Here is a 115,343-nt window from a genome sequence, read left to right as displayed (position 1 = left end):
ATTCCAGCATGCCCATTGTCAGGAAATAGCCTTTTGCAAAGGCTTTTCGCGACGGGAAGTCTTTGAGGCCATGCGTCGCGGGATAGAAGAGCACCTGAAACGCGAGGTCGATACCGGGTTTCTGATCCGCGCGCTTCCGGTCGCGAACGCGCTGGGCGAGTACGGCGGAGAGGGTGCCGCCGGCGCTGTCACCGGCGACGGCGATTTTGCCGCCCCAGCGCCAGGCTTCGGAGGCGAGCCAGCTGAGGGCTGCCCAGGAATCCTCGAATGCGTCGGGAAATTTGTTTTCCGGCGCGAGGCGGTAATCGAAAGAGAGAACGGCGGCGCCCGAGGCGCGGGCGAGACGGCAGCAGATCCCGTGATGGGAGTCGAGGCCGCAATGCACGAAGCCGCCGCCGTGCAGGAAGAGCACGGCTCCCCTCACCTTTCCATGCGGAATGTAGAGTCTTGCGGGGCGTAGTTCGGTCGCGCCGGGAACGCGCAGGGAGAGGACGCGGCGGAGTGGCAGGGCGGAGAGCGCCATCGGGAATGACGGGCGGTTGGCAAGTTTGCGGAGCTGGGCGAGGGTTTCCAGATGATCCCGTGTGGCGGGTTTGTGGTCCGGGTGTTTTGCTCTCTGTCTGGCGGCGCGTGTGGCGCGGCGATTCATGAGAGAAAGAAAGAGTCGGGTGACGAGATCCGGGCGGCCGTTTGTCGGGAGTCCGGCCGGGGATGCGTGCGGAGGTGTGGGATCGGCGGCGGTCTGTGCTGGCGGGGATGGTGTGGTCTGAGCTGTGATCCGGGACATTTCGGGGCGGGCTTCTGCTGTTTGGACGACGTGGTGAGGGTATCGTGACAGGCGGATGCTGTATCGCCTAATGCCGGGCTTGACGGTCGGGGTTGCGTGGAGCAGGTTCCGCGCCTGCCAGACGGTCGGGCGACCGCTGTTGCCTTCGGGTGATGGAGGAAAGTCCGGGCTCCACGGGAGAACGGTGCCGGTTAACGACCGGCGAGGGTGACCTCAGGGAAAGTGCCACAGAAAACAGACCGCCTTCCGGGCCTGCTTGCGGGCTGGAGGTAAGGGTGAAACGGTGCGGTAAGAGCGCACCGCGCTTCCGGTAACGGCGGCGGCAGGGCAAACCCCACCGGGAGCAAGACCGAATAGGGACGACAGGCAGCGCGGCGACGTGGCTGCCGGGGGCTCTCCCGCCTCGTCGTCCGGGTTGGTCGCGTGAGGCACGTTGCGAGACGTGTCCCAGAGGAATGGTCGTCACAGCCTGATTTTCGGGCTGTACAGAACCCGGCTTACAGACCGTCTGGCAGACTTAATTCTTTTATCAGAGTGAACGGCCGGTTTTTGCAGTGACTGTTGCGGGGCTGCGTCGTGCGCGGTCGTTGCGATGCGTCGGCCGGATACGGGAAACGTTACGGAAGCCGTTTGTCCGGAAAATAAGACCCGTTTTGGCGGTCTTCCGGGGGCAAATATTACCAAAAGAACATAACAAGAACACAAATGAGAACATCTGTTCTATTTACTTTTGATATACGAATAATGCTCCTGACCACATTAAGACCACAAATGTATTATTTTTCCCGGTTTTCTGCCATTTTTTATTAGAGTTTCATTTGACGTCCCATAAAATCCCATGGTATCCCACATTCAGGACATCACAGCCCAAATGGACACAGATCGTCTCCTGATGAAGGACCAGCAGCCCTGTGAGCGTGTTTCTCGGCACACACCAGAATCGGATCGACGCCAAAGGGCGTGTTTCGATTCCGGCCGGGTTTCGCACGGTGTTGCGGGCGAAGGCGGTCGAGGGTGAATCGCTGATGGTGCTTCGTCCTTCCCACACACAGGCCTGCATCGAGGCGTGGCCTTCGGCGGTGTTTTCCGCGCTGGGGCAGCCGCTTGATCGTCTCGATATGTTTTCGGACGACCATGATGATCTGGCCGCTGCGCTCTATGCGGATGCGTATCCGATCGATTCGGACCGTGAGGGGCGGATCATCATTCCGGAATTTCTGCGCGAGCATGCGGGAATCGGCGATGAGGTCGCCTTCATGGGGCTGGGCCGGATTTTCCAGATCTGGGAGCCTGGCGCGGCGGCGGAACGTCGGGCCGAGGCGCGACTCCGTTCCCGTCGGGTGACGCTGCCGGGCAATCGTCCCGGCGCGGATGCCGGGGATCGTTCCGGGGGTGATGCATGAACGCCATGACCCCTTCGGACTCTGTTGCGATACCGGATCATGATCCGGGACATATCCCGGTCATGCGGGACGAGGTAGTTCGGATTCTCGCGCCTGCCGACGGTGAAGTTTATGTCGATGGCACGTTTGGCGGCGGCGGTTATGCCAATGCCGTTCTGGCGGCGGCGGATTGCCGGGTGTGGGGCATCGACCGGGACCCGGATGCGATTGCGCGCGGTGAGCTGCTGGCGGCGCGATGGGGCCGGAATGCGGCGGGTTTGCCGCGTCTTGGTCTGCTGCATGGTGGTTTCGGAACCATGCGGGACATGCTTGAAGCGGTCGGCGTCTCGTCTGTTGATGGTGTGATGCTGGATCTCGGGGTTTCGTCTTTTCAGATAGACGAGGCGGATCGCGGATTTTCGTTTCGTGTGGACGGGCCGCTGGATATGCGGATGGAGAAGGCCGGTCGTTCTGCCGCTGACATTGTGAATACGGCATCCGAAGCGGAGCTGGCTGACATTTTTCATTACTATGGTGAAGAACGTCATGCCCGGCGGGTTGCGAAAACGCTGGTGGCGGCGCGGGCGCAGGAATCGTTTCGCACGACGGCGCAGCTTGCGGCGGCCATTCGTGCTGTCGTGCCGTCCGACCGTTCGGGAATTGATGCGGCGACGCGCAGTTTTCAGGGATTGCGCATTGCGGTGAACGATGAACTGGGCGAGATCGAACACGGTCTGGCTCAGGCGCTTGAGATTCTGGCGCCGGGCGGACGTCTTGTTGTGGTGTCGTTTCATTCGCTTGAAGATCGTATCGTGAAGCGTGCGATGGCGGCGGCGGCGGGTCAGGAGCCGGGGCCGTCGCGCTACGATCCGCGATCTGTTGCGCGCGGGCAGGTTCAGGCACCTTTCAGGCTGGCTTTTCGCAAGGCGATGCGGCCTTCGGAGGCGGAGTGCCTTCGGAATCCTCGTGCCCGCAGCGCGAAACTTCGCGCTCTTATTTGTAATGGACCGTCCGCGGACGGTTCCGGCAGTGATTTCAGTAACGCAGGGCGTGCAGCGAATGCCGGCGCTCCCCCTGTTTCGTCCTCCCGTGAAGGAACGCCCTGATGTTCAGATATGTCACTCTTGGCTGCGCAGTGCTGGCCGGTTCTTCCGGGATGTATCTCTATACGGCGAAGCATCAGACGACGATGCTCGATAAGCAGATTTCGGGAATTGTTACGGACACGCAGCATATTCGTCAGCAGACGGCCATGTTGCAGACGCAGTGGGCGCTGCTGAATCAGCCGGACCGGCTGTCGCATCTGGTAGCGCGGTTCGATCCGCAGATTCAGCCGATGGCGCCGAAGCAGTTCGTCAGGATGGCGGATCTGGGACAGCATCTGCCCGCGCCGGGGACGATTCACACACCGAACCCGCGTGAGGCGATCCGGGCGACACTGGCTGCCGCTGATGTGAAGGCGTTCCCGGCTGAGCCGGAGAAGGTTGCATCCGTGGCTCATGAGGCGCCGCGCGCCGAGACGGCGCCGGTGGTGGCCGAGAGGAAACCTTCTGTTCTGGTCGCGGGAAATACGGTGGACGCGCCGAAGCCCCGCCTGGCTGACCGGCATCCGGTTGCTGTGGCTCTGGCTTCCGCCCCGGCGCCGGTGCGGCATGAGCTGGTTAAGCCGGCGCGGCGTGCTGCGGACACGGATGATCTGGAAACGGCGCTGGGTGAAAAACCGGCGGTGGCTGAGCATCATGCGGCGGCGCGGACGATGGTGGCGGATGCCACGCCGGTTCATCATGGCGTGACGGTGTCCGACAGCGAGCGCCCTGCCCTGCATGCGGGCGTGACACGGGTTGCCGCGTATCAGCGGACGGCACCTCGCGCTTCGTCTCCGGTGACGGTGGCGGCATGGCATCCGACGACGGTGGCGTCGCCGCGCTATGTGGAGGCGCGGGCGTCTTATAACGGGTCGCTGCTCGGGCGGTCTTCGCTGGGTGGCGGGCTGCCGCCTCCGATGCCGGTCTCGAACTGACACTGCGTCTCTGCTACGGCGTGCGTGTTTTCTGTTTTTATGTGCCGGACCGGCCCGGCCGGCGCGGCTTTCTCTGATTTTCATGTCCTGCCCCCGGCTATTCCGGACGGGATCAATCCTCGGGTGACGATCCCGAACTTTCGAGGAGACGCCACCCTTTATGCCTCGTCAGACGCCGCCACCTGACCTGCAGGACCTGACCGGGGGGCATTTACCCCGTGATGTTCATGTGACCGGAAATGAGATGCGCGAGCGGGCGCATCTTGAGCGTATGCATGTCCGGCTTCTGGCGGTGGCGGCGGGCTTTGGCGCTCTGTTCGGGGCGGTTGCGCTGAAGCTGACCTTTGCGACGGTGATTTCTCCGATGGCGCCGGAGCAGCGGCAGATTGCGCCGCAGGTTCCCGACATTCCGAAGATCGATCCGAAGGGATCGCTGGCGGGCGCGCTGAATCTGCCGCAGGTTCACCGGGCGATGATTGTGGACCGGAACGGGCAGGCGCTGGCGGTGTCGCTGCCGGTGGCGCAGGTTTATGCCAATCCGCGTGAGCTGATTGATCCCGGGGATGTCACGAAGAAGTTGAAATCGGTGTTGCCGCAGCTTGACGAGGCGGAGACGGTGCGGCGTCTCTCGACGCAGAAGCAGTTCGTTTATCTGGCGCGCAACATCACGTTGCAGCAGGAACTGGCGATCAATAATTTCGGTATACCGGGGATTTATTTCGAGGCGGGTGAGCGGCGGCATTATCCGCTCGGGATCGTGGCGTCTCAGATCATGGGTGGCGTGGACATTGACGATCACGGCATTGCCGGCGTTGAGCGGTTTTTCGACAAGCGTCTGAACAGCGACAAGATGCCGCTGAAACTCTCGCTCGATGTGCGGGTGCAGTCGGTTGTGCGCGAGGAACTGGCGAAGGCGAAGGACGAGTTCAAAGCGATCGGCGCGTGCGCGATCGTGATGGATGTGCGGACGGGCGAACTGGTGGCGATGGTCAGTCTGCCTGACTATGACGCGAACGATTTTGCTCATGCCTCGCCGGACGCGCGGTTCAACCGGGCGGTGACGGGCATGTATGAGCCGGGTTCGACGTTCAAGCTGCAGACGGCGGCGATGGCTTTGCAGCTTGGCGTGGCGCATCCGTGGGACCGGTTTTCCTCCATTCCGATCCGGGTGGGGCGCTTTCACATCGCGGACATGAAGTCCGATCATTTCACGCCCTGGCTGACTCTGACGGAAGTGATGGCGTATTCGTCCAACCCGGCGGCGGCGCATATTGCGCTGGATGTGGGTGCGGTTCGCCAGCGTGACTGGCTGCGCAATATGGGCTTTTTCGCGCCTGTGCCGGTGGAGTTACCGGAAGCGGGACGGCCTATCGTGCCGGCGCAGCGCAACTGGGGCATTTCCACGGTCATGACGGTCGGGTTCGGGCATGGTGTGGCCGAGCCGCCGCTGGCGATCGTGCGCGGTACGGCGGCGACGGTGAATGGCGGCGTTCTGGTGAAGCCGACATTGCTGGACCGTGACGATCCTTCGGATGAGGCTTCGACGGCGGCGGATACGGCGCAGAACGAGGGGCCGGCTTCCGTGGTGCGGGTTTCCGATGGCAGGGACACGGGTGACGGCACGGGGGAAGCGCCCCGGGTTGTGACGCCGGAAGGGACGCAGGTTCTTTCGCCGGAGACTTCGGCGCTGCTGCGGCGCATTCTCCGGCTGGACGTGACGCTGGGCACGGGCAAGACGGCGGAATCGCCGGGGTATTTCGTGGGCGGCAAGACCGGCACGGCGGAGAAGATCGGCCCGCATGGCGGGTATCTGAAGCATGTGAACATTGCTGCGTTTACCGGCATCTTTCCGATGAACAACCCGCGTTACTCGGTGTATGTGATGCTTGACAGTCCGCAGGCGACGCCGGCGACGCATGGCTGGACGACGGCGGCGTGGAACGCGGCGCCGACGGTTTCGAAGATCATCACCCGTGTCGGGCCGATGCTCCAGATTTTCCCCGACACGGAACACGCGGCGCAGATCGACGCGCAGATGGCGATCCCGCTGCGTCCGGCGGTTCCGCGCGGGATGCGGGCGCTTGGGCCGGGGAACGATCCGGGTGATCCGCGCGCGGCGGCGGAAGAAGAGAAGGCGCAGAAGAAGCGGGCGGCGGAAGAAGCCCGGGAGAGCGCACGCGGGGCTGTGGTGCCGGCTTCGGCGGAGCAGACGGTGCGGCCGGCTAACACTGTGCGGCGGGGCTGAAGCGATGAAACTGTCCGTCCTTCTTTCCGCCTGTGGTCTGTCGCTCGCCGCGGAACTTCGCGATCCGGATATTTCCGGAGTGACGGCGGACAGTCGCGCTGTGAGCCCGGGGATGCTGTTCGTGGCGGTGCCAGGGGCGAAGCAGGACGGCCGCGCGTTTATCCCGGTGGCGGTGAAAGCGGGCGCGGAAGCTCTGCTGGTTCCGGAAGGGACGAAACCGTTTGATGATGTGCCGCAGATCGAAGTGGCGGAGCCGCGCCGGGTGCTGGCGCTGATGGCGGCGGCGCTCGCCGGTCCGCAGCCGGAACGGATCGTGGCGGTGACGGGCACGAACGGCAAGACGAGCACGGTGGATTTTCTGCGTCAGATCCAGGCAGGGACGGGCCGGGCGGCGGCGAGTTTCGGTACGCTGGGGCTGATCGCGCCTGTGGATCTGCCGTTTGAGATTCCGGCGCTGACGACACCCGATCCGGTGACGCTGGCGCGCGGGCTGGCGGCGCTGCGCGAGGCGGGTGTGACGGATGTGGCGCTGGAGGCATCCTCGCACGGACTGGATCAGCGGCGGCTGGACGGGGTGCGGATCACGGCGGCGGGTTTCACCAATCTGACGCGGGATCATCTCGATTATCATGGCGATATCGAGACGTATCGTCTGGCGAAAATGCGGCTGTTCGACACGCTGCTTCCGGAAGGCGGCGTTGCGGCGGCGAACGCGGACATGGATCGCGACACGCTGGAGATGCTGAGCGCGGTGGCGCGGGAGCGGAACCTGGAACTGCGGCTGGTTGGCGAGAAAGGCGATGCGATCCGGCTGGTGGCGCAGAAATTTCTGCCCGAGGGTCAGCAACTGATGCTGGAGGCCTGGGGGAAGCCGTTCGATGTGACGATCGCCCTGCCCGGCCGGTTTCAGGCGGACAATGTGATGCTGGCGGCGGCGCTGGCCACGGTGGATTGTGACGGGATTGACGAGGTGATGGCGCGGTTGCCGCACCTGCGTGGTGTGCGCGGACGGATGGAGCGGGCAGCGCTGCTGCCCTCCGGTGCCGCGGTTTATGTCGATTACGCTCATACGCCGGACGCGCTGGCACGGGTGCTGGACAGTCTGCGGCCGCATGCGAAGGGCCGGCTGATTGTCGTGTTCGGCGCGGGCGGGGACCGGGACCGGGGCAAGCGGCCGCTGATGGCGCACGAGGCGGCGCTGCGGGCGGATGTGGTGATTGTGACTGACGACAACCCGCGAAATGAGGATGCGGCGGCGATCCGGAAGGATGTTCTGGAAGGGGCGCCGGACGCGACTGAGATTGGCGACCGGCGCGCGGCGATTGCGGCGGGACTGGAGATGCTGGAAGCGGGCGATGTTCTGCTGGTGGCGGGCAAGGGCCACGAGCAGGGGCAGACCGTCGCGGGGGTTGTGCATCCGTTTGACGATGTCGGTGTGGTGCAGAGCCTGGTGGCGTCCCGATGACGGCGCCGGTGACCGCCTTCCCGACGGATGCGCTCTGGACCGGGCCTGAGCTGGCCGAGGCTGCGGGGGGGCATTTCGGGGCTTCCTCGCACGGAGTCGGGATTGTTGTGACGGGGGTGTCGATCGACACGCGGACGTTGCAGCCGGGCGATCTGTTCGTTGCGCTGGCCGGCGAACATTCGGACGGGCATGGCCATGTTGCGGCGGCGCTCGACAGTGGCGCGGCGGCGGTGCTGGTTCATCGCGAGCCTGAATCGGGCGACGATGCGCGGCTGCTGTATGTGGCGGACACATTGCACGGGCTGTGGGATCTCGGGCGGGCGGCGCGGGCGCGGTTTGGCGGACGTGTGGTGGCGGTGACGGGCAGTGTCGGCAAGACCACGACGAAAGAGATGCTGCGCGTGGCGCTGGGCGCACTGGGCGAGACGCATGCGTCGGTGGCGTCCTACAACAATCACTGGGGCGTGCCGCTGACTCTGGCGCGGCTGCCGCGCGGGGCGGCGTTCTGCATCAGCGAGATCGGGATGAATCATCCGGGCGAGATTGCGCCGCTGGCGGAACTGGTGCTGCCGGATGTGGGGGTGATTACGACGATCGGCTCGGCGCATCTGGGGCATATGGGATCGCGCGAGGCCATTGCGCGGGAGAAGGCCTCGCTGATCGGGGCGCTGGCGCCGGGATCGGTGGCGATTGTTCCGGACGATGCGACCGGGCAGCTGGTGTTCGCGGATGCGGCGCGGCGGGCGGATGTGACGTTGTGGCATTCCGGGTTTACGCCGGGCAGCGAGGTGCGGCTGACGGATCTGGAACTGTCGGGCGAGGGCAGCCGGTTTGTGGCGCATGTGGCGGGATTTGCGGTGCCGGTGACGATCCGGGCGCCGGGCGAGCACCTGGCACGGAACGCGGCCCTGGCGCTGGGGGTTGCGGGTGCTTTGGGGACAGGGTCTGCTGTGACCGAATCGGGTGTGGCATCTGATCTGGCGACCGGTCTTTCAAGGGCGGCAGAGGCGCTTTCGGGGTTTGTTCCGGGGGCCGGTCGCGGGGCGGCTGTGCCGGTCTGTCGGGGGCGGGCGCTGCTGCTGGATGAGAGTTACAACGCCTCGGTGCTCGCGATCCGGGCGGCGCTGGGGGTTCTGAAGCTGATGCCGGCGCGGCGGCGGATCGCGGTGCTGGGGGATATTCGCGAACTTGGTGAGTTTGCCAGCGATGAGCATCTGTCGCTTGTCGGGCCGGTCTCGGACACGGCGGATCTGGTGTTCTGCTGTGGTCCGCACATGAAAGAACTGTTCGATGCCCTGCCCTCTTCCCTTCGGGGCGCATGGACGGCGGATTCGGCGGCCCTTGCGCCGCTGGTGTGCCGGAGCATTGCGAGGGGGGATGTGGTGCTGGTCAAGGGGAGTCTGGGGAGCCGTATGAAACTGGTTGTCGATGCGCTGAAGGCGGAGAACGCCTGATGCTGTATTCGCTTGTCGCGCATCACGTTCACGGGCATGTCAATTTCTTCAATCTGTTCCGTTACATCACGTTCCGGGCGGGTGCGGCCTGTCTGACGGCGCTGGTGATTGCGCTGGTGCTGGGCAATCCGGTGATCCGGGAACTGAAGCGCATTCAGCGGGAGGGGCAGCCGATCCGGGCGCTCGGGCCGGAACGGCACATTCTGGAGAAGGCCGGGACGCCGACGATGGGCGGCATTCTGATCCTGATCGCGCTGTTTACCTCGACGCTGCTCTGGGCGGATCTGCAGAACGGCTTTGTCTGGGCGGTTCTGTTTGTGACGGGGGCGTTCGGCGCAGTCGGGTTTGCGGACGATTATCTTAAGCTGTCGCGGCGGAACACGGACGGGGTTTCGAAGACGGCGCGTTTAACGGCGGAATTCGGGACATCGCTGATTGCGGGCTGGTGGATGCAGCACATGATGCCGCCGGAGCTGGCGAATCATCTGGCCTTCCCTTTTGTGAAAGATCTTCTGATTCCGCTGGGGTTTGCGTTTCCGATTTTTGCGATGATTACGATCGCGGGGTTCGGGAACGCGGTGAATTTCACCGACGGGCTGGACGGTCTGGCGACGGTTCCTGTTGTGATCGCGGCTTTTGTGTTCGCGCTCATTTCCTATCTGGTCGGCAACCATGTGTTTGCGGATTATCTTCAGCTTCATGCCGTGCCGGGCACGGGCGAACTGGCGGTGTTCTGCGCGGCGCTGGTCGGGGCCGGGCTGGGCTTCCTGTGGTTCAACGCGCCTCCGGCGGCGGTGTTCATGGGCGATACGGGCTCGCTGTCGCTGGGCGGGGCTCTGGGCGCGGTGGCGGTGGCGGTCAAGCATGAGCTGGTGCTGTGTATTGTCGGCGGTCTGTTCGTGGTGGAAACCCTGTCCGTCGTCATCCAGGTGTTCTGGTACAAGCGGACGAAGAAGCGGGTTTTTCTGATGGCGCCGCTGCACCATCACTTTGAGAAAAAGGGCTGGCAGGAACCGAAGATTGTCATTCGGTTCTGGATTGTTTCGGTTGTGCTCGGGTTGTTTGGCCTGGCGACGCTGAAGCTGCGGTGAAGGGGATGCGCTCATGCTGACATTCGCGCCTGATCTGTTTTCCGCTCAACGCTTTGTGGTGCTTGGACTGGGACGGAACGGGACACCGGCGGCCAGGGCGCTGGCGGCAATGGGCGCGGATGTTCAGGCATGGGACGACGGTGAAGCGGCGCGGGCGGCTTTGCTGGCTGAGGCGGGCGAGGTTTCGGGATCACTGACGGTGGCGCCGGTTCTGACTCTGGCGGGTGTGGATGCGCTGGTGATGTCGCCGGGGATTCCGCATGTGCTGCCGGTGGCGCATCCGGTTGCGGTGATGGCGCGGGAGGCGGGCGTTCCGATCCTTTCGGACGCGGATCTGCTGTTCCGGGCGGTTCGGAAAGCGGGATCGAAGGCGCGGTTCGCGGGGATTACCGGGACGAACGGGAAATCCACCACGACGGCGCTGCTGGCGCATCTGCTGCGGTGCGGCGGGGTTGAAGTGGCGGAGGGTGGCAATCTGGGGCCGGCTTCGCTGTCGCTGCCACTGCTGCCGGACGATGGCGTGTATGTGCTGGAGATGTCGTCCTATATGCTGGAGCGGCTTTCCGCGCTGCATTTCGATGTGGCGTGTCTGCTGAATCTGACGCCGGATCATCTCGACCGGCATGGCGACATGGCGGGTTACGCGGCGGCGAAGACGCGGATTTTCGACCGGATGGGGCCGGGTGATCTGGCGGTGATCGGCAACGGGGATGTCTGGTGCCTGGAGATTGCGGCGTCCGTCAGGGCACGGGGCGTGCCGGTTGAGACGGTTTCCGGCGTGGATGAGACGGCGGATTTCCATCCGCTGGGCGGTGCGATTGTCGATCGGGTGGGTGTTGTGGCACGGCCGGGAGCGGCGCTGCCGGGCGCGCATAATGCCGAGAATGCCTGTGTGGCACTGGCGATGGCGCTGAAACTCGGCATAGTGCGGGATGTGCTTGCGGACGGGATCGGGTCGTTTGACGGGCTGGCGCACCGGCAGAAGCTGGTGGCGGAGCTGGACGGTATTGCGTTTGTTGACGACAGCAAGGCGACGAACGCGGACGCGGCCTCCCGCGCGCTCGGGTGTTACGAACGGATTGTGTGGATTGCCGGCGGGATCGCGAAGGCGGGCGGGATTGACGATCTCGTGCCATATTTCCCACGCATTACGGAGGCATTTCTGATCGGGCGGGACGCGCCCCTGCTGGCGGAGACGCTGGCGGCGCACGGGGTTCGTCACAGCATGGCCGGGGATCTGGAACATGCGGTGCCCGAAGCCTGGCGGGCGGCGCGGGCACGGGGCGCGGAGGTGGTTCTGCTGTCTCCCGCCTGCGCGAGTTTTGACCAGTTTTCGGGATTTGAAGCACGAGGCCGGCGTTTTGCGGCGCTGGCGGGTGAGTTGCTGCAGGACGCGGCACAGAAGGGATCGGAGCGGGCGGAATAATGGCCACACTTTCGCGCATCGACAATTCGCGGTTCGGACGCTGGTGGCGCAGCGTTGACCATGTGACGCTGGCGTGTGTCGGGGTTCTGATCGGGTTTGGCTACATTCTGATGCTGGCGGCCAGTCCTTCGGTGGCCGTGCGTATCGGCGCGTCCCGCAACATGTTCATTTTCAAGCAGGTGGCGTTTCTGGCGCTGGCCGGCGGGATTGTGATCGGGGTGTCGATGCTGTCGCGCAAAGGGGTTGTGCGGCTGGGGTTTATTGGCAGCGCGGTAGCAATCGCGGCGACAGCGCTGACGCTGGTGCATGGCATTGAGATCAAGGGGGCGCGGCGCTGGATCGCGCTGCCGATGATGTCGGTGCAGCCTTCGGAGTTTCTCAAGCCGTGTTTTGCGGTGCTGACGGCGTGGCTGCTTTCGCAACGGCGCGTGCGGAAGTATTTTCCGGGGATGCTGCTGGCGATCGGCTGTTTCGGCGTCATTCTGGTGCTGCTGAAATCGCAGCCGGATATCGGGATGCTGACGGTTGTGACGACGGTTTTCATGTCTCAGCTCTTTGTGGACGGGCTGAATCTGGTCCTGGTGGCGGGCTGCGCGGGACTGATGGTGGCAGCCGGGGTTGCGGCCTATTTCCTGTTTCCGCATGTGCATTCGCGGGTGGAGCGGTTTCTGCATCCGAATGTGGGTGATCATTATCAGATCGACACGGCGCTGCGGGCGTTCGGCAATGGCGGACTGATGGGGCGTGGTCCCGGCGAGGGGCGGGTGAAGGATCTGCTGCCTGACGCTCATGCGGATTTTGTATTTGCGGTGGCGGGCGAGGAATACGGTCTGCTGATCTGCCTGTTCATCATTGCCGTGTTTGCGACGATTGTCGTGCGGGCGCTGTTGCGGCTGCTGCGCGAGGACGATCCGTTTCTGGTTCTGGCGACGTCCGGTCTGGTAACGGGGTTCGGGTTGCAGGCGTTTGTGAACATGGCGTCCACGCTGCATCTCATTCCGACCAAGGGGATGACGCTGCCGTTCATTTCCTATGGCGGATCATCGGCGATGTCGGTAGCTCTGACCATCGGGATGGTGCTGGCGCTGACACGACAGCGGGTCGGGCAGAGCCGTCTGAGCCGGTCGCTTCCTGACGCTGCCGGCACATGGAAGGCTGCAGCATGAGCGGCGTGAAGACGAAGACGGCCGGTCCTGTCGTGATTGCGGCGGGTGGCACGGGCGGGCATTTTTTCCCGGCCGAGGCGCTGGCGGATGCGCTGGTGGCGCGCGGGCACCAGGTGGTTCTGATGACGGACGCGCGGGCCGGCAAACGGACGACTGGCGTGTTTGCCACGGCGGATCAGTATGTTCTTCCGGGCGCCGGTGTAGCCGGACGCGGGCCGGTTCGGGCGCTGAGGGGTGGTCTGGCGCTGCTGCGCGGGGCGCGGCAGGCACGGGCGATCATGGCGAAGATCCGGCCGGCGGCAGTTGTGGGGTTTGGCGGATATCCTTCGGTCCCGCCCCTGTTCGGGGCGCGGATGCTACCGCGCGGGATACGTCCGGCGATTGTGCTGCATGAAGGAAATGCGGTTTTCGGCAAGGCGAATGCTTTCCTGGTACGGTTTGCGAACGGGGTGGCGCTTTCCTTTTCGCAGGTGGCGGGGCTGCCGCCGGGGACGCTGGTGCGGGTGACGGGGATGCCGGTGCGTCCGGCCATCGCGGCGCTGGTCGGCGAGGGATATGAGCCGCCGGCGGACAGTATCCGTCTGCTGGTGTGGGGCGGATCGCTCGGGGCGCGGGTGTTTTCGGATGTGGTCCCTGAGGCGCTGTCCATGCTGCCACTGGAAATCCGTGAACGGGTGCAGGTGACGCAGCAGGTCCGGGCCGAGGATCTGGAGCGGGTGCGTACGGCTTATGAGTCGTATGGCATTGTGGCGCGGCTTGAGCCGTTTTTCTCCGACGTGGCCTCGCTGATGCGGGAGGCGCATCTGGTGATCGGCCGGGCTGGCGGATCATCGGTGGCGGAGCTTTGCGTGGCGGGGCGTCCGTCTGTTCTCGTGCCGTTGCCGGTCGCGGCGAGCGATGAGCAGACGGCGAACGCTCTGGCGATGCAGGGGGCCGGGGCGGCGTGGCTGATCCGGCAGCCGTCTTTTACATCCGACGCGCTGTCCGCGCTGCTGTCGATGCTGTTTACGGATACCGGCGTGCTGGTGGCGGCGGCCGAGGCTGCCGCGAAGATGGCGCGGCCGGACGCGGCGGAGCGTCTGGCTGATCTTGTCGGGGACTGTGTGCATGGTCGTGGCTTGCATGGCGCGGGTCCGGGCGCGTATGCCCGCGCCGGAGCCGGCGCGGACCAGACTGCATCGATTTTTTCTTTTCCGTCCACGGATACATCCCTTCCTCAGGAGGACCGTTCATGAGAGCCTTGCCGCTGACCATCGGCACCATTCATTTCGTCGGGATCGGCGGCATCGGCATGTCGGGGATTGCCGAGGTGCTGCATCTGCTTGGTTATGTGGTGCAGGGGTCTGACCTGGCCGAGAACGCGAATGTGCGGCGGCTGCGGGCTGCGGGCATTCATGTGACGATCGGGCATGACGCGGCCAATCTTGGCACGGCGCAGGTTGTGGTGATTTCTACGGCTGTGAGCCGGGACAATCCGGAAGTAGTGGCGGCGCGGAGCCGTCTGATTCCGGTTGTGCGGCGGGCGGAGATGCTGGCTGAGCTGATGCGTCTGCGCTGGTCGGTCGCGGTGGGCGGCACGCATGGCAAGACGACGACGACGAGTCTGATTGCGGCGGTGCTGGAGGCCGGCAAGCTGGACCCGACGGTGATCAATGGCGGGATCATCGAGGCGTATGGCACCAACACGCGCATGGGCAAGGGCGAGTGGATGGTGGTTGAGGCGGATGAGAGCGACGGATCGTTCCTGCGTCTTCCGTCGGTGATTTCGGTTGTGACTAATATGGACCCGGAGCATCTGGATCACTGGGGCTCTGGCGAGGCGATGGAGGCGGCTTACGATCAGTTCGTTTCCAATGTTCCGTTTTACGGATTTGCTGTTCTCTGCATCGACCATCCGGCGGTGCAGCAGATGATTCCGCGTCTTTCAGACCATCGGATCGTCACTTACGGCTTCTCGCCGCAGGCGGATGTGCGGGCGGAAAAGGTTATTACCGACAAGCTGGGCGCGACGTTTGAAGTTCAGATCACGGACCGGACGCAGCGACGGACGCGTCGGGCGGGGCCGTTCCGGCTGCCGATGCTGGGCAACCACAATGTTCAGAACGCGCTGGCGGCGATTGCTGTCGCGACCGAAATGAACATTGACGACGCGACGATCCGCTCCGGTCTGGCGGCGTTCAAGGGCGTGAAGCGACGTTTCACCCGCACGGGCGAAGCGGGCGGCATTACGGTGATTGACGATTACGGCCATCATCCGGTGGAGATCGCGGCGGTGCTGAAGGCGGCGCGGCAGGCCGGAGCGCGGAAGGTGATCGCGGTGGTGCAGCCGCATCGGTATTCGCGGTTGCAGACGCTGTTCAGTGATTTCTGCACCTGCATGAACGATGCGGACTCCGTCATCGTGGCCGATGTTTATGCGGCGGGCGAGGCGCCGATCGACGGCGTGGACCGGGACTGGCTGGTGGACGGTCTGCGCGAGAGCGGGCATCGGTCCGTGGTGCCGCTGACGGACCCGGCGCATCTGCCCGAGATGATTAATGCGATGGCGAAGCCGGGCGACTATGTGGTGTGTCTGGGCGCGGGCACGATCACAAACTGGGCGCAGTCGCTGCCGGGTGAGCTGACTGCAATGCAGTCGGGCCAGAAGGGTGGCTGCGCGGCATGAGTTCTGCGCGGGCCGGAGCGAAGAAAACTGATCCCGCGGGCTCTCCCGGGTCTGTGCTGGCTGCGATGCTTGCCGGCGTGCGCGGGCGGGTTTCGGTGGATCAGCCACTTGGGCAGCGTACCTGGTTTCGTGTTGGCGGGGCTGCGGAGTGTCTGTTTCAGCCGGCGCACGCGGATGATCTGGCGATGGCGATGCGGCGGTTTTCGCCTGAATTGCCGGTGCTTGTGCTGGGTGCGTGTTCGAATGTGATCATTCGCGATGGCGGAGTGCCAGGGCTGGTGATCCGGCCTGGCGGCGGGTTTGCGAAGATTGAGGTCGAGCCGGGTGCGGTGATTGCCGGCGGCGCGGCGCTGGATGCGACCGTGGCGGAGACGGCGGCGGCGGCGGGTCTGGGCGGGCTGGAGTTTCTGGCCGGCATTCCAGGTTCCATCGGCGGCGCGGTGCGGATGAATGCCGGGGCGTATGGCTCGGACATGGCTGCGGTTCTGGACTGGGCGGAGATTATCTCGCGGGATGGCACGCTGATGCGGCTTCCGGCGTCGGCGCTGCGGTTCGGTTACCGGCGGTCGGCATTGCCGGACGGGGCGGTTGTGGTGCGGGCGCGTTTGCGGGCCGAGCCTGCCGATCCGGCTGAGGTGAAAGAGCGGATTGCGGGTGTTCGCGCGGCACGGGAAGGTTCGCAACCGGTGCGGGCACGGACGGGGGGATCGACGTTTCGCAATCCCGAACCGGAAGTGTCCGGGATGAAGGCCTGGCAGCTGATCGATGCCGCCGGGTGTCGCGGGCTGACGGCGGGCGGGGCGCAGGTGAGTGAAAAGCACTGCAACTTTCTGATCAACACGGGCGATGCGACGGCGGCGGATCTGGAGACGCTGGGCGAGACGGTGCGGCGGCGGGTTCTGGAGACGTCCGGTGTAACGCTGCACTGGGAGATCAGGCGGATCGGGCTGCCTGCGGCGGGTGAGTCCGTCAACAGCATTGAGGAGCCGGTGGCATGAGCATTTCGCGGCGCGTAACGGTTCTGATGGGAGGCGCTTCGGCTGAGCGGGAGGTGAGTGTGTCCTCCGGCGCGGGCGTGGTGGCAGCGCTGCGGGCGGCGGGGCATGAGGCTCAGGGGCTGGATGTGACGCGGGATCTGGCGGCGCTTGTTGCCGGGCTGGAGGAGCAGAAGCCGGACGTCGTCTTCAACGCGCTGCATGGCCGGTTCGGCGAGGACGGGGCTGTTCAGGGTGTGCTGGAGTGGGTGGGGCTGCCTTACACGCATTCGGGCATCCGGGCCTCGGCCACGGCGATGGACAAGGCGGCGTCCCGCTCCGTTTTTATGGCGGCGGGATTGCCGGTGGCCGAAGGGCGGACGATTGCGATCGGTGAGCTGGCGGCGGGTGATCCGTTGCCCGTGCCTTACGTCGTCAAGCCGCTGGATGAGGGATCATCGGTGGGCGTGTCGATCGTGCGGGAGGGATCGAACCAGCGGGAGCGGATCGTTTCCGGCTGGACGTTCGGGCCGGTGGCGCTGGTGGAGGAGTTTATTCCGGGGCGTGAGATTACGGTGGGCGTTCTGGACGACGATGCCGCCGGGCCACGTGCGCTGACGGTGACGGATATTACGCCGAATGCGTCGGGCGGGCATGATTTCTACGATTACGACGCGAAATATGGTGATGGCGGCAGCCGGCATGTATTGCCGGCGGAGATCCATCCGGAAGCCTTTGAGCGGGCCTGCGGGATAGCGGTTGCGGCGCATCGGGCGCTGGGGTGTGCCGGGGCGTCGCGGTCGGATTTCCGGTATGATGACACGGATTGCGGGGATGGTCCGGGGCGTCTGATCCTGCTGGAGGTCAACACCCAGCCGGGGATGACGCCGACCTCGCTGCTTCCCGAGCAGGCGGCGTATTGCGGCGTGTCTTTTGAAGAGCTTTGCGACCGGCTGGTGCAGGATGCGCTGAACCGGGCGGAGACGGCGCGACGGTGAGCAGAGGCCCCTCCCCTCGCAACGAGCCGCCCGGAGGCAATCGCTTCCGGCAGACGAGTCGGGCGGACAGGCCGTCCCGGCTTATGCTGTTTGCGCGTCGTCACAGGCATATGCTGCGGCTTTTCGGGGGGGTGGCCGTTCTCGGGATCGGCGGGACGATTTTTCTGAAGATGCACGGGACGCAGACGATGCTTGCGCCTTTGCGGTCGAAGATTGAGTCGGAAATTCCGCTGAAAGTGACGGCGATCCGGATTGAGGGGCAGAATCTTACCAGTCTCGATTCCATTAAGGGCGCGCTGGGAATTTCCGTTGGCGCTCCGATGCTTGAGTTCGATGTCGCGGCGGCACGGAAGCGGCTGGACGATCTGCCGTTTGTCGATCATGCCAGTGTTGAGCGTCATCTGTCCGGTCTGATTGTCGTGCGTCTGATCGAGCGTCCGCCTTTTGCGGTGTGGCAGCATAACGGGCGTTTTGTTCTGATCGACCATGATGGCAATCCGGTGCCGGACAAGGGGATGACGGGCAAGGATGCGCGGGCGTTCATGCAGTTGCCGCTTGTGGTTGGAGAGGGCGCTGACCACGAGGCCGCGGAATTGCTTGATGCGGTCGGGAAAGTTCCGGAAGTCAGTTCACGGATGACGGCGGCGACGCTGGTCGGGGCGCGGCGGTGGACGCTGACGCTGAAGGACGGGACGATTGTTTATCTGCCGGAAGCTGAGGAGGTTCCGGCGCTGAACCGCCTTGCCTCATTGCAGAAGCGGTTCGGGCTGCTGGATCGTCCGGTGGAGATTATCGATCTGCGGCTTCCGGATCGTATGACCATTCGCGAGCGCCCCGCGGCGGCTGATGCGGATGCGACGAACGATCAGAAGCAGGATGCGGGGTCGGGGGCGGCTCTGAAGGACAATGGCGCCGCGAGCGATACCGGTTCTGTTAATCACGATGGTGTACGTCCGTCTGTGCCGGCGGCTCATTCCGACTTGCGGAATGGTGATCCGGCTCCGGCGGGCCCGGCTGACGGAGAATCGTCACGGGAGCGGACGCGATCCGGGGCGCCCCGGGAGCAGAACGGGGGAGCGGAAATGAAAGAAGGGGTTATGCCGGCATGAAAGATCTGGTGGTTACGGGAACTCCTTCGTCGCTTTCGACGGCGGCTGCTTCTTTAACGGGACGTGAGCGGCGTCTTCGCATTACGGGTCGCAATCACGGGGAGCCGCCGGAGACCCGTCCGGAGCCGCGTGTCTGGCGGAACAGGATTGTCGGTGTTCTCGACATCGGCTCCACGAAGATTACCTGTCTGATCGGCAAGGGCGAGCCGAACGGAACGCTGAAGGTTCTGGGGCACGGGTGGCTGCGGTCGAGCGGTGTGAAGAACGGCGCTGTTGTCGATCTGAAGGCGGCGGAAGCGATCATTCGTCATGTGGTTGGCAATGCCGAGCGGGAAGCCGGGGTGCCGCTGAACAAGGTGATTGTCAATCTGTCATGCGGCCAGCCCGAGAGCAGGCTTTTCAATGTTCACTGGCCGATTGGCGGTCGTGAGATTACGGACAGCGACATTCGGCGGATCGTGACGGAAGGCCGGATCAAGGCGCAGGCTGGCGGACGCGCGGTGATTCATACGCTGCCGCTTGATTTTGCCGTCGATGAAACGGACGGGGTGACTGACCCGCGCGGACATCTTTGCGATCAGTTGCGGGCGCGGCTTCATGTGATCGACGCATCGGCGACGGCGCTGCGGACGCTGGATTCCCTGCTCAGCCGGGCGGAGCTGCAACTGGACGGCGTGGTGTCGGCGCCGCTTGCCTCCGGGCTGGCGGTGACGGATGCGGATCAGCGCATGGTCGGCACGACGGTGGTGGACATGGGCGGCGGGACGACATCGCTGGCGGTCTTTGCCGAAGGCCAGCTGCTGCATACGGCGCAGATCAATATTGGCGGCGAGCATGTCACGCGGGATATTGCGCGTGGTCTGGGGACATCTACGGATAATGCCGAACGTCTGAAGACGATGCATGGTCATGCCGATCTGTCCGGTGACACGGATGACGGCGTGACCATTCGCATTGAGCGTGCCGGCAGCGACGCGCCGAGTTTTGAGGCGATCCCTCGCGCGGTGCTGGGTGACATAATCCGGCCACGAATTGAGGAAACATTCGAACTGGTCAGGGATCGTCTCGACGGTGCCGGGCTGGGCCGCCTTGCGGGCGGCCGTGTGATTCTGACGGGTGGCGCGTCGATGCTTGACGGTGTGGGATCTGTTGCGGCCCGGGTGCTCAATCGTCCGGTCCGGCTGGGTCGTCCGGGCGGTGTAACGGGGCTTCCGGAGCAGTGCGCGGCGGCAGGTTTTGCGACGACGGCGGGGCTTCTGGCCTGGGCTGCGTCAGCAGAACGTCCGTTTGGTGATATTGAGTTTGCTGAAGAGCCGCCCAGAGGTGTTTTAAATAAATTAGTCTCTTTCATTCGTGCCCGTGTCTAATATGATAAGGGAATATTGATTATTTTGATTCACGGAGTGAATCCCGAACCCCGCCATCCCCGGTTTCGTTCAAGGAAGTGTAAATGACCCTCAACCTGACTGTTCCGCCACAGACCCATGCTGATTTCACCCCGAAGATCACCGTGATCGGTGTCGGTGGTGGTGGCACGAATGCTGTGGACAACATGATTCAGGCTGATCTGAAGGGCGTGGAGTTTGTTGTCGCCAATACGGATGCGCAGCAGTTGACGCATAGCAAGGCTGACCGGCGCATTCAGCTTGGTCCGCATCTGACGCAGGGTCTTGGCGCGGGCGCGAAGCCTGAGATTGGCCGGGCCGCTGCCGAGGAGGCCGCTGATGAACTGGCGCGTCATCTGGACGGCGCGCACATGGTTTTCGTGACGGCTGGCATGGGGGGTGGCACCGGGACGGGGGCGGCGCCGATCGTGGCGCGGATGGCGCGTGAGCGGGGCATTCTGACGGTTGGTGTCGTGACGAAGCCGTTCAGCTTTGAAGGGCCGCGCCGGGCACGCGCTGCCGAGGAGGGCATTGCCGAGCTTCAGCAGTATGTCGATACGCTGATCGTCATTCCCAATCAGAACCTTTTCCGCATGGCCAATGAGCGCACGACCTACAAGGATGCGTTCCGGATGGCGGATAACGTCCTTTATATGGGCGTGCGCGGCGTGACCGATCTGATGATGGCGCCAGGTCTGGTCAATCTCGATTTCGCCGACATCCGCACTGTCATGGCCGAGATGGGCAAGGCGATGATGGGCACGGGCGAGGCCGAGGGCGAGGATCGCGCGCGGCTGGCGGCTGAGGCGGCGATTTCCAATCCGCTGCTGGAAGATACGTCCATGGGTGGCGCGCGCGGTCTGCTGATCAACATCACGGGCGGCGACGACATGACGCTGTTCGAGGTGGACCAGGCGGCCAACCGCATTCGCGAGGAAGTGGCCGAGGATGCGAACATCATTTTCGGTTCGGCGGTTGATCCGGACCTGAACGGCAAGATCCGCGTATCGGTTGTGGCGACGGGTATCGATATTCCGTCGGCGCGTCCGCATCTGGCGGTTGACAATGTCGAACAGATGCAGGCTACGGGCACCGATGGCGGTTATGCCGGCCAGCAGGGTGTCGATCAGAATGCCGGCGGACAGGGGATGCCGCATCAGGGGGCGCCGATGTTTGGCGGACAGCAGGGAGGTCAGGCGCCGGCAGCCGCCGGGCAGCATGCATCGGGATTTGGCGCGCCGCAGCAGCCGGTTCGTCAGGCGCCGAATTTCAGCATGGATCCCGGGCAGCAGGCCCCCGCGCCGGGTCAGGCCGGTCCGGCGCGCAATAATACGGCGTCACCGCGTGCGGGGCTGTTTACGGACCCCTCTCGTCCGGCGGCCCATCGCGCGCCTGAGCCTGCGCCTGCCCCGCAGCAGCCCCGCAGCCTGTTTGGCATGATGACCGGTGTTCTGCGCCGGCCTGCCGAGCCGCGTCAGGAGCAGCAGCCCGCGCGCCCGCATACGACATCGGCTCCGCAGGTTAATCCGGCGCCACCTCCGCAGGCTTCGCCGACCGTACGTCCGGCGCAGGCTGATGACGGTGGTCTGGATATTCCCGCGTTCATGCGTCGCCCCTCCTGAACTGACCGGGATTTCCTAAAGGGCGGGCTGAACGCTGCCGGAGGATGTTTTCAGAAAGCCGGAACGGGCATCGTTCCGGCTTTCTGCTGTGTACGGTTTGTATCGTTGTATTTCCGCCAGCCGGACATTCCGGGCGGCATTTCGCTGAACTTTCGGGGAGTCTCTACGTTAAATCGTTGCATTTGCGGGGAAAAAGGCAGTCTGTCTCCAGCGAAACAAGACGCAATAAACATTGACTGGAACCGTCGCTCCCCGCTGGTATTCTGAATAAAGTTTAAGAGTTTCGTGATCGAAGCACGACAGGGTTGAAGAGAAAGAAAAATGGAAAGCCTCAGTCTTGATCCGGCGACGATTGCAGACACAACCGAAACGGCGTTTTTTTCGGGCGCGCGTTCATTCCGCACTCTTCCGACGGGCTCGTTCGTGTCACGAATTCCAGATGTGAACCTGGCGGATCAGAAAACGCTGCGGTCCGCGATCTCCTGTGTAGGGATCGGTCTGCATACCGGGGCGCGGATCAGTCTTCGTATGGAGCCTGCTCCGGCAGATACGGGCATCGTTTTTCAGCGCACTGACATTGCGGCACAGCCTCTGATTGCCTGTTATGGTAATGTTGTGGACACCCGGCTGAGCACGGTTCTTGGTGAATCCGCCGTAAGCCATAACCGTGTTGCAACGATCGAGCACCTGATGGCGGCCCTGCATGGTCGTGGCATCGATAATGTGCGGATTTTCGTCAACGGTCCTGAACTTCCGGTCCTGGATGGCTCGGCGGCTGATTTTCTGTTTCTGCTCGATTGCGCGGGGATCGCCGAACTGGATGAGCCACGACGTGAGATCGAAATTCTGAAGCCGTTACGGGTTGAGAACGGTGATGCTTTCGCGATGCTTCGTCCAGGCGCCGGGTCCGGGCTTTCTCTTCAGATGACGATTGATTTCGCGGCGGGGGCTATCGGCTGCCAGAAGCTGACCGTTGATCTTGATGAGACCGTGTTCCGGCGTGATCTGTCATTTTCGCGTACGTTTACCGACCGGCGCGAGATTGATGCGCTGCACCGGGCCGGGCTTGCCCTTGGCGGATCTCTTGATAATGCGATTGTCGTGGACGGAATGGACATTCTGAATCCGACCGGTTTGCGGGCGCGGGATGAGTTTGTGCGGCATAAGCTGCTGGACGCTGTGGGTGATCTTTATCTGGCGGGCGCGCGGCTGAGAGGCGAGTTTGTGGGACACAAATCCGGGCATCAGCTGAACAATCAGCTTCTGCTTGCTCTGTTTGCTGATCGCACGGCCTGGCGGTGGGTTGAAAAGCGTGTGGCCGGCACGGCGGTACCGCGCCGCGTGGCCGCCTGAGCGGCCTTTGCCGGGTTTTTCACGCCTCGATTATAGTTTGTAATACTCGCCTTCCGGCGTCGGCTGTATTTGTTCCTGTGCGATCTGATTTTAAATGATCAAATCAGATTGCGGGAGCGCCTTTCCGGCACGGTAAATCGTGTTATAAGGCATGACCTTTATTGCCATGTCTGAACAGTGAGTTGATACGTGCCGCAGCCAATCTCGCGCATCCCGTCCAGTGTGTTGTCGAGAGTGGCATCGACGGCGGCGTGCGCCACACTTACGCTTCTGACGGGTTGCTCACTATTCGGCAATAAAGCCCCGCAGGTTCCTCAGCTTTCCTCCGCCGATGCCTATTACAACAACGGAATCGATGCGCTGCGCGGACGGCGTTATGCGCTTGCGGCGGCGGAATTTGAAATTCTTCAGCAGAATTATCCGTATTCCGGCTACACGGCCAACGCCCAGCTCATGGAGGGGTATGCTTATTACCTCCAGAGCAAATATCCCGAGGCGGCGCAGCAGCTTGACCGGTTTATCGAACTGCATCCGACCAGCACGGACGGGGCCTATGCCTTTTATCTTCTGGCGCTCTGTTATTATGAGCAGATCGGCGATGTGAATCGCGATCAGCAGATGACTGCCGAGGCGATGTCGCGTCTGCAGGACGTGATCGCACGATTCCCGCAGTCAAAATACGCGCGTGACGCCCAGCTGAAAATCGATCTGTGCCGTGATCATCTGGCCGGTAAGGAAATGCTGGTCGGGCGGTATTATCAGCAGCAGCGGGCGTATCAGGGCGCGATCGGGCGTTATCAGCGCGTGGTGCAGGATTTCCAGACCACGAACCATGTGGCCGAGGCGCTGGAACGGCTGGTCGAGGTGTATCTCGATCTGGGCCTGACCGGAGAGGCGCGCCGGACCGGGATCGTGCTGGCGTATAACTATCCGGGCAGCAAGTGGTATCGTTTCGCCTACAGCGATCTGAAGCGTTATCGCCTGCTGGAAGCGAGCACGCCGAAACCGGGTACGACCAAAGGACCTCCGGGCGCGGCATCGCAGGAAGAAACGATGTCACCGGCGCAGTCCGCCGCGCGCGGCATCGGTCGGGCCGATGCGCCGGCATCGCTGACGGCGGCGCCCGTGCAGCCGGTCAGTTCACAATCGCTCCAGTCCGATGGCTCAACCCTGACCAGTAATGTCGCGCATCAGGGCGTGGCGCAGGGGACGAACGGGCGTCCGCGCTGAATTCGGTTTCTGTCAGGGTGATGCGTCGGATGCCTGAAACATCTGCGTCTTTCCCTGCGACAGTTGACGCAACGGCCCGGCTGAACGAACCATCGGAGTGTCCGCCCCGGGCGATCCGCTGTCTTTATCCGTGCTCTGTTGCTGTCGGGCGGAACGGGTTTTCGTCATGCTGAGTTTTCTTTCCATCCGCGATGTTGTGCTGATCGAGACGCTGGATCTGGCGTTTCATGCCGGTCTGACGGCTCTGACCGGCGAGACCGGCGCGGGTAAATCGATTCTTCTGGACAGTCTGGGGCTGGCGCTGGGCGAGCGCGCCAATGCGGGGCTGATCCGGGCCGGGGCGGCTGAAGCTCGGGTGACTGCCAGTTTTGAAGTGGCGACGGATCATCCGGTTCATGAGATCCTGGCCGAACTCGATATTCCGTCCGACCCCGGTGAGCCGTTGATTCTGCGGCGTGTGGTGAATGGGGATGGCCGCTCCCGGGCCTGGGTCAGCGATCAGCCGGTTGGCGTCGGGCTGCTGCGCCGGATTGCGGCGACTCTTGTGGAAATTCAGGGACAGCATGAGCAGATGGGGCTGGCCGATCCGGCCACGCATCGGGATCTGCTGGATGCGTTCGGGGTGCGCCCTGCCCTGCGGGCCGGGGTGACACGCTGTTTTGCGGCCTGGCGGGTGGCGCGGACGGCGCTCGAATCCGCCCGGAAAGAGATGGCGGACGCGGCGCGTGAGGAAGAGTGGCTGCGTCATGCGGTCTCCGAGCTGTCTTCTCTGGCGCCTCAGCCGGATGAGGAGCTGTTTCTGGCTGAGCAGCGGCAGGCCCTGCAACGGAATGAGCGGCGCGGGGAAGCGGTGGCTGCGTCTCTGGCAGAACTGACGCCCCGGGACCGGCGGAATCAGGGGCCGTCTGCGGCTTTGCGGGCGGCGACGCGGGCGCTGCACAAGCTGTTGCCCATGCCGGGACGTGAACCGACGGAAGAAGGGAATGAGCGCGATCCGCAGCAGATTCTGGCGAATGAGGCGCTGAACGCGCTTGAGGTCGCGGAAACCGCGCTGGCGGATGCGGAGAGTTTATTGAGTCGGCTTGTGGCTGAGCAGGATGCCGATCCGCATCTGCTGGAGCAGACGGAGGAGCGGCTGTTCGCGTTGCGGGCGGCGGCGCGGAAATTCGATACGACGGTGACGGATCTGCCGGATCTGTTGCAGCGCCTGTCGGAGAAGCTGGAGGCGCTGGAAACCGGAACGGCGCGGATTGAGGAACTGGAAGCCGCACTGCGTGAGGCGGAGGATGCGTTCGGGACAGCAGGGGCGGCGCTGACGGAAGCGCGTGTGAAGGCATCGCGCAAACTGGAAGCGGCGGTGATGGCGGAGCTGAAGCCGCTGAAACTGGAGCGGGCGCGGTTTGTTTCCGAACTGACACCGCTGTCTGCGGCGCAATGGAGTGCGGCGGGCATGGAGCAGGTAACGTTTCTGCTGGCCGCCAATCCGGGGCAGCCGCCGGGGCCGCTGGGCAAGGTGGCGTCGGGCGGTGAGCTGTCACGGCTTATGCTGGCGATCCGGCTGGTTCTGGCGGGGCGGTCGGTGATCGGCACGCTGGTGTTCGACGAGATCGATTCCGGTGTGGGCGGCGCGACGGCGGCGGCGATCGGGGAGCGGCTGCACCGGCTGGCGCGGGACATGCAGGTTCTGGCAGTGACACATTCGCCTCAGGTGGCGGCGGCGGCGGATCATCATCTGCGGATCGGCAAGATCGTGCGGGGCGGGCAGACGCAGACGAGCGCGGCTCCCCTCCCCTCCGACGCGCGGCGCGAGGAGATTGCGCGGATGCTGGCAGGTGATGTTGTGACGGATGCGGCGCGGGCGGCGGCGGCGAGTCTGCTGGAGCATCGGTCATGAGCGGTGCGGACACGGCGGAGATAGCGGTTGAGGCGCTGAGCAAGGCGCAGGCGGCCACGGAGCTGGCGCGGCTGGCTGAGCTGATCGCGCGGCTGAACGAGGCTTATCACGGTCGGGACGCGCCGGAGGTCCCGGATGCAGAGTTCGATATGCTGCGGCGGCGGAATGAGGCGATCGAGGCGCGGTTTCCGACGCTGATCCGCGAGGACAGTCCTTCCGTTCAGGTGGGCGCAGCGCCGGACGGGGCATTCGGGAAGCACCGGCATCTGGTGCCGATGCTCTCTCTGGACAACGTGTTCGGTGCTGAGGAATTCGAGGCTTTTGTCGGCAAGGCCGTGCGGTTTCTCGGCCTGGACGAGGCTCAGGCGGCGGCGTTGCAGTTTGTCGGCGAGCCGAAGATCGACGGGCTTTCGATCAGTCTGACTTATGAGAAGGGTCGTTTCGTGCGTGGGACGACGCGGGGCGACGGGACGGTTGGCGAGGATGTGACGGCGAACCTGAAGACGCTGCGGGATCTGCCGTTGCGACTGAAGGGGGAGGCGCCGGAGCTGATCGAGATCCGGGGCGAGGTGTTTCTCGGCAAGGCGGTGTTTCTGGCGATCAATGAAGCGCAGGAAGCAGCCGGTGAGAAAGGATTTGCCAATCCGCGCAATGCGGCGGCGGGGTCTTTGCGGCAGCTTGATCCGAAGGTGACGGCGAAGCGGCCTTTGTCGCTGTTTGCTTATGCGATGGGGGCGGCGTCCGCGCCGGTGGCGACGTCGCACTGGGCGTATCTGGAGAGGCTGAAGGCCTGGGGGTTTACAGTCAACCCGTTGTCCACGCTGCTGGCGGGCAAGGCCGAAGCGGAGCCGTTTTTCGAGCGGATGGCGCGTGACCGGGCGGCGCTCGATTACGACATTGATGGTGTTGTCTACAAGATTGACGATCTGGTGCTACAGGAGCGGCTTGGATTTGCCGGACGGGCGCCGCGCTGGGCGATTGCGTGGAAATTTCCGGCCGAGCAGGCGGTGACGCGGCTGTTGTCGATCGAGGTGCAGGTCGGGCGCACCGGGGCGCTGACGCCGGTGGCGCATCTTGAACCGGTGAATGTCGGTGGTGTTCTGGTGGCGCGGGCGACGCTGCATAATGAGGACGAGATTGCCCGCAAGGATGTGCGGGTCGGTGATCTGGTGAAGGTGCAGCGCGCAGGGGATGTGATTCCGCAGATCCTGGGCGTTGTGCCGGAGCCCGGTCGGGAACGGAGCGCGCCGTTTGTGATGCCGGGTCACTGTCCGGTCTGCGGGGCGATGGCGGAGCGGCCCGAGGGCGAGGCGATCCGGCGTTGCGAGGGGGGGCTCACCTGTCCGGCTCAGGTGGTGGAGCGGCTGATTCATTTTGTCTCGCGTCTGGCGTTCGACATTGACGGTCTTGGGGATCGCAGCATTCGCGAGTTTCATGAGGCGGGTCTGGTTCGGGCGCCGGGGGATATTTTCCGGTTGCGGACGCATGAGGCGGAGATTGCCGGGCGTGAAGGCTGGGGGGCGCTTTCGGCGCGCAATCTGGTGCGGGCGATTGAGGCGCGGCGTGTGATTCCGCTGTCGCGATTTATCTATGCGCTGGGTATTCGCCGCGTGGGCGAGAGTAATGCGAAGCTGCTGGCGCGGCATTACGGATCGTATGCGATCTGGACGGCGCAGATGCGGGCAGCGGCGGTGATCGGATCCGAGGCGCGTCAGGAACTCGGGGAGATTACCGGGATCGGCGGGGCGATCGCGGACGAGATTGTCGCGTTTTTTGCCGAGCCGCATAACCGGGCAACGCTGGAGGATCTGCTGGGGCAGATCACGGTGGAGAGTGAGCGGGCGGGTGGTGACGGGAAGCTTTCGGGAAAGGTGATTGTCTTTACAGGCAGTTTATCGACCATGACGCGACCGGAGGCGAAAGCGACGGCGGAGCGTCTGGGCGCGAAAGTGACTGACAGTGTCTCGAAGAAAACGGATCTTGTTGTACTTGGCGCGGAGGCGGGATCGAAAGCGAGGAAGGCGGCTGAGCTGGGGATCGACACGCTGGATGAGGCCGGGTGGCGGGAGCTGGCGGGGATGCCGCCGGTCTGACGGATTTCCGAAGCTGTCGCGGGTTGCGGAATAATTTTAACGGGAAAAGACTTTTCGGAACTCTCTCCGTGAGGGATGGGGCGTCGGCGCGTGAGTTGTCCGGTTAGCTGAACGGATCGGTGCGCCGTACGGCAGGCGGGACGGCGGGCGGAAAATCCAGCGGAATTTCCGGAAAGTGGCATGAATTTCACGGCAAATCTGAATTGCCGGGCGCGAATTTCCCTGTCATGATATTGTCCCCCGGGAACAGGACGACTGAATAATAATAAATCCCCGCGGATTGCGTCCAGGCCTGCATTCCCCTCCCGGGGATATGGGAAATGCGGATTTCGGGTCGCTCCGTGTTCGGAGAGCTTTGGTCATGACGAAATGGGTTTACAGCTTCGGTGGCGGTCTGAATGAAGGCGGCGCCGGAATGCGCAATCTGCTTGGCGGCAAGGGTGCCAACCTGGCGGAGATGGCTTCGATCGGACTGCCTGTGCCTCCGGGGTTTACCATTACGACGGAGGTGTGCTCCGCGTTCTATGCGAACGGGAACAACTATCCGCCGGAGCTGGCCGAAGAGGTCGCCGGGGCGCTTCATCGCGTTGAAGAGATGATGGGGCTGACCTTCGGCGATGCGAATGCGCCGCTGCTGGTGTCTGTCCGGTCCGGTGCCCGTGTATCCATGCCGGGCATGATGGATACGGTTCTGAACCTCGGGCTGAACGATCAGACCGTCGAGGGGCTGGCACGCTCTTCCGGTGACGAGCGGTTTGCCTGGGACAGCTATCGCCGGTTTATCCAGATGTATGGCTCGGTGGTGATGGGGGTTCCACATCATCGCTTTGAGGATCTTCTGGAGCAGGCCAAGCGCGGTCTGGGCGTGCATGACGACACGGCCATTAAGGCGACGGACTGGCGCGAGATTGTCCAGAGTTACCGGGAGATCGTGCAGCGCGAGACCGGGACGCCTTTCCCGACCGATCCGCAGGCCCAGCTCTGGGGCGCGATCGGTGCGGTTTTTGGCTCCTGGATGAATCCGCGCGCGAACACTTACCGCAAGTTGCACGACATTCCGGCGAGCTGGGGCACGGCGGTCAATGTGCAGTCGATGGTGTTCGGCAACATGGGCGACGACTGTGCGACGGGCGTGTGTTTCACGCGCGATCCGTCCACGGGCGAGAACATTTTCTACGGCGAGTATCTGGTGAACGCGCAGGGCGAGGATGTGGTGGCGGGTATCCGCACGCCGCAGCCGATGGCCGCTGAAAAGGCGACGCCGGACCAGTCGCCGATGGAGAAGGTGCTTCCGAACGCCTATAAGGAACTGCTGCGGGTGCGCGAGCTTCTTGAGAAGCACTATCGCGATATGCAGGACATTGAGTTCACGGTGCAGAGCAACCGGCTCTACATGCTTCAGACCCGCACGGGGAAGCGCACGGCGGCTGCGGCGCTCAAGATTGCCATCGACATGGCGCGTGAGGGGCTGATTACCCAGGAAGAGGCGATTCAGCGCGTGCCGCCGACCTCGCTGGATCAGCTGCTGCATCCGACGCTCGACCCTAAGGCGGAGCGGACGCAGATCGCGCGTGGTCTGCCGGCCTCGCCGGGGGCGGCCGCGGGGGCGATTGTCTTTACGGCGGAAGAGGTTGAGGACCGGGCTGCGCAGGGTGAGGATGTGATTCTTGTCCGCATTGAGACGTCGCCCGAGGATGTGCACGGGATGCATGCGGCGCGTGGCGTTCTGACGACGCGGGGCGGCATGACTTCTCATGCGGCGGTTGTGGCGCGCGGCATGGGGCGTGTGTGCGTGGCCGGCGCGGGCAGTATTCACGTCGATTACAAGGCGCAGACGCTGACGGCGGGTGGCGTGACTCTGAAAGGCGGAGACTGGATCACGCTCGATGGTGGAACGGGTGCGGTTTATGTCGGGAAAGTCGCGACGATCCCCCCTACCCTTTCGGGCGACTTCAGCACGCTGATGGGCTGGGCGGACGATGTGCGTCGTCTGCGGGTGCGTGCCAATGCGGAGACGCCGGAGGACGCGGAGACGGCGCGGAAATTCGGGGCCGAGGGCATTGGTCTGAGCCGGACGGAGCATATGTTCTTCGGGCCGGACCGGATCGGGCATGTGCGCCAGATGATCATGGCGGACGACCATGATGCCCGGAGGAAAGCGATTGAGGCTTTGCTGCCGTTCCAGCGGGATGATTTCGCGTCGATTTTCCGCATCATGCGCGGGCTGCCCGTGACGATCCGTCTGCTCGACCCGCCTCTGCATGAGTTCCTTCCGCATGGCGAGATGGAGCTGGCCGAAGTGGCGGCGGCGCTGGGGCAGAGCATTGAATCGCTGCGGGCGCGGCGTTCGGCCTTGTCGGAAGCCAATCCGATGCTGGGTCATCGCGGCTGTCGTCTCGGGATCACGTATCCCGAGATTTACGCGATGCAGGTCCGGGCGATTATCGAAGCGGCGATTGCGGTCTCCCATGAGACGGGTGAGGCGATTGTTCCCGAGATCATGATTCCGCTGGTTGGCGTGAAGACTGAACTGGATGTGACGCGCAAGGCGGCGGAAGCGGTGGTCGCGGCGGTGTTTGCCGAGAAGGGCACGACGCTGGATTATCTGATCGGCACGATGATCGAGCTGCCCCGCGCGGCGATCACGGCGAGTCAGATTGCGGAAGTGGCGGATTTCTTCTCGTTCGGCACCAACGATCTGACGCAGACGACGCTTGGTCTGTCGCGTGACGATGCGGGGTCATTCCTGCCTTACTATGTGGACCACGGGTTGCTCCCGAAAGACCCGTTCGTTTCCATCGACCGTGAAGGCGTGGGCGCGCTGGTACGGATGGGAGCCGAAGCGGGCCGGAAGACGAAGCCGAGACTGAAGCTCGGTGTGTGTGGCGAGCATGGCGGCGATCCGGACTCGATCGCGTTTTTCGAGAGTGTCGGGCTGGATTATGTATCCTGCTCTCCGTTCCGCGTTCCAGTGGCGCGACTGGCGGCGGCGCAGGCTGCTCTGGCAAAGAAGAAGCAGGCGGGTATTCCGGCCTGATTTTCGGGGCATTTTACCGAACGGGAGAGGATTGTCTTCGGGCGGTTCTCTCCCGTTTTTTTAGCGGCTATGGTTTTGGCTTTATTCATCTGAACGGTTGATGTGTAATTTTCTGAAATTAGCTCCGACAGGGAACATCACGCGAAAGTACGTCGTGCATCAGATCCGCTGATAAGCAAACAGGTTTCCAAAGCCATCAATCTTTGGCGGGTGTCGGGGCAGAGCCCTGAGAAAAACAGCGATACTTAACGGTAGTTTTTCGAATGACCGCAAAACTGGTGTATTCTCAGGTATTGAGTGCCAGCCGGTTCAGAGTCTGATCAGAACAGCCATAAATTCAGCTCTGCTGCGCGGCGTATTGTACACACGCTCTGCTCTGAGACGGATCAGATTCAGGGAACAGAGTGACTCTGTAATCAGCCGGAAACCCGAGGGCGTGAATTGCCATGCCCGGACATCGATACCGGCGTCATTACCTGCTTCGAAATCCGCTATGGCACTTCTGAGCCGTCTGGCGATGCTTTCCATATATCCCGGATCGGCGTGATCTCCGGCCCAGTGTCGCTCCCGGTCATTATGCGTTGTCAGCGCGCGACCCGTCATCACATTGCTCAGGGAATGTCTGGTTGCTGTTGTATTGCAGGCGGACAGCACGTCTTCAATCGTCGATTCCGGAATATAGTGGTCGCTGCCGATCCGTTTATCGGGAATCATAAGATAATACCGTCCGCCTCTGACGAGCAATTTTTCGATTTTCTTCAGATATGTAATGAGATCGATCTGATGCTCTATCGTGTGTGAGCTGACAACAGCGTCGAACATGCTGTCGGTGACAGGATGATCTGTTTTCTGCTTCCCTCTTTCCGGTGCCTCTGACTGACCGATGCTGAAATATTTTACGTTTTTTCCTTTAACGACCGGGGATTCAGACGACCCCGTTTCAAGCACTGACGCATCGTGCGGGATGCAGGATATGATATTTTCCCGCAGGCATCCCTCCGATCCTGGGCGTCCCTCGCTTTCACCATAGTTAATAAAATGCTTCATGAGGTCTGTGTCGCTAAATTCAGACAGGTCAGTATTTGTTGCTTTATAAAATCTGTAATCAAACTCAGGAGGGAGTTCTTTTTGGAGCATAATGTTATCTGACCTGATGGCAGTATATTAGAAACAGAAAGCAGAAATGATTTACACTGACTGATGAAGTTCGCGGGTCTGACGCGGGAGGGCTGTCGGACCGGCGCCCGCAGCCTCCGGGCGGAGCATCGTCGGAAATCCTTTATTGTGAGATAAGATTGTCAGTCGGATGCGTCGGCATATCGCTGCTTTTCCGATACGGCTATATCAGGGCGTCACAATCTCTACTGACCGGGTGGGCGGGCATGACGACGAAGCAGCGGATTATTCTTCATCTGGTTTCGGGCGGGATCGGGCAGACGCTGGACTCACTGGCGCGGGCCTGCGTGCCGCATTTCCCGGAGAATGAATTTGAGGTCCGGCACTGGAATCTGGTGCGGACACGGGCGCAGTTGCGGCGGGTCATGGCGGGGATTGCGGCGGAATCCGGGCCGGTTCTGTCGTCGCTGACGGATCAGGAACTCAAGAAAGATCTTGATGAAGGTTGTCTGCGGATGAATGTGCAGCTTCTGGATGTGATGAACAACACGCTGGAACTGCTGGAGCGCGTGACCGGGACGCAGGCGCATGGTCGCGCGGGCAGTCAGTATGTGATGGATGAAAATTATTTCCGTCGCATTGACGCGATGCATTACGTCATTGAGCACGATGACGGGCAGCAGGCGCGTGGTCTGCGGGAAGCGGATGTGGTGCTTGTGGGCGTGTCACGCGCATCGAAGACACCGACCTGTTTTTACCTGGCCAACAGAGGCATCAAGGCCGCGAATGTACCGCTGGTACCGGATACGCCGTTACCTTTGGAACTGTTCGAGGCCCGTGTGCCAGTGATCGGGCTGACAATCGACCCGGATGCTCTGGTGGAAATCCGGCTAACGCGCCTGAATGCGATGGTTGCGGCGAAGCCGGGGATACGTCCGGTCTTTCAGGAGACGGCCTATGTTGATCCTGAAGAGGTCCGGGCGGAGTTGCTCTGGGCAAAGCGTCTTTGCGTGCGACACGGCTGGCCGCTCGTGGATGTGACGCGGCGCTCGGTTGAAGAGACCAGCGCGGCGATTCTGGATATTCTGGAGCATCCGTGGCCGACGAGCCTGCCGGGGTAAGCCGGGAGCGAGGCCTGGTCCGGTTTGCTGGCCAGACATAAAATCATGCCTCAACCTGTGGTATGGACAGGAGGCCGGGCACGCGGGGCAGACCGACGGCCCGGACTGAATGCGACCGGACGCGCCTATTGCACGGTGATGCGATAGACCCGGGTTCCGCTTCTTCCCAGAGGTCCGGTGACCTGGAGGGTTGTGAAAACGGTGCCGTGAAAACCGGGATCGGGCGTGTAGATGGCTGCGACACCGGGGCGTTTTTTCACGTTGCAGGCGTAACGCTGGGTGTCTGAGGCGGGATAGGCGGGATAGTAATTCCCCGTCTCCGTGGTGATCTGGCCATGCTGAGGCGGTGTTACCACCTGAATGATGGCAGTGCCGCCCGAAGAGCAGTCGGGTTCCAGCAGGACGATGGTCTGGAGTGGCACGGAGCGGCCTCCGATGGATGAGACATCGGTGAACTGTCCGGTGGAAGTGACGCTCTGATTGGATGCAACGACCTGGAAGCGCTCCGGCATACAGGCCGCCAGAGCGAAGCAGCCGAGCAGCACTGGCCCGAGGCGCAGGGAGCGCGGCAACAAGGACGATCGGTTCATGGTCAGGCCCTGTCGTGACGTACGGGTTGAGATTACCGGTTACTTTAAGGATTGCCGCAAAAAATGCCACAGCGGCGTGTGTGACATAACGATAATGAACAGTCCGATACCAATTGCAACGCGGCCGATGATGAAAGTGCCGACCTGCCGAAGGTCATGCAGCGTGGCCATCTCCACGAACGGATCGCGGGGCGTCTCCGCGTTCTGCGCTAAGGTTTCGGCCTGGGCATTGCGTCGCTCGGCTTCGGTGGCGGGGAGACCGGCTCGCAGGAACAGTTCAATACGGTAGAGATTCAGTTCGGTCGTGCGATAGCGCCCCGGGGCAAAGGGGACCGGCCCGCAGCGGGCGATTTCGAGGAAGCGCAAACGGAGGCGACTGATCCCGAGATAGCGGGCGGCTTCGTCCCGGGCGAACACACGTTTGCCGGGGAACGCGAACACTGTCGTCCCGGTATCCTCTGCGTCTGGTGTTGGGAGGGGGCCAGCCATCGGTCAAAGGTCCATGAAAGCGGAGAGAGTGTCAATTTGTGTCTGTGCGAGGCTGGGATGCCTCTGCTTTCTGCGTTTCGGACGGCAATGATAAATCAGCATTTATTACAGATGGGATGTGCTGGCCGGCTCCGCCATCGTGCAACCCGAAAGGGGGCTGATCGCCGGCCTCCCGCTGGTGTTTCCGAAGCGTCTTACCAGGTATTTTCCCAGGCTGACCGAAGGGATTTCGATCCACCGGCGTGCCAGAATGGCAGCGGCGATGGATATGACGAACCCGATCAGAAGCGCCGTGTTGTGCGTGGTGAGCGGCGCGATACGTTTCAGGCAGAAGCCGATGACAGGCATATGGAGCAGGTAGAGGCTGTAGGAAATTCTGCCCGCGCCCTGCGGGACCGGATGTTCCATCAGGCGTGATATGCGTCCGCCGGCGGCGATGAGCAGCACGAGGAGGATGGCTCCGGTGGCGCACATATAAAACCGGATGCCGTCATCAAGTGTCATGCCGGGCCAGAGTCTGGACGTTCGTATTCCGACGAGAGCCAGCACGAAACACCAGCACAGGACGTTTTGGCTGCGGGTCAGACGAGCGAGATGGACGCGTATATGATCGAGATTACGCGCGATCAGGATTCCGGCGGTAAACAGGAAAACGTAACCAGCCGCTCGTGCGGAAGTGAAACTCCAGTCTGTCATCCGGACGTATGAAGTGCTCATGACAAAAGCGATGCTGAGAGCGCCGGACGCGGCCATGGTGGTCCGTGGCGCTCTGATGCAGCACCACACGAGAAGCGGAAAGAGCAGCGAGATCCGCATTTCCACGATCAGGCTCCAGACAGGCCAGTCGAGTGTGTCGAAACGGCCTGTCATCAGAATCTGCTCAATGAAAACATCCGCTGTCGGCGGGATTTTCCAGAAACGCGTCAGTTCCGCGTTCGCGAAGGGCGAGGGACCCGGAGGCACCAGAAAGGACAGGAACGCGGCGATACAGAGAGCGGCGGCGAAAGGTGGCCAGATCCGGCTGACGCGGCTGATCAGGAAAGAGCGGTAAAAACTGAGATTGCCCGCGTTCGCGGACAGGGAGAGGGCCACGCCGCTGATCACGAAGAAAACGAGAACTGCGCTATGGCCGTTCACGAGCAGGCCGAGTGGCGTAAAAAGAATCAGGATCTCAATGATATAGCTGATCGTTGTCGGGAATGTCGGGATGGCGGAATTATCGGGGAGCGAGAAGAGGATCATATGAATGAACATCACGGCGAAGGCAGCCACCCCGCGCAGGCCGTCCAGCGATTTGAGACGCCTCGCATTGCCGGTGTTTCCAGGTAACGGATGAACTGTCGGAAGGCCTGTCGATGTCATGCGACGCATTTGCCACGGTCTGCATGCAGGCGCGGTGCCCGGCTTCCCTTTCCTGGAGTCGTCAGAGTTTATCATTTCCGGAGAGGAAAGCAGGAAAAGACGAACGTATTCTTAAGAGATCGTCTCAGTAATTTTCCCGCGCGGAGATGGAGACCTCCGCGCGGGGCGTGACCGATACCGGTTTCCGGCACAGGCACGCCTTCCGGGAGAGACCGCCGGGTTGGGAGCTGTCGTGATCGGGCTGCCGGCGGGGAAAGCTCAGGAGCCGGCGAGCAGGCGCGCGCGGGTCCGGTCGGGGCCGATCATGGGGAGAAGGTCGCGGAGTTCAGGCCCCTGCTCTTCCCCGGTGAGAGCCAGGCGGAGGGGATGGAACAGAGTTTTGCCACTTCGCCCGGAGTCGGCTTTCAGAGCTGCGGTCCAGTCTTTCCATGTCGTTTCCGACCAGGGCTCTGGCGGGAGAAGCGCAGCGGCTCTGGTCAGGAATTCCGCTTCTCCGTCCTGCACGGGCGGGACAATGTCGTCGTGGGTGATGGTCCACCAGTGAGCGGCTTCGGAGAACAGCTCGATATTCCCCCGGATCGCGAGCCAGAAGGCTTCCGTGGTGCCGGGCGGCATACGGTTCTGAACCTCGCTAAAGGGTGTGCTGGCCAGGACGCGCCGGTTCATGGCCAGGAGCTGGCGCATGTCGAAGCGGGCGGAGGATTTCGAAATGTGGGACAGATCGAAGCTCTGCGCGAGCGGATCGAAGTCGAGCGGCTCCGGATCATCCGAGCTGCCGAGGCGGGCGAGGTAAGACACGAGCGCTTTGGCTTCGATGCCGTCCTGCCGGAGGGTTTTCAGCGAGAGAGCGTCGAAGCGCTTGGAGAGTTTGCCGCCGCCTTCGTCGAGGAGGAGCGGCAGATGCGCGAAGGCGAAGCGATTCGGGACGGCGCCAAGGGCTTCGGCGATGTCGAGCTGGACGCCGGTATTGGTAACGTGGTCTTCGCCGCGAATGATGTTGGTGATGCCGGTTTCCATGTCATCGACCACGGAGGCGAGCGTGTAGAGCACCGTGCCGTCGGCGCGGACCAGGACGGGGTCCGAGATGGCGGTCAGTTTGACGGAGCACTGGCCCATGACGGCATCGATCCAGTTTTTGCTGCCGTCGGAGAGGCGGAAGCGCCAGTAAGGCACCTTGCCGTTGGCTTCGGCCTGGGCGCGCTGTTCGGGCGTCATTTTGAGCATGGCGCGGTCATAGAGGGGCGGCTTGCGCTGTTTGATCCGCAATTCGCGTTTCTGGGCGAGTTCCTGTTCGGACTCGAAGCAGGGATAGAGCCTGCCGGTGCGCTTCAGGGCCTGGATGGCGAGCGCGTATCGCTCCAGCCGCTCGGTCTGGCGGAAGGTTTCGTCCCAGTGAATCCCGAGCCATTCGAGATCGGTGCAGATGGCGTCCGCATAGGCTTCTTTCGAGCGCCCGGTATCGGTATCGTCGATACGGAGCTGGAACGCGGCCTTGTGATGTCGGGCGAACAGGGCGTTGGCGATGGCCTGGCGGGCATTGCCGACGTGAAGCATTCCGGTGGGGCTGGGCGCGAAGCGTAGTTTCATGCGCGGGTTTATGCCGGTCCGCGAGGGAAAATGCCAGAGGGCTTTCCACGGGGTTCTGTCGAAGGAGAGGGGTGATCGTCGCTCTGTCACACCTGAAAATATCGCCCCTGATCCGTGTGGCACCGGCATTGACGCTCTGTCGTGACGCCGGTAGCGAGGGTTCGTGACTTCATACGAGGGTATTGCCATGACAACTCAGGCTGGCATGCCCGCGCCGCTGCGTTTCCATGCCGCAGGCCAGTGGGCATCGGGCACAGTTGACGACGCGGGTGATCTGATTCTGCCCGCCGACACGCGCAGGGCACTGGCGACCATTGCGAAGCCGCTTTCCCTGAAAGCGAAAATGCCGGTGTTCCGCCAGGGTGAGCCTGCCGACCCGGTTTACCTGATCCGCTCCGGCGCGGTGCGGGTTTCGCATCAGCTGGAAAACGGACGCAATCAGGTCATTGCGTTTCACTGGCCGGGCGATCTGTTCGGCCTTGCTGAAAACGATCTTTATCTGAACTCGGCCGATACGCTGACGGAGTGCGAGCTGGTGCGGTTTTCCCGCACCGAAATCCAGACACTATTTCAGAAATATCCGCAATTACAGGCGGATCTTCTGGTTGAGGCGATTGCGCGGCTGCGTCAGTCGCAGCGGCATCTTCTTCTGGTGACACATCAGCGGGTGAGCACGCGGGTGGCGGGATTTTTCATTGAATGCAGCGGGGAGACGGAATGTTATGATCCGGAGACCGGTGTGCTGTCGTTGCTCATGGACCGCGCGGACATCGCCGAGTATCTCAACACGACCACGGAAACGGTGAGCCGCGCGATCGGCACGCTGGAGGATAGAAAGCTGATCGTGCGCCTTGATACCCGGCATGTGCGGCTTGATCTGCCGGGTCTGAAGGCTGTTCTTGAAAGCTAAGGTACAAAAGCCGGGTTTATCCTGATATCGGCGGGCGGGTTTTATGCGTCTTCGTCGTTCGGAGGATCGGTTTCGTCATGCTCTCCGAACTCGCCGGGGTCGACCATGCGTCTCGGATCGAGGGCGCGCCAGTCGCGTTCCATGGACGTGGCGGGGCGTTCGACGAACTCATTGAGTTCGGTTGAGGACTTCCAGCCTTCCTCGCCCGCATCGAGCACTTCCGCATTTTCACCATAGGCGAACCAGGCGTTCAGCGTATCGCGCGGCGTGGTTCCGGCGGCGCGGCAGATTTCGATGCTGTCACGAACGTAGGCGCGGGCGAAGGCATTGGCGTGCGCGAGATCCTGAAAATCGCGGATGTCTTCGACGATGTTGTCTTCAGCGCCTCCGGACAGGTCGAGAATGCGCACTGTCCGGCCGGTATCTTTGCCATCCGTTTCGGCTGCGGATTCGTCCATTTCATCGAAATCGTCATCAATACGGGCCATGTTTCGTGTCTCCGGGGGTGTGTCACGGGTAAGGAATGCCGCTCATCCCTTTCGGAATTACGGCATGGTTTCAGGTGGTCTGTATCGGATCCGTCGTGTTCAGGGATGATAACGGCGGCGTCTTGCGGCTTCCGCGCGGCGGACGGAGGGCAGCAGAAATTCGCGGCCCACCTTCACGCTCTCCACGTCGTCATAGGTGACAATATCGGCGGTGGCATAGGTTTCGTTCCAGAGTTTTGGAATGAAGGAGCCGGTGCCGACGACGTCAATCGGTGCGCTGGCGTCGGCCATGCAGGCGCATTTGGTAACGCCGAAACCGGATGAGACGACGATGCGGACTTTATCAAAGCCAGCTTCATCGAGCGCCTCGCGCATCCGCCAGATGGCGGCAGCGGAGACCCCGGTGCCGATAAGGTTACGCAGTTCGCTTTCCGAGCGGTAGCGGCGGATGGCTTCCGGAACGTGGCGGTCGACGACGGCATAGGATTCCTGGGGATCAAGCGTTTCCAGAAAGCGGCCGCCATGCGTATCGAGACGCACGGCGATCTTGCCGGCGGCAGCGAGTTCGGGGAACCGGCGACAGACAGCGAGCGCGTCGGTGACTTCGCGCCCGTAATAATCAACGAGCACCGTGAGGTCGGTGTCCGGATAGGCCTCATGGAACATCTCAGCGGCGCGCAGGGTCGATCCGGCATAGCCGATCAGGGCGTGTGGCATGGTGCCGAAGCCGTGGCTCTGACCGAAGAAGGCGGCGGTGGCGTCGTTCGCGCCGCCGACAAAGCCGACAGCGCCCTGTTCCTGCGCGGCGCGACTGCCCACCGAGGCGCCGTACGCCATCAGTTCCTGCATCTCGTATCCGGCGCAGTGGCGGGCTTCCATAGCGAGGAACTGCGCTTTTGGCAGGGAGAGGGCCATCTGGTAGGCCCGGTGGGCGGCGACACAGGGCGGGCCGATCTTCTGGAGCACGAGTGTTTCGAGATCGGTCAAATGCGAGAAGAACCCGGTGATGTAGAGCAGCGGCTCGCCCGCCCCGACCCATTCGCCCTCGGTGTGGGTGGGTTCGACGATGATTTCGATCCCGCGCTCGCGGGCGATATTTTCCAGCCAGCGTTCGAGAATGGCCGTGGCGGAAAGCACCGGACGACGGATGAACACGGCGTAGGTAACGACGCAGTCTCCGAACCGGGTGACGATGGTTTTCGTGCGGTTGAAATAACTGTCCGTGCGGGCGGCGATGTCGGCGTCGCTGACCGGCGCGACGGTTGCGGCCGTGGCAACGCCGGGAGAGGCGGTGCCGGAACAGGGTTCTGCGGAAGCGGGGGACGGGACAGTCCCGGTCGGGCTGGACATTGATTCTCCGTCCTTCTCCTGTGTCACGCCGGATGTGACATGCGGGGAACATTACGCAGCAGGGGCTGTCGGGTTGGCAAGCCCGCGGTTTTATCTTGCGGGCACAACAGGTTGTGACACCTCACGGATTGCCGGGCCGGCAGCCGGTTGCGGTATGACGCCGGCTGCCGTTCTGATTTGTCCCCTCGCCTTCCGCTTTCGCGATCTAGAGAACGGTGGTTGCGGACGGGGTGGCCCGGACGCGGGTGGAGAGTTCCTCGGCCATGCGGAAAGCGAGTTCGAGCGATTGCTCCGCGTTGAGGCGGGGATCGCAGAACGTCTGGTAGCGGGCGCCGAGATCGTCCTCGGTGAGTGCGTGGGCACCGCCGACGCACTCCGTCACGTTCTGGCCGGTCATTTCGATATGCACGCCGCCCGGGGGCACACCTTCGCTGGTCAGCACATCGAAGAACGCCTGGGTCTCGCTCAGGATCGCATCGAAGTTGCGGGTTTTGACATTGTGCGAGGTCGGGATCGTGTTGCCGTGCATAGGGTCGCTGACCCAGGTGACGGTGCGGCCCGTGCCTTTGACGGCGCGGACCAGCGGCGGCAGGTGGTCGCGGATTTTCGCGGCGCCCATGCGGGAGATGAGCGTGATACGTCCGGCCTCGTCGCCCGGATTGAGGATTTCGAGCAGGCGCTCAAGGTCTTCGATCTGCGTGGTCGGACCGACCTTGATGCCGATCGGGTTGCGGACACCGCGCAGGAACTCGACATGGGCGCCGTCCGGCTGGCGGGTGCGGTCGCCGATCCACAGGAAATGGGCCGAGCAGTCATACCACTCGCCGGAGGTGGAATCGATGCGGGTCATCGCCTGTTCGTAGGGCAGCAGCAGGGCTTCGTGCGAGGTGTAGAACTCGGTCTCGTCGATCTGCGGCGTGCATTCGGCGCCGAGACCGCAGGCTCCCATGAAGGACAGGGTTTCGTCGATTTTCCCGGCCAGGACACGGTAGCGTTCGGCCAGCGGAGAGCGCTCGACAAAGCCGAGATTCCAGCGATGCACCTGATGCAGGTTCGCATAGCCGCCGCGCGAGAAGGCCCGCAGGAGGTTGAGGATTCCGGCGGACTGGAAATAGCCGGTTTCCATGCGGACGGGGTCGGGCACACGATCGGCGGCTGTGAAGTCCGGTCCGTTGATGATGTCACCGCGATAGGACGGCAGGGTGACACCGTCTTTTGTCTCGTTATCCGAGGAACGCGGTTTGGCGAACTGTCCGGCCATGCGGCCGATCTTCACCACGGGGACTTTGGCGCCGAAGGTCAGCACGACGGCCATTTGCAGCAGAACGCGGAAGGTATCGCGCACGAAGTCCGCCGAAAATTCGGAGAAGCTTTCGGCGCAGGCGCCTCCTTGCAGCACGAAAGCGCGTCCGGTCGCGGCCTGGGCGAGATGCTGGCGCAGGCGGCGGGCTTCACCGGCGAAAACGAGCGGCGGATAGCGGTGGAGACGGGCTTCTACGGCGGTCAGCGCATCCTCGTCGGGATAGGCCGGAACCTGCCTGATCGGAAACGACCGCCATGACTCCGGCGACCAGTTGACTGCCTTCGTGGCGGCCCGGGATGCGGAGGTCTGGCTGAGCGTGACACTCATTGTCGTTTCTTTCGTCCTTGCAGCACGCCGTCTCCGGCGCGGTGTTCCGTTGTTCAGATAGAGAAGAGGGATTAAAGCCCCTGACACCGCCGGTTACAGGCGCTGCGGGGCGGTTCTTATGCCCAATTCCGCCGGGGAATGCAAAGAGACCCGGCACCGGCGCCGGTCAGGTCTGTTTCCTGGCGGCGGGACGGGGTCCGGGACGGTGAATGTTAAGCCCGTATCTGCCGGAATGTGAGGTTGAAGCGGCAGTCGCCGGTATTGGGATGGGATGAGCGGGCGAGCGGTGCGATGCCGTGAAAGACGAAGCGGGACGGGCCGCCCCAGACGACGACGTCGCCGTGCGTCAGACGAAGGCGGCGGACCGGATCGCTGCGATGCAGCCCGCCCCAGAGGAAGATCGCGGCGACCCCGAGGGAGATGGAGACGATGGGCATATGAGGAGCGTCTTCGTCGCGATCCTGATGCAGGGAGAGACGGGCTCCGGGTTCGTAGCGGTTGATGAGGCAGGATTGCAGGGGTGGCTCCGGATAACCGGCGGCTGCGGTGGCGCGGCGGACGACGGTGACAAAGATGTCGGGGATGGGGAGCCAGGGCTCGCCGGTCAGGGGAGATGTAGTTGTGTAGCGATAGCCGTTTCGGTCCGAACACCAGCCGTATTCGCCGCAGGCGGTCATGGCGACGGACATGAGGCGGCCGCCGGGGGTTTCCATGCGGCTAAAGGGCGTGATGAGGGCGATGGCGTGAATCGCGGCGAGCAGCGCGGGCGCGTCGGACAGGGCCAGACCGGGCAGGAGGACGGCGCCCTCCGCGAGAGAGACGGGCGGCGCGGGAGCGCGGGAGACCGGGCGGGCCTGAGGAAGGTCGAACAGATCGGCGGTCATGGCGCTCCTCCCTACTTTACTGCGGACCTCTTTACCGTGGGCACCGGACACCATATGGGGACGGATGCAGTCCGTGAAAGGCTGCCCCGCGCGGAATATGTGACCCTCGCGCGGCAGACCGGAATAGCCTGTTTTTTCTGTGGCTGCTGTGTAAAACTAACCGCTACTGAAACAACAGCCCTGTGTGACGGATCGTTCCACTGGCTGATTTTCGCCTCTTCCGGAGGCGTTCCATGCATTAGAGAGTGGTTCTGATGGTTGCTTTCCCCCGTTTCAGCGCCGTTGCCGTTCTGGCCGTCGCACTGTTATCCGGGCCGCTGGCCGGGATGGCGTTTGCGGACCCCGGCGATCCGCTGGCCGGTGCGGAAATGACGTCCGGCGATCCGACGCAGCAGGATGGCAGCGCGGCGACGAAGGGTATTCAGTCCCATCAGCATGAGCATCTGCGCGTAAAAGGGCGCCGTTCGCTGCCGCCCGGCTATCAGGAAGCCCCCTCGATGGACATCGAACATGGGGCGGACCCGGAGCATGAGGAACATATCAGGCGCGATTCCGTCACAGGGGCGGATCTGTCGCGCTTTGGCTCGTCCTATCAGGATACCGGGCCGAACGGGACGGGCACGCTGGGTGATTCCACGGGCAATGGCTGGGTGGCGCCACGCTGAGCAGGCCGCGATACGGGTTTCGGGCCGGCTGATTTCCGGCCCGGCGGGTGTTGCGTTCGTGCGCCTGGCGGGGCATCCACGCAGGCGCGGTTTCCGGGCGGGCTGCAATGGCGGGCCTCTGATTTCGGTCAGGGGCATTTTTGCTGTTGTTCAGGTATGATCCGGGGTCGCGGGCGCGAGCCCTGTTGTCACCCGGAAAGAGCATAGAGAACCGCATACGATGAGCCAGTTTCAGCTCCATGACAGCCAGCGGCGGGCCACTGTCCCCTTCGAACCGCTCGATCCGGGGCATGTGCGCGTCTATTACTGCGGTCCCACCGTTTACGATGTGCCGCATATTGGCAATCTGCGGGCGATGCTGACGGCGGATCTGCTCATCCGGCTGCTGCGCCGGCTGTATCCGCGCGTGACGTTTGTGCGAAACATCACCGATGTTGATGACAAGATCACGGCGCGGGCGAAGGCGAATGGCGAGGACATTGGCCATCTGACGGAGCGGACGACGGCGGAATTTCATGCGGGTCTGGCGGCGATGAACATGATCCGGCCGGACATCGAGCCACGGGCAACGCATAATATCGGCGAGATGCAGGCGATGATCGACCGCCTGATCAGGCAGGGCCATGCTTATGTGGCGGAGGGGCATGTGCTCTTTTCCGTGACGTCGTTTGCCTCCTATGGCGCGTTGTCGGGGCGTGATCCGGACGAACTGGTGGCCGGGGCGCGGGTGGAAGTGGCGCCTTACAAACGCGATCCGGGGGATTTTGTGCTGTGGAAGCCGTCCACGCCGGAGCAGCCGGGCTGGGTCTCACCCTGGGGACGCGGACGGCCTGGCTGGCACATTGAGTGCTCGGCGATGGCGCATCGCTATCTGGGCGAGAGCTTCGACATTCATGGCGGCGGGACGGATCTGCTGTTTCCGCATCATGAGAATGAGCGGGCGCAGAGTCTGTGCTGCTTCCCCAACGGTAAATTCGCCAATTACTGGCTGCACAATGCGATGCTTCTCGTCGAGGGCGAGAAGATGTCGAAATCGCTCGGTAATTTCCACACGCTTTCCGATGTATTGAAACGCGTTCCCGCAGAAGTCTTGCGTCTCCAGTTAATGAGCGCGCATTACCGTTCTTTACTTAATTTCACATGGACCGGACTGAACGAATCACGCAAAACTCTTGATCGCTTTTACCGGGCTCTCCAGGCTGCAAAATTTTCAGGTCCCCCTAATCGCCCTCCTCCAGCTATTTTTCTTGAATCGCTTTGCGATGATTTAAATACACCTCAGGCTATTGCTGAAATGCACAAAATGGCAACAAAAGCTCTTACGGGTGACATAGAAGCCGCCGAGGATTTGATGGCCGCAGGCAATATGATCGGCCTTCTGCATACTCCCGTACAAAGCTGGTTTAAGACGCTTGTCTCTGGCTCCAATGATCTTCCTGAAGTCGAAATTGAAGCCCTTATCGCCGAGCGCCTGACTGCCCGCAAAGCAAAAGACTTCGCCCGAGCCGACGAAATTAGAAAAACTCTCGCCGAAGAGGGTATCATTTTAGAGGATGGCCCCACCGGCACGACTTGGAGGCGGGCGTGACCGGCAAGGACGGGGGGGCGCCGCTGGAGCCGATCGGGAACAGTCCGGTCGTCATTCTGGTGCGGCCGCAGATGGCGGAGAATATCGGCACGACGGCGCGGGCGATGGCCAATGGCGGGCTGTTTCACATGCGGCTTGTTGCACCGCGTGACGGGTGGCCGCAGGACCGGGCGTGGAGGACGGCCTCCGGCGCGGACCGGATTCTTGAGGCTGTTGAGGTTTTCGACACCGTGGATGACGCGGTGGCGGACCTGCATCATGTGTATGCGACCTGTCCCCGGCCGCGTCATATCGTCAAGACGGTTCTGACGGCGCGGGGCGGGGCAGAGGAACTGCGCGCGGCGACGCGGCGGGGGCTGAAGGTCGGGCTGCTGTTCGGTCCGGAGCGGACCGGGCTGGACAATGAGGACATGGCGCGGGCGGACGCGCTGATTCGCTATCCGCTGAATCCGGGCTTCATGTCGCTGAATCTGGCTCAGGCCGTGATGATCATGGCCTATGAATGGTGGCTGACGGAGGATGGGACCCTTCCCCGCGAATTGATGACCAACGAGACGCATGTCGCGACGAAAGGCGAGCTTGAGAATTTCATGCGTCATCTGATCGCGGATCTGGATGAGTGTGGCTTCCTTCGCAATGAAGAGAAAAAGCCGGGCATGGTGCGGAATCTGTGGCATTTTTTCACGCGCGGCGAAGTGACGGAGCAGGAGTTGCGGACGCTGCACGGGGTGGTGACGGAGCTGTCACGCGGGCGGAAGCTGCGGCAGGGTTAAGGCCCGGGGCCCGGCTATCCGGGCCGCCATGCTCACGATTTTCGGGTAATTGTTGAACGCCGCGGCTGGTATCGCGCGGCAAGATGGCTTCGCACGGCCTCCAAACCGACCTACAACAATGGAAACTTCCATAATAATGGCGCCCGCGGATCTGTTTTCGCGGGAAGAACCAGGAGTCCGTTGCTGATGTCTTCGCAAAAACCTTCCTTACGTGGCATGGCGTTGCTGAACGACGCCGAACTCAATCACGGCACGGCCTTTTCGGAGGAAGAGCGCAAGGCTTATGGGCTGGAAGGACTCCTGCCGCCCGGTGTTGAGACACTGGAACGTCAGATGGAGCGTATTTTCCGGCATCTTGAGGCGAAGCCGAACGATCTGGAGCGCTACATCTATCTGAATTCGCTGGTCGACCGGAATGAGACGCTTTTCTACAAGGTGCTGCGCTCAGATCCGGCGACGTTCGTGCCTGTCATCTATGCGCCGACACTGGCGCAGGCCTGCAAGATGTTCAGCCATCTGTATCGCCGGCCTCGCGGGATGTACATCACGCTGGAGATGAAGGGGCGGATTGCCGAGGTTCTGCGGAACTGGCCTGAAAAGGACGTCCGGACGATCTGCGTGACAACCGGCGGGCGCATTCTTGGTCTTGGCGATATCGGGGTCAACGGGATGGGCATCCCGATCGGGAAGCTGCAACTTTATACAGTATGCGGTTCGGTCCCTCCCTGCTCGCTTCTGCCGGTTCAGCTTGATATCGGCACGACGAATGCGGCGCTGCGGGCCGATCCGCTCTATCTCGGACTGCGCCATGAGCCGCCCTCCGTTGAAGAACTTGATGCATTTGTCGAGGAGTTTGTCACGGCGGTTCAGGAGGTCTTTCCGGGATGCTGTCTGCATTTCGAGGACTGGAAGGGCACGGACGCGCTGCGCTATCTCGCGAAATATCGTGACCGGGTATTGTGTTATAACGACGACATTCAGGGCACGGCAGCGGTGACACTGGCGGGGCTGATTACGGCTCTGAAGGTAAAAAACGAGAAACTTTCTGAACAGCGCTTTGTCTTTCTTGGCGCCGGTTCTTCCGGTCTGGGGATTTCCGATCTTCTTGTCACGGCCATGAAGACCGAAGGGCTGAGTGAGGAAGAAGCCTGTGCCCGCATCACGCTTCTGGATGTGAACGGACTGATCGAACCGTCGCGCACGGATCTTTCTGAAGAGCAGAAGCGGTTTGCCCATCCGGCTGAGCCTTCCACGGACTTGCTGAAGACGATCCGTCGGGTGAACGCGTCGGTCCTGGTCGGTGTTTCGACATCCGGCGAGGCGTTTAATCAGGCTGTGATCGAGGAGATGGCCCGGCTGAACGAGCGGCCGGTTATCTTCTCTTTGTCATTACCTCTGACGAATGCGGAATGTACCGCCGAGCAGGCCTATCAGTGGTCCGACGGTCGGGCGCTGTTTGCGGGGGGGCAGCAGTTCCCGAACGTGGAGCTGAACGGCAGGACGTTCTATCCGGGACAGGCGAATAATTTTTACATTTTCTCGGCGCTGGGGCTGGCGATTTACGCGACACGACCGAAAATCGTTACGGATGAACTGATTATCGAGGCGGCTCACGCGCTGGCGGACCAGGTGGATGCCGTGGCTCTGGAGCGCGGGCGGCTGTTTCCGCCGCAGGCCCATATCATTGAAGTGGCTGTAACTTCAGCGGTACGTCTGGCGGAGTTTATTTTTGATCATGGCATGTCCGGTGTTGAGCGGCCTGAAGATATCCGGGCGTGGATTGAAACGCTGACCTATAATCCGGATTACTGAAGCCGGGTTTCGTTTGTTATCTGCTGAAAAAATGTCTGGCGAAATAAAGGAATAATACCAATGTATATCGCAATGAATCGCTTTCGGGTGCAGCCGGAGAATGAGGAAGCGTTCTGTCGCAGATGGCTTGATCGCGATGTTCTGCTCAAGACAGTGCCGGGTTTCGTATCCTTTCAGTTTCTGAAAGGGCCTGCGCATGAAGATTACAGGCTTTATGCCTCCCATACGGTCTGGGAGTCTTACGAGGCTTTTCTGGACTGGACGCAGTCCGAGCAGTTCCGCGCTGCCCATGCCGGTGCCGGAAAAGGACGTGCCCTGACAGCGGGGCCGCCGGTTTTTGAAGGCTTTGAGGTGCTCCAGAACGTCACGCTTTAAGGTGGCGGTTCCGGTTTTTCAGAAGACTGTGATGTCGTTTGCAGACTATAGCGGGTGCCGGCAGGGGCGGTTCCCCGGTTGGGATGTTCATCTGGCAGACGGGTAAGGCGGGAACCTGTTAGCGGCCAGGGATGCGCATCGGCGCTATGGCCGCTGCCGGAAGGACAGGCAATGTTGCGGGGGCTCGAACCGAGCCGTCACGAGCAGTGGTCGCAACAGGAAATTATCTTCGAAAAAGAAACGGTATTTAGTGCATGGGCGGATGGAGAGGTTGAGGCCTTCACCAAAGCGTTCTCCCTGTGGGCCGGTATGGACGAGGCTGTTCTGCCCGGACCGCGAGACCCCTGTGAAGGCGGAATTGGTGTCTCGGTACGACTTACAGGTGCCCCTGAGACCCGCATTCAGCCGCCTGAACACTGGTCATTCATGGATATTTTCGGAGAGGTCACGATCTTCTCCGGGTCTGGCACCGATATTACCGTGGAGACGCATGATGGTGACTGCTGCATCCTCGAAACGCCGGTCGATATTCCGCTCAATGAAAAAACCCGCCTGTCCTGGTCATGGCTGGTTGAAAAACTGCCTTCCGAACTTCCGGAAGATCTCGCTCTGACCCACGATTATATCAGTGTGGCGGTGCGGTTCGATAACGGTCGTGATCTGAGCTGTCTGTGGAGCAAAAAGCTCCCGGCCGGTTATCATTTCGCCTGCCCGCTGCCATGGTGGTGCGATCGGGAAACCCACTGGATTGCCAGAAGCGGTAACGAGAAACCGGGACAATGGCAGGATGAGCTGCGTCCGGTTGGTTCTGATTACCGCACGGCGATTGGTGGCCCCTTACCTGAGCGGATCGTTGCTGTCTGACTGAAGACGGGACAGCGAAAACCATTACGGCGGGAAGCGGCCTGCGGTGTTACAGCGTGGGATGACGTGACGGTCGCTTTATGGGATCGGGGCTGCCGTTTTCCGGGTTACGGTTCAGGCAGGCGTCTCCGTTGCTTTTATGATGAGGTTTGTGATCTCGTCGGGATGTGAAATCAGTGAGAGATGACCTGATTTCAGTTCAATCGTTTTTGCGCTCATTCGTTTCGCCATGAAGCGTTCCAGGTCGGGATTAATCGTGCGGTCCTCGGTTGAAACAGCGTAAAAGCAGGGCCTGAAACGCCATGCCGCCTGCGTTGTTCTGCCCGTCAGCAATGCCTTATGAAATGGTTCCTGCACTGCATATAGTTGTCTGGCCCGGACATCTGGCAGGTCTCCGGCAAAGTCACGGAGAAAGGCCGCTTCACTGAGACGTCCTTCATCACCATCGAAAATAATGCCCGCGGATGCAGGCGGTTTCGGGAATCTTTTTGCCAGAGCCGCATAATCTTCTCCCGCATCCGGCGCCCGCGCGGCGACATACACAAGAGCAGAAACATTCGGATGCAGGCCTGCCTCACTCACAATCGTGCCTGCGAATGAATGTCCGACGAAGACGGTCGGGCCGTTCTGCCGGTCGAGCGCAACACGCGCGGCGGCAACAGCTTCCGGTAATGTGGTCAGTGGATTCTGAACCGAAGTGACGTTGAATCCTTTTACCTGGAGACGCGCGATGACATCCAGCCACGAGGAGCCATCCGCGAACAGACCATGCACCAGCACAACATTTCGCGCCTGAGGACGGGCGGTGGCTGCTCTCGCTTTTGCGGAAGCAACGAGAGTGACGGCCGCTGCCGCGCTGGTGGTCAGGATACCCGCAAAGGATCGTCTTGTTATCATACTCCGAATTCCCGGAGAGTTTTCATCGGACCAGCGATGAGGCGAGCGAGGTGGCGTCTCTGACTGTCTGTGAATATGGCTGAGGCATGCGGCAATTTTCCTGGAAACGGTGGCAACCGCATTTTAGACGCCCGTGCGATCATCCGGTTCCGCCCTTAACTGGCCCGACCGGGATTATTTTGTCGGGACTGTTTTTATCCTGCTGCTGCCGGATTCCGGAAGATGATGATTTTATGTCCTGGTTCCGCACAATTAAAGATATCGCTCCTTTTCAGAAGCACTGGCGCGGGCGGTAATTTTCGAGACGATCGACAATCGCCATCAGCGCGGCCTGTTGTGTCTCGTCAGCGCAGGTGAAAACGTGAGTTCGCGCGCGGCGTTCCACCATGACGGCGGCACAGCGTTCCATGCGGGTCTGGCCCTGTCCGTTCAGAAGTTCGCTCACGGGGCGGTGTGAATGAACGGCCAGCCGCACGATCCGGAATGCCAGGCAATTGATGATCGACTCGCTCTCGATGCGTCCGAACGCGCTCTGATGTCCGTTAAGCTGCGCGCGGGCCTCGATGTATCTCTGGACGGTGTTCTGTTCGCAGGCGGCATGGAAATACTGCTGATGCCAGAAACTGCTCTGCCGGTGCTCGGCCTGCGCCAGGTTCAGATCCCGTCCTGATACGGGGTCGTTTGCGATGCGGGCTGCGTCGCTGCGCGCGGCAAGCCATAATCCGGGGAAATCCGCATAAGAAGAGTCGTCCCACACAACGGTGCCACGACTATCTTCCGATCCGAAGCGGAACCGTCTTTTCCCGTCCACGCCGTAGAACACTGTTTCTCCGTCACATGTTTTATCTTGCCCGAGGATGACGACATGGTCGCGGTCTCCTGCCCGCATGTGTCGCTGCAGCGTGAACACGTCATAAAGCGTTTCATCTTCGAGCGAGCGTTCGAGATGGGCTCTCACATAGCTGAGAAAGAGTGGCGCCCGGATTTCGAGAACGCCGCGCGGGCAGAAATCGAAATTCCACCAGCGGGACATTTTGACGACATGAAAGGCGAGAGCGTTGCGCAGTTCCGTCAGTTTCTGCGCCGGCTCATCATGTTCGCACAGGAACTGCACGCAACGGAACCGTGCGACCAGCCTGTTGATCTGCCCGATAAAGGGTCTGGCCGGGTCCCGGTAGGTGAGGATGTTTGCCGGCCAGGACCGCTCAAGGTGCCAGTCGGTGTTGAATTCGGTTGCTCTGGTCATAATTGCTGCCGCTCCTGCGGAATGACGCCTGGTCAGTTTCTTATTGCAAATGAGAGTCTTTCGCAAATAAACTTGTCATGCCATCTCAGGAGGGCGGGTCTGATGACCCGACAGCAGCATGATGAGACTTTTCCGAAGATCATATTGTGAAGGACTTCGCGCGACGGGCAAAGGCGAGCGGAAGCGATTTCGACAAAACCGGGGATTTGCTTTCTTCGCGGGCGAAGATCCGGTCTTTTGCCCGCGCCTGCCCCGTTATCGCTTTGTGAATGAGGCTGCCCGCGCCTTCCCGGCCGGCGATGACGGATTACCCTGAAAGAGAATCCCCTTTACCGTGTGGCGGCCTGGAGCAGACAGCCGGGCAGAGTGACGATCAGGCCGGGCGCGAGCGGGAGACTCTGGCTGTCAGTCTGGCCAGGACCGCTTTAAAGGCCTTACGCTCATGCGTGTTCATGCAGGCGCACCAGAGCAACGCGCAAAGCAGCAGCGGGACGATGAGTGCGGCCGGCAGGGTAATCAGCATCGGAAAATTGAAGAGCGCGGCTCCCATACACAGGAAAGCGGCAGCGATCACCGGCAGTGCGCTGATGACGCCCTGACGAAGCGGTTTGTAGAGCGTGAGACAGATCGCCATACGAATATTGACATCGATAAGGCAGCGAAGAGCCCACACGGCAGCGGCGCCGACAATGCCGAAATTTTTCACGCACAGAAACAGGATCGGGAGATAAACGCAGAGTTCGCCCAGCGACAGTCTCGCGCTGGTGTCCGGGCGACCGATCGCGTCGAGGAACCCGGCACAGATGGTGTCGAGCGCGCCGGCGAACACGCCGAGACAGAGCAGTTTCATGATCAGAGTGCTGTTCACGGCGAAAAGAGGATCGATCCAGAAGACCAGAAAGGCATGGCTGAACAGCGCCGACCAGAAACAGACCGGAAACATAAGTGCGGTCATGACGAGCAGACTGGTGCGGAAAAGCTCGACTGTTTCAGGAATATTGTTTCGCCAGGAGGATGAGAACGCGGGGAAGGCCGAGCCCGCGACGGCGTTTGTCAGGATCGCGAAGCGGCTGACGACATCCAGCGGCGTCGTATAAAAGGCCGTTGCGGCCACCGATACGACACTGGCGATCACGAAACGATCAAAATAGATGAGGATGGGATAGGCGAGATTGGAGATGGTCATCCAGCCGCCGATACGGAGCAGCGGCTTCAGCAGCACAGGCCGGATACGGGCGGTTCTCAGGGCGGGCATCAGGTTCAGACAGATCCGCAGATACGCCACGGTCATCCACAGACGGCACACGGCGAGCGAAAGCATCACCCCGATGAGACTGTTCCAGAACAGCAGCATGATCAGCGGCCCGAGGTAGTACATGACCGAAATCGGGACGCTGACGAGACTGACGGTTCGGAACGCCTGATAAGCCGACATGATCCCCCACATGGCGGCGTTGATCAGGAGCAGCGGGCCGGTTGCACAGAGCACCCACAGGGAGAGCCTGGTCTCCCATTTCAGTTCCTCGGGGATTTTGAGACCGTGACTGACCCAGATCTGAACGGCGACGGCGGCGATCAGGCCACCGATGAAACCGATGATGCCGAGGGTGACGGTTCCGGTCAGCGAGAGGTCGGCTATCTGCTTTTCGTCGGCATCGTTGCTCACGCCATCCGCGATGGCCCGTGTCAGGGCGCGGCCGAGGCCGAGATCGAAGATACCGAAGCTGCCGACGAGGCTGAGGGCAATCGTGAAGAGACCCCAGCGGGACAGGCCCATCAGATGGATCAGTTTTGGCGTGACCAGGAGGGCCACGAACACGGGCGCGACCCGCCCGAGGATATTCCAGCCCGTGTTGGACAGGATGTGACGGGGTTTGACGGCGCCAGGCCGGACAGAGGACGTCATGAACGATCAGATCCTGCTGGCGACGGCTGCATCCGGGGCAGGAAGCTCAGACGCAACGGGTGACCACCTGCATTTTTGTGGCAACAGGTTATCCCGCCAGACGCTCTTCTTCACATAGTTGTTACCGCATCGGGTAAAACCGCTTCAGAACGCCGGGCCAGAAAATACGCTCTCGGAAACCGAAATGGAAAGGCGGACCAGGCCGCCTCCCCTGCCCGCTTTCTTCGTCTTACGGAAGGATTTCCGTCTCGGCGAAGAAGAAGCGGATTTCATTGGCGGCATTCTCAGCGCTGTCGGAACCATGCACGGAGTTTGCTTCGATGCTCTCGGCGAACTGAGCGCGAATGGTGCCGGCATCGGCCTTTTTCGGATCGGTGGCGCCCATGACTTCGCGGTTCTTCGCGACGGCGTTCTCGCCTTCGAGCACCTGGATGACGACCGGGCCGGAGGTCATGAAGGAGACGAGATCACCGTAGAACGGACGCTCCATGTGCACGGCGTAGAACGCGCCGGCCTGGGCAGGGCTGAGCTGCGCGCGCTTCTGAGCGACGATGCGCAGGCCGTTATCTTCGAATACGGCATTGATCTTGCCGGTCAGGTTACGGCGCGTCGCGTCCGGCTTGATGATGGAAAGTGTGCGTTCAACAGCCATGGTCGGCTCCTCATTCTCGTTTCTGCCCGGGCCATGCCGGGACGGGTCGCGGAACATGACGATCCGCGGGCAGCGCTCATCTAGAGCATTATCGCTGTGACGGGTAGGGCTTTACGCATGCGGATGCTATGGCGTGACGACGATGGCCGGTCCTGTTCCGGCGCATCCTCATCCGAGACGATCTGTAGTGAGACTTCCGTGAGCCTTCTTGTCATCACCGACCTGACCCTTCGCATTGCCGGCCGCACGCTGCTGGACCAGGCGAACCTCTCGATCGAGCCGGGGCGCAAGGTGGGGCTTGTCGGGCGCAACGGCGCCGGAAAATCGACGCTGCTGGCCGCGATTGCCGGGGATATCCAGCCGGATGGCGGTGAGATCCGCCTGTCCTCGCGGGCGCGAATGGGGCGGGTGAAACAGGAGGCGCCGTCCGGTCCGACATCGCTGATCGACACGGTTCTGGCGGGAGACACCGAGCGGGCTTCGCTGCTGGCCGAGGCGGATATGGCGACGGACCCGCAGCGGATCGCGGAGATTCACGAGCGGCTGGGCGCGATCGACGCGGACAGCGCCCCGGCACGGGCGGGAAGCGTTCTGGCCGGGCTGGGCTTCGACGCGGCGGCGCAGTTGCGGCCCGTCTCGGACTTTTCGGGCGGCTGGAGGATGCGTGTGTCTCTGGCGACGGCGTTGTTTCTGGAGCCGGATCTGCTGCTGCTCGATGAGCCGACGAACCATCTCGATCTGGAGGCGACGCTGTGGCTTGAGGGGTGGCTGTCGCGGTTTTCAGGCGCCGCGCTGATTGTCAGCCATGATCGCGGGCTGCTCGATTCCTGTGTGGATGCGATCGCGCATCTGGACCGGGGCAAGCTGTCGCTGACGCCGGGCGGGTATGAGGAGTTCATCCGTATCCGTACCGAGCAGGCGCTTCAGCAGGCGCGGGCGGCGGAGAAGATCGCGGCGCGGCGAGCGCACATGCAGTCCTTCGTGGATCGCTTCCGGGCGCAGGCGACAAAGGCGCGGCAGGCGCAGGCGCGGATCAAGGCGCTGGAGAAGCTGCCGGTGATCGAAAGCGTGGTCGAGGACACGCCGACGCAGTTCGCTTTTCCGGAGCCGCAGGAACTGCCGCCTCCGATGCTGACGATGGAGCAGGTGACGGCGGGGTATGGCGACCGGGTGATCCTGTCCGGTCTGTCTCTGCGACTGGATATGGAAGACCGGATCGCGCTGCTGGGCGCGAACGGCAACGGTAAATCGACGTTCGCCAAGCTGGTGGCCGGGCGGCTTGAGCCGATGTCGGGCACGATTGCCCGCAGCTCGCGGCTGAAGGTCGGGTATTTCGCGCAGCACCAGGCGGAAGAACTGGTCATGAGCGAGACGCCGATCTCGCACATGGCGCGGGCGCTGCCGCAAGCGGCGCCGACGGAAGTGCGCTCGCAGCTTGCGCGGTTCGGGCTGAATGCGTCGAAGGCGGAGACGCAGGTGTCGCAGCTTTCGGGTGGAGAGAAGGCGCGGCTGCTGCTGGCGCTGGCGACGCGGGATGCGCCGCAGCTTCTGATTCTTGATGAGCCGACGAACCATCTCGATCTGGACGCGAAGGATGCGCTGGTCCGCGCGCTGGCTGAGTTTCAGGGGGCCGTGCTGCTCATCAGCCATGATCCGCATCTGGTGGAGATGGTGGCGGATCGGCTATGGCTGGTCGGGGATGGGAAGGTTGCGCCGTTTGACGGCGACATGGCGGAATACCGGACCTGGCTGATCGAGCAGTCGCGGGCGGCGGCGCGGGTGGCGAGTGGGAAACAGGTCGAGGGATCGCCGGCGGGTCGGAAGGAGGATCGCCGGGAACGGGCTCAGGCGCGCAAGGCGCTGGCACCGCTGCGCAAGCGGGTAAAGGATGCCGAGACACGGGTTACGAAGCTGGGTGTGGAGTGTGCGACTCTGGAGGCAAAGCTGGCAGATCCCGGTCTGTATGTGGACGGCGGCGCGGATGAGGTGACGCGGCTGACGACGAAGCTGGCGGCGTTGCGGAAGGACGAAGAAAAGGCGGAGGCCGACTGGTTCGCGGCTCAGGGTGATCTGGAAGAGGCCGGCGGAAACGAGTGACGGCCGGCGGAGCTACGGGGCCGGCTTTCGTTCATCTCTCAAAAGGCAGGGACATGGCTGGTCAGTGTTCGGGGAGAATCTGGTTTTTCTCCGGCGCTGACTGTGCATCGCTCAGAAATCCGGGCCTGTGCTGAGAGGGGCTGACAAACCTGCCTGATTTTTCATGGAAGTGCGCCATCGCCTTAAATTTTTTATGAAAATTGCAGGTCTTATTTCTGCAGGCGTGTCAGCACAGAGCGATGCGTCATAAAATTGACGGGTTCTCTAAGAGAATATATTGCTGTTCTGCAATAAAATTACCCTGCCACGCAGCGATACGAAAGCCAGTCTTTTTGTATGCTCCTGTGTCTTCCGGTGCTTTGTGCCTATAGCGTTTTCCTGCTTGGCTTCTGGCTGGCGCGGGACGACCTGCATCTGTCTCTGTCGTGGGATGTCGCCATGGCTGCCGGCTGCGGGGCGTTCTTTTTTCTGCTGATGCTTTTTACGCTGACGGGCCGTCCGTTACCCCTGCCCTTTTTCGACGGGAAATTTTTTCTGTCGCTGCACCGGTGGATCGCCGCGCTGTTTATCGGGTGTCTTACGTTCCACATTGGTCTGATTATCTTTACCGATCCTCAGACGTTATACGATCTGTGGCCGTCGGGGGCGATCGCGATGCAGACGGGAGCGGTGGCGGCTGTGCTGGCGGTGGTCACGGGAGGACTGGCTTTCCGCAGGGTCTGGCGTCGGTTCTATGCCACGTCGGGCATTTTCCGGATTTCCCATGCAATGCTGGCGGTTGCCGTGCTGGCAGGCTCGGCTGTGCATCTTGTGGGCACGCAGGTGCATCTTGTGCAGTCCTGGCAGAGAGAACTTTGCGTTGGTGTAGCGGTGACAGCGGCCCTGTTGCCGTCTGCGGAGCGCTGGCTGCTCGCCCGTTCAGCGGTTCATCCGGGGCGAAAACGGCGACGCGATATGAGCCCGATGGCTGCGGTTCTGGCTGGCATCATGCTATGCATGATTGTGTCGGAAACAGCAGCTTTCCTGTTCTGGCGTCGATGAACAGGAGACGTCTGCTCCCCGTGTTTTTCACCGCGGCAGGTATTGCACTGCTCTTTGGCATCATGCTGGTCGCACACCGCATGACGCTGGCGAAAGGACAGGATATTCCGCTGGTCTTTCACCATCATGCTCATGGCGGTTTTAGCTGCATGACCTGCCATCATGATTTTCTGACCCCGGTCTCAACACCGGCCACGCACAGGACGTGCATTGCCTGCCACAAGGAAACACCGGAGGTCGCACCGGTCATCCGGGATCAGTTCCACGCATTCTGCATCGGGTGTCATCTGAAACAGCAGGGTGAAGACAGGTCTGCCGGACCGGTGCATGAATGTCGGGCATGTCATGCTCACAAAGCGGACATCCGGGCACATGGCCATCTTTACTGACCGGAAAACCCGTATCATGATACCGTTATCTGACTTATCAGCCGATGGCGTTTTAACTGACAAGGAGCGTTTGTGTACGGCGCAGTTTGTTGCGGGGCGGAATGACCGGCGAGTCCCGCAGACTGACACTTCGCATGCTGACGCGGGACGATCACGAGCGGCTGGATCATCTGATCGGGCCGCTTGATTCGTTAACGGGATACCGGCGTTATCTGTCAGGCATATCCGCCTTTCGCGTGGCTGCAGAACGGGCCGTCGGGGCGGCTGAATGGCCGGCTTTTCTGCGGGGATGGCAGCCGGCCGAGGTATCGCCTCAAATGGCGGCGGATCTGGCCGATCTGGGAGAAAGAATGGCGCCCTGTCCGGTCATGCCCGTTCCCGGCGGGCCGGCCGGGCTTGCGGGGCTGCTTTATGTTCTCGAAGGATCGGCGCTGGGTGCCCGTGTCCTGGTCCGTCGGGCCGGAGTGCTCGGTCTTAGCGGCACGTTCGGGGCAAGGCATCTGGCGGCGCAGATAGCCGCCCCCGGAACCTGGCGAACATTTACAGAGCGCCTGGATGAGCCCGCCGAATTTGATGTGGATTCAGCAGGTCAGGCTGCACGGGAGGCATTCAGGCTTGCGTTTATCGCGATGAGCGGAGCAGGCCATGAAGCCGGTTGAGTTTGGCCGTGCTGATCTGACGAGTTGCGACCGGGAACCTATTCATGTTCCCGCGAGTATCCAGCCGCAGGGTTGTCTGCTGACATTTTCCGATAATGATCATCGGCTGAAACGGTTTTCCGCGAATGCGGCTGCCTGTCTGGCGATGCCGCAAAATATCGGGCCGTTTTTCGGCATGACGCTGGCAGCGTGTTTTGGCGAAAGTCAGACGCGGGAGATTCTGGCGGCACGCAAAATGGCTCCGGGAGGTCGCCGTCCGGCTTTTCTGTTCGGGCTGGAACTGCGGACAGGCGTGTCAAAGGACGTGTCCGTGCACATGTCCGGTGACGAAATCGTTATTGAATGTGAGTCCGCGCCCCTGGCCGCGCAGACCGGACATGCGATTTCCCGGCTTCGGATGATGATCGACACGCTGCGGGATGTCATGGATATCGACAGGCTCGTTCAGACCTGTGCGCGACATATGCGCGACGCATTCGGATATGACCGGGTGATGGTTTATCGTTTCGATCCGGACTGGTCGGGCAAAGTCGTCGCCGAGGCAAAAGCTCCGGAACTTGAAAGCTTTCTCGGTCAGCATTTTCCGAGTGGCGATATTCCGGCACAGGCCCGGGAGCTTTACCACAAGTCGTTGCTGCGTCTGATCGGCGATGCAACCTATACCCCCGTGCCGCTGGAACAGGCTCCGGGACTGGCGCCGCTGGATATGTCGTTCGCGCAGCTTCGCAGTGTTTCACCAATTCACTGTGAATATCTGACGAATATGGGTGTGCGGGCCTCGATGTCGATTTCGCTGATTGTCGATGGTCAGTTATGGGGACTGATTGCTTTTCATCATTATACCCCGCGCATGCTGAGACTGGATGAACGCGCTCAGGCCAAGATTGCCGGTGAATTTGTCTCGCTGAAAATTGTCGCGCTTCTTCGCTCGAACCGGCTGCGTCTGACACAGCAGACACACAGGCTTCTTGACAGTTTTCTGCGGGACACCTCATCGGTCGATGATTTTCCGGCTTATGTTCGCGGACGTATCAGGGATCTCGCGGATCTGGCGCCATGTGACGGGATCGGCGTTTGGATCGGGGGCGCGTGGGCCGGGTACGGTCTGGTTCCGGCGGATGATATCATAATGCGGCTTGTCACGAACATAACTGCGCAGGCGGAATCGCGGATATGGGACAGCGCTCATGTCGCGGGCGATCTTCCGTTCGGAGCGGCGATGCTCCCGGACGTTGCCGGGGTGATGGTCATTCCCATCTCCCCGCAACCGGCGGATTATCTTTTTCTGTTCCGCCGCGAGGTTATTCACACGCTCCACTGGGGCGGAGACCCGAACAAGACCTATACTCACGGACCGCACGGGAGTCGCCTGACTCCACGCAAGAGCTTTGAAATCTGGAAGGAACAGGTGCGCGAGCACAGCGCTGTCTGGACAGAGGATGATATGGAGGCGGCCCGGCTGCTCCGTTCGGCGCTGATCGAGGTCACCGGTAATTATCATCTGCAACAGTTGCAGGAACGCGCGGAAGCGGATGCGCAGCGCATCCTTCTGAATGAAGAACTCAGCCACAGGGTCAAAAATATCCTTGCCGTCGTGCAGTCACTGATGCGCGCCTCCGACACGGACAACGAACAGGAAAACAGCGCGGCGTTCGAGCGAATGAGAGGGCGGATCAGCGCCTTATCACTCGCGCATGATGAGGCCTCTCGTCACAATAAAGGTGTTTCCCTGCATAAGCTGGTCGAGATTCAGGCAGGGGCCTGCAACGGAAACATCCCGATTACGGTTTCCGGCCCGGAAATCAGGCTGACGGGTCGCGCCATATCCGTGATAGCTCTGACATTCCACGAAATAATCCGGGATATGGCGAGGCGGAGCGCATTATCGGAGGGGAGAGACACTTCGGACGTCTCCTGGGGCTATTCACCTGATGGTAAAAATCTGATCATTTCATGGCGCGAAAACATACCCTTTGGCACGGAAACATCCGATGCGCCGCTTCCGAGCGCTCTGCCAGTCGAGCGCCTGCTGCAGCATGAACTGGCCGGGCGTGTAACACGCGAAGTTAGTGCGACCACCCTAAAAACTCTCCTGTCTGTCCCGTCACTATTTGTTTCGTCCCCTAACGGGCACGGCCAGGGGAAACCGGTGACCGCCCTGGCCGCCTCCGCACCTGATGATCGTGAAAAACAATCTGCTGCCGGATTACAGGGAGCCACCATCCTGGTGGCTGAGGATCAGATTCTGATCGCGATGGAGATTGAAGATGTGCTGCTGGACCAGGGTGCGGGCGACGTATTCGTCTGCGGGTCCTGCCGTGAGGCTTCCGGGTATCTTCTCGCGCATTGTCCTGACGTGGCATTACTGGATGTAAGTCTGGGCGATGAAACTTCGTTCGAAATCGCACGGATGTTGCGGGAGCGGCATGTGCCATTCCTGTTTGCGACCGGCTATACGGACCGGTCCGTCATTCCGGAAGCGTTTGAGGACATTCCGGTTATCCTGAAGCCCTATCAGATGGACCGGATGACGGCGGCTTTATCGCGGCTTATACGCGGGAGCAGATAATGGCTGGCCTCATCGGCTGCCGGTCAGTTCTGTTCCGTTATCCGGGTCTGACAAAGACTACCCGAACAGGAATATATAAATAATATCAGGCGTTATTCTTAGTTTATTCGTATAAATTAGACATAATCAAACAATATCTGATGTGTGTTATATATAATTTTACGTCGTTTCTTAATCGAAAGAATAATCAGGATATACACCGACGTGTGATGCAGAAAAAGCACAACGACCGGCGAAGTATCATTTACATAAAAATGTAACTCTCCAATCTGTTGCATCCTTTTATCACAGATTCAATAAAGCGCGTCCCTTTTCCGCTTCCCGCGCATCGTATGGCGGGCTATCCTCAGGAGTGACCGGCTTGTCGAGAGTTTGCCCGGGAAAATCAAACGGGCGCCGCCCTGCCCGTGCGGGCCGCACACGATCTGCCTTCAGCCCGAGCGGGCGGCGTTTTCTCCTCGGTTCGGCAACGCTCCTTGGAAGTTTTATGCTCTGTGGTGGCAGCGCCGATAGCCGCACACCGGAATCCGATCACATCGGACGCGGTTCAGGCGCTTCCGGCACCAGCCGGGCACACGCGGCTCTGAAGCCCGGAGGCAGTAAAAAAGCCGCCCCTCCATCGCGCACCGGGTTGCAGTCGGGGAACGCGGAAGCTGTTGCTGTCAGTGCCCGGCGCAATGTGCAGCGCAATGCCGAAGTGCGGGTCGGGCGTGAAGTTGTCGACCGCATGGTTTCCGGCACGAATGTGCTGCGGATGCTGAGTCAGGTTCCGGGGGTGAACTTCAGCGCATCCGATGCGCTCGGGATCGATAATTACGGAGCCAGCATTTATCTGCGTGGTTTCTTTATGGATACGATCGGCGTCACGCTGGACGGTATTCCGCTGAACGATCAGAGCTACGGCAACCTCAACGGCCTGAACGTCAACAACGCTGTCATCTCAGATGACATTGACCACAGCAACGTGTCGCAGGGAGCGGGGGCGGTGGATCTGCCGTCGAACACCAATCTTGGTGGCACCATGCAGTTTTCCACGACCGATCCGAAAGATAAATTTGGCGGAAAGGTTCTGCAGGGGTTTGGCAGCTACGCGATGAAGCGCACATATGTGCGTGTTGACAGTGGCGTGCTGAATTCGACCGGCACAAAGTTCTTTGTCGATTATGCCCGGAGTTATGAGAAGAAATACGATTCTTCCAGTCCGGATTTCATGCAGCAGACAGACGCGAAACTGGTCCAGCCGATCGGCGAGAACAGCAAGATGACGGCGTTCTTCAACTGGAGCGATGCTCAGGTCTGGAACTATGCCGATAAATCTCAGGATATTCTGAACACACTCGGGTGGCGCACGGAATCTTTTTATCCGAATTACCGCGCGGCCTATGCGGCGGCGCAATGGAACTGGGTCTGTAACGGCAATGACACTCTGGGATTTGCAGGCAATTCCTGCGGGGGCGGCGCGGGCACGATCAATCCGCTGACGGGCAAGCCGCTGGCGCTGAGCGGGCCGAACAAGCTTCCCGCAGGCTGGGAAAACACCAGCGAGCAGGCGGATGTTGCCTATTATGATGGCGGTCAGCGGACAGTGGATTATATCGGCGGTCTGAATTTCGACCTGGAACTGACCCGCCGGTTACGATGGCTGACCACGTTCTACGGTCACAGCGATACGACCTATATGAGCTATGGCGATCCGTATGTCCCGTCAACGACTGGCGCGCCGCTCTCGGAAGAGGTCTGGACGCCGCGCCAGGAGCGTTTCGGATTTAACACGGCGTTTGAATACCATATCGGAAACCACACCATTCATACTGGTGCGTGGTTCGAGAACAATAACCAGGCGGAATCGCAATACTGGTTCAATGAGCCGGTTCTCGGAGAAGGGACGCCTTTGAAAGCCATCGGTCCTTACACGACCTATGGAAAGGCCATCGCGGAGAATTACGGGTTTCAGTGGAACACGAACACGTTTCAGTATCATGTGATGGACACATGGAAGCCACTGAATAATCTGTCGGTTCTGTTTGGCTTTAAGTCGATGATCCAGACGACATCGGGTGGCGCGCAGTTCACGAACACTCAGAGTTATGACGGGACGCTGCCGACCTATAACGGCTCTCTGCCGAACGGATCGATGACGGCCGCGGCGGCGTTTCTGCCGCATATCAACGCGAGCTGGCGGTTCCTTCCGAATCATGAGTTCTATTTCGACATTGCCGAGAACATGCGCCCTTACGGTGTGTTGCCGACCGGTGGCGCGAGTGCTGGCGGCACATCGCCCTGGGCGGTATCGAGTCCGGCGGGATCGGATGTGACCAGCCAGCAGCTTTTTGACAGCGTGCGGCGGGAAGCCCGGCCCGAGCGGGACTGGATTTATCTGGTTGGCTATCGCTACACATCCCGGCCGGTGATGTTCTCGGTCGATGCGTATCACGCAGATATTTCTCACCGGTTGATTTCGGCCTCAGTGGGATCGCTGAACGATCCGGAAACGTCGGTAATCGATACCCGCAGGGCGACCATGTACGGCATGGACGCGAGTGTGACGGTCCGGCCTTTTACACAGGGGATCATGCGCGGGCTCTCGCTGTTCAATTCCGTCAGCTACAACCACATGACGTATGGCTCGAATGTCAGCATCATGGATGGTGAGGGGGTTTTTCATAACGTGCGCGGCGCGAAAATGACGGGCTACCCGCAGGTCATGTACAAGGCGTCGGCAAATTACACTTGGCGGCGTTTCAATGCCAGTTTCGATGTGAATTACTATTCGAAGCGGCCTTACAGCATCGTCAACGACACCTATGTGCCGTCTTACTGGCTGGCCAATGCCGGAGCGCGATACTCACTGGGCGATGTGTGGGCGATGAAGAATGTGATGGTCGCATTCAATGTCTATAATCTGTTCAACTCGAAATACATTTCGATGATGGGCCAGAATGGATTTCCGGTGAGCGGTGATTATCAGTCCCTGGAGCGCGGGGCGGTGCGGGAGTATTTCGGAACGATCAGCACGGAGTTCTGAAAACACGCTCTTTGGGAGATCATTGCCCTTCGCTGAAGCGGATCTGCGAGGGATCGACTTCCTCATCGGGAGCGTGATCCGGGAGAACGCGGCTTGTATGCTTTTGCGTCCTGCCACAAGGAGAGACATCGTCCATCCGGTTCCGGTCGTTGTCGGGCTGGCCGCCATTCATCCCGCTCCCCATACTGCCGCCGGGACCGCCGCCGCCCATTCCACCACCACCCATGCCGCCGCCCTCTCCATCCGCCAGGCCGGCGAGGGTGGAGAGGCCGCGCATCCCCATGCCGACGCCCTGCCCCACCCCGCCACCGCCCATACCGCCAGCCATGCCGCCGAGCGTGCCAAGGCCGTGTCCGACGCGCCCCATCATCGACTGTCCGTGCTTTTTTTCGCAGGTATCCGGATCGGGTTTTTCACAGGCGGAGAGAACAATGAGAGATGCTGCCAGGAGGCAGGCTGAAGTCTTTCGGCGCATTCACGTCCTCTTCGGGAACCAGTGTCTTCTGTTATAGTGTGGGGGGTAGCACGCGGCACGCCGAGATAAGAACCGTAACGAAATGTTATTGTCCGGAACCGAATGGTGCGGGAGCCGGGGGCACGGACAAAGACGAATCGGTGATACCGAACCAGGCTTTCCGATCCTGCCTGGAAAAATTATGCCGTGGGGTTTAGGTGCTGTAGATCGTCAGAGCGTGACAGGGATGGCCGCGTAAGCCTTTCCGTTTTCGTTTCAACTTTCCCGGACACCATAAAACTTTATGACAGATGACCCGCATCCTGCCGATCAGGATATTTCCTCCGTTCCGCCTGAAGATCCCGGCCAGAGCATTGCCTCCCTGCTGCGGCTTACACTTCTGATCGCGGCGGTGATGCTGTCGATCTGGCTGATCGGCGATGTGATCATGGTCGTTTTCGCCGCCACGCTGTTTGCCGTGATTCTTCATGGCCTGGCACGGATTCTGCATCGGAGACTTCTACTGCCTTACGGGTGGTCGCTGGCACTCGTCTGCGTGATTCTTGTAGCCATCATTGTCGGGATCAGCTGGACGAGCGGATCGGATATCGTGGCTCAGGCCTCCAAGCTACAGAACGCGCTGGTCACTCAGGCGATCGCCCTGCGGAATCAGCTCGCCGAATGGCCACAGGGCCGGGTGCTGCTGGACTATCTGCCTGCGTCAATGGGTGGAAATCAGGGCGGGAGCGGTCAGAGCGGTCTGATGTCGCTGGGTTCGCGCATTGCGGGTTCGATGACGGGATTTCTCGGATCGGCATTCGGTGCGCTGGGCACGATGGCCGTGGTTCTGATCGCGGGCATTTATTTCGCGGCCTCACCGGCTATTTACGCGAACGGGATTTTGCGGCTCGTCCCCAAAAAATGGCGGGGCAAAGGCCGTGAAGTGATGCTGGTCGCAGCCGAAACGCTCTGGGCCTGGGTGGCGGGTCAGGCGCTGGATATGGCGGTTGTCGGCACTCTCTCGGGTGTCGGGCTGTGGATCATCGGGGTGCCACTGGCATTCAGCCTTGGGTTTCTCGCGGCACTCTGTAACTTCATTCCGTATATCGGCGCGATCATGGGGGCGGTACCTGCCATGTTGCTGGCGCTTTCGCTCGGGCTGCGCGAGACGGCGATGGTGGCGGCGCTTTACTGTGTCGTTCAGTTTTTTGAGGGTAATGTGCTGGCACCGATGATTCAGCGGCGCTCGGTGCAGATGCCGCCGGGTCTGACTGTGTTGTCCCAGACTTTCTTTGGCGGGATCTTCGGCTTTCCGGGTCTTATGCTGGCCTCGCCGCTGACGGCGATGTTTCTGGCGGTTGGCGACCGGCTGACGCCGAAGCTGGATGATGAGGAACGCGTGTAATATGGTGGCGACCTACCTGTCCTCACCGGGCCTGTTCCGCTTTCTGATTGCCGGCGCCGTGCTGCTGGGAGTGGCCGGATTTCTCTCCGGTTGTCAGGATTACGAGAAGGCCGCTCTCACCCGGTGCTCGAAGACACAGCCGGATATGACGCTGATGCGTGACGGCGATATGACGGATTTCCTGACACCGTGTGGATTACAGGGGTTTGCCGATGCCACTGACCGGGTGCGGTTGCATTATCAGCCGCCTCGCGGGGACGGAACGATCCCGGTGAGTGCGAACACGAATTTTGCGGTGAGTGAGGAAGGCGGTTCGCGCGGGCGGGTCTGGTATCTGTGCATGCCTGTCCCTGCCCTGCCTGTCATGCCTCCGCCGCCTGCGGCTGGCAGCCGGAAAGCCGGGACCGGTTTCGCGACGGCTTCGGGTCGGAACGGGTCCGGAGGTGTGCCGCCTGGCGCCGTCCCACTTTCGCAGCCGTCTCAGCAGGCCGTGTGCCGCTATGCGGGATCGGGGGCGGCCCGTATGACTCTGGTTTATGACAGGAACGATGCAGCCACACATGACCCTCGGACCTGGTAGCGCCGGAACGGCGGGCAGCAAGGATGCGGGCGGCACGGTGTCCCGCCGGGCTTCTCTCCGGCTGATGGCGGGTGTCTCCCTGACCGCCTCCATGATGAACGGGATGAGCTCCGCTCATGCCGCGTCCGCTTCTGAGACGAAATGGCCGACGCTGGACGGGTCCAGACCGCTGTTGCTGGCGCATCGTGGCGCCAGTGCGTTGCGACCGGAGCATACGCTGGCGGCTTATGCGAAGGCGATCGCGGACGGCGCGGATTATATCGAGCCGGATCTGGTGCCGACGAAGGATGGCGCGCTGATCGTACGGCATGATCCGGACATTTCGCAGACGACGGATGTGTCGGCGCATCCGGAATTTGCCTCGCGACGCCGGAGGCTGGCGGTGGATGGCCAGCACATGACCGGCTGGTTTTCAACGGATTTTACGCTGGCGGAAATTAAGACGCTGCGGGCACGGGAGCGGCTGCCACAGATCAGACCGCAGAATGCACGCTATGACGGGCAGTTCGACATCCCGACGCTTCAGGAAGTGATTGATTTTGTGGCGGCTGAATCCGCGACACGGGGGCGGCTGATCGGGATAATTCCGGAGATCAAACACCCGACGTTTTTCGCGGGGCTTGGGCTGCCGATGGAGGACCGGGTGCTGGCGGTGCTCGGTGCGCACAGCTACACGCGGACGGCGCCGCTGGAGATCCAGTGTTTCGAGACGGGGTGTTTGCAGAAACTGCGTGGAAAACTGGCAGGCGCCGGCGTGAAGGCGCGGCTGATATTTCTGACGGGCGGGCCGGGTGAAGTACCGGGCGACATTCAGGCACAAGGCGGGCGGACGACCTATGGCGACCTGATGAAACCGGCGGCGCTGCGGGAGATCCGGCGCTATGCGGAGGCGATCGGGCCGGCAAATACGTCGCTGATCCCACGGGATCCGGCGGGACGGTGGCTGGAACCGACGACACTGGTGCGGGATGCCCATGCGGCGGGACTGCTGGTGCATTCCTATACCTGCCGCCCGGAGAATGTGTTTCTGCCGGCGCAGCTTCGCAACGACGCGGGGCCGGATGCGCGGAACGAGGCGGGGTCGATCGCGGAGATCCGGCGGTATCTGGCGATGGGGCTGGACGGGTTTTTCACGGACGATCCGGCGATCGGGCTGCGGGCGCTGAATGGGAATGAATGAGGTTTTTCCGGGTGGTTTTTTCCAGATGGTCCGGGATGTTTTTCGGGGTGGTCACGGATTGTTTCGACTGAGGGCTTCGGGGTTTTCCGGGGGCTCGTGGGTGAGGCTGCTCTGAGGGTGGCTGCGGAGTGGCATGGCGGGGCCCCTTGCTGTGCTGATCCCAGAGCAAAGCTGTCTCTGGTGGACATGCGGGAAATCTTTGGGGTTGCTTCAGTTCTGGGACGTAAGGGATTCCGGAGAGTTCCGGAAAAGTACGTTTCGTAAACGGAATGAATATCCGGACGTTCGCTGACCCGGTGAACAGAGAGCAGAGTGGAAGTTCTTCTGTAACCGGAAAATCGCACAGATTTCTTTCTTGCTCATGCTGTCATAATCAGACTGAGACGGACTGCGTCCTTTTGAGAAGTTCCGGGCAGAGCCTCGAAAAACTGTCCGCTCGCCAGTATTTGTCCGTAAGCTGTGCAAACGCTTTTTAAACGGGACAATGCTCCCGGCGCCTGGCTGGTCTGTAAAAAACGGATATGGACCGGAACGATGGCATCTCTGCCGGGGTGTTTCGGTCTGGCGCTGTGAGGGCAGGCCTCGGGCCTGAGGGGGTCAGGGCGGTGTGGCACGATGCCTGACAGTGATCTGACCATTCCTGTTTTCTGGCCATAAATCAGGGGGCAACGACAGTTTTTACTGGCTGACCCGGTGTCGGAAAGTCGCCGGGCCGGGGCTGACCCCGGAGTTCATGACGGGGCGAGACCGGGTGTGCGGTCAGTGCAGAAGCATATGTCCGGGCCGGCTACAGTCTTTCGTCTGGTTTCCGTTGAAGGCTTACGGCCTGTCTGTCAGAGCATTGTTTCAGACATTTCTCATAAAAACAGGAAATCGGGTGAGGCGCGTCGGCGGACGGCGCATGTTCCTGGTTCGGAAGCTCATCAGTGAAAGACCTGAAGTAGCGTCAGGTACATTTACCCATAAGGCATGGAGGACCGGAAACCGTTCAGATCTGTGTACAACGTTTTATATAAAGGACATATAGCAGGAAAAACGAAAATTCATCATAAACCACTCGCTTCACAGAAACGTGTCGCCATGTTATTATTTTTTGATTCACCTCAGAGGACACACTTCCGTATCATTAACGGATCACTGTGACGATCTGCCTGTGTCTCTTTATTCTGATGTCTGTGGCTTCTGTCTTCATCAATATTCTGAATAAATAGCATGGGGATTACTTTCGAATCACTGATAAATAGCATTATATCCGGAGGCCGATGGCAATGAATACTGAAATCGCCATTATCGGTGCTGGCCCTTATGGCCTGTCCCTGGCGGCTCATCTTCGTGCAAAAGGTTTGGATTTCAGGATTTTTGGCCATCCGATGTCTTTCTGGAAAGACAGTGTGCCTGCCGATCTTCCGCTCAAGGCGGAAGGCTTCGCGCTCAATCTGTTTGAACCGGGGCGCGGATTTACTCTGGAGAAATTCTGCCAGGCACGCGGATATGCCTATGCCCGGATGGGCACCCCTGTTCCGGCCCGTGTTTTCAGGGAATATGGCGAAGCCTTTCAGAAAACCTGTGTGCCGGAACTTTATCCTTTTATGGTCACGCATCTTTCCGGTTCAGAGGGAAGCTTTACCCTGAGACTGGATAACGGTCAGGTTGTACGGGCCGTTCGTGTGGTACTGGCTGTGGGCATTGGGCATTTTGCCTATATGCCTTCATCGGTGGCGCGGCTTCCCCGTGAAAAAGTCAGTCATACGTTTAACACTGTTTCCTTCGGGCAATTTTCCGGACGGCGTGTGGTCGTGATCGGAGCCGGGTCTTCCGCGGTGGATACGGCGTATTTTCTGCACCGGGCGGGGGCGGACGTTGCTCTGTATGTCCGCCGTTCAAAAATCTGGATCAACCATCCGCCGCAGGCCATTCGCGGGCTGAAGCTTCTTCTCACCCGTCTAAAAAAACCGCGTTCCGGACTTGGAACAGGCTGGCGTTCACGGATGGCCTGCGATTTTCCGGGTGTCTTTCATCTGCTTCCTGCCCGGCTGCGGCTCCGCATCACGAAAGGCCATCTGGGACCGGCCGCATCCTGGTTTACAGGACAGGCTGTGCGTGAGGAGGTGCCTGTTCATCTCGGCATGGCTCTGGAGTCCGCGACTGATGCGCGTGATGGTCTCCATCTGAAATTCAGAAACACGCTGACAGGACAATTAAAGGCCGTGGAGGCCGATCATCTGTTTGCCGGGACCGGCGCGCGGATCGATCTGGCTCGTCTCCCTTTTCTGAGCGGGGCACTCCGCGCGGCAATTCGCACCGAAGATAATATGCCGGTTCTTTCCGGAGCTTTTGAGAGCAGTGTATCCGGTCTCTATTTCATCGGGCCGGCGGCGGCGGGCAGTTTTGGTCCCCTGCTGCGTTTCGCATGGGGCGCCCGTTTTGTGGCCAGACGTCTGACCAGACATCTGACGCGCGCGAATGCGCGGGGCCGTCTCCCGCTGCCGGATGGAAAATTTGTCGGCCGGCAACCGGAGAGCACGCCATCTCAGACTAAATGTTTTCCGTTATGAAAAAACGATTTTCAGTTCTTATCATCTCTTCGGTGTGGTGGCCGTCGATAACGCGGCTTGTGGAGGAGTATATTGAAAACGGTGCTGAAATTCATGTGGTCTGCCCGACCGGCCACTCGCTACGCTGCCTGAAAGGCATTGCCTCTTTCCGAAACTTTCCATGTCTGCACACTGTTGCAGCGTTGTCTTCCATCATAATCGGGACGCGTCCCGATCTTGTCATTCCCGCGGATGACAGGACTGTCCGGGCGCTTCACGACGTTTTCCGGCACGCAGACACCGGGACCGAGACGGGCTGGTTCCTGCGGGATATAATCGAAAAATCCATTGGTAAGTCAGACTATTTTACAGACATTGAGGGGCGTCTGTCGCTGATCGACATTCTGCGTGCGGAGGGCATTACGACCCCGGCTGCTGCTGACGTTCACTGTATTGAGGATGTGCGAAAATGGTGTGCGCGGGTGCCGGGGCCGTGGGTGCTGAAACGGGACCGGAGTTCGGGTGGGGCGGGCGTTACGATCACCGACACGCCGGAGGAGACCGAGGCCTGTTTCCGGAGGCTGTCGCAGCCGGTGCGCGCGGCGAGTGCTCTGCGCGTGCTGCTGGCGGACCGGGATATTTACACCTTCATGGATGCGGCGATCCGAAAAAAATCCGCTGTCATGGCGCAGGAATATATTGAGGGGATGCCGGCCAATATCATGGCGGCCTGCTCGGAAGGGCGGATTCTCGATACGCTCGGCGTCGATGTCGTCTCGTATCAGGGACGCACCGGCGCGGCGACTCTGATCGCGGCCACACAATCCGAAGAGATGGAGCATGCGGCGCGTGTGGTCTGCTCACGACTGAAGCTTTCGGGATTTTTCGGTCTTGATTTCGTTCGGTGCGCGAAATCCGGGACATATTACTTTATCGAAATGAATCCACGGCTGACCCAGATCGGCCATCTGAACTGCGATGGCAGGACCGTTGGCAGTCAGCTTCTGTTTCATATGCGGGGCGAGCGGGCCGATACCGGGCCTGCGCCGCGGGCGATGGCGATTGGCGGAGGGCGGACGGTTGCTCTGTTTCCGCAGATACTGCGCGCCGGCGATGTGGACATTGCTTCTGCCTGTCTTGATGTTCCGTGGCGGCATCCGGATCTCGTGCGGGAGCTTTTACGTCCCCCGTGGTCGCGCCGGGGTTATATTGCACAGCTTGAAGAGAAGATCCGGCGCGACGTGCCGTATGGCAAAACTCTGAAAAAACAGGACGCCATGAAAAGGCTTCGAACGCTCGCATCCGTTGTCTGAGCGAGAGATCTCTTCCGGCTGAGCCGGAGGGGCGGCGCTGAAGTTGCTTGCAGACCGACTGCGGTCACAGGGTGGGGTGCTGAAACGGGTCGTACCCTGTGCCGGTTGCCGTTTAACGGGGCACTGGAAAATCCCGCTTCTTATCGCTACATGCGTGTCACCATGAATGAAGCAGAGTATTCCGCGGCGTCGGCGACGGTTGCGCCCATGCCGATCCTGATTGCGCCTCAGGCGATTCTTCGCCAGACGGCCCGTCCTGTGAAACCGGAGGACATGCCTTTGATCCGTGAGGGTCTGGCGGGCATGTTTTCGGCTATGTATGCCGCGCCGGGCATTGGTCTGGCGGCGCCTCAGGTGGGGATCGGGCTGCGTTATGCGCTGGTCGATCTGGGCGAGGAAGATGAGCGCCAGCCGATTGTGATGATCAATCCGGAGATTCTGACCGAGAGCGAGATGATGGGGCCGCATGAGGAGGGGTGTCTGTCGCTGCCGAATCAGTATGCGGAGGTGATCCGGCCCGAGGCTGTGCGGGTTCGTTATACAATGCTGAGCGGCGAGACGTGTGAGCGGGATGTGGACGGGTTGCTGGGGACGTGCATTCAGCATGAGATCGACCATCTCGACGGGATTCTGTTTGTCGATCATCTGTCGTCGCTGAAGCGCAGCATGATTATGCGGCGTCTGGCGAAGGAGATGAAGGCTAAGCGCTGAGGGCGTGTTCCCGGGGTTTTGACTGGTGTGATTTACAGGGCTCTGCCCTGGACCCGGCAGGGACCGCAGGCCCCTGCACCCCGGTTTATTTAATAAAATGGTTTGCAAAGGTCTGTGACCTTTGCCGGGTCCGGGCAGGGCCCGGGGGTATTGCTGCTTCGGGTTTTTATGTGAAGCGGTGTTTTCCGGGGGAAAGAGTCCGATGCGTCTTGCGTTTATGGGTACGCCTGATTTTGCCGTGCCGGCTCTGTATGCGCTGCATGATGCGGGGCATAAGATTGTGGCGGTTTACACGCAGCCGCCCCGTCCGGCGGGGCGTGGGCAGGCGTTGCGTCCCTCCCCTGTTCAGCATGCGGCGGAAACTCTGGGCATTCCGGTGCGGTGTCCGGTTCGGGTGAAGAAGAATCAGGAAGAGCTGGAAGCGTTCGCGGCGCTGGAGCTGGATGCGGCGGTGGTGGCGGCTTACGGGCTGATTCTGCCGGCGGAGATGCTGGACGCACCGAAGCTGGGGTGTCTGAATATTCATGCCAGTCTGCTGCCGCGCTGGCGGGGGGCGTCGCCGATCCAGAGCGCCATTCTGGCAGGGGATACGGAAAGCGGCGTGACGATCATGCAGATGGATGTCGGGCTGGATACGGGGGCGATACTGGCTTCGGTTCCGGTTCCTGTGACGGCTGAGACGACGGCGAGTTCGCTACATGACGAGCTGGCGGCGCTTGGGGCGAAGATGATTGTCGAGGTGCTGGCGGCGCGTCCTCCGGCGGTGCCGCAGCCTGAGAGCGGCGTGACGTATGCGGTGCGTCTGACGAAGGAGGACGGGCGGATCGACTGGCGGCAGCCGGCGGCGGCGATTGATCGTCAGGTCCGGGCGCTGACGCCATGGCCGGGGGCGTTTACGACGCTGGGCGATGTTGTGCTGAAGATCGGGGCGGTGCTGCCGGTTGGCGCGGTGGATAGTGGTTTGCCGGGCGAAGTGGTGGATGAGGCGCTGACGGTTGTGTGTGGCGGCGGGACGGGGCTGCGGATTGCGCGGTTGCAGCGGCCGGGACGCGGGATGGTTGAGGCGGCGGCGTATCTGCGCGGGCAGCAAGTGGCGATCGGGACTGTGCTGGGCGGGGACTGAGGCTCCTGCCGGGTTCGCCTGGCCTGTCGCGCCGAAAAACACGGGGCGGATCGGCGATTGCGGTCTGCGGGCGGTGACGCCTTATGCGGAGCCGGTGACCGGGACTTCATTAAGCGGGGGGCGGCGGCGGTCGCGCCGTGCGGGACAGGAGCACGCATCGGCGCAATGATGGACGGGTGGCGATTGAAATCGGGACTTTATTTATGGGCGGGACGATGAATGACGAGCCGAAGATGCGGGGGAATGTCGCGGGCATTTCTTCCATCGGGGCGGTCCCGTCACGCTTCATCTGTCTGCCGGCTGCCTTCGGGGAGGACGATGACGGGGCTGTCTCCGGGGAGGACGACGACGTGTTCTGTCCGTGCGGCCGGCCTCGCTGAGCCTGTCGCGTTCCTGTATGGCGTCTTCGCGGACAGGGTGGTGGGCGTGTCTGTCTGAGGCGGGGCTTTGACATTTCCATCGGAAAATGTTCCCGGAACCCGGCATCGGGCTGTTTATTGTTCGGCTGTCGCGGTCAGGTTCTTACTCTGGTTCTGAAGAGGCGTTTAATGAGTGACGGGGCCGCTCCGGGCGGAATTCAGCGCTGGGCGGTGAAGATCGAATATGACGGCACGCCGTTTTTCGGCTGGCAGCGGCAGAAGAACGGGCTGTCGGTTCAGGAGCTTCTGGAGGACGCGGCGGCGCGGGTTGCGGGCGGACGGGTTGTGCCGAGCATCACGGCGGGGCGGACGGATGCGCGGGTTCATGCGAGTGGTCAGGTGGCGCATCTGGATTTTCCGGCGGAGCTGCCACTGGTGGAGCGGGCGGTGCGGGAGGGGATTTCCTTTCATATGAAGCCGCATCCCGTGGCCGTGCTGGCGGCGGCGCGGGTTCCGCTGACCTGGAACGCGCGGTTTTCGGCGGTGAAGCGGCGGTATTGTTACCGCATTCTCAATCGCCCGGCGCGACCGGCGCTGGATGTGAACCGGGTCTGGCATGTGAAGTTTCCGATGGATCTCGGGGCGATGCGGGAGGCGGCGGGGCATCTTCTGGGGACGCATGATTTCACGTCGTTCCGGGCGACATCGTGTCAGGCGAAGCATGCGGTGCGAACTCTGGAGCGGTTCGAGATTGTACGGGAGGGCGAAGTCATCGCGTTTTATGTGGAGGCGCGGTCCTTTCTGCATCATCAGGTGCGCAATCTGGTGGGCACGATACAGCTTGTGGGGTGTGGAAAGTGGTCGCCGGAGCGGGTTCGGGTGGCGCTGGAGGCACGGGACCGGAAGGAAGGCGGGCCGACGGCGCCGGCGGAGGGACTGTATCTGACGACGGTTGATTATGACCCCGACCCGTTCGGGGGACCGGAGTCGGGCGTCTGATGTCCGGGGGGCCGGTCAGCATCCGCCGGGCTCGGTGGGCCGGAGGCTGTTCCGCTCGGGGTGTAGCAATAAAGTAACGCCTGGCGGGGCTTCCGGCGGGTGGCCTTGCGCCGTCCGGCAGGTTGCGTCAAAGGAAGCGTTTGTCCATCCGGGACGGCTGTCATTGTCCCGCAATGGCGTGCCCGCGTCAGGTCGTCGCGCGGCGCTAACGTCCGGGGTCCGAACGCACAGCAATGATCTCCACACTTATCGGCCGGTTTATCGTCATCTGCGCGCATCGCTCTTATGTCGTGGTCTCTCTCTTTCTTGCGCTGGCAGCCATTTCGGTCTGGATGAGTATGACGCATCTGGGCGTCACCACGGACACCGACAAGATGCTGTCGGAGAAGCTGGCGTGGAAGCAGCGTTCCGATCAGATGGGGAAACTGTTTCCGCAGAAAGACAATCTGCTGGTTGCGGTGATCGATGCCGATCTGCCCGAGGAAGGCCGTGCGACGGCGCGGGAACTGGCGGCGAAGCTCTCGGGCGATCACACGAATTTCAATTATGTGCGCGTGCCGGACGACGACCCGTATCTGAACCGCAACGGGCTGATGTTTCTCGATACGAAGCCGCTGGGTAAGGTTCTGGACGACACGGTCGCGGCTCAGCCGTTCCTTGGCTCGCTGGCGGCCGATCCTTCAGCGCGGGGTCTGTTTGACTCGCTTGGTCTGATTGCCGAGGGCGTAAAGCGCGGGCAGGCTGATCTGGGCGGATTCCAGACAGCGCTGAACGGGTTTGCGACCAATCTGGAAGCGGCGGCGGCGGGGCATCCCGAGCCCCTTTCCTGGCAGAAGCTGCTGGCGGGCGGGCTGAGTGATCTTGCCGGGCGCTATCAGTTCGTGATCACGCAGCCGAAGCTGGATTACGGCTCGTTTCAGCCTGGTGGTGAAGCGACAGATGCCATGAAGGCGGCGATTAAAGGGCTGGAGTTTGTCCGGTCCGGCAACGCGCATGTGTATATCACCGGCGAGGTGCAGATTGACGATGAGGAGTTTGCGACCGTTGCGAAAGGCATGGTTGCGGGGCTTCTGGGGTCTCTGGCGCTGGTGACATTGTGGCTGACGCTGGCGGTGCACACCTGGCGGATTATTATTCCGATCGTGCTGACGCTGGTTGTCGGACTGTTGCTGACGACCGGTTTCGCGGCGATTGCCGTTGGCACGCTCAATCTGATTTCGGTGGCGTTCGCCATTCTGTTCATCGGGATTGCGGTGGATTTCGCGATCCAGTTTTCCGTGCGGTTTCGTGGCCAGCATCTGACGAAAACAGGTCTGGCGGGGCTTGAGGAGGCTCTGTTCCATACCGGCGAGGAGACGGGGCATCAGATTCTGGTAGCGGCTCTGGCGACGGCGGCCGGGTTTCTTGCCTTCACGCCGACCGATTTCAAGGGCGTGGCGCAGCTTGGTCTGATTGCCGGTATTGGCATGCTGGTGGCTTTTACCTGCACGATTGCGCTGCTCCCTGCCCTGCTGCGGATTTTCCGGCCTTCCGTGGATCATCCGGTGACCGGCTATATGGCGATGGAGCCGGTTGACCGGTTTATCCGGAAATGGCGGTGGGTGATTCTCGGTGTGTTCGGCGTTCTGGCGCTGACGGGCATGGCGCTGATTCCGAGCCTGCGGTTCGACGGCGACCCGCTGCACACCAAGGATCCGAAATCCGAAGGGATGCGGACGCTGCATCTGCTGATGGCGAACCCGCTGTCCTCGCCTTACAGCGCTGAATATCTCGCGCCGAATCTGGATGCGGCGAAGGCGATGGCGGACCGGGCTTCGGCGCTGCCCGAAGTTCATGATGCGATGTGGCTTGGCTCTTACGTGCCCACGGACCAGGACACCAAGCTGGCACTGATTCAGGATGCGGCGGGTATTCTCCTGCCGACACTGATTGTGGATCATCCTGAGCCGGCGCCGGATGCGGCAGCCATCAGGGCCTCGGCCTCGGCGGCGGCGGCGGCGCTTGGCGGTGTGATGGGTGGTCTGGCGGCGAACGATCCGCTGCGCCGTATTCAGGCGGCGCTGGCGAAGCTGGCGACATCCTCGGATGATCTGGCAGTGCGGACCAATAACGATCTGGTTCGCTTTCTGCCGATGCAGCTGGATTCGCTGAAGGACGTGCTTTCGGCGCAGGCTGTGACGATCAGGGATGTGCCGCCGATTATCACGCGGGATTATCTGCTGCCGGACGGCCGGGCGCTGGTCGAGATTCATCCGAAGGAAATGATGGGGAATAACGGCGCGCTGCACCGGTTTGTGGTCGCTGTTCAGAAGCTGTCGCCGGATATGGCCGGCTCGGCGGTGGATATTGTGGAGGCCGCGCGGACGATCGTGCATTCCTTCACGGTCGCGGCGCTGTCGGCGATTGTGATGATTGCGATCATTCTTGTCTTCGCCCTGCGTCGCATTCTGGATATGGGACTGGTGCTGGCGCCACTGCTGCTTTCGGCGCTGATGACGGTGATCCTGGTCGTCACGGTTCCGGAGACGCTGAACTTTGCCAACATCATCGCGCTGCCGTTGCTGCTTGGCGTGGGCGTGTCGTTCAATATTTACTTTGTGATGAACTGGCGGGCCGGGGTGAAGTCTCCCCTCGCCTCCCCGACGGCGCGGGCGGTGCTGTTCTCGGCGCTGACGACGGGCACGGCCTTTGGCTCACTGGCGCTGTCGCATCATCCCGGCACGGCGAGCATGGGGCGGCTGCTGTTGCTGTCGCTGGGCTGCACGCTGCTGGCGACGCTGGTGTTTGTCCCGGCGCTGCTGCCGAAGCGGAAGGAGGGCCGGTCGTGACCTGTTGTTGTGTTCCGGCAACATGTTTTGTGTGTTCGGCCTGACCGGGTGTCGGATCTGATGCAAACAGACTGATCCGGCTATTTCTTTACAGTTACATATATTAGGGATCTCACGAACAATATTTGTGGGATTCCGGTCTGTGACAATGACGAAGAGAGGTTTTTACGCGCGTGGTCTGCGCAGAGGGGCGGCATTTCTTGTGGTGGCGGGTGCTGGTCTGACACAGTTGCCTCAGGCGCGGGCGGATACTTTGCCTGTTGTTGCGGTCAACCGGGAGATCGGGCTGTCGGTCACGGGGACTTATCGCGGCACGGCGTCGAATTCCTCGTCGTATGCTTCTTTACGACCAGCGGGCGGCGGTGAGACGTCTTACTACAGCGATGGGAGTGGTCGCACACGCTGGTCGGGCTGGACGCCGGGCTTTCAGGCTGATGCACAGTCCATGTTTGATGCTTTTGGCATCAGAAATCTGTATGCGGCGGCGTCTTTCAACCTGACTGACGGAAACTCGGATTATCGCGAGACCTATGCAGGGTCGTCGACCTATGGCCGTTCCATCTATCGCGAACGGGGCTCTGCCAACCGCTCGGGGATTAACGTTACGGGTGAGCTGGGAAAGGGCTTTTTGCTGGCTGATAACCGGCTGCTGATCACACCGACTGTTCAGGGTGGTTATTTTGCCGGTGGTGTTGAGTCCCTGACATTTTCGGGGAAAGGCTATGTGGGGCTGGCTCTGCATGTTGACTATGCCATTACAGACCGGCTGGTTATTCGCGCGCGCGGTGGCTGGGCTCAGGTTTTGCAGGCGGAAGATACCGGAGCGTCGCGCCCTCAGTGGCGTGGTGATATCGGGCTGGATTATCGTCTGACGCAGCATCTGCATCTGACTGGCGGTGTGCGCTACACTTACATGCAGTCCACTCCGGCCCTTGCCCGCATGTCGCAGGCCCGGGTTGTCTCTCTGGCTGTGACCGGCCCGCAGATTTTTGACTCGTCCTATCATGTGCGGTCGTGGGACAACCAGGTTCAGCTTCATCTTGGCATGGCGTATCAGTTCTGAGGCATGCGGGGCTGGTCACGCCTGCATTGCCTGTAACGTTTTTTCCACACCTGCCGCACGAGGGCCTGGAAAACAGGAGGAAAAGAGCGTGCGCAGACTTTCGGGCAGCCGGTTTGACCGTTCATTCTCTGCATCTGCCTTTCTGATGGGCGGGCCGGTTCTGTGAGGCCTTCCTCCTCCTCCGGCTCCGGCGAAAAATCGCAGCGGCCGCATGTCTTTGTGCTCGTGGTGGGGCTTACGTTTCTGTCGCTTCTGGTGTCTGCGGGGGTTCGCTCGACACCGGGGGTGCTGATGATCCCGTTGCAGGAGGAGCTGGGCTGGAGCCGGACGAGTATTTCCGTTTCTGCTGCCATTGGTATTTTTCTTTACGGTCTTGTCGGGCCTTTTTCTGCGGCACTGATGCAGAAATTCGGTATTCGGCGGGTGTTGCTGATTGCGTTGCTGCTGATTGGCGTGTCTTCGGGGTTGTCTCTGGGGATGAGCCGGCCGTGGCAGTTTTTTCTGACATGGGGGGTTCTGACCGGCTTTGGCACGGGTGCTGTAGCGATGGTGCTGGGAGCCACGGTTGTGAACCGCTGGTTTATGACCCGTCGTGGCACGATCATGGGGCTGCTGGCGGCCAGCACGGCGACGGGCTCGTTGCTTTTTCTTCCGGCTCTGGCGCAGCTTGCTCATCACTACGGGTGGCGGGCGCCTGTGATTGCGGTATCGGTCGCCTGTCTGGCGCTGGTGCCGCTTGTGGCATTTTTCCTGCCTGAGCATCCGGCGGACCGGGGGCTGACGCCGCATGGGGCGCCGCCGGATCATGAGCCGCTGCGTTATGCGGATCAGAACCCTTTCAGAACGGCGCTGATGGCGCTGGTGGCAGCGGCCCGGAAACGTGATTTCTGGTTTCTGTTCTTTACGTTTTTCGTTTGCGGGTTCACCACGAACGGGCTGATCGGGACGCATTTTATCGCGATCTGTGCGGACCATGGCATCAGCGAGGTTCCGGCCTCCGGTTATCTTGCCATGATGGGGCTGTTTGATCTGGTCGGGACGACGCTGTCCGGCTGGCTGACTGACCGGTTTGATGCGCGCTGGCTTCTCTTTTCCTATTATGGCGTGCGGGGACTGTCGCTGATTGCGCTGCCATTTATTGATTTCTCGCCTGAGAGCCTGATGATTTTTGGTATTTTCTATGGTCTGGACTGGATCGCGACTGTTCCGCCGACCCTGCGGCTGTCGACGGCGGCGTTTGGGGAACGGTCAGCGCCGATTGTTTTCGGGTGGATTGTTTTCGGGCATCAGATCGGGGCGGCGTGTGCGGCATCGCTTGCCGGAATACTGCGGGAAGCACAGGGAAGTTACGAAGACATGCTGATTCTGGCGGGTGGTGCGGGGCTGATTGCGGCGGGCATGGCGGTCAGCATTGGCGCCGGGCGGAAGCCGGCGGCGGCCTTGTCTGCGTGAGGGCGCGCCGGGCAGGCGGGTGATGGGGATTTTTGTGAAAAGAGGTGTGGCAGAAAGGTTCTTACTGACTGCCAGGTTTTAAACTTTCTGCCGGTTTTCAGGGCTGAGTCCTGAAAACTTCTCCGGCTGACGGCTCCGTTTTACTGAGCTGTCGCCGGGCAGAACAGGACGCGCAGGGAGCGGACGCCCTGGGCGCCGTGGATGAGGACGCCTTCGATATCGGCGGTGGCGGAGGGGCCGGTCTGGAAGACGGCGTAGTTATGGTCGCGCATTTCCGGGCGGTTATAGGCGTGGTGCAGGTTGGCGACGATCTGTTTCGGGTCCAGCAGGACGATCAGGTGCTGGGGGAGGAAGCCGGCGGTGTTGACGATGAGTTCGTCATCCGTGAGGCAGACTGATCCGGTTTCCGCGACACCGAAGGCGGCGCGGACGACGCCGATTTCGACATCGGCCAGTGAGGTCGGGGTCATATCCGGACGGATGGTGCGGATTTGCAGTGACGGATCGCCGTGCAGTTCCGGGACGCAGGTGGCGATGATGCCTTTATCCGTGATGGCGGCGCGGAGGGCGGCGACGGGATCGCTGTTTTTGGCTTCGAGCACGGAGCCGCCCATTTTCTCGAGCATGGTGACGAAGGACGGGACGAGATCGGCGGGGGCGTCTGTGTCGAAGAGCGGGACGTCCGGCAGGGGTGGCTGGATGTTCGGGCGGTTGGCGCGGATGGCGGCGAAGATGGCCGTGCGGCTGTCAGTGCTCATGATTTTTTTCCGTTTCTGCCACGGTTCTTTTTATACCACTGATGGAATGTTTCCTTTGGCACGTGCGGCATTTCGCGTCCGCGCGTCCAGGTATTCATGCGGTTATAGACGATGAAGCGTGGCAGGTGACGCAGGGCGCTGTCTGCGAGCGGGAGGCTGGCGCGGTAGAGGCGTGGTGAGGCCAGCAGCATACCGGCGGCTTTCATCATGCTCTTTTTGAAGGCCGGGATTTCGTGGTTTTCGGCCAGGACCTGCCGCCATCCGGCGATCTGCTCGTGGATGTTGATTTTCACCGGGCAGACATTGGTGCAGCTGCCATTCATTGTGGAGGAGAAAGGCAGTGTTGAGTATTTGTGCCGGTTGAAGGTCGGGTCGATGATCAGGCCGATGGGGCCGGCATAGGTGGCGCCGTAGCTGAGGCCGCCGGAGCGTCGGAACACCGGGCAGGTGTTCATGCAGGCGCCGCAGCGGATACATTTCAGCGAGGTCCAGAACTTTTCCAGACCGAGGCGATCGGTGCGTCCGTTATCGACGAAGATGATGTGCATTTCGCCGCCTTTGCGGGGGCCACGGAAATGCGAGGTGTATTGTGTGATGGGCGAGCCGAGGGCGCTGCGGGAGAGCATTCTTACGAAGACGGCGGCGTCTTCCAGTCTGGGGATGATTTTCTCGATGCCGGCGGAGACGATGTGCAGGCCGGTTGTGTTGGCCGAGAGGTCGGCGTTGCCCTCGTTGGTGCAGACGACGACGGAGCCGGTTTCGGCCACGGCGTAGTTGCATCCGGTCATGCCGGCGTCGGCGCTGAGGATCAGCGGGCGGGTATGGTTGCGCTGGTGTGCTGCGAGGTGGATGACGTCTGAATCGTTCGGGTCGGTTCCCATGGTTTTTGCGAACACGGCGGCGACATCCGTGCGGAGTTTGTGCACGGCGGGGACGACGACGTGGCTTGGGGCTTCGTCATCGAGTTGCTGGATGCGTTCGCCGAGATCGGTCTCGACGACTTCGATGCCGTGTTCGGCTGCGTATTCCCGAAAACCGCATTCCTCGGTGAGCATGGATTTGCTCTTGATGAGGCGTGTGGCGTTTTTTGAGCGGAGGATGTCGAGGACGATGGCGTTATGGTCGGCGGCGTCTTTTGCCCAGTGGACGTGGACGCCGTTGGCTTTTGCATTCTTCTCGAACATTTCGAGATAGGTATCGAGATGGGTCAGCGTGTGGGTTTTGATATCCGACGCGAGCTGACGGAGGTCCTCCCATTCCTCGATCTGGTCTTTCTGGCGGTCGCGTTTCTGGCGGAGATCCCAGAGGCGCTGGTCGTGCATGGCCAGATGGTCGGGGGCAGCCATGAAGCGTTTTGCGGCTTCGGCCTGGTCGATCGGGTGGTTTCCCCGGATGACGGCGCCGCGCGGTTGTGGTTCGGGGCCACGGGCGGGCATGGTGATGCTGGCGCCGGCACCGTGGGTGAGACTGGCGGGCGCGCCCTCGGAGGTGCGTCCGGCCGGGGTTTCCGGTTTCCGCTGTTCGGTCATGCCCGTGCCCCGTTCAGGATCTGCGAGATATGGATGTATTTTGTTGGCAGATGCAGGCGTTTCGCGCAGCCCTCCTGGTGCATCAGACAGGAGCTGTCGGACGATGTCACGTATTCGGCGCCGGAGCGTGACTGGTCGCGGGCCTTGTCCTGCCCCATGCGGGCGGAGACGGCTTCCTCGAAGACGGAGAACGTGCCGCCGAAGCCGCAGCATTCATCCGGGCGGGTGATGGTGACGAGTTCGAGTCCTTTGACCTTTTCGAGCAGGTCACAGGGTTTGGAATACTGTTTTTCGCGGAGTTCGGTCATGCTGGCGATGTTCAGGCCGCGCAGGGCGTTGCAGTTATTATGCAGCGTGACCTTGTGCGGGAATTCGGCCCAGGGGAAGGCATCGACCTTCAGGATGTCGTGCAGGAATTCGACCAGTTCGTAAGTGCGGGCGCGAACCTGCCTGACGTCATCGGTCTGTTCCGGCGCATCGAAATTGTGGCGGACGTGGTTTACGCAGCTTCCGGACGGGCCGACGATGTAGTCGTATCCGCTGAAGTTACGGACGAAGAGCTCTTCCGTGGCGCGGGATTCTTCATGGCATCCCGTGTTGGTCATCGGCTGACCGCAGCAGGTCTGATCGAACGGATAATCGACTTCGACCCCGAAGCGCTCCAGCAGTTCCAGCGTTGCCTGCCCGACTTCGGGATGGAACGCATCGACGTAACACGGAACGAATAACCCTACTCGCATGAATTTTTCCTCACGGTGGCCGGAGCCTGCCTTGCGGATACCTGGCCGGTTTGTGACGCGGGATTTGCCCGCGTTCTGTTCTTTTGTCGAGTTCTGACGCTGACCGCGTGTGTCTTTCCTTTTTTACTGGCAGAGACGATACGGATGGCGAATTTACGGGCTTATGTCCCTGGCCAGCAGGGAGACACGGTCTCCCGATTCCGGGGGTATCTGGCCAGGGGAGACCTGATCCGTGACCGCTCCCCTGGCTGCCGGAGATATTTATAGCCACCATTATTTCATTGAGTGTGACGTAACACATCACAAACAGCATATCAGGAAAATCGCCGCCCGGTCTGTCCGGGCAGCGGATTCCGGGCTGGTTTATCAGCCGATATGTGGCGGGCGGCCGTTGGCGGCGGCGACCTTTTTGCCCCAGCGGACCAGGGTGTCTGTGCAGTCTTCGGTGGCGATGCTGCATTCGATCAGGGTCGGGCCGTTTTTGTTGGCCTTCGCCTTTTTGATCGCATCGGCCAGTTCGGCGCCGGTACGGGCGTGCAGACCGAGGCCTTTGCCGTCTTCGGCGTTGAACGCCTGCATCAGACCGGCGTAATCCCAGTTCTTGATGTAGTTGTACGGACCGTCATGGATCTTGATTTCGATGACATAGCCACGGTTATTGATCAGGAAGATGATGACCGGAATTTCGTAGCGGACCATCTGCGCGACTTCCTGCGCGGTCAGCTGGAACGAACCGTCACCGACCATCAGCAGATGCTGGCGATCCGGCCCGGCATAGGCCGATCCGAGAGCCGCCGGCACGGACCAGCCGATGCTGCCCCACTGCATTTCCGTCTCGATGCGGGCGCCGCCTGGCAGGGTCATGCGGCTGGAATTGAACCAGCTGTCACCGGTTTCGGCGGTCAGCGTGGTTTTGCTGTCGATCATCGCATTGATCTGGCGCGCCATCTCGTCGTTGGTGAGCGGCGCTTCCGGCGCGGAAGCGGGGATGACTTCCGGCACCAGCTTCGAATTTTCTTTCGAGGCGGGGCGGCTCGGGGCTTTCTCGGCGAGGGCCTTGATGAAGGCGGCGAGATGGAAGCCGGCGAAGCTCCGGCCATCGACGGTGACTTCGCCGAGGTCCGCGATGAGCGTGTTCTTCGTGTCAGGCCCGGACTGCCAGCCGACGGTTGCGTAATCGTTGAAGATCGGCGCGAGGCAGATGACGCCGTCGGCTTTCTCGATGACCTCGCGGGCGCCGCCGGTGCTGACTTCGCCCCAGTAAACGCCACGGAAGGCCGGGTGATCTTCGGGGAAGAAGCTCTTGGCGGCGGACATGACGGTGACGGCGCAGCCGATGCGGTCGGCCAGGGCGATGATCGGCTCCAGCGAGCCCATGGTGCGGACGCGGCTGCCGACGAGGATGGCGACGTTCTTACGGGTTTCGATGAACGTGCAGGCGGCTGTGATGGCGGCGTCGAGGCTGACTTTATCCGGCGTGGCTTCGGCGAGCAGGCTGGAGACCGGGCCGGGGCGTGAGCAGGGAGCGGCGGCGAGGTTGCAGGGGATTTCGATATAAGCGGGCTTCCGCAGGCGCAGGGCGGTGCGGATGGCATGATCGATCTGCTTTGGCGCGTGTTCGGCGGAGCGGATGACTTCGGTGGCGCAGGTGACGTGGCGGACCATTTCGGCCTGGTAGCCGTAATCTGTCGTGCCGATGGTGTGGTGCAGGATGTGGCCTGCGCCCTGATCGTTGGTGTTGGGGCCACCGGAGATGAAGATAACCGGCTGGCTTTCGGCGTAGGCGCTGCCGATGGCGTTGATGGCGGAGAGGGCGCCGACATTGAAGGTGACGACCATGGCGGCGGCGCCGTTGGCACGGGCGTAGCCTTCGGCGGTGTAGCCGCAGTTCAGCTCGTTACAGCTGTAGATCTGTTTGGTTGAGCCTTCGTCGAGGAGCTGGTCGAGCAGGACGAGGTTGAAGTCACCTGCGACGGCGAAATGGTGTTTCAGGCCGATCTGGCCGAGGCGCTCGGACAGGTAATTGCCGATTGTGTAGGTTTTTGTCATGAGTTGTGTTCCTGCGTGAAGGTGGGCGGCTGGTTGCCGGTCCCGGTTTCAGCGATGGGACATAGTGTGGGCCTGTCTTGTGGGGAGGACCACTATATGGAAATGGTGCAATCCATATGTTTTGGATATGGGTTCGGAGGCGGCGTTCGGGATGACGTAATCAGAGGCGCGGTAGTCCGGACCGCATTTTGTTCTGAAGGTCACGCCGGGTGCGGACATGCCGGGACTGGCTCAGATCCGTCATTCCGGGCGACCGGCGTTCCGGCGGACCGCATGGGCGCTGAGAAAGGAGCGGCGTTCCGGGCCTGGTTCTCGCGCTGGCGTCGGGCCGGAGCACAACAACCTCATGTCGGACGGTGTGGCTGCCACAGGGTTGTGGGTGAGGGAAAGACGATTGAATCCGGATGACAGTTCTGTTGTCCGCACGCCGGGTTTCAGGCCGACTGAAATGCCTTCGTCAGACCTGAGAGGTTTGGGGCCGTTATCGTCTTGTTGCGTGGCGGTTCGGGGTCGGGGGCCTTTGTTCCCGATGACTGTGCGGATTTTTTTATCGTGTTTATCGCAGCGGAAGAGGGTCGGCGTAAAAACGAGAACGTTTCTGTCGTTTATGAAACCGGATACCGGCTCATCGCGGGGCGAGATGAGCCGGCGGGCCGGAAAAGCGGCTCAGAATTCAGCCGATAACGTGAAGTGGAAGACACGCGGCAATCCCGCATACAGGCTCGATGACGCACCCGACGTGCCGCTGGGCGCGCCTGTATAGACCGAAGCCCAGTAGCGTTCGTTTGTAACATTGCTGACCCCGAACCGCGCGACCCAGGGAAACCGGGAGACATGGAAGGCGTAGCGTGTGCCCAGTTCCAGCGTTGTGTACGATCCGGTATGCAGCGTGTTGGTGACGTTGGCCGCGCGGTTGCCCATATAATGCACACCGGCATTGAAGGCCCACTGCGAGGCGAAGGAACCCAGGGATGCGGGCAGCCGGTAATCCAGCAGCAGGCTGGCCTGCAGGGGCGCGGCGCCGACAATCTCTTTTTTGTTGAGAGACGGGGAATCCGCGTTGACCAGTTCGGCGTCCAGCCAGGTCATGCCGGCAAGGGCGGACAGGTTAGGCAGGATTTCGCCCGAAATCTGGGCTTCCACGCCGTAATTGCGCTGTGTTCCGCCGTACTGGTACGTCTGACAGTTCGTTTTGGCCGCGCAGCCTGTCGGGTCCGATGCGGCAACGTACATCGCGTAGGGCGAGGTCATCCGGAAGCCGGCGACGTTAAACTGCATTTTCTGATAACGCAGTTTATAGCCGACTTCATATTCCACGGAGTGTGCGATCGGGAGCGCGATATTTGTATTGGTATAACTTGTGCTGTTGGGCGTAACGGGACCGGCTTCAACCGACCGGCCATAGGTGAAATAGATGGTCTGATTCTCGGTCGGCTTGTACATCACGCTGGCTGTCGGACTGAAAGCTGCTGACGTGTCAAAGGTTTTTTTGAGCGGGCTGGTGGCGTTCAGGGCGCCTTCCTGATTGATCCAGCTCCAGGCGAGAGTGCCCATGATCGACCAGTGTTTATTTATTTTCAGCGTGTCGCCCACAATAAAGGACTGACTGGTCACGCTGCTGGATTTGTAGCGCCCGCGATAATAGGGCTGCGTTCCGCCGGAGGGCGAGGAACTGCTGTACATGTTGCTGACGCCGAGGTTCTGCGCGCCCGTTACGGCGGCGACGGGATTATAATTCCCCATCATGTAGCCGTTGGTGCCGATGACCAGGTCATGCCTGACCGGGCCGGTGTAAACGCGGCCATTGAAATAGGCCATGTTACTGCCGACGCGGAAATCATCCGCTGTGGTGGTGGCCGTGGCTTTGGAGCTGTACCATCCGTCGCTGCCCTTCAGGCCGGAACAGGTCTTGCTACCGTCGCACAGGGTATCGGCCACACCGAAGGACTGCCTTGCGGCATCCTGGTACAGCCCGCCCAGCGTAAAGCTCCAGTCCTTGTTGATCTGGTGCCGGATCTTGGCCAGGAACGTATTGGTTTCCATATTATAGCCGCTCCACTCGGGAGCCTGGCGCTTGTTCAGATCCGGGGCTTCGGGGAGTTTATCGCCTCCGACGCCGGTCGCCAGAATACCGTAGGCGGGTGCTTCCCCGCGCTGGTCGTAGGTGTAATGGCTGGCATCGACTTCGATGACCGTTTTGTCGTCCAGATGGAAATCGAAATCACCGCTGACCATCTCGCGACGGATTGAGCTGCCCTGCGTGTAGGCCGTTCCATTGGCGTGCAGCATGTTCAGGCGGTAACCGAACCAGCCATTGCGCCCCGCACGACCGGAAATATCGCCATTGACCGTGGGGGTGCCGATGGAATCCACGCCGACTGAAAGACGCTCGGTCTGGCGGTCGGTCGGGCGCTTGAGTGTATATTCAAAAACGCCGGCCGGGTTTTCGGGTCCGTACATGGCGCCGGCCAGACCGTTGAGGACCTGGAGGTTATCGATCCACTCGGCCGGATACGGGGTGGTGGATACCACGTTCAGCCCGTCCAGGCGTGAGTTGGCCACCACATCGGCCTCGAACCCGCGTGACTGCGGGCGGGACGTATTGGGGTCGCCGCGGACTTCCAGCTGCACGGAAGGCAGGTACTGCGCGAGGTCATTGAGATTGCGGATCTGCTGGTTGACCACGACGTCATGCGTGACGCCCATGACGGAATAAGGTGTATCCAGCGTGTCCCGGTTACCCAGCGGCCCCAGATAGACGACCTTATTCATATATTTGGCGCCGGTGCCGTCTGCCGCGTGGTGGCCGTGAACGGTCAGCGTTTCGCCATTGGAACCATCCAGTATCCCGGCGATGGGGCCGGTGGCCGATGTTCTGACGGCCGGCGTTTTTGTGGCTGTCGGCTTTGTGGTGGTGGCTTTTCTGGTGACGGTCGCTTTTTTTACGGTGGTCTGTTTGCCGGGGGCGTCCTGCTGTGCGGGGACGGGTGTTGCGGCCAGCGCCGAGGTTGTCAGCAGGAGGGCGCCAAACGTTCCGGTGGCGAAAAAGGTATGAAAACGGTTGTGCATCGATCAGGCAGATCCGGGATATGAATAAAGAAGATGCGTTTCTTTTGCCGGGCCTGAGTCGGGGTTGTCCATATATCAGCGGACATAAACCTGTATATGAGTGAATATAATCATGGAGTGATGCAGGAATAATACAGTTGCTCTCCGTCCTGCGGAATGGCGAAGAACAGAGCTGACCGGATGGCCGCGTTTATATCAGGAGTTGTTTCCGCGTGCGGGCCGCTGTCGTGGTGGTTTCCTCTTTCAGTTCAGCCTGCGCGCGGGTTACCGGACAGTGTGGCACGCGCCGCCGCCATCGGACTGAAACGGATCCGAAGCGGACTGTCCCTGTTGTATTCGCGAACCATGTGATTCCGGCAGGGTCATGACATGACGAAAAAAACCCGCCTTCCGGCGGGTTTCAGGGAGCGGGCCGTCAAATAAGGGATTTACTGAATGGCCTGTCCGGGAGGACCGGGCGGGGAAGCGCCCGGTCTCAGCGGTGTGCCGGTATCAGACCTTATCGACGGATGCCTTGTAGATCTGGCTGATGTTTTTCGCGAGTTCCGCGTCGAATTCCGCGTCGTTCATCTGTGCTTTCAGGCCACCGAGAAGAGCGCGGGAGAAGCTGGCGATCATGTCGTGGTTATGGGACAGGCGCTCACAGGCATCATCCAGTGAGTAACCGCCGGAAAGGGCCACGAGGCGCTCCATGCGCGGGTGATCGGCGATGTCCCTGTAGAGATCGGCCTTCTCGGGGATGGTGACTTTGAGCATGATTTTGTAGTCGCCCGGCAGGGCGTTCAGGCCTTTGAGCAGTTCTTCGTGCAGGATCGCCTCGGCGCCGGCCTTGTCGGGGCTTTTCACGAGCACTTCCGGCTCCATGATCGGCACGAGGCCGTGGGCGGCGATCTGCTGCGCGAGGTCGAACTGCTGTTTTACGATGGCGGCGATGCCTACGCGGTTCGGCAGATTGACGACCGAGCGTTCCTTGGTGCCATAGACGCCGAGTTTGACGGCGCGGGCGAGGAGAGCGTCGAGACCGGGGATCGGCTTCATCAGGCTGACGCCGTCTTTTTCGGCTTCCAGGCCCTTATCGACTTTCAGGAACGGGACGACGCCGCGCTCTTTCCAGAGATAGGTCGGGACGGGCTGGCCTTTGGCTTCTCCGTCCATGGTGCGTTCGAACAGGATGGCCGCGATGACTCTGTCGCCGCTGAAGGATGGCGCGGTGATGATGCGGACGCGCATTTCATGGACGAGACGGAACATCTCTTCGTCGTTGGAATAAGCCGTCTCGGGGATGCCGTACTGCGCCAGGGCGCGTGGGGTTGAGCCGCCGCTCTGGTCGAGGGCCGCGATAAAACCGCCCTTCGATGACATCTGTTTTCTCATCAGATCGCTGGACATTGCTGTTACCCTTTTCAACGTGTCATGCGGGCCTGACGCACATTTTCTGACCGATTCCGGCTGATTCGCACGGCATGGCCTCCGCTTCAGGCCCGGTTTTCTCCGGTTTCTGCCTGGCTGAAGGCGTGCCGCCGCATCCTGCTGGTACGATCCGGCCCTTGCAGGGCGTGACAATTACACGCCGGCGTCATGGATGCCAGCACCTCCGGCACAGGAAAATCCGGGGTGGTATGACAATTTCGCGGAGACGAAGATCTTAATCTCCACTCCCCAGGACGCGGCGCGTAAGTTCAACAGACGGGACAGTTTCGGGCATTGCCATCGGAGGTTTCTTTGGGGCGAGATACCAGCCCGCGGCCAGAATGAGCCCGATCAGCGGGATCGCGGCCACGGTATAAGTTCCGGCGGGGTAGTCCCATGCCATCAGGACGACGACGACGGCGAGAAACACGAGCGACGCCCATGCGGAGGCCGGCGCTGCTGGCATGGGGAAGGCGGGCGCCGGATAACGGCCCTTTGCGACCGCGCGGCGGAATGAGATCTGGCACAGCAGGATGATTCCCCACTGGCCGATCACGCCGACGGCGGCGAAGCTGAGCACGATTTCGAAGACTTCTTTTGGCACGATATAATTCAGCACGACGCCGATCAGATAGATGATGACCATCAGCATGATGGCCGCCGAGGGCACGGCGTTTTTGTTCATGCGGGTCAGAATGCGGGGCGCGGAGCCGCCCAGGGCGAGGGCGCGGAGGACGCGGCTGGTGGAGTAGAGCCCTGAGTTCAGGCTGGAGAGGGCGGCGGTGAGCACGACGACGTTCATCGCGCTGTCGGCAAAGGGCACGCCGAGGGCCTGGAAGAAGGTGACGAACGGGCTGACGCCGGCGTGATAGGCGGTCCAGGGCAGCAGGCAGACCATCAGCACCACGGAGCCGACATAGAACAGTGCGATACGCCAGATAACGGCATTGATTGCACGCGGAACGATGGCGCGGGCATCGTCGCACTCGCCTGCCGCCGTGCCGATCAGCTCGATCCCCGAATAAGCGAAGACGACGCCCTGGGTGAGGGCCAGCGCGGCGAGCAGCCCGTGCGGGAACATGCCGCCGTTATCGGTAATGAGGTGCAGGCCGGTGGTATGGCCATCCAGCGGCATGCGGGTGCCGAGGATGATGGTTCCGGTCACAAGGAAGATGATGAGCGCGACGATTTTTATGAGCGAGAACCAGAATTCCATCTCGCCGAAATATCTGACGCCGATGAGATTCATGCCGGTGACGATGCACAGGGCGATGAGTGCGAACACCCATTGCGGCACATCGCCGAAGGGGGCCCAGAAGTGCATGTACATGGCGACGGCGGAGATGTCGGCGATGCCGGTCATGGACCAGTTGAGGAAGGCCATCCATCCTGCGATGAAGGCTGTTTTTTCCCCGATGAACTCCTGGGCGTAGGCCACGAAACTGCCGCTTGTCGGGCGGTGCATGATGAGTTCGCCGAGGGCGCGGAGGATGAGGAAGGCGAAGAAGCCGCAGACGAGATAGACGAGCGCGAGGGACGGGCCGCCGCTCTGGAGGCGGGCGCCGGCGCCGAGGAACAGGCCGGTGCCGATGGCGCCGCCGATGGCGATCATCTGGATCTGCCGCCGGCCGAGACCTTTGTGGTAACCGTCCGACTGTGCCGCGCCGGTTGTGTTCTGTGCGTTCATTCCATCCTGCATGCGTTATTACGCCTCCGGTTCCGGTTTCCGCGTGCTCTGCTCCGGCGCGGGAACTATCATGCCGGATGTCTGCCCGGTATCCCCACACTTATGCGAGATCGTAATGATGTCCAATGGCAATCGGCGGGGGTGCTGTTCGTGGGGGTATTGAGGGGAACGGAAAGTCCGCTCTGCGGTAGAGCGCGGCCAAAAGCTGACAACTAGGTCGGGTCAGGAGAGCCGAAACTCTGCCTTCAATTATCCCAGATGAATTTTCGCCAATTACATATAACGCAGCTGACTCGTGATGGTGGAAGCCCTATTTTACTGCGCTGGCGATCCAGTCTATTTCTCCAGTGTCTTGTGACAACAAGACATGACCCGACTACCATATATATTAGACTGAGCAGCGCACCGGAATGCCATATTTCCGGAAGATATTTATCTACGTTAAGAATTATGAAAAATATAGCTACGAATATTGCTGTGTATATCAAATTTCGAGGATAAAATATCGATACCTCCTCTGCACAGCAATATGAATATACCATATTCTTCGACACTTAAGTCTTAGACCAAATGACTGCTTCCCAATTTCGCAAGATCTATCTCTGAACAGCTGCATTGTAGGCGTAAGCGGTACTTCTGCTGCTATCTTAACGGAGGGCCTCAGACGCTAGATGTGCCACTGCCTGCTGAGTTTCCGGAGCAATCCCCTCTTCGACAAACCAAACCGCCGACAGGCCGCTCCAGGCATGAATCCATTGCAGGAGTCTGACAGGCTCAATTCCCGCATGTGAGCTGACAAGTCTGATCCTGTGCTCGAACCTGTGTGGCGAAACAGCATAGGGGCGCTGTGAATCCGCAAGATCGGGATTCAGAAATAAGGTCGCAAAATCAGCGACCCGTTCCCCGTAAAGCCCCTTCGGATCAATCGCGCGCCAGCCTCGCGTTCCGAAATCCAGAACGTTGCCGTGATGAAGGTCTCCGTGCAGGGTGAGCTGTTCCTGTGGATCACTTAACAACCTGTGGGCCTGGCGGGCGCAGTCTTTCAGCCACTCTGCGCTGTTCGGGGACGGTTCGAGTAAATCAGCGAACCAGCTTTTCAAAGACCGCATTTCTTCTTGCTGTAATAGTGACGCTGAGTGCAGAAGTCCCGCTGTCTTACAGAGATTTCGTGTCGCTTCATCGTCTGAACCAGCGTAAACGAGATCGGCGAGAGTGCGACCGCTCATCGCTCTTTCAAGAAGAAGAGCATATCGATCATGCTCCATAACTGCGGCGGCACCCTGCCCATCCCACATCGTCATGAGATGATTGCCGCGAAGTTCATCAGGGTCAGAAGTCACTTTCAACATAGCCGGGAACCCGTCGCGGGTGACTGGCACCAAGTAGGAGCTTGCTGTCCGAACCGGCGCACCATCATCAACCAGATGCCATCGTGACATATAAACGGTAGCCGCTGAATAAAGAGCAGTATGATTCTTGGTACCGGGCATTTCACGAGCTTATAGCTCGTATCCCGTGTCCGCTATCGGGAAACGCTTCAACCGTCCGCAATGACCGACATGTAGGCGTAAGCGGACATGTCACAATCAGTACAAGCCGCCTTAACCTTGACATCAGCATCAGAGCCCCTTCTGTCCTGCTACGGTCGCGACAAACACTTTTCCCTGCCGGTAGGAAATCCAGACGCGGTGTGTGGAGAACCAGTCCGAGCCCAGGAGCATATCCATGTCTTCCGAGATCGGGGAGACGGTGAGGACGGGGTTGCGTTCGGTTTCGGTGCCGACGGTGAGGCTGTGGAAGCGGTGCCAGCGATAGACGGAGATGCGGCCATCGACGCCTGAGGTAGTGCCGCCGGGATCGACGGCGAGCGCGTCTTCGGTGACGCCGGCGGCTTCGGCGGCGCGGCGGGAGACGATCCGGGAGCGGGCGCCGCTGTCGAGCAGGGCGGTGATGGTCTGGCCATCGAGGCGGACGGGGAGCAGGATGCGGCGGTCCCGCAGTTCCGCTTTCAGTTCCTGCCAGTGAAGAGGCTTTTCGCCCTCTGCCTGGGTTTCCTCCGGTGGCGGTACGCTCTCACAATCGGGCGGGACGGACCAGAACGCCATGCGGCCACCGGGCGCGTCGATTTCCAGAATATCGCGGCCGAGAATATCGCCGCCCAGCAGACCTTCGACGGGCGGGTGAATATTGGGGCTGCCTGGCAGCACTCCGAGCGGGAGAGAGACGGGGCCGAATTCGGTGCCGCCGAGGCGCAGGCTGGCCACGATCACATTGGGCACCACGCCGGCTGAGCCGCCGGTGCCGCTGACCTGGGTACGGGCGTGCGGGTCAGGCGGGAGATTGAGTGACCGGGCGAACCAGGGGGAAATCAGGCTTCCTTCCGAGCCGGTGTCGATGATGAGGCTGATTGTTCTGCCGTTCACAGCGACGGGGGCGGAGAGAAAGCCAAGATCGTTGCGGAGGGGAAGTTCGGCCTGTTTCCGCGGGGTGCAGGATGGCGCAGCACGGGCGGTGCCGGCGAGGGCTGCGACGGAGAGGATGGCTAGTGTGGCCAAGAGGCCGGACCGGCGCGGGCCGGTACGGTTGCGGGGCAGGACCATGGCGGGGCGGACCTCAGCCGAGCCGGTCCGCGAAACGGTCGGTGGCTTCGATCAGCGCCGACCGGATTCCGGGTTCGGACATGGCATGGCCAGCATCCTCGATAAGGCGAAATTCCGCTTCCGGCCAGGCGCGATGCAGATCCCAGGCGGTGCGGACAGGGGTGGCGATATCGTAGCGGCCCTGGACGATGACGGCGGGGATGGTGCGGATACGGCCCGCGTCATTGATGAGCTGGCCCTCGGCGAGCCAGCCTTCATGGACGAAGTAATGGTTTTCGATCCGGGCGAAGGCGAGCGCGAAGGTCGGGTCGGCGTGCTGGCTTTCGATGGCCGGGGACGGCAGCAAAGTGAGGGTTTCGCCTTCCCACAGCGACCAGGCGAGGGCGGCTTCGGTGCGTTCGGCCTCGTTGTCGCCGGTCAGGCGTTTGCGGTAGGCGGCCATGAGATCGTTGCGTTCGGCCTCCGGGATCGGGGCGAGGAAGCGTTCCCATTTGTCGGGGAAGAGCCAGGCGCCGCCGCCCTGATAGTACCAGAGCAGTTCCTCGCGACGCAGGGTGAAGATGCCGCGCAGGACGAGGGCGCTGACCTGTTCGGGGTGGGTTTCGGCATAGGCCAGTGCGAGGGTTGATCCCCATGAGCCGCCGAAGACGACCCACTGATCGACGCCGGCCATTTCCCGGAGACGTTCGATGTCGGCGACGAGGTGCCAGGTGGTGTTGTTCTCCAGCGAGGCGTGGGGCAGCGAGCGGCCGCAGCCGCGCTGATCGAAAAGCAGGATGTCGTAGCGGGCCGGATCGAACATGCGCCGCTGTCCGGGGGTGCAGCCGCCGCCGGGGCCGCCGTGGAGAACGACGGCGGGGAGGCCGCCGGGGGTGCCGCAGCGTTCCCAGTAAATAAGGTGACCTTCGCCGGTGTCGAGGTGGCCGTGGGCGTAAGGCACGATTTCGGGATACAGGTCACGGAGGGCGGTGCTGTCGGTCATGGCTTGTTTCCTGCGGTGGCGCGGGGGTGGGCGTTTTGCCAGACCTCCATCAGCCGGGCTTCGTCTGCGAGGGTGTAACGCTGGGTTGTGGACAGGCTGGCGTGCCCGAGCAGCTCCTGAATGGCGCGGAGGTCGGCGCCGCCTTCCATCATGTGGGTGGCGAAGGAATGACGCAATGCATGCGGGGTGGCGTGTTCGGGCAGGCCTTCGCTGCGGCGCCATACGCGCATGGCACGCTGGGCGACGCCGGGGTTGAGGCGGCCGCCGCGCACGCCGGGGAAGAGGGGTTCGTCCGGGGCGGGTGACGGATGGAGCTGGCGCCAGTGTTTCAGGGCGTCGGCGACGCGGGGGATGAGGGGGATGAGGCGTTCCTTGTTGCCTTTGCCTGTCACGCGCAGGAAGCCGGGGGCGAGGGCGGCGTCGAGGTCGCGGATGTTGAGGTTGAGGGCTTCGGAGATACGCAGGCCGCCGCCGTAGAGGAGCAGGAACAGGGCCTTGTCGCGTTCCTGCGCCATGCTGTTGTGTTCGAGTGAGGCGATTCCCGCGCCGGCTTCGGCGGCTTCCGGTTTTGGCAGCGGGCGCGGGAGAGAGACTTTGGCGCGGGGGCGGGTGAGCAGCGACGGGGCCGGGTTTTCGGTGCCGAGATGACGGGCAAGGAATCGGTAGAAGGAGCGGAGGGCGGAAACCCGGCGGGCGCGGGTACGGGCGGCTTTGTCGCGGGTGGTGGGGGCTCTGCCGTGTTGCGGGGTGAGGGCGCGGGCCTGTTCGTGGGCGAGCCAGGCGCGGAGGTCGGAGAGGGTGACGGTGCCGAGGCTGGCGAGGACTGGTTCCTGACCGTGATGGTTTGTGAGGAAGCCGAGGAAGAAGGCGAGGTCGCTGCGGTAGGCTTCGACGGTGCGGGGGGATGCGCCGCGTTCACCGGAGAGCCAGGCGAGGAACTGTTCGAGGGCTTCGTGGGCGGTCATACCTGATGGCCCTCTGCCCGGGAGAGGTATCCGGGGGCGAGACATGACGGGGCGATGAGGTTAGAGAGAGGCATGGTGCAAAGCAGCCTACTGGAACCTTTACCGACACGGAAGCGGGTGGCCGTGTTGCTGCCGCTACCCTTCCCTTACCCGCTGGAATATGTGGTTCCGGCGGGACTTTCCGACTCGCTGGCGCCGGGCGATGTGGTCGTGGTGCCGCTCGGAGCGCGGCGGGAAACGGGTGTCGTCTGGGAACAGACGACACTGCCGCCCGAGCTGACCCCCCCTCCCCCGCCGGAGATTGCTTCCACGCGGCTGCGGCCCGTGAAGGAGAAGCTGGATCTGCCGCCGGTGCCGCGCGCGTTGCGTCAGTTCATCGACTGGGTGGCGGCCTATACGCTGGCGCCGCCGGGCATGGTGCTGGCCATGGCGTTGCGGTCGCATATGCGCGGCACGCAGGGCGCGCCGGCGGCGGGATGGGTGCGCGGGGAAGACCCGCCGGCCACGCTGCGGATGACGCCTTCGCGCAAGGCGGTGCTTGGTGCACTGGGCGAAACACCGATGACAACGGCGGCGCTTTCGGAAAAAGCCGGGGCCGGCGCGGCGGTTATCCGGGGGCTGGCGGATGCGGGTGTGTTGCGCTCGGTGCTGATGGCCGCGCCCTCGCCTTTCGCTGTGCCTGACGCGGGACACCGGCTGCCGGTGCTGGAGGGGGAGCAGGATTTCGCGGCGCGGGAATTGCGGGCGCGTGTTGCGGAGCGGGCGTTTTCGGTCACGTTGCTGGAAGGTGTGACAGGATCGGGCAAGACTGAGATTTATCTGGAAGCCGTGGCCGAGTGTCTGGCGGCCGGGCGGCAGGCGCTGGTGCTGTTGCCGGAGATTGCGTTATCGGCGCAGTGGATGGACCGGTTCACAAAGCGGTTCGGGGCGCGCCCGGCGGTGTGGCATTCGGAGATCGGGCAGCGGGCGCGGCGGCTGACGTGGAATGCCTGCGCGGACGGGTCGGCGCGGGTTGTGGTAGGGGCGCGGTCGGCGCTGTTTCTGCCGTTTCGCGATCCGGGTCTTGTGATTGTCGATGAAGAACACGAAGCTATTTTCAAGCAGGAAGAGGGCGTGATGTATAACGCCCGCGACATGGCGATCGTGCGGGCGCGGCTTGCGGGCGCTCCGGCGGTGCTGGTGTCGGCGACGCCGAGCCTGGAGACGCTGAACAACGCGGAGACGGGACGTTACCGGCATCTGGTGCTGCCGTCGCGGCATGGCGGGGCGTCGATGCCGGAGACGCGGCTGATCGACATGCGGGAAGCGCCGCCACCGAAGGGGCAGTTTCTGTCACCGGTGCTGGTGGAGGCGGTGAAGAGCACGCTGGCGCGGGGGGAGCAGGCGATGCTGTTTCTCAATCGCCGGGGGTATGCGCCGCTGACGCTGTGTCGGAAATGCGGACATCGGATGGAGTGTCCGAACTGCACATCCTGGCTTGTGGAGCATCGGAAACGGCGTGTTCTGTGCTGTCATTATTGCGAATATGTCACGCCGGTTCCGGAGACGTGTCCGGCGTGCGAGGCGGAGCACAGTCTGACGGCGATCGGGCCGGGGATTGAACGGATTACTGAAGAGTCCGGCGAGGCGTTTCCGGAAGCGCGGATTCTGGTGATGGCGAGTGACACGATCAGCGGGCCTGCGGCGACGGCTGAGGCGGTGGCGAAGATTTCCCGGCGCGAGGTGGATCTGATTATCGGCACGCAGATTGTTGCCAAGGGCTGGCATTTTCCGCATCTGACGCTTGTGGGCGTGGTGGATGCGGATCTGGGTCTGGGCGGAGCGGATCTGCGGGCGGGAGAGCGGACGATGCAGTTGCTGCATCAGGTTGGTGGCCGAGCGGGGCGGGCCGAGGCGCCGGGCGAGGTGTTGTTGCAGAGTTTCGCGCCGGATCATCCGGTGATGCAGGCGCTGATTTCCGGTGATTTCGCCGCCTTCATGGCGGAGGAGGCGGAGCAGAGGCGTCCGGGATTCTGGCCGCCGTTCGGGCGGCTGGCGGCGCTGATTATCAGTTCGGAAAGCGCGGATGCGGCGCAGAACGCGGCGCGGGCGCTGGGGCGTGCCGCGCCTTATGGCGAAGGGATCGAGGTGATGGGGCCGGTCCCTGCCCCGCTGGCGATATTGCGGGGGCGGCATCGCCAGCGATTGTTATTGCGGACGCAACGAACGATTGCGGTTCAGCCGATCCTGCGGCGCTGGCTGGCGGAAGTGCCGCTGACGAGCGCGGTTCGGGTAGATGTGGATGTGGACCCTGTTTCGTTTCTGTAACGGGCAAAAACAGGATATTTCCTGCTTTGCTTTATTGATTTTTGGAAACGGAATTCCTGAGTCTACCCCGCCGGAAGCCGGAGTGTGACGCAAAGCCCGCCTGATGCAGCGGGTCGGAGTGTGAGAGAGCCGCCGTGAAGTTCGGCGATTTCCCTGGCGATGGGGAGGCCGAAACCGTGGCCGGGTTCGCGTTCGTCGAGGCGCTGGCCTTTGAGAATCGCCTTGTCCATATCAGCAGGAGTCATACCCGGTCCGTCATCGGTGATGTCGAGCCGGGCGAAACGGTCTTTTCGCGTGGCGTCGATATGGACCGCGCTTCGGGCATAGCGCCAGGCATTGTCGAGAACATTGCCGAGCAGCTCATCGAGATCCTGCGGATCGCACCGGACGGACAGCGTTTCGGGAATATCGGTTTCAGCGGTGACGTTACGGTCGGCGTGGATGCGGCGCAGCGCGGCGGCGAGATCCGCGACGTGCGGGGCCAGCGGCTCCGGGGGAACAGCGGCTTCGCCCGCGGCGGTTTCGACCATGCGGGCACGCCCGAGGTGATGACGGATCTGCTGCTCCATCCGGGTGACGAGACCGAGCAGGGCGCTGTCCGGGTGACTCCCGCCGTCCTCAAGATCGAGACGGAGCGTCGCGAGGGGGGTTTTCAGGCCGTGGGCAAGATTGGCCACATGACCACGGGCGTTGCTGAGGGCCTGTTCATTTGTCGCGATCAGGCTGTTGATTTCCTGGATAAGCGGCAGGAGTTCGGTAGGTTCTGTCGCCTTGATGCGACGGGCCTTGCCGGTCTGCACATCACGCAGTGTCGCGCGCAGGGTTGTGAGCGGACGCAGGCCGACACGGAGTTGCACGATCAGGGCGGTGGTCAGGAAAAGTCCCAGAGCGGCAATGGAGAAGATCAGCGGGAACATGGCGGTGCGCAGAGGTCTTTCGACAAGTGCGCGCGGGGCCATTGTGATGATCGAGACCGTGCCGTCCGGCGTTTTGAGATCGGCAATACGATAATGGACGGTGCGGCCGCTACTGTCCTGCCCGTCCAGCGGTCGGGGGTGGAGATGATGTCCGCCGTGTGAAAACGCGTGTGTCCGGTGACTGCCGGGGCCGTGTGGCGGACGGGGCGGGATCTGTTTCCAGTAGGTTGGCAGGTGCAGCGTGTCGGCGCCGAGGGAGGCTGACACCAGAGTCTCGTCGGGGGTGATGATTTCCCAGGCCCATCCGGAGCCGGGCCGGCTGAAGGGGAAAATATCGGGGATCTTTGCCCGGTCCGGCGTGCCGTCCGCACCGAGGCTGCCGGCGAGTGCCTCGATCTGCGCGTCGAGCCGCTCATCAAGTCCGTGCAGGACGAAACCTTCGAGAATATGGCTGATGAAAGCTGTGGCGATGACCAGCGCGACGATGATCGAGAGCGTCGCGGTGACGAGGAGGCGGCCTGTGAGGGATTTCGGCAGGAAACGCATCAGAGCCGGTCTTCGCTCATCAGGACGCACCCGCGGTAAGGCGGTAGCCACGGCCACGGATGGTTTCGATATGCGCGGCGCCGAGTTTGCGGCGCAGGCGACCGATGATGACTTCGATGGAGTTCGAATCGACATCGGCATCGCCTTCGTAAACGCGCTCAATAAGATCCTGGCGCTCGACGACGATTTCGGCCCGCAGCATGAGGGCAGAGAGAACGCGCCACTCGAATGCGGTCAGTCTGAGGGGCAGCCCTTCCAGTTCGAACTGTCCGGTCTGGGCATCGAAACTGAGGGGGCCGCAGGCGATGGTGTTACTGGCGTGACCGGCGGCGCGGCGGACAAGGGCGCGGAGACGCATGACGAGCTCTTCCATGCGGAAGGGTTTGACGAGGTAATCGTCGGCGCCGGCCTTGAAGCCGCTGACTTTATCCGACCATCCGTCGCGCGCGGTCAGGATAAGAACGGGAACGGTGCGTCCGGCTCCGCGCCAGGCTTTGAGCACGGAAAGCCCGTCCTGACGGGGAAGGCCGAGGTCGAGAATGGCGACATCGTAAGTTTCGGTATCGCCCAGATGAGCGCCGTCCTCGCCATTGGCGGCGGTATCGACGGCGAAATTTTCGCGCCGAAGGGCCTGTGTGATCCGGTCCGCAAGGTCTGAATCGTCTTCGACAAGCAGCACGCGCATGGGGTGTTCCGGCCTCCGTTTCTGAGTAGCTTTCGGGTGTTCTGTAGGAATGTTACCTGAACGGAGGCTGAACGGCACGGTTCAGTGTGTGTCGGGTCGCGTGGGTTACGACTGTGTTCAGAAGACACAGGGAGTTTCAGACAATGTCTCAGACAGGTGTGAAAAGAAAAGTCGGTCTTGCCGCCGGCGGGATTGCGTTACTGGTCGCCGGTGTGGCGATGGGAGCCGGGACGGTTTCGGCGATGCGCCCTTCGATTGAGGTGCCGCCGATGACGCCGGTCGCCGTCTCGAAGCTGGGATCGGTGCATGGTCCGGTGACGGTGAAGGGCCGGGTTGCGGAAGTCTTTGGCCATGACTTCATCATTGATGACGGAACGGGTCGTGTGCTGATCGACGCGGGGCCGCATGGGGGGCCGCCGCATGTCAGAGCAGGCGATGTTCCGACGGTTCAGGGGCGGTTTGATCATGGTCTGCTGCATGCGGCTTTTCTGATGGATGCGTCCGGGCATGTAACGGCCATGGGACCGCCGCCATGGGGGGGCTGGCATCATGGCCCGCATCACAGGGGGCCGAATGGATGGCATCATGAAGGTCCGCCACACCGGGATATGGCGCGATGGATGCACGGCGCGCCTCCGCCGGCCGTCGCGGCACCGGCCGGCCCTGATGCGCCGGCAACCACTCCTGAGCATGACGCCGTTCCTTCGGGCGACACACACTAACAGGCCGGACGGGCGGGGGAATCATTCCCTGCCCTTTCCCGGTTTTTAGTGGTTTCCGCAACGATGTCCGGCAGGTTTATCGGACGGGCGGGCTGTCCGGACGGCCTCGCAGTTGGTTCCGTTCTCAATGGCGCCGGGTGTAAGATAGAGCGCGCGATAGGCCGCGCTGACATGCGGATGCGTGGCTGTCAACACTCCGGCGAGGTCGATCACGCAGCAGACGAGACCGAGCACAATCAGCCCGGTCTTCCGGCTGCGCGGGTTTTCCGGACCGGGTCTGCCGGTTTCAGGCAAGAAAACGTTTTCCATGCATCCAGCCATTCATGAGAAAGACATCGGTGACGAGGCAGAGTCCGATCAGGGCGGGTCGCCAGCGGGGCGGTGTTTTGCAGGCCAGTTGTGTGAGCAGTATACTGGCGAACGGATTAGCCAGAACGATGCGATGGATGGACATCATGCTGTTGCTGGCGGCCAGCAGGAAAGTCGCCAGCAGAACGGTGCTTTCCATGCGCCATCCGATCCGGAAGCCCCATATGATGAGGGCGATTTCCAGCAGGGCCGCGATGCTCATGGGAACTGTTCTGGGGCGCTGGAAACCGTTCCAGATCCAGACGGGCGGCGGGCGGAAATAATGTCCCCACGCAGCCTGCACGTGAGCGAAGGCCAGTCCGTCGCCGAGCAGTCTGTCCAGGAAAAAGATGAAAAGGGAGAGTCCGGCTGCTCCGGCCAGAATCACCAGACTTCCCTCGATCAGTCTGGTCTGACGATCGGATCGCCCAACGGTCGGACGTGGCGGGAAGGCATAAAAGGCCGCTGCGATGATGACGCAGAACAGGCCGGTCGGACGTGTCAGGCACAGGGCGAAGGCGAGCGCGGCGGCACTGAGTGTCCACCCCCGCGCCATGGTCATCACGCAGCCCAGCAGCAGGACACCGTACAGACATTCAGTATAAGGCAGATGATACCAGAGCGTGGTGGGAAGCAGCATCAGCATGACGATGCAGAACAGGCTGTTCCGGCTGTTTTCACCGCGACGCTGTCGCAGCCAGAGGGCTGAAAGCAGGACCAGAAGTGGGAACAGCGCCGCGTTGAGTACAAATCCCGCCACATGGAGGCCTGTTCCGGTCAGGCTCGCAACAGCCCGAAGCAGAAGCGGATAAAGCGGGAAGAAGGCCCAGCCTGCCTGCGCGTAATCGTTGGGGGTCTGGCGCGGCGTGGCGCTGTATCCCTGTCCTGCAATCTGTTCGTACCAGGCGCAGTCCCAGCGACAGAGCGCGTGCGGCGCGCCGTGCAGCGGCAAACCGAGAATAAGAAGAAACAGTGTTTGCAGCAGGGCGATTCCGGCAATCCACACTGCCCCCTTTCGTCCCGCGTCAGGGAGCAGGGCTCGCACCCGGTCTGTCATACCACCTGTCACGTACAAGCTTTCCTTCGTCAGGCGCGAAGGGCCGGTATGGCCAGCCTGATGCATCCGCGTCTCGCGGAGGTGGTTAACACACTTTGACATGAACTTTAAAAGACGACGGTCGGCCTTATTTTTCATCCAGCTGAAGGATTTCGGAGAACTGGTCGAAATCCGGTGTTCCGGTGCAGGATGAGGCGACGCGGTACAGGCAGACACGGTCGTTGCCGCTGCAGGCGATCAGCCGTGCTCCGGCTGAGAATATGGCGAAAGACGGGTCTGCCAGCACATGGCTGTAGGCTCCGCGATTCTGTTCCAGTTGCTGTGTGGTTTCGAACGCATAGAAGGGTTTTCCGGGGGGCATCAGGCTGTACCCGCCGAACTGCAAAAGGAAATCCGACGGTTCCAGCTGGGCCAGCCCGCAGAAGCCTGTCTGCCTGAACGCCAGTTTCTGTATCCGGATCGGGGCGCTTCTGTCCTTCAGCATAGGGAGATAAGTGCTGCAGAAGGTCAGCACGCAGCACGATATCTGTAGCGCGACAATCCTGACGAACGGTTTTCCCGTCCAGCCCTGTCCGGCCACAAAACGGGCCAGCCCTGCTGTGGCTGTCAGAACCAGCAGCGGTAAGGCGGGATAGATGAAAGACATCTCCTTATGCGGAATACAGGAATGGTAACCGATAATAACCAGGGCCATCGTCAGCGGAAAAACGGCGTCTTTTGCGCCCTTTATACAGAACAGAACCATGGCGATGCCTGCGGCACCCCACCACGCCATATATCGAAAGGGGAAATACAGAATATTTTTCCGTCCGAATTTGTCTGCCACACCCTGGGTGACATTGACGTAGTAGTTATGGAACACGGACTGGAACGGATAATTCAGGGTCATCGCATCGACGATACCGAGGATGGCAAGAGGCGGGATCAGACCGATTGTGACGGGCACGAGCGTGCGCCACCCTCCCTGCCAGAACAGGAAAAGGCCGCCGAACAGAACGGCTGGCGCAAACTGAAACCGCAGCGCAACCGCGCTTCCCATTGACAGGCCACACAGAAGAAACAGGGCGGTGCCGGCCCGGTATGGTTCGCCATTCCTGCGCCGGTCGAGGGCGATCATTCCGGCGATTGTTCCGGCTGCGAGCATGTTTCCGCCCGCGTACTCTCCAAGCGGGCGAAATCCCGCGTTGACGATATCCGGCCAGAGCGCACCGGAGATCCCGAACAGCCACGCGCCGCGATAGCCTGCCTGTCGCCAGCCGGCCAGGACAAACAGCGCCACGAGAGGCAGTGAGAACACGGCCAGCACGACATGCACGAAGGTGATGGAAAAACCCATTCCCAGGAAGTTTGCTATCCGGAGCAGTCCTGCAATTTCTCCCGGCATCAGCCAGGAGCGTATGCCTTCACGCCACTCCCATGTGATGACGCCGTGGCCTGTCAGCAGACGGAAGGCAGGCTCGAAATACTGATAGATTTCATCGGGCCGGACGGGGCCGGGCAACAGGATGGCGACGAGAACCCGTGCGCTCAGAGCAAGAAACAGCGACCAGAAAAGCGGGCTGGTCCAGCCGGTCGTATTACTTCCCTGCTGATATGCCATGATGGAATTAATACCCTTTCTGCTATCTTATGCCCGCCAGTCTTCGCTTGCAACTCACTTCGGAAAGAAGGAAATGATAGTCGTTTTTGACCGGATATTGTTTTTTTTCTAACCATTCTGTAACGCTGGCATCTCCGGATCGAGGCCGGGACGGCTTTTTGAGCTGCGCGAAAATCATGATAAAATAAACGATATTTACTTTATAAACTACAGTATATCAGCTTCCGCCAGCATGATTCCGAACCGGTTTACATGGAAACCGGCTGGTGGTGCTGAAGGGGTATTACATTGCTCAGGCCGATCCGCGAAAAGCACGTCATGCTTCTGTCATCGCTGAGCCAGCCTGTACAGACGAGGGTATCAGTAGATTTTCCGAATTACGGACCCGATCAGGTTTTCGTCGTGGCGTAAGTCACAGTGAAATACTTCATTACAAAATGATATAAAATAAAACCTCCGTTCCGGCGAAGTTACTTATTATCTCAAAACACTATATTAGTGTAATTGTCTTTAGGATTGGCCTTCTATTAATGTTATATTATTTTTTGCGGGCAAAAATCTCTGTGATAAAAAACAGGGCTCCTGATGCGAAATATTGTTATAAACCGGGATATCGATACAGACAGGCTCAGCACCTTTCGGGAACTCAATGCGCATGTTCCGGAAATCGGACGATTCAGTGCAATCGGTTATGATTCCCTGAATATTGACGAACTCTTTGAAAACAGGATTATTGACCGGCCGACCGGTTATACGCACGGGGCTCTGGGTTCAGCCATGTCGCATATTCTTCTGTGGAACGCCGCAGCAGAAATGAACGAGGCCATTTCCGTTTTTGAAGACGACGCCGTTCTGTGTCACAATTTTACCGAAGAATCATCACGCATCATTGCCGCTCTGGATGACGACTGGGATATTATCCTCTGGGGCTATAATTATGACGTCAATCTGACATTTGATGTTCTTCCCGGCGTTTCTTACTGCGTTGTCGGATTTAATCAGACGCTCATGCGTTTTGGCGTGGACTGCTTTCGGGGGATGACGGTTCACTCAGCGCCGTTCAGGCTTTTCAAGGCGCTCGGAATCTGTAGTTATGCGATTTCTCCAAAAGGTGCCAGACGGTTTCTTGATCTGTGCCTTCCTCTGAAAGACGATGATTTTTACTACTATCGAACAAATGAGACACTGAAAAACACATCTCTCGATCAGGTGATGTGCCATCATTATGAAGAGACAAAATCTTACTGCTGCTTTCCATCGCTCTGCATCACACCAAACGAACATTCCAGATCGACGGTGCGCCGTTCTGAACGCAATACGTATGTGCCGGCATAAGGCCGACTCAGGAATATCTGCATACAAGGCATGGTAATTTATGATTATTCTTGAAGAAGACAGAACCATTATTCTGCATACACCGAAATGCGCGGGGAAAGTTTTACGGGAGGCGTTTTTCGATATCGCTTCCAAACACCCATTCTGGAACTGGAATTATCTTCGCTCGACAGGTGAATGGACAGACCGGGCGCATATGCCGCTGAGCGTGATGCGACAGACGCCGGAATGGGAGAATATTCGTACTTATACGCTGATTGCTGTCGTGCGTGAGCCTGGGACGCGTTTTGCAAGTTCACTCAGCGAACATATGCGCCAGCATCGGAAAAAAGATGCCATGGCTGTTCTGAAGGAGCTTGATGAAACAAGGATCTGTCATGATCCGCGTTATATTCATTTTATTCCGCAAAACCGGTTTACGCATATTGGCAACAAACGCTATGCGGATTTTATAGTAAGAATGGAGAACCTGCCGGACGATTTACGCGCTGTGGGAACACTCTGCCAGTTCAGCAGAAAATTTTTTGATGCAGTCGATCAGATCGCCCTGGCTCCGCAAAAACAGGAAGAGGATCAGGACCCGAAAGTCAGTAAAAAAATCTCCGATATTCTGACGCGCTTCTATCTTCGGGATTATGCTCTTTTTGGTTATGACAGAACGGCACTTTCTGATCAGACACCTCTCGGATTTGACGGTCTGCTGACAGATCCTCTGTGCCGGCAGGAATGGCGCGGCTACCGGGCCATGGAACCGGCCTATGAACGCTTTACGCGAAATATCGAACAGGATTTTCTGCTCAGGCAGATGATGGCTGAAAATAAGGCACTGAAAGCCGAGCGCGACAAAGCCGCCTGAACGGCTGTCGCGAGAACGTATCTGCTGTAGCAAATGTCACGGACGGGAGAGGCGCGGCTCCCCTGCCCTGCCAGGCATTATGTTCTCAGTCCGGGAACCCTTCCAGGACAATTTTGCCTTTTGTTGCCCCGCTTTCCAGCAGGTCATGGACCCTGCGAAGCGTGGCTGCGTTCACAGGGCCGGCGACCTGGGTGAGTGTGGTCCTGATAACGCCTGCGTCGACAAGGCTGGCGACTTCTTCAAGAATTTCTCCCTGACGCCCCATATCGGCCGTCCGGAATGCGGATCGGGTGTACATCAGTTCCCAGTGCGTCGAGATGCTTTTCTGCTTGAACGGCATAATGTCGAGTGACGGCGGGTCGTCGATCAGCCCGAAACGTCCCTGGGGTGCGATCAGTCTGACAATATCGTCGAGATGCTTATCTGTTTGCGTGGTGGAGAAGACGAAAGGCGGCGCACCGGTCGGCAGTGCCTCGATCTGAGGTGCAAGCGGCCGGCTGTGATCTATGACGTGCGTGGCGCCAAGATCCTCAGCCCAGGCTTTCGTCTCCGGGCGGGAGGCGGTGCCGATCACGATGACATTGCCGGGGCGCCGGGCAAGCTGGGTCGCCATGGAGCCGACGCCGCCGGCAGCTCCGATGATGAGGACGGCAGGCGTCATTCCGGGCACGGCGCGGGTGATGTCGAGCCGGTCGAACAGCATTTCCCAGGCTGTCAGCACGGTCAGCGGGATGGCGGCGGCCTGCGCCCAGCTGAGAGACTGAGGTTTGTGACCGGTAAGCCGCTCGTCAACGAGATGATATTCCGCGTTTGTGCCCTGGCGGGTAATGTCACCTGCGTAATAAACATAGTCACCGACTTTGAAGCGGCGCACATCCGGCCCGGTGGCGGTCACGATGCCGGCGGCGTCCCATCCGAGGACTTTCCATTCGCCGGGTGGCGGTGTCGCGCGCATCCGCACCTTGGTATCGACCGGGTTCACCGAAACGGCTTTTACCTGCACCAGAAGATCACGACCGGTCGCTTCCGGGCATGGAAGTTCTATATCCACGAGTGAGTTTTCATCGGTGACAGGCAGGGATTTCTGATAGCCGACTGCGCGCATGACACTCTCCTCTGTTTTGCCTGACCGGCTTCGGGCCGTTCAGCCCGTCTGTGCCGTTTATGACATGAGCGTTTGCGGGACCGCCTGCAAGCGCGAAACGGTTTTAGCGCCTGTTTGTCTTTTGTCTCTGGGAATGGTGCGGTAACCTTGCGGGAATAACAGGTTCCGGAGTTTAGAATGGCCGGTATTTCCGAGGCATTCATAAAGAAATCAATCGACGATTACAGTCGCTTACGATCGGGAAATTTCTGGACCATCAACGATACTGTCATGATCGACGGTCTGCGACGAGCCTGTTTTTTCATGATCGTAAGAGATTCCGCCGACACGATCACACTGAATCTCGAACATCATTTCCGCCTGGGTTTCAGGCGGTTCTTTATTCTGGATAACAACAGCACGGACGGCACCGGAGATCTGATCCTGGCGTTCCGAAAAAATTATCCTGAAGCCGGCGTCTTCTATATGACGGATTTTCAGATTCCATTTTTCCAGGCCGGCAAAATGGCGGCGCTGACGGCGTTCGCGGAGGCTTATCTCAGTCATGATCCGACCCCGCCGGACTGGCTGTTTTTTGTCGATGCCGATGAGTTCATTACCTGCTGCACGAAAGACGGCGAGCGGGCGGCTCAAGCATTCAATATGATTTTAGCTGATCCGGGCAATAAGGTTCTGGTTCTGAACTGGGCGCATGCCGCTCTGTATTCAGAGGAAAGCCGATCTGTTACGACATTCGGCGCGACCCTGGGCGTGACGCCCTGCGTGGTGAGCCCGACGATCGGCATTCATGTCACGAAAATAGCATGCCGCGCGGGATGCGGCCTTTTACCGAATGACGGAAATCATTTCGTGAGCAGTGTTCCGTTACCGGAAGACTGCCTGCAAAGCATGACCGCCATCGGGTTCATGATGCTGCACTTTCCGATGCGATCGGTGGTACAGATAAAACAGAAAATCGACCAGGGCGTGGCAGCGCTGAACGCAACCGATCTGCATGAGACGATTGGAGCGCACTGGCGACACTACCACAGGCTTTACACCACACATGGCGAGCACGTGCTGAATGAGATTCTGATGGAGCATGTCGGCAAGTGTCTGTAGTGACGTCCCGGAAGCCGGCCTGTCAGAACAGGTCAGCTTCCGGGGCAGGCTCCGGAGTTTACTGGTCGGCTGTCGGGACCGGAGGAAGCTGCTGAATTTCGGCGGCGATCTGGTCGGCCGCCTGCCCGAGCAGCGTGCTGAGCGCGGACACGAGCGCATCCGTGTCGCCCGGCGCTGGCATTTTCAGCAGAATGGACCGGCTGGTTTTCGGAGCCTCTGAATCCGCGCGATGAACGGCAACCTGAGCCTCGAAAACAGCGTTATTCGCATCGTCGCGGGCAAAGCGGGTGATGACGAGTTCGACGTAAGCCTGAGGCGTTGTCGCCGTCGCATCATCCTGAACGAACAGGCTGACGCCCGGCAGGCGCCTGGAGATATCCGTGGCCAGCACGTGCGGAATCTGATCGCTCAGCGGCTCGGACCAGGAATCGGTCGCGGAGAGTTTCAGCTTGTAGCTGCTGTCATTGAGGACGATGCGATCGCGATCCAGCGCACCGGCGATGGTCGGCTTACGCACTTCGACAACCCTCGGCAGGTTCGTGGCCATGATGATACCGACTGGAGCCGGCTGTATCGTTCCGGCGGTCGGGGCGAGCGTGTACAGCGAGGGCGATGAGGAGCTGCACGCGGTCAGCGTCACAGCCATGGTTGCCATCAGCGAGGTGACCAGCGCGATTCTGGTGAAAGATGCGCGCAGGCCCGGACGACAGGCGCGGGAACGACGAATGGAGAGAGAGGTCATATCCATGGCTTAACGTCCGGTGACAAGGGCTGAGGGATGGTTGGTCATGAACTCGGACAGGAAACGCAGGGAGCGCGCCGTGTCGCCAAGCTGGACCACCATGGCCTGCAGGCTCCGGTGGAAATCGGTGTCGCCACCGTAGCTTGAGAGCAGCTTGTTGGCGTTTTTCAGGGTATTATCAAGCTGATCGCTCATTTCCGGCAGACGCTTCATCAGCGGCTTCATGCCCTGACTGGTGTTGTCGAGCAGGCTGTGCAGGCTGCGGAGCGAGTCACGCAGCTGGACCAGCGACTCTTTGACCTCGGGGCTGTTGATCTTCTGATCGGCGTGCGCCAGCAGATGATTGGCGTTGTCGCCGATCTGTTCGAAGGGCATCGCCGCCAGCTTGTCGGAAACCGTCGAGAGCGACTGCATGATCCCGCTCATGCCACCGGCCTGACCGGGTATAATGAGCGTATTGCCTTCCATCGTAGCGGTGGCGGGAGGAGCCTTCTTCACAAAGTCCAGCGAAATATTGGTCTCGCCCGTCAGCATGCTCAGACTGCTGGCCGAAGCCCGCAGACCGTTTGCGACCAGGGCCTGCATGAGCGGCACCATGGAATCATGATGAATCTCGGACGGCGAAAGAACGCGTTCCGGCTGGATATCCATATTCACCCGTACCTGCGCATGGCCGGTCTTCTGGTCGATCTCCAGTTTGACGGCGGTGACGGACCCGACCTGGATGCCGAACATGGTAACGGAACTGCCGATCGCCAGACCCGAAACAGATGACGACAGATAGGTCGCCGTTTCGAGACGCTCATGGTAGCTGGCGTCGTCGGCGCGGTCTTTATCGTCATACAGCTGGAAGATGGTATCGGCCGGGGCCTCTTCAGCTGTTTCGCCTGTCGTTGAGGGATTGTTCAGGGAGAAGGCGATGCCGCCGGAGAACAGGGCCTGAATGGACTGCATCTGGACCTTGAGGCCACCGGCGCCGAAGCCGACCTTCACGCCAGAAACATTCCAGAAACGGGTATTTGTTCGCAGGTAGTGATCATAGGGTTCGCGCACGAAGAACTGGATCAGCACAGGGCCGATTCCACCGGGTGGGAGCGTGTAGCCCAGGACTTCACCGACATCGACGTCACGGAAAAAGACCGGCGCGCCGGGACCGATCGAGCCGATGGAGGGCGTGACCAGTGAGTAGGTCCGCCCGGGCTGATCAGACTGCATGCCGGGCGGAGATTCCAGGCCCGTGAAATGGGTGGCTTTTCCGCCGCCGGCCATGCCCGGATCGAACGCGATATAGGCGCCGGAGAGCAGAGTTTCGAGCCCGGTCACGCTGGCACCATTGATGCGGGGACGCACAACCCAGAAGCGGGATTTATCGGACAGAAGACCGGACGCGCTTGCGTTCATCTGCACGCGCACATCCACATGCCGCATATCTTTTGACAGCGTAATGGAGTCGACGGTGCCGAGCGTCACCGCCTTGTTCTTCACCTGGGTCTGGCCGCTTGTCAGACCGTCGGCGGTATCGAACGTGATGATGATTTCCGGCCCGCGATCGTAGAGGCTTCTCCACAGGAGAAAGACAGCGATCATCACCGAAATGATGGGGATGACCCAGATGATCGAAAAACGGGTTTTCGCCACTTTTGCCGCGGGCGGCGTATCCGGGTTTCCGGGATTATTCTGTTCCGAAGTCACGCGCGCGCCGGCTCCATTTCATTCTGAATATTGGCGCCCGCAGTTTGTGCGACACCTGTTAATTCATCCCTTTCGGGGGGTTCGTCCGGGGTTACGGGTCCGTTATGACCGGCGACATCCCACATCAGTCTCGGGTCGAAGCAGTGGACCGCGAAGATGGTGATGACCACGACCGAGGCAAAGGACACGACGCCGGCATTGGCCGTAACATTGGCCAGTGAGCTGAAGCGGACGACGGCGACGAGAATCGAGATCATGAAGACATCGATCATGGACCAGCGTCCGATGACGTCAATTATGCGGAAAAGCTTCGAGCGGAAGAGCAGCCCGTGTTCCGCCTTTCTCTCGGTCTGAATGATCATAAACCCCAGGCCGACGATCTTGGCGACGGGCACGGTGATGCTGGCAAAGAGAACGAGCAGGGAGAGCGGAATCATGCCGTCCTGCCAGAGTTCGATCACGCCTTCGATAATCGTGTGACCACCGCCGCTTCCGACTTTAATGACGGTCATCACCGGGAAGAGGTTTGCCGGAAAGTAGAAGATCAGGGCCGCCAGCACGAGGGCGGTGGTGCGTGTCAGGCTGTTGGTTTTCCGGCGCTGCATGTCATGGCCGCAGCGCGGACAGAGACCGACGCTCCGGGTTTGCGGCACCGGCTCGGGGAACGCGCCGACAAGACCGCAGGAGTGGCAGGACAGCATGTTCTGCACGGGCGGCATTTCGATGTCGTGAATATTGACACGATCCACCACGACCCGCGTGCCGTCCGGTCGCTCCAGCGTGCCTTCGACGCGGCGGCGTTTCCAGATCAGGTCTTTATCCAGTGTCTGGTCGGTGGTGGCCATGCTGATCATCAACGCCGCGATCAGATAGGCTGCGGCGCCGACCTCCACGTGAGCGAGATCCACGAGCTTGGTGTAGGCCACGAAGATCCCGAGGATATAAACTTCCATCATCGACCAGGGACGAAGCTTTTCATACCAGGCGAGCAGATGAGGCGCCCAGTCGGGGAGTTCGTCGAAGAAGGCGGAGGTGAGGATCAGGCCCATCATGGCGATGACCACGCCCGGCGCCAGGATGGTGACAAGTCCGACGAGGACGCCGACTTCCCCCCATCCTTCGTGGAGAAGTTCCATCGGTCCTGTCAGCAGATCGACCGAACGCTCCCTGCCGTAGAGGTTCAGGGTCATCAGCGAGGACGCGATGGTGGCCAGGTAGAGCGCGGCGGAGGTGATGCAGAACGCGAGCGGGGTTGCGATCGGCGATGTTTTATTGCGCCGTTCCAGCGGTTGCCCGCAGCGTGTGCAGCGCGCCACGTTACCAGGCGCCAGATTTTCGAGCACCTGAAATTCCCCGCAGCACGGGCATTCCACCAGGCCTTCGATAACTTTGACATTGGGGGACTGCCGTCTGTTCCGTCGGGCTATTTTGATGGCGCCACGATAAAGGCGGGTGGGAAGTGACGATGACATCAGATCATTTTATCCTGGACCGGTCGTAACAGATAGGCGGAACCGATATTGCAGCCATGTCCCGGATCGGTTATAGGGCAGCCCACGCATCGGGCCGACATAGCTCAGGGGTAGAGCAACTGATTCGTAATCAGTAGGTCCTCGGTTCAATTCCGAGTGTCGGCACCATTTGTCCAATCAAAACAATGAGTTATGAGTTACCTTGGTGTAACTTGGTGTAATCACGGTTTCGTGAGCACAAAATAAATCCCCCCTACCCTGCCGCCGTCTGCTGCAATCTCTGCCGCCAGTCCGGCGCCGGCCGGCAACGGATCGTCACCGAAGCACTGACGGAACCCGGAAGCCGAGCGGGTCATTTTTTCACGCATGATCGCACCAGTGGGCCGCACGCCGCGTCTGGTCCAAGCAGCGTTGCGCTCGGGCCGGTGAACACGAGCGACACCACCTTGCCGTCCCGGAGCCGGGCAACCGCGTGACAGGTGCCGTGGCTGCCGATGTCCAGCTCGAATGACAGGGGCGTCTTGAGATCGATGGCCCCCTGCGTGTCGTTGTCCTGCTTCCATTCCAGAACCTCGCCGTCGGGCAGCGTCTCGCGGGCGTCCGGCACCCCGGCACACGCGACGAGATCGGCACGGGACATGCCGGGAAGGTCGTGGCGGGCGCGCTCGGGGACAGCGAGGGAGCAGGCCGACACGAGGATCCCGGTCACCAGAAAAAGAAAAAGCCGCCCCGAAGGACGGCCCGTGATCGATATGTTCAATGTGTCTTTCTCCTCACGCAATCTCCTTCGGACGCACCTTTTTCAGTTCGACCTGCTTCCGGTCCCGCCTGGCGTTTCTTGCCTCGAACCGCTCGGCTCCGCGGGTCATCATAGCCAGCCGCTCTTTCGTCACCCACTCAGGGTAATGATCGAACAGCATCTGACGGACTGCTTTCCTGAGACCAAACCCAAACCCGTCAAATCAACGGGTTTAAGGATTTCCGCCGCTTTGCATTGATTACGGCTGCGATCTCGTTGCAGGCAATATTTCAAATACCAAGACGGAGACGATACAGCGCTGCTTCTGCTTCTGCTTCTGCTTCTGCTTCTGCTTCTGCTTCTGCTTCTGCTTCTGCTTCTGCTTGAGCATCAAATCGCCCGCTGATCATTGGGGCAACTCCGGTAATTTCCGATCCACCAAATTGACCTTTACAGAGTCTATAAATTCCGCTCTCGTCTTTTGTGAATAAATTGTTGGCGTTGTGAATGCGCCACAGCCGGGTATTGAGATTCTTCCGACGGTCGACGCCACCAGGGTCGTAACCAGCAGCATTGAGGGCGTCCATAATCTCTCCCACATCATGCGGCCGTTCTGAGAGAAGCTTAAGAACAAATTTTTCCAGATCATCTTGAGAGATACGCTCATGAGCAGTCTCTTCTGTGGATCTGCTAGGAGCACTATCTGTTGCCGCATATTGTTCGGCTTTTCTGATGAAATCTTCTAAATCATCAGCCTGCCGCCGCAAATCCAGAACACGGTTTTTCAGATCCTCCATATCAAGCATCAACATCTCACCGCACCCCTTAAAATTCACCTTGACTTCTCACTAAGTCCATATACGCGAGAGAGAAGCGCATTGGAACAAAAAAACTCACTCACAACACTTGAGTGGCGCAGAAAAGTACGCCAGAAAGTGAACGGGCTTAGAATCAAAACAGCCCCAGACCCGGTGGCACGAGTCTGAGGCTGTTATGGTTTTGAGTGCCTGCCGAATGCGAGACGGCAGGCATATGCGTGGGAATGCCATCCCTACGCGGCGCTTAACCAGCCCGCGAAAAGTACGGCATTTCCACGCAGAGTTCAAGTCTCGCGTAACGACATGGAATAAATGCCATGAGTACACGTGCCCCTCCTCCAGCCCCTCCAGAAAAGCGGTTTGTTTATCGCCCATGGAGGATCGACCCACGGACAAATAAAAAACTGTGGGCAAAACACTACGGCTTCCGCGCCTGGCGTATTCCCGTCGATGATGTGACCTGAGCCTGAAAATAAGGGGGCGGTTCTTCGTATCCGCCCCTCCTATTTCACGCAATCTCCTTCGGCCGTACCTTCTTCAGTTCGACCGGCTTCCGGTATTCAGATTGAAGGCACGGCCATCAGCAGGTATGGATTTCATCGCTGAGAACGGCGGGGCGCCGGGCGCTCTGGCTTACCCATGAAATCGATCTGAATATTTTGCCCCACATTCTGACGAATTTCAGTTGTGAGGATGTGAGTGCTGTGGTATGTAACTAGCGCTGCCATCAAAAGTGCCTTTGGCAGCCGATCTCACTCTCTACAAGCATGCCAGCCTCTCCAGACTCCTGTCTCTTATCACCTTGAGGATACGCACCCTCAAGGAGTCCGTTTTGGAGGGCTCTATAATGCTGCTAATTTCTGCCACTGAGCTGATAGCTCGTGTTGATCTCCCGGACGATTACGAATCGTCTATCGGCTATCTTCTGAGTGCCTACCCGCTGGTTCAAGAATGGCGGTTTGTTTCTAGCGGGCATATCGTCAGGAGTGTCGTGCAGACGATTTTCCCCATCTCAATAAAGGAAGGATGAAATAAAGGAAGGATGGTGGTTTTCCGCCATCCTTCTTCGAAGGAATTCACCACACTCACAACGGTCCCTTCACAGCGCTGCCCATATCGTCGCCAATGCACTCTGATTGCTCGCGGCCTGCAACTGCCTTACTCCTCATCCGCGCCCACCTTCGAAAACGGGTCTCGGCGGGCCTTCCCGCGCAGGATGAGCCACGTCAGTCCGACGCCGCTTACCAGCATGCCGATTGATCCAACGAGGACGGAGAGCGGGTCAAGCACCGACGCTGGCCTGCATCTCGGCAACCAGCCCATCGAGAACTTCGCCGTCCGGAGAGACGCCGGTGATCCCGGTCCAGTTCTGCCGCGACACCAGCCCATAGGCTTCGTCGCAGTATTTCTGGAAGAACGCATAGCTCATCCGCCGGGGAGCGCCCCATGTGTTGAGGTAGAGCCAGTCCGCGTCATAGCCGTGGATGAACACCGCATGACCACCCGCAATCGAATTGTCGGCCAGCGGGTTAATGATCCAGTCAAAATCACCAACGGCACACGCATAATTCGGCAGCGACAGGCCGATATACAGACCGCCGAGGAACGCGATTGCCCGCTGCACCTGCGGGTTGTTCTTCGGATCGACGTAGCCGAACGCCGTCAGATAATCGCGGGTCTGACCGGGGCGTTCGTAGCCTTCGATGCGCCACCTGTTCAGAACGTCCAGTTCGACGCCGCCCTCATCGGTCGAAGGTTCGCCGGGGACGTAGCCAGATTCGGCGCTGTAGTTGTCGATCACCTGCGGGTCAGTGAGCATTACGGGAGCCTGCGCAGCTCCGGTCCATGTGCGGATCGCACTGGCGACGGAGACCTGAGTGCAACAACCGATCTTGTCGTTGCACCACATCGGCCACTGGGCGGATGGCGCCCAGTTTACCTTCGAGGGAATCACCGGAAGCGCCGTCGCCAGAACAGCCTTCAGCCGATACGTGCGCGGGTCATGGACGGCAGGTTTCTTGCCGAGTTTA

The 115,343-nt window shown here is 61.0% G+C and carries 94 protein-coding genes, 1 tRNA gene and 1 other RNA gene (1 of these 96 running past the window's edge); 55 read left to right on the top strand and 41 right to left on the bottom strand.

All coding sequences use genetic code 11. The annotated features are described in order from the left end of the window. A protein-coding gene (locus GOB90_RS06800; protein WP_146886249.1) for an alpha/beta hydrolase crosses the window boundary here: on the bottom strand, window positions 1-787 show its 5' portion. It extends 299 nt beyond the left edge of the window; 787 of the gene's 1,086 nt are visible here — the first part of the coding sequence; it begins with the start codon at window positions 785-787; the stop codon falls past the left edge of the window. Between the two features lie 117 nt (window positions 788-904). Here GOB90_RS06800 and rnpB point away from each other — a divergent pair. From rnpB to ppdK, 22 genes are all read left to right on the top strand, one after another. Further along, window positions 905-1,303: RNase P RNA component class A (gene rnpB, locus GOB90_RS06795), an RNA gene on the top strand. Window positions 1,304-1,698: 395 nt separating this feature from the next. Beyond that, window positions 1,699-2,190, top strand: coding sequence for a division/cell wall cluster transcriptional repressor MraZ (gene mraZ / locus GOB90_RS06790; RefSeq protein WP_146886247.1), 492 nt, complete (start codon window positions 1,699-1,701; stop codon window positions 2,188-2,190). Then, entirely contained in the window at window positions 2,187-3,275 is a 1,089-nt protein-coding gene (gene rsmH, locus GOB90_RS06785; RefSeq protein WP_146886245.1) for a 16S rRNA (cytosine(1402)-N(4))-methyltransferase RsmH, read from the top strand. Before mraZ ends, rsmH begins: the two co-directional genes overlap by 4 nt. Next, window positions 3,275-4,189 (top strand): cell division protein FtsL, encoded by a 915-nt coding sequence (gene ftsL / locus GOB90_RS06780; protein WP_146886243.1) that lies wholly within the window; start codon window positions 3,275-3,277, stop codon window positions 4,187-4,189. Before rsmH ends, ftsL begins: the two co-directional genes overlap by 1 nt. Before the next feature lie 244 nt (window positions 4,190-4,433). Then, window positions 4,434-6,434, top strand: a complete 2,001-nt coding sequence (locus GOB90_RS06775; protein ID WP_242011859.1) for a peptidoglycan D,D-transpeptidase FtsI family protein — start codon at window positions 4,434-4,436, stop codon at window positions 6,432-6,434. A gap of 4 nt (window positions 6,435-6,438) precedes the next feature. Continuing rightward, on the top strand, window positions 6,439-7,899 hold the full coding sequence (locus GOB90_RS06770) for a UDP-N-acetylmuramoyl-L-alanyl-D-glutamate--2,6-diaminopimelate ligase (protein ID WP_146886241.1): 1,461 nt from the start codon (window positions 6,439-6,441) through the stop codon (window positions 7,897-7,899). Continuing rightward, a complete protein-coding gene (locus GOB90_RS06765) occupies window positions 7,896-9,353 on the top strand; it encodes a UDP-N-acetylmuramoyl-tripeptide--D-alanyl-D-alanine ligase (protein WP_146886239.1) in 1,458 nt (485 codons plus the stop codon). The genes GOB90_RS06770 and GOB90_RS06765 overlap by 4 nt, the downstream gene beginning before the upstream one ends. Then, entirely contained in the window at window positions 9,353-10,444 is a 1,092-nt protein-coding gene (gene mraY, locus GOB90_RS06760) for a phospho-N-acetylmuramoyl-pentapeptide-transferase (protein WP_146886236.1), read from the top strand. Before GOB90_RS06765 ends, mraY begins: the two co-directional genes overlap by 1 nt. A 13-nt stretch (window positions 10,445-10,457) precedes the next feature. Beyond that, on the top strand, window positions 10,458-11,870 hold the full coding sequence (murD, locus tag GOB90_RS06755) for a UDP-N-acetylmuramoyl-L-alanine--D-glutamate ligase (RefSeq protein ID WP_146886234.1): 1,413 nt from the start codon (window positions 10,458-10,460) through the stop codon (window positions 11,868-11,870). Continuing rightward, window positions 11,870-13,036 (top strand): FtsW/RodA/SpoVE family cell cycle protein, encoded by a 1,167-nt coding sequence (locus tag GOB90_RS06750; RefSeq protein WP_146886232.1) that lies wholly within the window; start codon window positions 11,870-11,872, stop codon window positions 13,034-13,036. The genes murD and GOB90_RS06750 overlap by 1 nt, the downstream gene beginning before the upstream one ends. Then, window positions 13,033-14,271: an undecaprenyldiphospho-muramoylpentapeptide beta-N-acetylglucosaminyltransferase gene (gene murG, locus GOB90_RS06745; protein ID WP_173571966.1), complete on the top strand. Its 1,239-nt coding sequence runs from the start codon at window positions 13,033-13,035 to the stop codon at window positions 14,269-14,271. The genes GOB90_RS06750 and murG overlap by 4 nt, the downstream gene beginning before the upstream one ends. After that, window positions 14,268-15,701, top strand: coding sequence for a UDP-N-acetylmuramate--L-alanine ligase (gene murC, locus GOB90_RS06740; RefSeq protein WP_146886228.1), 1,434 nt, complete (start codon window positions 14,268-14,270; stop codon window positions 15,699-15,701). Before murG ends, murC begins: the two co-directional genes overlap by 4 nt. Window positions 15,702-15,766: 65 nt before the next feature. Beyond that, the gene (gene murB, locus GOB90_RS06735; protein ID WP_242011858.1) at window positions 15,767-16,699 is read left to right on the top strand and encodes a UDP-N-acetylmuramate dehydrogenase; all 933 of its coding nucleotides are present in this window, start codon (window positions 15,767-15,769) and stop codon (window positions 16,697-16,699) included. Beyond that, window positions 16,696-17,673, top strand: a complete 978-nt coding sequence (locus tag GOB90_RS06730) for a D-alanine--D-alanine ligase (RefSeq protein WP_146886222.1) — start codon at window positions 16,696-16,698, stop codon at window positions 17,671-17,673. The genes murB and GOB90_RS06730 overlap by 4 nt, the downstream gene beginning before the upstream one ends. After that, window positions 17,670-18,782, top strand: coding sequence for a cell division protein FtsQ/DivIB (locus tag GOB90_RS06725; protein ID WP_261765920.1), 1,113 nt, complete (start codon window positions 17,670-17,672; stop codon window positions 18,780-18,782). Before GOB90_RS06730 ends, GOB90_RS06725 begins: the two co-directional genes overlap by 4 nt. Continuing rightward, entirely contained in the window at window positions 18,779-20,149 is a 1,371-nt protein-coding gene (gene ftsA, locus GOB90_RS06720) for a cell division protein FtsA (protein WP_146886220.1), read from the top strand. The genes GOB90_RS06725 and ftsA overlap by 4 nt, the downstream gene beginning before the upstream one ends. An 83-nt stretch (window positions 20,150-20,232) precedes the next feature. Continuing rightward, the gene (gene ftsZ / locus GOB90_RS06715) at window positions 20,233-21,789 is read left to right on the top strand and encodes a cell division protein FtsZ (RefSeq protein WP_146886218.1); all 1,557 of its coding nucleotides are present in this window, start codon (window positions 20,233-20,235) and stop codon (window positions 21,787-21,789) included. A 321-nt stretch (window positions 21,790-22,110) separates the two neighbouring features. After that, entirely contained in the window at window positions 22,111-23,142 is a 1,032-nt protein-coding gene (lpxC, locus tag GOB90_RS06710) for a UDP-3-O-acyl-N-acetylglucosamine deacetylase (protein ID WP_146886216.1), read from the top strand. A 189-nt stretch (window positions 23,143-23,331) separates the two neighbouring features. Then, window positions 23,332-24,372 carry an outer membrane protein assembly factor BamD gene (locus GOB90_RS06705; protein WP_373322157.1) on the top strand — a complete coding sequence of 347 codons (1,041 nt, stop codon included), beginning with the start codon at window positions 23,332-23,334 and terminating at the stop codon, window positions 24,370-24,372. Between the two features lie 166 nt (window positions 24,373-24,538). Beyond that, window positions 24,539-26,266 carry a DNA repair protein RecN gene (gene recN, locus GOB90_RS06700; protein ID WP_146886214.1) on the top strand — a complete coding sequence of 576 codons (1,728 nt, stop codon included), beginning with the start codon at window positions 24,539-24,541 and terminating at the stop codon, window positions 26,264-26,266. After that, complete coding sequence (ligA, locus tag GOB90_RS06695; protein WP_146886211.1) at window positions 26,263-28,359, top strand: NAD-dependent DNA ligase LigA; 2,097 nt, start codon at window positions 26,263-26,265, stop codon at window positions 28,357-28,359. The genes recN and ligA overlap by 4 nt, the downstream gene beginning before the upstream one ends. 361 nt (window positions 28,360-28,720) lie before the next feature. Further along, window positions 28,721-31,396 (top strand): pyruvate, phosphate dikinase, encoded by a 2,676-nt coding sequence (gene ppdK / locus GOB90_RS06690; protein WP_146886209.1) that lies wholly within the window; start codon window positions 28,721-28,723, stop codon window positions 31,394-31,396. 309 nt (window positions 31,397-31,705) lie between these two features. On the opposite strand, the gene GOB90_RS06685 is transcribed toward ppdK, so the two are convergent. After that, window positions 31,706-32,533 carry a methyltransferase domain-containing protein gene (locus GOB90_RS06685; RefSeq protein WP_146886207.1) on the bottom strand — a complete coding sequence of 276 codons (828 nt, stop codon included), beginning with the start codon at window positions 32,531-32,533 and terminating at the stop codon, window positions 31,706-31,708. 245 nt (window positions 32,534-32,778) lie between these two features. Here GOB90_RS06685 and GOB90_RS06680 point away from each other — a divergent pair, with 245 nt between their 5' ends. Next, window positions 32,779-33,633, top strand: a complete 855-nt coding sequence (locus GOB90_RS06680) for a pyruvate, water dikinase regulatory protein (RefSeq protein WP_146886205.1) — start codon at window positions 32,779-32,781, stop codon at window positions 33,631-33,633. 125 nt (window positions 33,634-33,758) lie between these two features. On the opposite strand, the gene GOB90_RS06675 is transcribed toward GOB90_RS06680, so the two are convergent. From GOB90_RS06675 to gltX, 4 genes are all read right to left on the bottom strand, one after another. Further along, a complete protein-coding gene (locus GOB90_RS06675) occupies window positions 33,759-34,223 on the bottom strand; it encodes a hypothetical protein (RefSeq protein ID WP_146886203.1) in 465 nt (154 codons plus the stop codon). A 39-nt stretch (window positions 34,224-34,262) separates the two neighbouring features. After that, on the bottom strand, window positions 34,263-34,712 hold the full coding sequence (locus GOB90_RS06670; protein ID WP_146886201.1) for a hypothetical protein: 450 nt from the start codon (window positions 34,710-34,712) through the stop codon (window positions 34,263-34,265). 105 nt (window positions 34,713-34,817) lie between these two features. Beyond that, window positions 34,818-36,074: an acyltransferase family protein gene (locus tag GOB90_RS06665; RefSeq protein WP_173571964.1), complete on the bottom strand. Its 1,257-nt coding sequence runs from the start codon at window positions 36,072-36,074 to the stop codon at window positions 34,818-34,820. A gap of 258 nt (window positions 36,075-36,332) precedes the next feature. Further along, complete coding sequence (gltX, locus tag GOB90_RS06660; RefSeq protein ID WP_146886197.1) at window positions 36,333-37,661, bottom strand: glutamate--tRNA ligase; 1,329 nt, start codon at window positions 37,659-37,661, stop codon at window positions 36,333-36,335. 163 nt (window positions 37,662-37,824) lie between these two features. Between gltX and GOB90_RS06655 the strand changes: the two genes are divergently transcribed. Further along, window positions 37,825-38,571: a Crp/Fnr family transcriptional regulator gene (locus GOB90_RS06655; protein ID WP_146886194.1), complete on the top strand. Its 747-nt coding sequence runs from the start codon at window positions 37,825-37,827 to the stop codon at window positions 38,569-38,571. A 41-nt stretch (window positions 38,572-38,612) separates the two neighbouring features. Here GOB90_RS06655 and GOB90_RS06650 read toward each other — a convergent pair whose 3' ends face one another. The 4 genes from GOB90_RS06650 to alkB all read right to left on the bottom strand — a co-directional run bounded on the left by GOB90_RS06650 (window position 38,613) and on the right by alkB (window position 42,923). Further along, entirely contained in the window at window positions 38,613-39,059 is a 447-nt protein-coding gene (locus GOB90_RS06650) for a hypothetical protein (protein ID WP_373322158.1), read from the bottom strand. 99 nt (window positions 39,060-39,158) lie between these two features. Beyond that, a complete protein-coding gene (locus tag GOB90_RS06645) occupies window positions 39,159-40,409 on the bottom strand; it encodes a nicotinate phosphoribosyltransferase (RefSeq protein WP_194300864.1) in 1,251 nt (416 codons plus the stop codon). 205 nt (window positions 40,410-40,614) lie between these two features. Then, entirely contained in the window at window positions 40,615-42,039 is a 1,425-nt protein-coding gene (locus GOB90_RS06640; RefSeq protein ID WP_146886192.1) for a class II 3-deoxy-7-phosphoheptulonate synthase, read from the bottom strand. Between the two features lie 212 nt (window positions 42,040-42,251). Then, on the bottom strand, window positions 42,252-42,923 hold the full coding sequence (gene alkB / locus GOB90_RS06635; RefSeq protein ID WP_146886190.1) for a DNA oxidative demethylase AlkB: 672 nt from the start codon (window positions 42,921-42,923) through the stop codon (window positions 42,252-42,254). A gap of 254 nt (window positions 42,924-43,177) precedes the next feature. On the opposite strand from alkB, the gene GOB90_RS06630 reads away from it, so the two are divergent. From GOB90_RS06630 to GOB90_RS06605, 6 genes are all read left to right on the top strand, one after another. Continuing rightward, window positions 43,178-43,588 (top strand): hypothetical protein, encoded by a 411-nt coding sequence (locus GOB90_RS06630; RefSeq protein WP_146886188.1) that lies wholly within the window; start codon window positions 43,178-43,180, stop codon window positions 43,586-43,588. 220 nt (window positions 43,589-43,808) lie between these two features. Then, on the top strand, window positions 43,809-45,176 hold the full coding sequence (gene cysS, locus GOB90_RS06625; RefSeq protein WP_146886185.1) for a cysteine--tRNA ligase: 1,368 nt from the start codon (window positions 43,809-43,811) through the stop codon (window positions 45,174-45,176). Next, window positions 45,173-45,949, top strand: coding sequence for an RNA methyltransferase (locus GOB90_RS06620; RefSeq protein ID WP_173571963.1), 777 nt, complete (start codon window positions 45,173-45,175; stop codon window positions 45,947-45,949). Before cysS ends, GOB90_RS06620 begins: the two co-directional genes overlap by 4 nt. 186 nt (window positions 45,950-46,135) lie before the next feature. After that, a complete protein-coding gene (locus GOB90_RS06615) occupies window positions 46,136-47,761 on the top strand; it encodes an NAD-dependent malic enzyme (protein WP_146886181.1) in 1,626 nt (541 codons plus the stop codon). Window positions 47,762-47,821: 60 nt separating this feature from the next. After that, on the top strand, window positions 47,822-48,136 hold the full coding sequence (locus GOB90_RS06610; RefSeq protein WP_146886179.1) for an antibiotic biosynthesis monooxygenase family protein: 315 nt from the start codon (window positions 47,822-47,824) through the stop codon (window positions 48,134-48,136). Window positions 48,137-48,307: 171 nt separating this feature from the next. Further along, window positions 48,308-49,000 carry a DUF3047 domain-containing protein gene (locus GOB90_RS06605; protein ID WP_146886176.1) on the top strand — a complete coding sequence of 231 codons (693 nt, stop codon included), beginning with the start codon at window positions 48,308-48,310 and terminating at the stop codon, window positions 48,998-49,000. Between the two features lie 114 nt (window positions 49,001-49,114). Here the strand turns inward: GOB90_RS06605 and GOB90_RS06600 are convergent, their stop codons facing one another. The 4 genes from GOB90_RS06600 to ndk form a co-directional block, all read right to left on the bottom strand. Next, the gene (locus GOB90_RS06600; RefSeq protein WP_146886174.1) at window positions 49,115-49,897 is read right to left on the bottom strand and encodes an alpha/beta fold hydrolase; all 783 of its coding nucleotides are present in this window, start codon (window positions 49,895-49,897) and stop codon (window positions 49,115-49,117) included. 271 nt (window positions 49,898-50,168) lie between these two features. After that, on the bottom strand, window positions 50,169-51,143 hold the full coding sequence (locus tag GOB90_RS06595) for a hypothetical protein (protein WP_146886172.1): 975 nt from the start codon (window positions 51,141-51,143) through the stop codon (window positions 50,169-50,171). 373 nt (window positions 51,144-51,516) lie between these two features. Then, complete coding sequence (locus GOB90_RS06590; RefSeq protein WP_146886170.1) at window positions 51,517-53,049, bottom strand: flippase; 1,533 nt, start codon at window positions 53,047-53,049, stop codon at window positions 51,517-51,519. Between the two features lie 229 nt (window positions 53,050-53,278). After that, window positions 53,279-53,701 carry a nucleoside-diphosphate kinase gene (gene ndk / locus GOB90_RS06585; RefSeq protein ID WP_146886168.1) on the bottom strand — a complete coding sequence of 141 codons (423 nt, stop codon included), beginning with the start codon at window positions 53,699-53,701 and terminating at the stop codon, window positions 53,279-53,281. Window positions 53,702-53,899: 198 nt separating this feature from the next. On the opposite strand from ndk, the gene GOB90_RS06580 reads away from it, so the two are divergent. From GOB90_RS06580 to GOB90_RS06555, 6 genes are all read left to right on the top strand, one after another. Beyond that, window positions 53,900-55,798 carry an ATP-binding cassette domain-containing protein gene (locus GOB90_RS06580; protein WP_146886284.1) on the top strand — a complete coding sequence of 633 codons (1,899 nt, stop codon included), beginning with the start codon at window positions 53,900-53,902 and terminating at the stop codon, window positions 55,796-55,798. Between the two features lie 336 nt (window positions 55,799-56,134). Continuing rightward, on the top strand, window positions 56,135-56,839 hold the full coding sequence (locus GOB90_RS06575; protein ID WP_146886166.1) for a ferric reductase-like transmembrane domain-containing protein: 705 nt from the start codon (window positions 56,135-56,137) through the stop codon (window positions 56,837-56,839). Between the two features lie 20 nt (window positions 56,840-56,859). Beyond that, the gene (locus tag GOB90_RS06570) at window positions 56,860-57,228 is read left to right on the top strand and encodes a cytochrome c3 family protein (protein ID WP_261765919.1); all 369 of its coding nucleotides are present in this window, start codon (window positions 56,860-56,862) and stop codon (window positions 57,226-57,228) included. 101 nt (window positions 57,229-57,329) lie between these two features. Continuing rightward, entirely contained in the window at window positions 57,330-57,887 is a 558-nt protein-coding gene (locus GOB90_RS06565; protein ID WP_146886164.1) for a biliverdin-producing heme oxygenase, read from the top strand. Beyond that, entirely contained in the window at window positions 57,874-60,456 is a 2,583-nt protein-coding gene (locus tag GOB90_RS06560; protein ID WP_146886162.1) for a GAF domain-containing protein, read from the top strand. The genes GOB90_RS06565 and GOB90_RS06560 overlap by 14 nt, the downstream gene beginning before the upstream one ends. Window positions 60,457-60,817: 361 nt before the next feature. Then, complete coding sequence (locus GOB90_RS06555; protein WP_242011850.1) at window positions 60,818-63,481, top strand: TonB-dependent receptor; 2,664 nt, start codon at window positions 60,818-60,820, stop codon at window positions 63,479-63,481. 19 nt (window positions 63,482-63,500) lie between these two features. Here GOB90_RS06555 and GOB90_RS06550 read toward each other — a convergent pair whose 3' ends face one another. Next, window positions 63,501-63,956: a hypothetical protein gene (locus GOB90_RS06550; protein WP_146886160.1), complete on the bottom strand. Its 456-nt coding sequence runs from the start codon at window positions 63,954-63,956 to the stop codon at window positions 63,501-63,503. 283 nt (window positions 63,957-64,239) lie between these two features. Here GOB90_RS06550 and GOB90_RS06545 point away from each other — a divergent pair, with 283 nt between their 5' ends. The 12 genes from GOB90_RS06545 to GOB90_RS06490 all read left to right on the top strand — a co-directional run bounded on the left by GOB90_RS06545 (window position 64,240) and on the right by GOB90_RS06490 (window position 79,482). Then, entirely contained in the window at window positions 64,240-65,340 is a 1,101-nt protein-coding gene (locus tag GOB90_RS06545; RefSeq protein WP_146886157.1) for an AI-2E family transporter, read from the top strand. 1 nt (window position 65,341) lies between these two features. Then, complete coding sequence (locus GOB90_RS06540) at window positions 65,342-65,920, top strand: hypothetical protein (RefSeq protein WP_146886155.1); 579 nt, start codon at window positions 65,342-65,344, stop codon at window positions 65,918-65,920. A gap of 103 nt (window positions 65,921-66,023) precedes the next feature. Continuing rightward, a complete protein-coding gene (locus GOB90_RS06535; RefSeq protein WP_242011855.1) occupies window positions 66,024-67,100 on the top strand; it encodes a glycerophosphodiester phosphodiesterase in 1,077 nt (358 codons plus the stop codon). Between the two features lie 1,268 nt (window positions 67,101-68,368). Further along, the gene (locus tag GOB90_RS06530) at window positions 68,369-69,655 is read left to right on the top strand and encodes an NAD(P)-binding domain-containing protein (RefSeq protein WP_146886153.1); all 1,287 of its coding nucleotides are present in this window, start codon (window positions 68,369-68,371) and stop codon (window positions 69,653-69,655) included. Further along, window positions 69,652-70,947 (top strand): ATP-grasp domain-containing protein, encoded by a 1,296-nt coding sequence (locus GOB90_RS06525; protein WP_146886151.1) that lies wholly within the window; start codon window positions 69,652-69,654, stop codon window positions 70,945-70,947. Before GOB90_RS06530 ends, GOB90_RS06525 begins: the two co-directional genes overlap by 4 nt. Window positions 70,948-71,109: 162 nt before the next feature. Continuing rightward, complete coding sequence (gene def / locus GOB90_RS06520; protein WP_146886149.1) at window positions 71,110-71,658, top strand: peptide deformylase; 549 nt, start codon at window positions 71,110-71,112, stop codon at window positions 71,656-71,658. 202 nt (window positions 71,659-71,860) lie between these two features. Further along, complete coding sequence (gene fmt / locus GOB90_RS06515) at window positions 71,861-72,781, top strand: methionyl-tRNA formyltransferase (protein ID WP_146886147.1); 921 nt, start codon at window positions 71,861-71,863, stop codon at window positions 72,779-72,781. Between the two features lie 137 nt (window positions 72,782-72,918). Next, window positions 72,919-73,161, top strand: a complete 243-nt coding sequence (locus GOB90_RS06510; RefSeq protein ID WP_146886145.1) for a hypothetical protein — start codon at window positions 72,919-72,921, stop codon at window positions 73,159-73,161. A gap of 168 nt (window positions 73,162-73,329) precedes the next feature. Then, window positions 73,330-74,139, top strand: coding sequence for a tRNA pseudouridine(38-40) synthase TruA (truA, locus tag GOB90_RS06505; protein WP_146886143.1), 810 nt, complete (start codon window positions 73,330-73,332; stop codon window positions 74,137-74,139). Between the two features lie 233 nt (window positions 74,140-74,372). Beyond that, the gene (locus tag GOB90_RS06500; RefSeq protein ID WP_146886141.1) at window positions 74,373-76,967 is read left to right on the top strand and encodes an MMPL family transporter; all 2,595 of its coding nucleotides are present in this window, start codon (window positions 74,373-74,375) and stop codon (window positions 76,965-76,967) included. 148 nt (window positions 76,968-77,115) lie between these two features. Then, complete coding sequence (locus GOB90_RS06495; protein ID WP_146886138.1) at window positions 77,116-78,030, top strand: hypothetical protein; 915 nt, start codon at window positions 77,116-77,118, stop codon at window positions 78,028-78,030. Window positions 78,031-78,192: 162 nt separating this feature from the next. After that, window positions 78,193-79,482 (top strand): MFS transporter, encoded by a 1,290-nt coding sequence (locus tag GOB90_RS06490; RefSeq protein ID WP_146886136.1) that lies wholly within the window; start codon window positions 78,193-78,195, stop codon window positions 79,480-79,482. 140 nt (window positions 79,483-79,622) lie between these two features. Here GOB90_RS06490 and GOB90_RS06485 read toward each other — a convergent pair whose 3' ends face one another. From GOB90_RS06485 to GOB90_RS06470, 4 genes are all read right to left on the bottom strand, one after another. Beyond that, window positions 79,623-80,240, bottom strand: coding sequence for a LutC/YkgG family protein (locus tag GOB90_RS06485; protein ID WP_173571962.1), 618 nt, complete (start codon window positions 80,238-80,240; stop codon window positions 79,623-79,625). Beyond that, window positions 80,237-81,676 (bottom strand): lactate utilization protein B, encoded by a 1,440-nt coding sequence (locus GOB90_RS06480; RefSeq protein ID WP_242011854.1) that lies wholly within the window; start codon window positions 81,674-81,676, stop codon window positions 80,237-80,239. Before GOB90_RS06480 ends, GOB90_RS06485 begins: the two co-directional genes overlap by 4 nt. A gap of 89 nt (window positions 81,677-81,765) precedes the next feature. Further along, window positions 81,766-82,509, bottom strand: a complete 744-nt coding sequence (locus tag GOB90_RS06475) for a (Fe-S)-binding protein (protein WP_146886130.1) — start codon at window positions 82,507-82,509, stop codon at window positions 81,766-81,768. 366 nt (window positions 82,510-82,875) lie between these two features. Further along, window positions 82,876-84,558, bottom strand: coding sequence for an alpha-keto acid decarboxylase family protein (locus GOB90_RS06470; protein WP_146886128.1), 1,683 nt, complete (start codon window positions 84,556-84,558; stop codon window positions 82,876-82,878). Window positions 84,559-84,831: 273 nt separating this feature from the next. On the opposite strand from GOB90_RS06470, the gene GOB90_RS19490 reads away from it, so the two are divergent. Further along, entirely contained in the window at window positions 84,832-84,966 is a 135-nt protein-coding gene (locus tag GOB90_RS19490) for a hypothetical protein (protein WP_260175939.1), read from the top strand. 258 nt (window positions 84,967-85,224) lie between these two features. On the opposite strand, the gene GOB90_RS06465 is transcribed toward GOB90_RS19490, so the two are convergent. The 7 genes from GOB90_RS06465 to GOB90_RS06435 all read right to left on the bottom strand — a co-directional run bounded on the left by GOB90_RS06465 (window position 85,225) and on the right by GOB90_RS06435 (window position 95,271). Then, window positions 85,225-87,627, bottom strand: coding sequence for a TonB-dependent receptor (locus tag GOB90_RS06465; protein ID WP_146886126.1), 2,403 nt, complete (start codon window positions 87,625-87,627; stop codon window positions 85,225-85,227). A gap of 492 nt (window positions 87,628-88,119) precedes the next feature. Beyond that, entirely contained in the window at window positions 88,120-89,016 is an 897-nt protein-coding gene (locus tag GOB90_RS06460; RefSeq protein WP_146886124.1) for a fructose bisphosphate aldolase, read from the bottom strand. Between the two features lie 256 nt (window positions 89,017-89,272). Further along, on the bottom strand, window positions 89,273-90,736 hold the full coding sequence (locus GOB90_RS06455; protein ID WP_146886122.1) for an amino acid permease: 1,464 nt from the start codon (window positions 90,734-90,736) through the stop codon (window positions 89,273-89,275). A gap of 635 nt (window positions 90,737-91,371) precedes the next feature. After that, window positions 91,372-92,163: an aminoglycoside phosphotransferase family protein gene (locus GOB90_RS06450; protein ID WP_198912620.1), complete on the bottom strand. Its 792-nt coding sequence runs from the start codon at window positions 92,161-92,163 to the stop codon at window positions 91,372-91,374. Window positions 92,164-92,343: 180 nt separating this feature from the next. Next, complete coding sequence (locus tag GOB90_RS06445) at window positions 92,344-93,324, bottom strand: retropepsin-like aspartic protease (RefSeq protein WP_146886118.1); 981 nt, start codon at window positions 93,322-93,324, stop codon at window positions 92,344-92,346. A gap of 13 nt (window positions 93,325-93,337) precedes the next feature. Continuing rightward, the gene (pip, locus tag GOB90_RS06440) at window positions 93,338-94,306 is read right to left on the bottom strand and encodes a prolyl aminopeptidase (protein WP_146886116.1); all 969 of its coding nucleotides are present in this window, start codon (window positions 94,304-94,306) and stop codon (window positions 93,338-93,340) included. Further along, window positions 94,303-95,271 (bottom strand): tyrosine recombinase XerC, encoded by a 969-nt coding sequence (locus GOB90_RS06435; RefSeq protein WP_146886114.1) that lies wholly within the window; start codon window positions 95,269-95,271, stop codon window positions 94,303-94,305. The genes pip and GOB90_RS06435 overlap by 4 nt, the downstream gene beginning before the upstream one ends. A gap of 72 nt (window positions 95,272-95,343) precedes the next feature. Between GOB90_RS06435 and GOB90_RS06430 the strand changes: the two genes are divergently transcribed. Next, window positions 95,344-97,578: a primosomal protein N' gene (locus GOB90_RS06430; protein WP_146886275.1), complete on the top strand. Its 2,235-nt coding sequence runs from the start codon at window positions 95,344-95,346 to the stop codon at window positions 97,576-97,578. 62 nt (window positions 97,579-97,640) lie between these two features. Here the strand turns inward: GOB90_RS06430 and GOB90_RS06425 are convergent, their stop codons facing one another. Next, entirely contained in the window at window positions 97,641-99,041 is a 1,401-nt protein-coding gene (locus tag GOB90_RS06425; RefSeq protein WP_146886111.1) for a sensor histidine kinase, read from the bottom strand. Window positions 99,042-99,060: 19 nt separating this feature from the next. Then, window positions 99,061-99,726, bottom strand: a complete 666-nt coding sequence (locus tag GOB90_RS06420) for a response regulator (RefSeq protein ID WP_146886109.1) — start codon at window positions 99,724-99,726, stop codon at window positions 99,061-99,063. Window positions 99,727-99,869: 143 nt separating this feature from the next. Here GOB90_RS06420 and GOB90_RS06415 point away from each other — a divergent pair, with 143 nt between their 5' ends. After that, the gene (locus tag GOB90_RS06415) at window positions 99,870-100,448 is read left to right on the top strand and encodes a hypothetical protein (protein WP_146886107.1); all 579 of its coding nucleotides are present in this window, start codon (window positions 99,870-99,872) and stop codon (window positions 100,446-100,448) included. Window positions 100,449-100,493: 45 nt separating this feature from the next. Here the strand turns inward: GOB90_RS06415 and GOB90_RS06410 are convergent, their stop codons facing one another. From GOB90_RS06410 to GOB90_RS06400, 3 genes are all read right to left on the bottom strand, one after another. After that, window positions 100,494-100,742 carry a hypothetical protein gene (locus tag GOB90_RS06410; RefSeq protein WP_173571961.1) on the bottom strand — a complete coding sequence of 83 codons (249 nt, stop codon included), beginning with the start codon at window positions 100,740-100,742 and terminating at the stop codon, window positions 100,494-100,496. Continuing rightward, window positions 100,735-101,865: a hypothetical protein gene (locus tag GOB90_RS06405; RefSeq protein ID WP_173571960.1), complete on the bottom strand. Its 1,131-nt coding sequence runs from the start codon at window positions 101,863-101,865 to the stop codon at window positions 100,735-100,737. Before GOB90_RS06405 ends, GOB90_RS06410 begins: the two co-directional genes overlap by 8 nt. 115 nt (window positions 101,866-101,980) lie before the next feature. After that, window positions 101,981-103,453 (bottom strand): glycosyltransferase family protein, encoded by a 1,473-nt coding sequence (locus GOB90_RS06400; protein WP_146886101.1) that lies wholly within the window; start codon window positions 103,451-103,453, stop codon window positions 101,981-101,983. Window positions 103,454-104,038: 585 nt separating this feature from the next. On the opposite strand from GOB90_RS06400, the gene GOB90_RS06395 reads away from it, so the two are divergent. Both GOB90_RS06395 and GOB90_RS06390 read left to right on the top strand, forming a co-directional pair. Further along, window positions 104,039-104,788: a glycosyltransferase family 25 protein gene (locus GOB90_RS06395; protein ID WP_146886099.1), complete on the top strand. Its 750-nt coding sequence runs from the start codon at window positions 104,039-104,041 to the stop codon at window positions 104,786-104,788. A gap of 40 nt (window positions 104,789-104,828) precedes the next feature. Beyond that, window positions 104,829-105,644 carry a sulfotransferase family 2 domain-containing protein gene (locus GOB90_RS06390; protein WP_146886097.1) on the top strand — a complete coding sequence of 272 codons (816 nt, stop codon included), beginning with the start codon at window positions 104,829-104,831 and terminating at the stop codon, window positions 105,642-105,644. A gap of 85 nt (window positions 105,645-105,729) precedes the next feature. On the opposite strand, the gene GOB90_RS06385 is transcribed toward GOB90_RS06390, so the two are convergent. Then, entirely contained in the window at window positions 105,730-106,749 is a 1,020-nt protein-coding gene (locus GOB90_RS06385) for a zinc-binding alcohol dehydrogenase family protein (protein WP_146886095.1), read from the bottom strand. 177 nt (window positions 106,750-106,926) lie between these two features. Between GOB90_RS06385 and GOB90_RS06380 the strand changes: the two genes are divergently transcribed. Next, on the top strand, window positions 106,927-107,850 hold the full coding sequence (locus GOB90_RS06380; protein ID WP_146886093.1) for a glycosyltransferase family 2 protein: 924 nt from the start codon (window positions 106,927-106,929) through the stop codon (window positions 107,848-107,850). A 58-nt stretch (window positions 107,851-107,908) separates the two neighbouring features. Here the strand turns inward: GOB90_RS06380 and GOB90_RS06375 are convergent, their stop codons facing one another. The 3 genes from GOB90_RS06375 to GOB90_RS06365 are packed head-to-tail and all read right to left on the bottom strand — an operon-like array spanning window position 107,909 to window position 111,756. Next, window positions 107,909-108,598 (bottom strand): PqiC family protein, encoded by a 690-nt coding sequence (locus GOB90_RS06375; RefSeq protein ID WP_242011848.1) that lies wholly within the window; start codon window positions 108,596-108,598, stop codon window positions 107,909-107,911. 3 nt (window positions 108,599-108,601) lie between these two features. Continuing rightward, on the bottom strand, window positions 108,602-110,284 hold the full coding sequence (locus GOB90_RS06370) for a PqiB family protein (RefSeq protein WP_373322160.1): 1,683 nt from the start codon (window positions 110,282-110,284) through the stop codon (window positions 108,602-108,604). After that, window positions 110,281-111,756, bottom strand: coding sequence for a paraquat-inducible protein A (locus tag GOB90_RS06365; protein WP_146886089.1), 1,476 nt, complete (start codon window positions 111,754-111,756; stop codon window positions 110,281-110,283). The genes GOB90_RS06370 and GOB90_RS06365 overlap by 4 nt, the downstream gene beginning before the upstream one ends. A 93-nt stretch (window positions 111,757-111,849) precedes the next feature. Here GOB90_RS06365 and GOB90_RS06360 point away from each other — a divergent pair. After that, window positions 111,850-111,924: transfer RNA gene (locus GOB90_RS06360), tRNA-Thr, on the top strand. A gap of 53 nt (window positions 111,925-111,977) precedes the next feature. Here the strand turns inward: GOB90_RS06360 and GOB90_RS06355 are convergent. The 6 genes from GOB90_RS06355 to GOB90_RS06335 all read right to left on the bottom strand — a co-directional run. Beyond that, window positions 111,978-112,124 carry a hypothetical protein gene (locus GOB90_RS06355; protein WP_173571959.1) on the bottom strand — a complete coding sequence of 49 codons (147 nt, stop codon included), beginning with the start codon at window positions 112,122-112,124 and terminating at the stop codon, window positions 111,978-111,980. Next, window positions 112,109-112,516 (bottom strand): hypothetical protein, encoded by a 408-nt coding sequence (locus tag GOB90_RS06350; RefSeq protein ID WP_146886087.1) that lies wholly within the window; start codon window positions 112,514-112,516, stop codon window positions 112,109-112,111. The genes GOB90_RS06355 and GOB90_RS06350 overlap by 16 nt, the downstream gene beginning before the upstream one ends. Window positions 112,517-112,529: 13 nt before the next feature. Next, the gene (locus tag GOB90_RS06345; protein ID WP_173571958.1) at window positions 112,530-112,676 is read right to left on the bottom strand and encodes a hypothetical protein; all 147 of its coding nucleotides are present in this window, start codon (window positions 112,674-112,676) and stop codon (window positions 112,530-112,532) included. A gap of 109 nt (window positions 112,677-112,785) precedes the next feature. Then, a complete protein-coding gene (locus GOB90_RS06340; RefSeq protein ID WP_146886085.1) occupies window positions 112,786-113,307 on the bottom strand; it encodes a hypothetical protein in 522 nt (173 codons plus the stop codon). A gap of 1,164 nt (window positions 113,308-114,471) precedes the next feature. After that, window positions 114,472-114,603, bottom strand: a complete 132-nt coding sequence (locus GOB90_RS19485) for a hypothetical protein (RefSeq protein WP_260175940.1) — start codon at window positions 114,601-114,603, stop codon at window positions 114,472-114,474. Next, the coding region (locus tag GOB90_RS06335) for a C1 family peptidase (RefSeq protein WP_173571957.1) at window positions 114,596-115,343 on the bottom strand (748 nt) is incomplete at its 5' end. The genes GOB90_RS19485 and GOB90_RS06335, both read right to left, overlap by 8 nt.

Source organism: Acetobacter oeni, from assembly GCF_011516825.1.
Taxonomy (GTDB): Bacteria; Pseudomonadota; Alphaproteobacteria; order Acetobacterales; family Acetobacteraceae; genus Acetobacter; species Acetobacter oeni.
This window is presented reverse-complemented; position numbering and strand designations above follow the sequence as displayed.

Coding starts and splice junctions, on each gene's coding strand:
- rsmH (WP_146886245.1), top strand. CDS start 2,187: ATGAACGCCATGACCCCTTCGGACTCTGTTGCGATACCGGATCATGAT.
- ftsL (WP_146886243.1), top strand. CDS start 3,275: ATGTTCAGATATGTCACTCTTGGCTGCGCAGTGCTGGCCGGTTCTTCC.
- GOB90_RS06775 (WP_242011859.1), top strand. CDS start 4,434: ATGCGCGAGCGGGCGCATCTTGAGCGTATGCATGTCCGGCTTCTGGCG.
- GOB90_RS06770 (WP_146886241.1), top strand. CDS start 6,439: ATGAAACTGTCCGTCCTTCTTTCCGCCTGTGGTCTGTCGCTCGCCGCG.
- GOB90_RS06765 (WP_146886239.1), top strand. CDS start 7,896: ATGACGGCGCCGGTGACCGCCTTCCCGACGGATGCGCTCTGGACCGGG.
- mraY (WP_146886236.1), top strand. CDS start 9,353: ATGCTGTATTCGCTTGTCGCGCATCACGTTCACGGGCATGTCAATTTC.
- murD (WP_146886234.1), top strand. CDS start 10,458: ATGCTGACATTCGCGCCTGATCTGTTTTCCGCTCAACGCTTTGTGGTG.
- GOB90_RS06750 (WP_146886232.1), top strand. CDS start 11,870: ATGGCCACACTTTCGCGCATCGACAATTCGCGGTTCGGACGCTGGTGG.
- murG (WP_173571966.1), top strand. CDS start 13,033: ATGAGCGGCGTGAAGACGAAGACGGCCGGTCCTGTCGTGATTGCGGCG.
- murC (WP_146886228.1), top strand. CDS start 14,268: ATGAGAGCCTTGCCGCTGACCATCGGCACCATTCATTTCGTCGGGATC.
- murB (WP_242011858.1), top strand. CDS start 15,767: ATGCTTGCCGGCGTGCGCGGGCGGGTTTCGGTGGATCAGCCACTTGGG.
- GOB90_RS06730 (WP_146886222.1), top strand. CDS start 16,696: ATGAGCATTTCGCGGCGCGTAACGGTTCTGATGGGAGGCGCTTCGGCT.
- ftsA (WP_146886220.1), top strand. CDS start 18,779: ATGAAAGATCTGGTGGTTACGGGAACTCCTTCGTCGCTTTCGACGGCG.
- ftsZ (WP_146886218.1), top strand. CDS start 20,233: ATGACCCTCAACCTGACTGTTCCGCCACAGACCCATGCTGATTTCACC.
- lpxC (WP_146886216.1), top strand. CDS start 22,111: ATGGAAAGCCTCAGTCTTGATCCGGCGACGATTGCAGACACAACCGAA.
- recN (WP_146886214.1), top strand. CDS start 24,539: ATGCTGAGTTTTCTTTCCATCCGCGATGTTGTGCTGATCGAGACGCTG.
- ligA (WP_146886211.1), top strand. CDS start 26,263: ATGAGCGGTGCGGACACGGCGGAGATAGCGGTTGAGGCGCTGAGCAAG.
- ppdK (WP_146886209.1), top strand. CDS start 28,721: ATGACGAAATGGGTTTACAGCTTCGGTGGCGGTCTGAATGAAGGCGGC.
- GOB90_RS06685 (WP_146886207.1), bottom strand. CDS start 32,533: ATGCTCCAAAAAGAACTCCCTCCTGAGTTTGATTACAGATTTTATAAA.
- GOB90_RS06680 (WP_146886205.1), top strand. CDS start 32,779: ATGACGACGAAGCAGCGGATTATTCTTCATCTGGTTTCGGGCGGGATC.
- GOB90_RS06675 (WP_146886203.1), bottom strand. CDS start 34,223: ATGAACCGATCGTCCTTGTTGCCGCGCTCCCTGCGCCTCGGGCCAGTG.
- GOB90_RS06670 (WP_146886201.1), bottom strand. CDS start 34,712: ATGGCTGGCCCCCTCCCAACACCAGACGCAGAGGATACCGGGACGACA.
- GOB90_RS06665 (WP_173571964.1), bottom strand. CDS start 36,074: ATGACATCGACAGGCCTTCCGACAGTTCATCCGTTACCTGGAAACACC.
- gltX (WP_146886197.1), bottom strand. CDS start 37,661: ATGAAACTACGCTTCGCGCCCAGCCCCACCGGAATGCTTCACGTCGGC.
- GOB90_RS06650 (WP_373322158.1), bottom strand. CDS start 39,059: ATGGCCCGTATTGATGACGATTTCGATGAAATGGACGAATCCGCAGCC.
- GOB90_RS06645 (WP_194300864.1), bottom strand. CDS start 40,409: ATGTCCAGCCCGACCGGGACTGTCCCGTCCCCCGCTTCCGCAGAACCC.
- GOB90_RS06640 (WP_146886192.1), bottom strand. CDS start 42,039: ATGAGTGTCACGCTCAGCCAGACCTCCGCATCCCGGGCCGCCACGAAG.
- alkB (WP_146886190.1), bottom strand. CDS start 42,923: ATGACCGCCGATCTGTTCGACCTTCCTCAGGCCCGCCCGGTCTCCCGC.
- GOB90_RS06630 (WP_146886188.1), top strand. CDS start 43,178: ATGGTTGCTTTCCCCCGTTTCAGCGCCGTTGCCGTTCTGGCCGTCGCA.
- cysS (WP_146886185.1), top strand. CDS start 43,809: ATGAGCCAGTTTCAGCTCCATGACAGCCAGCGGCGGGCCACTGTCCCC.
- GOB90_RS06615 (WP_146886181.1), top strand. CDS start 46,136: ATGTCTTCGCAAAAACCTTCCTTACGTGGCATGGCGTTGCTGAACGAC.
- GOB90_RS06610 (WP_146886179.1), top strand. CDS start 47,822: ATGTATATCGCAATGAATCGCTTTCGGGTGCAGCCGGAGAATGAGGAA.
- GOB90_RS06605 (WP_146886176.1), top strand. CDS start 48,308: ATGTTGCGGGGGCTCGAACCGAGCCGTCACGAGCAGTGGTCGCAACAG.
- GOB90_RS06600 (WP_146886174.1), bottom strand. CDS start 49,897: ATGATAACAAGACGATCCTTTGCGGGTATCCTGACCACCAGCGCGGCA.
- GOB90_RS06595 (WP_146886172.1), bottom strand. CDS start 51,143: ATGACCAGAGCAACCGAATTCAACACCGACTGGCACCTTGAGCGGTCC.
- GOB90_RS06590 (WP_146886170.1), bottom strand. CDS start 53,049: ATGACGTCCTCTGTCCGGCCTGGCGCCGTCAAACCCCGTCACATCCTG.
- ndk (WP_146886168.1), bottom strand. CDS start 53,701: ATGGCTGTTGAACGCACACTTTCCATCATCAAGCCGGACGCGACGCGC.
- GOB90_RS06575 (WP_146886166.1), top strand. CDS start 56,135: ATGCTCCTGTGTCTTCCGGTGCTTTGTGCCTATAGCGTTTTCCTGCTT.
- GOB90_RS06565 (WP_146886164.1), top strand. CDS start 57,330: ATGACCGGCGAGTCCCGCAGACTGACACTTCGCATGCTGACGCGGGAC.
- GOB90_RS06560 (WP_146886162.1), top strand. CDS start 57,874: ATGAAGCCGGTTGAGTTTGGCCGTGCTGATCTGACGAGTTGCGACCGG.
- GOB90_RS06550 (WP_146886160.1), bottom strand. CDS start 63,956: ATGCGCCGAAAGACTTCAGCCTGCCTCCTGGCAGCATCTCTCATTGTT.
- GOB90_RS06545 (WP_146886157.1), top strand. CDS start 64,240: ATGACAGATGACCCGCATCCTGCCGATCAGGATATTTCCTCCGTTCCG.
- GOB90_RS06540 (WP_146886155.1), top strand. CDS start 65,342: ATGGTGGCGACCTACCTGTCCTCACCGGGCCTGTTCCGCTTTCTGATT.
- GOB90_RS06535 (WP_242011855.1), top strand. CDS start 66,024: ATGAGCTCCGCTCATGCCGCGTCCGCTTCTGAGACGAAATGGCCGACG.
- GOB90_RS06530 (WP_146886153.1), top strand. CDS start 68,369: ATGAATACTGAAATCGCCATTATCGGTGCTGGCCCTTATGGCCTGTCC.
- GOB90_RS06525 (WP_146886151.1), top strand. CDS start 69,652: ATGAAAAAACGATTTTCAGTTCTTATCATCTCTTCGGTGTGGTGGCCG.
- def (WP_146886149.1), top strand. CDS start 71,110: ATGAATGAAGCAGAGTATTCCGCGGCGTCGGCGACGGTTGCGCCCATG.
- fmt (WP_146886147.1), top strand. CDS start 71,861: ATGCGTCTTGCGTTTATGGGTACGCCTGATTTTGCCGTGCCGGCTCTG.
- truA (WP_146886143.1), top strand. CDS start 73,330: ATGAGTGACGGGGCCGCTCCGGGCGGAATTCAGCGCTGGGCGGTGAAG.
- GOB90_RS06500 (WP_146886141.1), top strand. CDS start 74,373: ATGATCTCCACACTTATCGGCCGGTTTATCGTCATCTGCGCGCATCGC.
- GOB90_RS06495 (WP_146886138.1), top strand. CDS start 77,116: ATGACGAAGAGAGGTTTTTACGCGCGTGGTCTGCGCAGAGGGGCGGCA.
- GOB90_RS06485 (WP_173571962.1), bottom strand. CDS start 80,240: ATGAGCACTGACAGCCGCACGGCCATCTTCGCCGCCATCCGCGCCAAC.
- GOB90_RS06480 (WP_242011854.1), bottom strand. CDS start 81,676: ATGCCCGCCCGTGGCCCCGAACCACAACCGCGCGGCGCCGTCATCCGG.
- GOB90_RS06475 (WP_146886130.1), bottom strand. CDS start 82,509: ATGCGAGTAGGGTTATTCGTTCCGTGTTACGTCGATGCGTTCCATCCC.
- GOB90_RS06470 (WP_146886128.1), bottom strand. CDS start 84,558: ATGACAAAAACCTACACAATCGGCAATTACCTGTCCGAGCGCCTCGGC.
- GOB90_RS19490 (WP_260175939.1), top strand. CDS start 84,832: ATGGGCGCTGAGAAAGGAGCGGCGTTCCGGGCCTGGTTCTCGCGCTGG.
- GOB90_RS06465 (WP_146886126.1), bottom strand. CDS start 87,627: ATGCACAACCGTTTTCATACCTTTTTCGCCACCGGAACGTTTGGCGCC.
- GOB90_RS06460 (WP_146886124.1), bottom strand. CDS start 89,016: ATGTCCAGCGATCTGATGAGAAAACAGATGTCATCGAAGGGCGGTTTT.
- GOB90_RS06455 (WP_146886122.1), bottom strand. CDS start 90,736: ATGCAGGATGGAATGAACGCACAGAACACAACCGGCGCGGCACAGTCG.
- GOB90_RS06450 (WP_198912620.1), bottom strand. CDS start 92,163: ATGTCACGATGGCATCTGGTTGATGATGGTGCGCCGGTTCGGACAGCA.
- GOB90_RS06445 (WP_146886118.1), bottom strand. CDS start 93,324: ATGGTCCTGCCCCGCAACCGTACCGGCCCGCGCCGGTCCGGCCTCTTG.
- pip (WP_146886116.1), bottom strand. CDS start 94,306: ATGACCGACAGCACCGCCCTCCGTGACCTGTATCCCGAAATCGTGCCT.
- GOB90_RS06435 (WP_146886114.1), bottom strand. CDS start 95,271: ATGACCGCCCACGAAGCCCTCGAACAGTTCCTCGCCTGGCTCTCCGGT.
- GOB90_RS06430 (WP_146886275.1), top strand. CDS start 95,344: ATGGTGCAAAGCAGCCTACTGGAACCTTTACCGACACGGAAGCGGGTG.
- GOB90_RS06425 (WP_146886111.1), bottom strand. CDS start 99,041: ATGCGTTTCCTGCCGAAATCCCTCACAGGCCGCCTCCTCGTCACCGCG.
- GOB90_RS06420 (WP_146886109.1), bottom strand. CDS start 99,726: ATGCGCGTGCTGCTTGTCGAAGACGATTCAGACCTTGCGGACCGGATC.
- GOB90_RS06415 (WP_146886107.1), top strand. CDS start 99,870: ATGTCTCAGACAGGTGTGAAAAGAAAAGTCGGTCTTGCCGCCGGCGGG.
- GOB90_RS06400 (WP_146886101.1), bottom strand. CDS start 103,453: ATGGCATATCAGCAGGGAAGTAATACGACCGGCTGGACCAGCCCGCTT.
- GOB90_RS06395 (WP_146886099.1), top strand. CDS start 104,039: ATGCGAAATATTGTTATAAACCGGGATATCGATACAGACAGGCTCAGC.
- GOB90_RS06390 (WP_146886097.1), top strand. CDS start 104,829: ATGATTATTCTTGAAGAAGACAGAACCATTATTCTGCATACACCGAAA.
- GOB90_RS06385 (WP_146886095.1), bottom strand. CDS start 106,749: ATGCGCGCAGTCGGCTATCAGAAATCCCTGCCTGTCACCGATGAAAAC.
- GOB90_RS06380 (WP_146886093.1), top strand. CDS start 106,927: ATGGCCGGTATTTCCGAGGCATTCATAAAGAAATCAATCGACGATTAC.
- GOB90_RS06375 (WP_242011848.1), bottom strand. CDS start 108,598: ATGGATATGACCTCTCTCTCCATTCGTCGTTCCCGCGCCTGTCGTCCG.
- GOB90_RS06365 (WP_146886089.1), bottom strand. CDS start 111,756: ATGTCATCGTCACTTCCCACCCGCCTTTATCGTGGCGCCATCAAAATA.
- GOB90_RS06355 (WP_173571959.1), bottom strand. CDS start 112,124: ATGCGTGAAAAAATGACCCGCTCGGCTTCCGGGTTCCGTCAGTGCTTC.
- GOB90_RS06345 (WP_173571958.1), bottom strand. CDS start 112,676: ATGCTGTTCGATCATTACCCTGAGTGGGTGACGAAAGAGCGGCTGGCT.
- GOB90_RS06340 (WP_146886085.1), bottom strand. CDS start 113,307: ATGTTGATGCTTGATATGGAGGATCTGAAAAACCGTGTTCTGGATTTG.